The organism is Bacteroides sp. DH3716P (assembly GCF_025914115.1).
Lineage (GTDB): Bacteria > Bacteroidota > Bacteroidia > Bacteroidales > Bacteroidaceae > Bacteroides > Bacteroides ovatus.
Window position 1 is genome coordinate 2,492,843 of record NZ_CP083673.1, and the last position, 115,343, is coordinate 2,608,185.

The following is a 115,343-nucleotide window of genomic DNA, read 5'->3' on the forward strand; positions in this document are numbered from 1 at the left end:
ATTAGCTTTTCAGCCTCACTAAGGCGAGGGGTCTGTTCCCTGTTATAACAACCTGTAAAATAGAGAATAGCTGATAGTCCAATTATAATTTTATATTTCATATTGCGAATATTAGGAGTAACAAACACATTTCGATGCGGAAAGCTTTTATTAGAAGAAATATAATTATTATTACATTCTTTGTATCTCAACAGAAACCATAAATACTTTTTTTGCATGATTCCCTGCATGATAGTTCTCAATTCCTATATATACCATTTCCAAAAACAGACAATAACCAAAAAGTTATAAAATATGCAGGCTTGGGAGTTTAGTATTCTTCATCTTATTATCAACTTTAATTATGCGCTGCTTTATACCATAATGTATTTTCTTTCAGCACAGTCATAGGATTGTCACTCGGATCGGATGTTGTTATACCGGAAAATGTATTGATAGGAATAATACCTTTGGCCATAGTGTAGAAATTTTTTGTATGGGTTTTATATGGAACAAGATGATTTAGCTGCTCTCTAAATTGGTTTAATAATATAGGATCGTTACAGAGTGAGGTTATATAATCTGCAAAATCATAAAATATTACAGGAGTATAACCATCTAAACGTTGGATTGTTCCCCTCAGGGATTTGTCAAAAGAATATTTACTATTGATACTTTTTATGATGGCTGCCATATTCTCCAGTTCTGAACAGTCCGTTACTGCTAATGTCCCACAAGGCATTATTTCATAGGTTGAATAAAAATTGTAAAATTCTTCACATCCCGATTGATAATCGGGATTCCCCAGTAAATATTCCCCAATAGCGGCATAAGGCATTCCGTATGCCATCATCTCACTGGTAGAACCAATCAAATATTTTGTAACATCCTTTAATTCATAGGCAACCTCTATAGATGACATATAACAGTCATCAAATAGAATATATTCCATTTTCATGCCTGCATTAGCAATACCGGAGGCTAGAGATTTTATATCTGTTTGGTATTCGGCGGTCAGTCCTCCAAAATAACGTGTCAATGGAACACCCTGATATTCCCAATGCATTTTCATGTGAGGTGCGGAACGCACTTTCATCTCATAAACAGGAAGCCATCCCATACCGTGACATCCTATAATCATGGTATAAACAGAAGCCGGAGCAAATGCCTTTACATCATTTAAAATTGCTGTTATCCCATCGATTGTCGTAAAAGGCGGAGACTTATATTTTTTAAGTATTTCACGTTTACATCTCCCGTGAGAAGACACAATTTCAAACATCATGGCCTCCGTACTACCGGTAGAAATAAAAACAATTACTTTCTCATTGTTCAGCCCTATTTTCGTTATACATTTTTCCAGGTCAGATATGTTATTATAAAAATAGTTCGTCAAATTTGAGGACCATGGCAAATACATGAATAATGTTTTCCGGTTGGCTTCTATCTTTTGATTTTCCTCCTTCTCGCATGAAGAAAAAAGTAAAATTCCTCCCAATAAAAAGATAATGCTAACCTTTACGTAGATTTTTTTCGTTGTTTTCATCCTGCAAATTGTCCAATAACTCATTATTACTTTTTTATTATAGCCTTCCATTGTAAAATCTCTATTTTATCTTAAATGTGAATTGTAAATAACCATTTCCTGATATTCATAGAATCAAATCCTCTTATAATCTTACAATATTATGACTCATTATCTCACAATATATTGAATATTCTAATAAACAGCATGAATTTAATCGTTTATAACACGAGATGATTTTCTTTTCAATGCCCTATGGCAGTTCTCATTGGAGACACTGCCGAATGGCACTTGTTTCCGTTTCATTCTTGCAAAAAAAGATGAAACGGTTTAACAGGAACAACTGCCTGTTGAAACAATACCGGCACCAATGTCACAACAGGCAGTTTTATGGTTACTTATGGCAGTCCAAACCGATTTTCAAAGCCAAATCGCTCCGGCTTCCACATCCCCTGACTTATAAGTGTAAATTATAAACTCTTCAAGCGCTTCTTTCCATGTAAGATTGAAGGTTCCCATAATTGAATGTATGGCACGATTACTTTTTTCATCAAGCCCGTCTTCTTCCACCCCTTCGGGGTTCGTGTCTTCGTCTACCCCCACAGTCTCTTCACGGCTCCAGAACACCACTACCGGAATGTTTAGGTTGATATCCCATGTACCACGCTGGATCAATATTCCGGAAGGTTTATAGAACGGATCAAAAGTACCTGTTTCCGGATTGCCCTTGGATTTGTAGCCGTGATAAAGACGAATTTTCAGGTCGAATTCCTTACGGTCTTTCAAAAAACGGATAACTCCTTTCAAACCTATCGGGTTACTGTCTCCTGTTATTTCAGCTTCCTTGCTATGTTTGGTCTTGTCCCAGGGGGTAGTGTCCACATAAAGATAATCCACCAATTTCTGCGGTTCATTGTCATCGGCTTCCGGCTGACCGTCAAATGTGGGTTTTACATTTTCAGGCGTGAAGAAATGTTGATGAATATTATCCTGCCCGTTTTCTATAAACTGGCTGTTCATCAAATCTCCTTTGGCGTTATAGTAATAGATGAACATCAAATAAACGGGAGCCGGGGTGTATTTCCCATAAGTATAGTAGTCTCCATTTTTCTGCACGTAGAACTTGCTTTGACTGCCTTCGGCAAGCCTCCAACCCTTGCCGGCTTTCAGCTCATAAGTTATTTCCTGAATACGTTTCATGTGCTTGGCCGGAGATTCCGGATTCTGGTGAGGTCCACCGACTTTCTGTATTTCATTCCAGTCTGCATGCAGGTGACATTCCACAAGACGGATAGTCATTTTGGAAGGATCTTCATGCAATTTATTATCTGTCTCATTTTCAGGAATTACAGGATCTTTACTGCATGAATTGAACAACAACGAAAGAGCTGTTCCTATCAGGAACATCAATGCGATTTTACATACATTTGTTTTCATTTTTTATTTATTTGGTTAATAATAATTGTTATAAATCAAAAACTCCAGTTCACTACACAACGTACATCAGATCCCATGTCATGTGCATAGTAGCGTGAACGGTTAGTGTATTCTTTATATTCTTTGTTCAAGATATTGTCTGCCGCTATCATGAATTGTAGTTTGTATCCGTATTTTACAGGACACTCAAAGCTAGCAGCGAACCCCAAGAGGTGGTATGCCGGAGGGGTATAGGGAATAAGATCCGTATTCGAGTCAAACCGGGTCTGTTTTGCCACGAATCGATGTCTGATACTCAAACGTAATTTGGAATGCGATTTGGTTTCGTGAAGCCATGAGAGGTCATGGCTGAAACGGGAAGAGGGGATATAAGGAAGGTAATTTCCTGTCGTCTGTTCATTTGCCCGTATAAAAGAAGCAATCAGGTGATAATCCCATGAATTTATGGGCATGAAGTGAAAGTCAAAATCCATTCCGCGAAAGAAAGCCGGGGTCTGTTTGTATTGGAATACAGGGTATACCCCCGAAATAACAGTGATGGTTTCTTTCTTCGGTTCATCATAGATATAGCCGCTTATCCATTGCAGGTAACCGTCCATTCGGGCACTGAATACCTTATTGCTGTAACTGATGGAAGATATCCATTTATAGCTCCTTTCGGAGTGCATGGTAGAATCTCCTTTGACAAACATTCCGGATCCGAGTTCATTTCCGTTGCTATATAATTCATACACGTGAGGAGCTCTCCAGGCCAGCCCGAAATTAGTGGTGAGCTTCCATTGGTCAGAGAAATGATGATGACCTCCCAGACTGTATGATACGTTATTGAACTTTCTTGTTCCTCCATAGAGACTTCCTGTCCAGTCATAACCACTGGCACGGGTTTCCTGTCCGTCAAAACGAATACCTGCTTCAATTCCTCCTTTACTGTAATTATACTTCCCGATACCATATATTCCCATCTGTGTCTCCGTATAGTTGGGAATAACGGGAACAATACCTGTTCCTGCCTGACTGTGATTATCAATGAACATAATTTGTCCCCCAACCTCTGTTTGCCATGAATTATAATTCAATTTCCAGCAGAGAGAGTTTTGTAATGAGTTTAAGTGCAGGGAAACAGCTGGAATGTCGGAACCCAGACGCCGGATGCGGTTTTCCTGTCGGTCGTCCTTCTGCCAGGAACTTTGCCAGTAAAGATTTCCTGCGTTCCGCATACTGAACTTCATTTTACCAATGGCTGTCTGATGGGTAACTTTTTGATATGGGTATGCGATACTTCGCGTGAAAGGATCTGTGTACAGGGGACGTCCCAATCGGATACGTTCTGCCAGCAGATCTTCACTTCCCATCTGGGCACTGAACATTACTCCCGTCCGGTTGTAAAAGTGACTGTAGAATCCTTCTATTCTTAAACGTCCACGGTCATAGCCGAGTAAAGCGGAGGTATGATGTTCTCTGGCTCCAGTGTTATTTAGAAGATAGTTTGCGGTGGAACGGTCTCCGGAATTTGAATATGTCCCCTGTACTCGCCAGGCAAGGTCACGGAGAAAAGGGAAAGTGCCTTCCAACTGTCCGGTCAGCACATAACGGTGACCATTACTTCCATAAAGTATGGAAGTCTTTCCTTTCAAGGCCTTCTTCCGGAAGGGTAAGGGAGCCTGTTCCATGACAATAATTCCTCCCAAAGCTTCTGAACCATATCGTACCGCGTCAGAACCTTTTATCACCCGAATGGAAGCGTTTCCGTTCATATCCACTTCAGGAGCATGATCAACTCCCCATTGTTGGCCTGTCTGGCGGGAACCATTGTTTATGATTAATATCCGGTTGCCATACATTCCTTGGATGACAGGTTTGGCAACTGTCGTCCCCGTACTGATGGAACTTACGCCACTGACCTGTTCAAGCAGAGAGGTGAGAGAAGTTCCCAATGCGCGATTGATTGCGAAGGAAGTAAGGTTGTTGCTTACCGTATTCCGAGTCACTCCGGAGCACTCACCGGTAATAATGACTTCTTCCAGAATTTTTATCTCCGGATAAAGATATACTGTTTGAATATTCACCTTTTTGAATGCCTCACTCAAATATATATATTGAGATTTGTAGCCCAAACTCTGTACAAGAACTGTATCCTTGGAATTTGTCTTCCAAGGGATAATGATTCTTCCTCCGGTTGAACTGGCAAGGGGTTGATTCTCCAATAAGATGTAAGCTCCTTCAATCGGACGTCCGGTTTCCTTATCTACAACCAACAGTGTCCTATGTGTATCTGATTGCTGTCGGTATTTCTGTGCATACATCCTTGTAGGAGATATTGCACACAGCCAGACAATGAATAGACACACATATTGGAAATATGCATGAAATGTCATACTTTACGAAAATTGTAATGAAGTTATAAATTGTTTAAGATAACCAAAGGGCACAGCATCCCTCTTTCACATGTCATCTTATAATGCATGCAACCCATGAGAGGGATTGTAATAGTTGGACAGGAGGAGCGCGGAGAGACAATAGGGGAAAAGTAACAGTAATGTCCTTCTCCTTTTGGATAAGATATTCAACGGGGTTCTCTGTCTGAACGCAATTGTACTCAAAGCTCTCGGCTTCGGTAAATGAAGATAAAGTGAACAGGCAGATAGCACATTTATCGGCAGAATCATGATGGGAAGATTGTTGCTCATCATGAGATATACATAAATCTTCTTTGTGAACATGAAAGGCTTTCACAAAGAAGAAAGGCATCATAGTCAGCAACAATAAGCATGCCACTATGGCTCTGTATTTCCGCTTTTTTCTTGCATTATCCATTAGGTTGTAAAGATAGCAGATTGCATAATTGTACGCAATACCTATAAATGATGATTTTACGATCAAGTACGATTAAATATATTGTCCCGATTATTTTGATATGGGAATCAAATAAATCGACACATCGTTACCGGCTGTATGATAACAGGCTATAATAAATCTTCCTATTTTTATTCCTGTTCATATTGGAGGGCCTGTGTAAGATGCCCCCTAAAACCAAAATGATTCTTCTCCCAGAAAATATTCAGTAATGATCTCTTGATAAGTTTTGACCGATGAGCATTATTATTTTAAAATCAAGTACTTCGATTCTCATATAATTGTTTTTAAATTCGTTTAAAATTGAACGGTGTCCAATTGTTACGATAATACTTCAGTTCACGTTGATATTTCGAGGACGCAAAGTACGGCTCATTCCCAAAGCATAAGAGAAAGGATTGATGTCGAAATCGCGTTCAAATGTTCCGGTTACCATATTCTTTCTTTGCGGAAGTGTACCTGGAAAGTTTTGGTTACGCCAATTTCCTTGTACAGATATGCCAGCTTTTATCTTGTCTTCATTCCAATAGAAAGATTTTTTTATATTTATTGGTCGAGAGAGGCTACTACTACCCTCCTGAAGTTAGTAAACGGAATCATTTTTTACTTCCTCTTTTTTTCTTATTGTTGTGCATTAATAAATAAAGCTCTTGCAAGAAAAAAAAGGAATATTTTTGTCTTAGATATCATTGTGAATTTCAATTTAAATATAAACACAATATTGGACCGGATCAATTTGTCACAAATCATTTTATAACGAAGAAGGTATGTGTATGGACATATTAAAAAGAATAGCGTCACTCGTCAATACCAAATCATTAGCACCAATCATTTGAAAAACAATATACAAAAAACGCTTTCCGCCAATCTCCTTTAATTGGGCGGAGTTAAGTTCAAATCTTACATTATCCAAATATATATCCTTTACAGAAGAAAAGAGACCATTCAAGACGTTCTTGCTCCATTTATTCTTTTCCCATTGCAATGAATCATGATCCTTAATTACAAATTCCACATACTGTATCCATCTATCTATAGAATTGGAAAACTTATTTTTCACATCACCATAATTACTATTCTTAAGTTTATTTTTCACAAACTCATGCAAATCCGGTGTTGAGTAGGCTATCAACTCATTCTTCAATTCACTTAAGGGTTTAAAACCGGTGAATATTTTATCAAATTCTGCAAGCAACAAGCCACCATTACCCTTTGCATACATGCTTAAATGTAGTGTAAGCATGTTGCCTGTGTCGCTTTTTTCTTTCAGAGTTGTACTGATTTCCACAGCATACGCACTTTCATCATATGAAAAAATGTGACCATTAAATAGAGATGGATTTTCATATATCCCTCTCATATACTTCTGTTTTATAAAATCTGTATTTACAGTAACCTTTCCTTCATAATATTTATTCTTGTCAAACAGAAGTGATATTCTTTTTTTAGACCTACTATTATTGTACCTAAGATAGAAAGAAAGCTGATTTTGCTCATATTTTATATCTTCAAGAACCGTCTTCTCAAGATCTTCCAGAGTAAAAAGATATTTTTCTCCCCCTACATTTATAGAATAAAAGTCCACTAACCGGCCTAAATTCTCAATTGTAAACATGTTCACTTTATGTAATCTGTAAAAGCTATCAAAATCAAGCTTTGCATAATAATCAGCATTTGCTTTCCACTCAGCTTGTGCACCATTAACCATTTGATAATCGTCAGGTTTGCTCACAAAGCCGGTAAAAGTGAATTCATTCTTAAAAGGTGAACCATTTACCGTGCCTGTAACATATAGCACAAATGAGCCTTTTTGATAATCTTTCCTTTTCACTACAGCCTCAGTTATTTTTATCATTTTCCCGTTTATCTGCAGCGTCTCTTTCTGTGCTTCAACAAGTCCTAACGCAACATTTATATCTCTAGACATATCAAATCTAAAATAAGCTGCAACATCCTCTTTAGCCACAGCGGGAACTGATCCGGATTGTTCACTATGAGATTCTTCCTGTTGCCTGGGATGTCGATTCCGGGATTCAATCGGATCATTCTCACCACAAGCAACTAATAACATTATACAGACAAGAAATAATAGGCACCTTTTTATGTTAAAATTTCCTACCTTAAACAAATCACATGTCCTATCACACATAAACATTACTGTCTTTTCAATATATATTGTGCTGCGAGCCGCCCGCTATTGTTGAAGATTTCCGTACTGTCAGACAAGACCACTGCGTCGTCGAGAACTTTATAATATGTTTTGGCACCCGATGAAGGAGTAACCAGTTCAATGATGTTTTCGCCTATCATATTATATACACCGCTCTCTTCAAAAATACCATTCTCCTCACCCAGATACTCACTCCGCAAATCATAAGTTGCATCACTATTAATTTTCAATGTCGTTTTGATGCCACCACAGTCGGCACAAGGTAATATGCCTTCATAGGTGCCATAACAATCTTTGTTTTTGCTATCCACTACTCCGGCAGCACTATTTTCTTGTTGTTTATATTTCTTCCCAGATCCAACACAGCCTGATGTTACTATTATCATGGCTGCTACCAATAAATGCAATTTAATCAATTTCATAATTTAAAATATTTAACATATAATTTGAGGTTAATTATAACTCGCAAGATCATTATATACAAAGACTTATTGTAAATGCATAGCAGTATATAACGAAATTATCTTCGTCTCACTCGCTATGCATTACAATAAAATTAGAAAAAAAAGAAAACTATTTAACCGTCACATTGATAGTTCCCGTTTTCTTATCCTTATCTGTAACTGTAATAGTAGTTTTTCCTGCCTTAACTCCTCTTATGTTGACTTTATTTTCCTTGACTGATACCGTAGCAATATTGACATCTTTCGCAACGGCAGAATATGGCTGTGCACCACCTTTTACTGTTACTATACCATCTTTTCCAACACTCACAGTAATAGATTGTTTATCAAAATCCAGTCCTTTTGGAGTTTTTGGGGTCTCTTTTACAGTTCTTACAGTTACAGCAACTTTTCCTGTAACTCCCTTCCGGTCCGTAATAGTTATCATTGCTGAACCATCTTTTACACCGGTAATTACAATCGCATTTTTATCTGATTTCGCAACTGCGATTTTTGCATCACTTGATTTCGTCGTATATGGTGCAGTACCATTACTAACAGACACAGTAACCGTTTTACCAACTGCAACTTCTACTTTATTAGGACTGATTTTTAAATTGGGCTTATCATCATCCTTATCACATGATACCAATACAAAAGAAGTTAAGCAACAAATCACTAATGCCATCGATTTTAAAAAAGGTTTAGTTTTCATTTTTGATAAATTTAAATTAATAGATAAAATGCTAATGAGTACTCATAAATAAAAAAGTCAGATTTTTCTTACTTTTTCTTTGCCAGCAAAAATAATAAAGCGAAATTGTATTTGAATTATAAAATGATTTTAAAAATCTAACACCTCAATTCATATACATCTAACAATCAACACCTTAGTGTTATGAAACATTATTTTATCTCACATTGAACTAACATCTGTTCGAAAAGCATAAAAAAACAATATTATTCCAATATCAAACTTAAAAAAATATGTTTCACATTGCTAATTCTGATTATATGGTCAATCTTCATAATAGAGTGATACACTATTATAACACCGACTGTTACAGTATCCCTAACAGTGTTTGAAAAAGACCCTTTTTATGATATTTCACAAATACCATATATTCCCTATAATATTATTCTTAATTAGTGAATGAGCCATTCAAAGTAAAAATTGAATGTATTTTTAGCATATTCTATAAAAATCAAGAAAGGATGGCCAATTCAAAAAGTATTTTATCCAACAAACGGAACATTCTTTTTACAAGTTGAAGGTGGTATCACTCAACTATAATTGTGGATGATCAAAAACGTGTGTTCAAACCATACACAATAAATCTTCTATAGCACAAGATTTCTTGAACAGCAAGAGATAGGTACTCGCAAGTCCACGACAAAACGTTTTCCGAGGGGATACTGACGAACTTAAGGATATTGAAATGAGGTACCATACAAAAGTCGGTTGTTGTCACCAATATTATCTTAAAATAACTCATCTACAAAAGCTATGTGTTGTGACATCGTATTGTTAAAAAAACATTGTCATAAACGTCTGACGTCTCTTGATAGATTTACTTTTAGAGGGTATCATATAGCTATCTTCCATATCGTTTCGAGTCGCTTTCTGTACTCATTTGATATCATTCAGGCCATACTCTTGAACATTCACTCATGCAATAGGGGCACTTAAGTTCTAATAAATAGATTATCTCGCTAGCAGTCTCATCTCTCACCACACAGCTAGATTTATTATAAAGTTAAATTCAATGCTCGTGCAAACGGCTGTTTGTTCTGATTTAATGTACTCTTTGTTTGAAGGCACAAAGATATAATGAGTATCTAATATTCAAATAAACTTTGTTTTAAGACTTTTTATGACACAAACAAATACGAATGATTTGAAAAATAAATTGATTCTCTTTCATAAGATGTTCTTTCCTATAAGTTAATAAAAAAAACACTTTATATAATTTTTTTTCTCTTCATTTTTTCGAAAAGCCCCAGTCTTCCATTTTTTATAGAATATCATTTACATATTCCTATTTTTTCCATCCATGCATTATATACCTCATTTTTAGGTGAAGTTCACCCACTCTCTCCTCTTATTTTAGTCAGATTATGCTGCCGTTCTTTTTTTTTCTTCGTGACCTTTTCAATCATACATACCGCATTGAACGTATGTACTCCAAAGAAAATCCAAAATATTTCCACTTCCCTGTTTCTGGCTTTTTATTCTGGTCTGTAAATAATATTATTTCTACATTTTAAAACTTCCTTTCAATCTGGTAGCACTTTCATGGCTGAGTTCTGACCATCAAATCTTACGAAATGGAGCAATTTAGATAGCTCAGACCTTGTACTTAAAGAAGTGTTTTGTAAAACTTTTTAAATTGATATTATTAGTGTAGCTTGAATCCGCAGCAAGTACCTTAATCCTAACTTTGATCAGTTGTTGTAAATGAATACAGTCTTTCAAATGTATTACTTCGTTAAAAGCCGTAAAGGAGATATGTTCTATAAAGGAGATTTCATCTATCTGTATACTGTTGACTTTGCCTCCGAATTAAACGGATTTGTTTTTTCTTGCCTTAATAATAGTCTGGAGGGACTAAATATTAAGGAAATTTGCTAATTACTGACGAATCACATTAACGATTTAGGATTGGTTAGTGAATGAAGAGGGGCAATCTGAACACCACTAAATAACTGGTAACGAATATTACTAGTTAAATATTTAATCAGTTATGAATATGAAAAGTTGATATAGGACTTCAAGACTACCAAGGCCATTTTATTTTCAGGAGAAAAAAATAACTTTTACCCCCCCAAAAAAAGGAGAGGATGTCAAGCATCTGTTGGGTTATTCCCAAGAAAGTGAACAGAGTATGGAAGCTGCTGATTTATTCGTTACAACTTTGACGATAATTTTTAAGCATATCGAGCGGTGTAAAATCTACCTAAACAAAACACGATTTCTTTTATATCTTTATCGTGTATTTTTATTTTAGATTTTCATCGGTTGGATTTAACCGATTGAAGAATAAACTTTTAGCAGAGTATTTGAGAAATAGAGGTAACGAATTAGCAACCGTGCAAATTTCAGCGATTTGCGGTGCTATGTTGTCAAATAACTCTTTGTAAATACAAATAAAATATTTAGTACAATTTTGAAGACATCATTAATAACCTTATTTATATCCATACACCTTTGGTTTGTTTCCCTATATTTATTGATAATCTTTTATTCACATATTTGGTAAATATTTCAATCTACGTAGATTTTATAACTAATAGAGTATAAACAATACAAGCTATTCCAACAAATAAAGCTACGGCAGAGCATTTGGTAAATATTGTATCTTTATTTTTAATACCATACATAAGCCCAATAATAGCACATAAAGGAATACCGACAGGAATAATCGTCAGAAACCAAATGAGTATTTTATGATACCCATTGCTGTTAATACTTTGTTTTTCAAATTACTCATAGCTACCATTCTCATTGCTTGTTACTCTTCGCATCTCTTTCTTTATTCATCAACCGCCAAATAGCTTTCTGATATTTCAACTTGGCGAACATCTCGTCATCTTGGTTATCTATCTTTAAGGTCATTACCCGAATACTTGGGGCAGTGGGATATCGGCTTCTCACTATATCATCCACTAGAAACCCGCATAGTCCGGTAGCCGGTTCTGTAAACAAGAAACCTTGAAACATGAGATTAATATAGTCTGCATTTTCGCAAAGATACGCCTTGTACCTCTTATATGTATCCAACTTCATATAATCTTCTGCACGGCTGCTGAAATTTGGCTTGGCAATTTCTTCGCATAAGGCAGATTCTAATTTGCTGTAGGTGGCAGTATCTAAATCTCCCCACCAATAATGATCTTCGGGATTGACCGACATATCCACCCATTCAGAAGCCTCCCAGTAGTCTATCGCAAACACAATTGAATCGGCTTTCTCTTTGGATGAGTAATAGATGGAATCTTTCTCCCAACCTTTGAATATACTTTCAATAGAATCTATTTTCTCTTTCCTAATTTTATTATATATGTTTTTTAAATCGTAGCCATGAGGTAACGATATTTGAAAAACACCGTTTTCAATTCTTGCATTCACCTTTGGATTTGTGATTACCGTATCGTCAAGTACAAAAGCTATATGTTTGCCAATTGCCTTTTCTGTTTCTTTTGCCCATTTTTTTAGTTTATGCTTGCTTATTTGCCCCACAATTACGCATGTCCCATTTTCATCAGAATCCATTCGTAACGAAACAAAATCTTTTACTGTTACAATAGACTCTTTAGCAATACTGTCTTTTTGCTGTGATAGGATGTGATACCATCCATTCTCATAGTGGGTTTTATGTATTTGATTACAGGAAGCGAAATAAGCAATTAAAATAAGTATTCCGAATAAATTCTTTTTTTGCATGTTCTTATATAATAAAAAAATAAACTGTTATCTGTTCCTGAATTGTATCCGTCAGATATATTTAAAGCATTATGTTTCAAATTAGCTACTTCTCCAAATATATAAGCAAAAGTAGATTGTTTGCCTTTTTAAGAAGACTGTTCAAATCTGTTTTGATATTGTTTTTCTTGATCACAACTTATAAGATGGATTGTGTATAGTTATTTCATCTCGCCAAGCATATTCCTTGTTTTATCCATATAATTACTGAAATGCGCCTTTACCTGTCAAAAATATATTACCGTAAATAATGTACCGTTTTATCCCAAAAGATTTAAAAACAGTTCTTTATTTACTATTTTTGCAGATTTGATACGTGATTTGAGCCGTGATTTTCGAGCATATACGTTAGCCACCGTATCCTTCATGAATAAGCTAATTACTTGTGGTGAGAATCCTACAAAAATATAGCATAACAGCCTGGTGTCAGAAGTTTTCATGGTCGGAAAATCTTCCTTGAGCTTGTACATGGCATTGTCATGACAAGTGTTTACGATTTTTTCCAATTCTTGCAGTATTTCATTGCTTTCTGCAAAATCTGTAATTATCTGCTTTACTTCATTAAATATGACTGACTGTTGCGATGTTGTATTTTCACGTTCATAGTAGGTCTTTNTTTCTGCAAAATCTGTAATTATCTGCTTTACTTCATTAAATATGACTGACTGTTGCGATGTTGTATTTTCACGTTCATAGTAGGTCTTTCCAAGTTTATCGACAATGTCAAAGCGTGAAGCAGCCAATCCTCTTAAATAACTTTCCGTAGTCTGCTGTTCTTTCACGCGTTCAGTAAGAGCCTTGTACTCGGAATTGGCTTTCTCTGTCAATAACAAATAATGGTTGGTACGATCACGTTGCATGCGTAAACGTTGGCGGACGATATACCAGGCAATTCCAATAATAAAAAAGGTAGCGGCTGCTATAGCTATTTCCCAGACAGTCCGGTTTTTCATTCTGTATTGGGCGAATTTTGTTCGCTCTTTAAAATAGTCCCGCTCGACCATACCGGCGGAGAATTGCATGTTTGAGCGCATTATTGAATCGTTCAAGTAGATATAGCGATGTACATTGTCCGTTGCTTTTTCAAAATTTTTAGCCTGCGCTTCGATATGGTATGCAGTGTATTGTAGTTCTGCCATGTCGCAAATATCAGTAGTGTGCGCCTTTGCAAGCTCCAGATAATACCGTGCACTGTCTATATGATTCTTCAAAAGACTTACATCTGTCAATGTGTGATATCCATATACCGTATCCTGTCGGGCGGAAAGTTCGATTCGCTGTAACAGGTCATTGGATATATGCCGTTTGGATATCACATATAGTGATGCAAGATTAGTAAGGCTGACTTCTATCAGATTACTGTTATTATGTTCATCGGCCAAGTCAAGAGCCGCCGAATACAGCCTTATTGCTTTTTCTATATCTTTTGAGTGAAAAGTAGCGGCTGCCATGTCAAGGGTTGCCTTTGTCTCCTCCTGGATATCACCCGATTGGCGGAAATTATTTCTGGCTTCGTGGAAATAATGATATGCCCGGCTGTAGTTCATTTGTTTATAATATACTTCACCGATCTGTCTGTATAAAAGCCCTTTGTAATAAGATTCATCGGTATCTGTCAGTTTCTTTTCTATTTTGAGAAAAAGACGTAATGCTCCCGGTTTATCACCTGTGCGTAATTTAATTCTTCCCCAATAATATAGAGTTTTACACTGGTGACGTAAATCTTTGGGGTAATGTTTATAATATTGCCAAGCCTGGCGGATCAATGAATCGTCAGTAACTTTCATTTGTTTTTTTTCCAAAGCTTCGGAATAGAGCAATGCATATCTGGCCTGTTCAGCCCGGTTGCCTTCTGGTTTGAGTTTTTGTAGTATTGCTAATGCACTATCCGGGTTGTTCTGCATTAGCTTTTCAGCCTCACTAAGGCGAGGGGTCTGTTCCCTGTTATAACAACCTGTAAAATAGAGAATAGCTGATAGTCCAATTATAATNATTAGCTTTTCAGCCTCACTAAGGCGAGGGGTCTGTTCCCTGTTATAACAACCTGTAAAATAGAGAATAGCTGATAGTCCAATTATAATCTTACATTTCATATTGCGAATATAATAATGTGTTTTATTTTTTGCATGGGCGATTAGGAATATTTTACCAATATAAATTATTCTTTAACTTATATGATTATCGCTCGCTATTTATATATATTTTTTATTGGGCCTAACAATATATAATTGCTTATTAGCATATTATATAATATGTATAATCGTAATAGTACAAAATAGCAGTAAGTTATTGCTATTCAGAGTAAAAGTATCAGTTCACTCGTTGTTGTTAAAAAATAAACTTGACTACCCTAAAGGTGTAAGTGTAAGTGCTTTTTTGAATTTTATCAAGGGTGTTAGATATGTGTTAGATTATTAATTGAACCATTTTTGCAAACTACTGATTATAAGTAAAATAAAAATCAATGTATTAGATTTATTCTTTTGTCCTACAACTAAAAAGCTCTGCAATCTTTTTACTTTTGCATTCGAAAAAAATAAAACAATAGATTATGAAGAAAATTGCTATTTTATTAGTTTTTACTTTGGGAACATTTATTGTAAATGCCCAATCAGTTGTAGAAGGAACAAAGTTTATGGACAATTGGTCTGTAGGAGTGAATGCAGGAGCAGTTACCCCTCTCACTCACGCCTCTTTCTTTAAAGGGATGCGTCCCGGTTTCGGAGTTGGAATATCCAAACAATTAACTCCTAGTTTTCGGTTTGGAATTTCAGGGAATGGGATATATCAATACAACTCCGAGTAAAACAGCTTTTGATGTTTTAGATGTCAGCTCGTTAAGTAAAATTAACTTAATAAATCTATTTGCAAGCTATCGGGGCAAACCTCGTTTGTTTGAGATAGAAGCTATTGCCGGAATGGGGTGGTTGCATTATTATGTAAATGGTAAAGGAGATGACAATTCATGGTCTACCCGTCTCGGATTGAATCTTAATTTCAACCTCGGTGAAACAAAAGCATGGACATTGGGAATTAAGCCCGCTATCGTATATGATATGCAAGGTGATTTTAATCAGGCAAAGAGTCGTTTCAATGCAAACAATGCAACATTTGAACTGACTGCCGGATTGACTTATCACTTCAAGATGAGTACTGGGAATCATTACTTTACTAAAGTAAAAGTCTACAATCAGAGCGAAATTGATGATTTGAATGTTGCTATTAATGCACTTCGCGAACAGGTGGGCAGTCGTGACAGAGAACTAAACAATGCTAACCAAAGAATTAGCGGTTTGCATAAAGAGTTGGAAGAATGTCGTACAAAGGTCGTTCCCATTGAAACAGTAGTCAAGACTGCCCGCGTTCCGGAATCTATCATTACTTTCAGACAAGGTCGCTCATCAGTGGATGCATCACAGCTACCGAATGTGGAACGTGTAGCCTCCTACATGAAGAAATATCCCGATTCAAAAGTCATTATTAAAGGGTACGCTTCTCCAGAAGGCAATGTTGAGATCAACGCAAAAATTGCTACCGCACGTGCAGAAGCTGTAAAAACAATCCTTGTTAATAAATACAAGATTAATACGTCTCGTATTACTGCCGAAGATCAGGGAGTAGGTGACATGTTTACCGAACCGGATTGGAACCGTGTAAGTGTATGTACTATCGAAGATTGATGTAATAAGAATATTTGGAGTTGTTGAAGGTAAATAAAAAAGGAAGCCCGAAATCTGAGGGCACTGAAAAAGTTCTTTTTCTCCGTTAGCTCCTCTTCTTATGAATTGGCTCCAAAGTTGCATGGCGTATGATAAATTTCATTTGCATGCAACTTTTCCTTATATTGGTAGTGAGTAATCGTCTATTGGTATACATGCACGCTGGCAACGACACTCTCAAAGGAGACTTTGAAAGAATGCAACTTCAGTCCGCTTTTCCCATCTGCTCCGACTACGGCTCGGAGGCTATCGTCCTTCTGATCTTTGACCAAAAGAACTTCTTGGTCTTTGATTTTTTTGCTCATATTACTATGTATTTAATGACGTCAGTAGCGGTTTACAGACAAAAGTAAACAAAAAAAAGTGAGTGCTAGAGATTGTAAATAAGTGAGTATTTGTAGCTTTGATATGATTAGGAGTAGCATATTGAAAGTTATAAATTTCATTTGCTGAATTACCATAAATGGGGAATGGTAAGTAAAAAAATCATCATTTTAAGGTATTGCAACCGAAAAAATATGTGACTAATTTTGCGTTATAAAATAAAGAATTATGTTCTGACCTATGCAAACAACGAAGGATTATATACGTAAGCTATTGCTGGAAACAGCGCAGAAAGCTTTTTTCGAAAAGGGCTTCAAGTCGGTGTCTATGCGTGAGATTTCTAAGTTGTCGGGCATTGGTCTGAGCAATATATACAATTACTATCCCTGTAAGGACGATTTACTGGTTGATGTGTTGCGTCCTCTTTTGGCTGCTATGTACAGGATGCTGGAAGATCACAACCGACCGGAGAATTTCTCCCTTGACATATTTATCTCAGATGAATATCATCGTGCATCTTTGCAGGAGCTTATGGGCATTATAACTCGTTACCGAAGTGAATTAAATTTGCTGTTTTTCTCTACGCAGCATTCTCGCCTCAAAGATTATTTGGAAGAGTGGATTGAGAAGAGTGCCACAATAGGGATGGAATATATGGAAAAGATGAGAAGACTCCATCCGGAACTACATACCGATATTTCTCCGTTCTTCATGCACTTCACCTGCTCTTGGTGGATTAATATGATGAAAGAGGTGGTGCAACATAAGGAACTTTCCTGCGAAGAGATAGAGTGTTTCATCAGTGAGTATATTCGCTTTAGCACGGGAGGATGGAAGAAACTCATGAATGTAAAGAATGAAAGATGAAGGCAGAACTATTGAAACATCCTGTCTGTCAAGAGATAACTAATCAAAACATCCGTTTCTCGTCTTGTCTGCAATGCAAGCCTTGCGGAAATGATTGTACGATTGTAAACAATCGAATCTCTTTTGTATTTGATTCCGAGACAATAGGCATCAGCTACCTTCTGCTCGACTCCACACCTATAGCCTGCATGGACAGATGCTGCAATCTTGTCAGGCAGCGTTTCGTTTGATGCAGGAGTTGGAACGCCGAGTCATTCCAGAAGAATCACTAAATAATAATCAGCATATGAGTATCATCAACATCATCAGCAACGACGAATTAACACTCGTACAAGGAGTCAACGGGCTTTTCTTCTGCGAGGAGTCATGGGTTACGCAAAGCAGGGCAGTCTCCCGTATCGGAAAGGTTTTGCCCAAAGAAATTATTGGGACGAAAGATCAAAGTACCAACATCGTACATCCGCAGACTGACCGAACTAAACTTAGTTGCCAAAAGCATGAAACGTCTTATTTCTAAATCTAACTGTTTCTCCTACCGAGCGAGCCGCCTGCAAAGAGCGGCTCGCTTTGCTTCTGAACAAAACAAACTTTTGTTCTCTTTTGACGCACTAACTTCCAATCCATCATAGCCATGTCTCAACCAGTACTTATAGCATTTTTCCTAACATCGTTTGCCGGTATATCCACAGGGATAGGCAGTGCGATTGCATTTTTTGCTAAGCGCACCAATACTTCATTCCTTTCTCTTTCATTGGGATTTTCAACAGCAGTAATGATTTATATGTCTTTCGCCAATCTGTTTGCCTCTTCTTTGCAGACTCTTGCCAATATACATGGCAAGGACGACGGAACTCTTCATTCCACACTTTCTTTTTTCGGGGGAATCGTATTGATTCTACTTATTGATAAGCTAATTCCTCACTACGAAAATCCACACGAAATGCATCGGGTGGAAGAAATGAGCTTAAAGGAAGAACGAAAGACTGAAATAAAGCCTCAATTATTACGCGTCGATGTAGTGACAGCCTTGGTGCTGGCAATACACAATTTCCCGGAAGGTATGGTTACGTTTCTTGCAGCATTGAAGGATATAAACATTGCTATACCTATTGCCTGTGCCATCGCCATACATAATATACCCGAAGGCATTTCCGTCTCCGTTCCGATCTATTATGCTACAGGTAATCGTAAACGGGCCTTTTGGCTTTCATTTCTATCGGGATTGGCCGAGCCGGTAGGAGCCGTCATCGGCTATCTTATCTTGGCACCATTCCTCAATGACCATGTTTTCGGCGTTATTTTCGGGATGATTGCCGGTATCATGGTATTTATCTCGCTTGATGAGTTACTACCCGCTGCCGAAGAATACGGTAAGCACCATCATACTATCTATGGTTTGGTAGCAGGCATGGCGGTTATGGCACTCAACCTGCTGATGTTGTGTTAGCAAGACTAAGTAATATAAAAAACATAAGTAAAAAAAAGAAAGAATATGAACACTTCTCACTCCTGCCGTTGTCACGTGCATGATGCCCACAAAGAGCATTCTTGTGTCCACGCACATTGTCACCATTATCATATGTAGCCCCAAAGTGGAAAGCTATTTCTCGTCACGCTGCTGAATGTGTTGAAATGAATGAACTTACCAATAACAAACGATATGAAAATAGAAAGAATCAATGACTGGTTTGCCCGTCAGGGCAGATGGATGGTACAAAAACGATGGCTTGTACTAAGCTTGTTTATCCTCGTCTTCGCCATAGGATTTACAGGGTTAAGATATTTCAAGGTGAGTGCTTCGTGGGAAAACTACTTCCTCGAAGACGACCCGATGCTTGTCAAGACCAAAGAATTCAAGGATATATTCGGCAATGACAATTTTGCCGCCGTACTGACCCAATGCGACAATTCGTTTATGAAAGAGAACTTAGAGCTCATCCGCGAACTCACGAACGAAATGATGGATAGCATTTCATACGCCGACAAAATCACTTCGCTCACTGACATCGAATTTATGGTAGGGAATGAAGAAGGAATGACTATCGAGCAGATAGTGCCTGACCTTATTCCCACTGATGCGGCAAGTCTGGAAACGATACGTCGCAAAGCCTATATGAAGCCACATATTGCCGAGCGGCTTGTCTCCAAAGATGGTACGCTCTCGTGGATTATTCTCAAGTTGCGTACCTTTCCTAAAGATTCAGTGTGGAATAAAGGTAAGAATGCCGTTTCTCCTGAAGTGCTAACGGGGAATGAGCTGGAGCATATCATCACTAAAGACAAATACCAAAAGCTCCATCCCAAAGGCACAGGCTTGCCCTACGTTACCGCCATGAAGATGAAATGGATTGGCAAAGAGATGCCCCGTGTGATGGGCATTGCCGCACTCGTTTCCATTCTTATTTTGTTACTCATAACACGCTCCCTACGGGGCGTTGTCGTTCCACTTATCACGGCGGCAGGCTCAATTGTGATTGTGTATGGACTGTTGGGATATGTCGGCATGACGATAGACAGCGGTATGATGATGATACCTATGCTGTTGGCGTTTGCCGTCTCGATAGCCTATAACATACATATCTTTTCCTATTTCAAACGGCAATTCCTTCTACACGGAGAACGTCGACGAGCCGTAGAAGAGACCGTGGGTGAAATGGGCTGGCCTGTGTTGTTCAGTGCACTCACCACCTTTGCCGCCCTGCTGTCGTTTCTCGCTATTCCGATGCAGCCCATGCGGTTCATTGGTATCGCTACCTCCTCGTGCGTGATGCTGGCTTTCTTCATTGCCATTACACTGATGCCCGTGCTGTTGAGTTTTGGCAAGAACGGCAAACCTCATCCCAAAGTGCAGGAAACCGGCGGACGGTGGCTCGACCATCAACTGGGGCGTTTGGGAGAAAGCGTACTCCGGCATGGCACATTGATCCTATGGATTGCAGGGCTGCTTACCGCAGCACTCATTTATCAATTCACCAAGATAGAGACCGCCTTTGACATAGAACGCACCATGGGACGTAAAATAGCCTATGTAAACAATCTGCTGGAAGTAGGTGAAAGCGAACTGGGATCCATCTACACCTACGACGTCATGATAGACCTGCCCGAAGACGGCTTGACAAAATCGCCGGCAATGCTTGTACGCTTAGACTCTCTGGCACAAAAGGCCGAAGGCTATAAGCTAACCAAGCGAACGACTACAGTGCTGAATATCCTAAAAGACCTGAATCAAACCCTGCACGAAGGAGATGCGGCTTATTATCGTATTCCGACGAATCCGGAAGAGGTGGCACAACTGCTGCTCCTTTACGAGAATGCAGGCGGTAGCGAAGCGGAATATTGGATCGATTACGACTATCGACGTTTGCGCCTGATGGTGGAGATCAGCAGTTTTGACTCCGGCGAGGTAGAACGAGAGTTGAACGATATTGCAGCCAATGCCGCCAGGCTCTTCCCCGAAGCTTCTGTCACTACAGTGGGTAGTATTCCGCAATTTACCGTGATGATGCAGTACGTGGCTCGCGGGCAGATGGTTTCATTTGCCATCTCTCTCCTTATTATCGGCATCCTAATGATGTTGGTCTTTGGCAGTGTACGCATCGGGCTTATCGGTTTGATACCCAATATCACTCCGGCTTTGGTGGTCGGCGGACTGATGGGATGGCTGGGCTACCCGTTGGATATGATGACCGCAACCATTATGCCGATGATCCTCGGTTTGGCTGTCGACGACACCATTCACTTCATCAACCACGGGCATTTGGAGTTCGACCGTCGAGGTAATTATCGGGATGCCATTCTCCGCTCGTTCCGTACGATCGGGACACCAATCATTCTGACCAGTGTCGTGATATGTGCGAACTTCGCTATTTACATGACTTCCGAAGGCCTCTCTTTTATACACATGGGTCTGCTCTCCGTAGCGGGTATCGTATCGGCACTCGTGGCCGACCTCTGCGTTACACCCGTGTTATTCCAAAAGTTCCGGTTATTCGGGAAAGAGATAGAAACCAATGAAACAATCAATTAATATGAATACATTAAAGAAACTTCAATTTTACATGGGCAAACGCAAGGTGCTTATGCCCATAGCCCTGACACTGTCGGGATTAAGCGGTCTGCTCTCGCTTATGCCGTTCATCTTCATTTGGCTTATCGTACGCTCGCTACTATTGACTGGCAGCGTTGCCTCAGGAATCCCTATCAACGTCTATGCATGGTGGGCGGTAGGCACAGCCGTTGCCGGCCTTGTCATTTACTTTGCCGGGCTGATGCTTTTGCACTTAGCGGCGTTCCGGGTAGAAACCAATATGCGACGTACGGCTATGAGAAAAATCATGCAGATGCCGCTTGGCTTCTTCGACCGGAATACCAGCGGACAGATGCGTAAGATTATTGATGAAAATGCTTCTGAAACCCACACGTTTGTCGCACATCTCTTGCCCGACCTGGCGGGGAGTTTTATAGCCCCGCTGTCGGTTATAATATTGATCTTCGTCTTCAACTGGCAACTTGGTCTGGCGTGCCTGATCCCCCTCACGGCGGCTGTCTTCATCATGACACGGATGAATACAACTGCTCAGAAGGCGTTCCAAAATGAATACCTCGGAGCACAAGAGCATATGAGCAGCGAAGCGGTGGAATACGTACGTGGTATTTCGGTGGTGAAAGTGTTCCAGCAAACGATATTCTCTTTCAAACGTTTTTACGACAGCATCATCGCCTACCGGGATTTAGTTACCAAATACACGCTGGGTTGGCAAAAGCCGATGTCACTCTACACGGTGGCCATCAATAGCTTTGCTTTCCTACTTGTCCCCGTAGTCATATTGCTTATCGGCAACAAAAGCGAAAACATTGCCCCCATCATCACCGATATGTTCCTGTATGTGCTGATTACTCCGGTGATAGCAACCAATGTGATGAAAGTGATGTATCTGCAACAAGATATGTTTCTGGCAGATCAAGCCATAAGCCGGGTGGAAAACCTGACGAGTAGCGAACCACTCCCAATAGCCGAAAATCCGGAGAAAATCACCGCTTGCGATGTGACATTCGAGAACGTTTCGTTTGCCTATCCCAATGCCGGTCAAAATGCCGTAGACGGTATCAGCTTCCACCTCCCCGAAGGGAAGACTTTTGCCCTTGTGGGGCAATCGGGAGGAGGGAAGACCACCATTGCCCAACTCATTCCCCGCTTTTGGGACGTATCAGCAGGTAGTGTGACGATTGGCGGAATAAATGTGAAAAACATTGCCAAAGACAACCTGATGAACCACATCGCTTTCGTCTTCCAGAATACAAAACTCTTCAAGACCTCTTTGCTGGAGAACATCAAATACGGTAATCCGGCAGCGAGTGATGAAGCCGTGCAACGTGCCATAGACCTTTCCCAAAGTCGGGAGATCATCGACCGGCTACCCAACGGATTGAACACGAAGATAGGAGTAGATGGAACATTCCTTTCGGGAGGGGAACAGCAACGCATTGTCTTGGCCCGGGCCATCTTGAAAGATGCGCCGATTGTTGTCCTGGACGAAGCAACAGCTTTTGCCGACCCCGAAAACGAACACCTGATACAAAAAGCCCTGCACGAGCTGAGAAAAGGAAAGACAGTGTTGATGATCGCCCATCATCTGACTAGCGTACAGGATGCCGACAAGATACTGGTGATAGCACAAGGCAAGATTGCCGAAGAAGGCACACACAGCGAGTTGATAGCCCGAAACGGCATCTATAACAGCATGTGGAATGAATATCAACGAACCGTGACATGGACGGTATAAACCTCAGGAGACAACATTATGAATATTAGTAAATATTTTCAACACAGATTCACCTTATCGGAAGACGGGGCAAAGACCTTTATAAAAGGGGTTATAGCTTCTCTTTTTCTCAACCTGGCACTGATGCTGCCGGTAATCTTCATCTTTCTGTTCATCACCGATTACCTGCACCCTGTTATCCAAGCCGGGAACAGCACGACGCACGGGCTCTGGTACTACGTGCTGACGGCTCTCTGTTTTATGACGGTACTCTTTGTGATTGCGATGATACAGTACAAGAGCACCTACACGAAAATCTATACCGAGAGTGCCAACCGTCGTATTGGCATTGCCGAGAAGCTGCGTAAATTGCCTTTGGCTTTCTTCGGAGAAAAGAATCTTTCGGATCTCACCGCTACGATGATGGAGGATTGTAACATGTTGGAAACCCTCTTCTCTCACACAGTTCCACAACTCTTCGCCTCTGTCATCAGCATTATCTTGATTGCCACCGGGATGTTCTTCTACAACTGGCAACTGGCCCTTGCTCTCTTTGGGGTCGTACCGGTAGCGACAACGGTCATCTTCTTAGGAAAAAGGCTTATGGATAAAGCTAATAAGGAGTACTATCACGTAAGGCGTGATACGACCGAGCAGATACAGGAAGGGCTTGAAGCGGCGCAGGAGATTAAATCGTACAACGGAGAGGCAGCCTATTGCGACCGTTTAGACAAACAGCTCGAGATATATGAAGCCACTCTGCAGCGAGGCGAATTTCTCGGAGCGGGGCTTGTGGGCAGTGCACAGTCTATCCTGAAACTTGGTTTGGCAAGCGTTATCATTGCGGGAGCTTATTTACTTGGTTTGGGCAGCATCGACATGTTCACTTACTTGGTCTTCCTGCTCGTTGTAGCCAGCATCTACAACCCCATCATGGACGTGTTCAACCATATGGCGACACTGATACTACTCGATGTGCGTATCGACCGCATACGTGAGATGAACGACATGCCCGCACAGCAAGGCGATGAGGATTGCACGGTAGAGGGTTACGACATCTGTTTTGACAAGGTCGATTTTGCTTACGAGACAAGCAAGCAGGTGCTGCGCAACGTCTCTTTCACTGCCAAGCAAGGCAAAGTAACGGCACTTGTGGGACCTTCGGGGGGAGGCAAAAGCACTTCGGCAAAATTAGCTGCCCGCTTTTGGGATATTCATGGCGGAAAGATCACACTTGGCGGACGGGACATCTCAAAAATAGATCCCGAAATGCTCTTGAAAAACTATGCCGTAGTCTTTCAGGACGTGTTGCTTTTCAACGCTTCCGTCATGGACAACATCAAAATCGGGAAGAAAGACGCTACCGAGGAAGAGGTGAAAGCGGTAGCACGTCTTGCCCGTTGCGATGAGTTCATCGCCCGGCTGCCCAACGGTTACGACACCTTGATAGGCGAAAACGGAGAATCGCTATCGGGAGGCGAACGCCAACGCATATCCATTGCCCGTGCGCTTCTCAAAGATGCTCCTGTCATCCTCTTGGACGAAGCAACGGCAAGTCTGGACGTAGAGAACGAAACGTTGATACAGGCCGGTATATCGGAGTTGATCAAGAACAAGACCGTCGTCATCATCGCACACCGTATGCGCACCGTTGCCAACGCTCATCATATCGTGGTGCTGAAAGACGGAACCGTCGCAGAACAAGGAGCACCCGACGAACTGCTTGCCCGAAACGGCGAATTTGCCCGCATGGTAGCACGGCAGAAGGAGACCGGAATATAAATCGAATCAATCAGAATCAATTATAAAGAAAAAGGACAAATGAAGAGATCAATCGCAGTAGTAGCCATGCTTGTGGTGGGGTTCGCTGCCACAACATGCGCACAAACGGGCAGAGAGATTGCCCAAAAGGTAAAAGACCGTCCCGACGGCGATACCCGTCGGTCTGAAATGGTTATGACGTTAATCAACAAACGCGGAGCGGTGCGCGAACGCAAGCTCATTTCCTACTCCATCGATGTGGGCAAAGAAAAGAAAGACCGCAAGAGCATCATGTTCTTCCAATATCCCGGCGATGTAAAGGGGACGGGCTTCTTGACGTGGGATTATGATGAGCTAAACAAGGACGATGACAAATGGCTCTATCTGCCCGCCATAAAGAAAACGCGCCGTATCAGCGGTTCGTCTGCCAAGCAAGACTACTTTATGGGTAGCGACTTTACCTACGACGACATGGGCAGCCGCAACGTGGACGAGGATACGCACACGCTCCTGGGCGAAGAAACCGTCGACGGACAGAAGTGCTGGAAACTGGAATCCTTGCCTAAGGACAAGCGTGATATTTACTCCAGGAAAACGGCCCTGATACGTCAGGACTGTCTGATACCTGTCAGGGTGGAATATTACGACAAGATGGGCAAGCTGCACCGTCGTCTCGAGATGTCGGATATTGCCAAGGTAGAGGGCTTCTGGGTAGCCCGGAAGATGCACATGACCAACGTGCAAACCGAGCATCAGACGGTTCTCGAAATCAAGAATCCGACGTACAACATTCCCATGGAGGAGAGCAAGTTTAACGTGACCACGTTAGAGAAAGGCAGGTTCTGATGAAAGCGTTCAATCGTCTTTCCGCGGGGCTTTGCCTCTCGGTCTTTCTGTTTTGCCCCGTGCATGGAGTTTGGGGACAAGGAGCGGGCGAATCGTCGTGGCAGCTCAAAGGCCTTGTCGACACCTACCACGCCTTCCGCTCCGAAAAGCCGAACGATTGGATGTCTTCCCGTACCCGACTCAGGGGCGAGGTCGGCAAAAACTTCGCAGGCTCTTCGCTCTTCGTCTCGTTCAACGCTACCTACAACGCCTTGCTGAAAGAGCGCACCGGCTTTGAACTGCGGGAAGCATACCTTGACCATCGGCAGGAGCACTGGGGCTTTCGTCTCGGGCGACAACTTGTCATCTGGGGTGCGGCCGACGGCGTACGTATCACCGACCTCGTCTCACCCATGGATATGACCGAGTTCTTGGCGCAAGACTACGACGACATCCGCATGCCCGTCAATGCCCTGCGGTTCTTCGTCTTCAACGACAAGATAAAGCTCGAACTGCTTGCCGTTCCCACTTTCGAAGGATACAAGCTGCCCACCGATGCCGCCAATCCGTGGAGCGTGTTGCCTAAAGAAACACCCCGGTCCCTTGTCTGGGACGCGGAGGGAAGCCGCCCCGAGCTACGCCTCTCCAACGTAGAATACGGGGGCAGGCTCTCTTTCGCCCTGCCGGGGGTAGACTTCTCGCTTGCCGCGCTGCATACGTGGAACAAGATGCCCGTCATCGAGTACAAACCATCGGGCTCCCAACTTACGGTTTCGCCCCGATACTACCGCATGGGATTCGTCGGAGGCGATGTCTCAAAGCCCTTGGGACAGTTCGTGCTGCGCGGCGAAGCGGCCTTCAACCTCGGGAAGCATTTCAGCTACATACAGCAAGCCGCCTCCACCCCTCAAAAAGGATTCAACACCATCAATTGGTTGGTGGGGGCCGACTGGTATGCCCCTCATGAATGGACAGTGATGGCTCAGTTCTCTTCCGAGAGTATTTTCAAGTACGAAAGCTACGTCGCACAGCCCCGCCATAATTCGCTCCTTACGCTCTGCGTGTCGAAGAAGTTACTGGACAGCAACTTACAGCTTTCCGACTTCACCTATTTCGACCTCAACCACAAGGGCTGGTTCAGCCGTTTCACGGCTGACTATGCCCTGAACGACCACATCCACCTCTTGGCAGGCTACGACTGGTTCGGAGGAAGCGAGGGTATGTTCGGCCCGTATAAGCACAATTCGGAAGTATGGGCAAAGGCTAAATACTGCTTTTGAGATCCACACCATTTTAATAACCATAAACAAAATTTGAAAAGATTATGAAGAAGACATACGACAGCAGTTAAAGAGAATGCGGACTTAAGCAATCGGAATCGTTTAAGTTAAACGGTGAAAGACGTTCCAATGGAGCGATCAAAGCCGTTTACTGAAGCTGTTTAAGTAGAACAGCAAAATTATTCAAAGTATAACCATCAAAAACATCAAAAGTCATGTTACTATACAACGTAAAAAAAGAAGAGATGCGCATCGGTAAACACAAGGGCAAAACCATGTATTACGCCTCTCCCATTGCACAAGACAAGATTACCACCAAGCAGCTAGAGGATCGGATTGTCAATGCCACAGCCCTGAGCCGTGCCGACGTGCGGTCAGCCATCACCGCCTTGGCGAAAATCGTACGTGAAGAGATGCTCAGCGGCAGAACCGTTGACCTGGCCAACCTCGGGTCATTTAAGGTTGTATCCAACGGGAAACGCGTGGAAACGGAAAAAGCCGTTACCGCCGAAACTCTCAAAACACCACGCATTCAGTTTTTTCCCAAACTCGAAATGCGCAATCAGGCAAAAAACGTACAGCATGTGGTGATACGTGAAAGCGAGGCCGGATCGGCTAAACCGAGTCCGAATCCCGGAGATTTGCCCGAAGCACCCGATTCTGCTCTTTAATATTCATAACAAGAAACAATGAAGCAGCAAGTATTATTTTTCTTTTTCACGCTGATGCTCACAGGTATCAGCGTGTCCGCCCAAACAGGTGGAGGACGGATTGCAGGCGTGGTCATCGACAATGCAGGCGAAGAACCACTGCCCGGCGCAACCATCTTCATCGAAGAGCTGAAAAAGGGCATTGTGACAGACGGGCATGGCGAGTTCTTACTTTCCGATGTTCCCGCAGCCACTTATACGCTTACTGTAAGGTTTATAGGCTACCACACGCAAACCCGCAAGCTCACGGTGGGTAAAGAGAGAGGGAAAAAAATCATCATCCGCCTGAAAGCCGAAGCAAAATCGTTGGACGAGGTGGTAGTGATGGGTAAGAGCGAAGCCCGTAAGTTACGGGAGCAGGCCATGCCCATATCCGTTATCAGCATGAACCAGATACAAGGAACGGTTAACAATGTACAAGACATTCTGGCAAAAACTGCCGGAATCACCGTGCGTGCCACGGGTGGAACGGGCAGTATCTCTCGCATATCGGTGCGCGGACTGGAAGGCAAACGCATCGGGCTTTTCATTGACGGGAATCCGATGAACGACAATTCCGATTTTATCGACATCAATGATATTCCGGTCGAAATGATCGACCGCATCGAGATATACAAAGGAGTTGTCCCTGCCAAGTTCGGAGGTTCTGCCGTAGGTGGTGCGGTCAATATTGTCATCAAAGAGTATCCGCCTAAATATTTGGACGTGAACTATTCTTACGGCAGTTTCAATACGCACAATGCATCCGTTGTGAGCAAGATGAACATTGCCCCAAAAGGAATCGAGTTCGGGCTGGGAGGTTTTTATACCTATGCCGACAACGACTACAAGATGAAGTCTCCTTTTCAAGAGGGGCTTACTATAACCCGCGATCACGACAAGTTTAAAAAAACAGTCATCGGCGGTAGCTTTAAGGCACGGAAGTGGTGGTTTGACTTGGTGGAGTTTGAACCCGTTTTCATACATACTTACAAAGATATACAGGGGATAGAATCGAACATCCGGCATGCACACAGCCATTCCAACGCCTTTATTTTCGCCAATAAGATGGAGAAAGAAAACTTCCTCTTAGACGGCCTGGACTTGGACTGGCAGCTGGGGTATATCTATACCGACTATCATTTTGCCGATACCGCCTCGCACCGCACACATTGGGATGGAACGCATTATCCGGCAGTTTCCGAATTCGGCGGCGAAATCGGCAAATGGGCTTCATTATTGACGAATGAAAAGCATCAATTGCAGCACAAATTGAATCTCAACTATCTTGTCAATGAGAACCATTCGGTAAACTTCAACTCTTTGCTGAAATACGCTCATGCCAACCCTCGTGATGGGATGAAGGACAAGGTCATAGGTTATCGTACCGACTTTCCAAGCAATATGTTCAGTTGGGTGGCAGGCTTGAATTACGACTATCGCACCTCGAACGATAAGTTCCTTAACTCTTTCAACGTCAAGTATTACTACTACTCGATGAAAACGCGGATGGCAAGTGTCCTGGTAAAGACAGCAGAGGATATAGACACACACAAGAATGATTTCGGCATCAGCAATGCACTTCGCTACCGCATCACACCCAGTCTGATGGCAAAAGCTTCGTTCGGATATGATGTAAGGCTTCCATCGGAAGAGGAACTGTTGGGTGATGGATACGTGATAGCTCCTGCCGGCAATCTCACTCCCGAACGCAATATAAGTGTCAACATAGGAATGTTATTCGATTTAACTGGAAAAGCCTCCTCTAACTTACAGATTGAACTGAACGGATACTATATGCATCTCAAAGACATGATTCGCTTTACGGGCGGATTCTTGCAGTCGCAGTATCAGAACTTCGGCGAGATGCGGACTCTTGGTATGGAAGCAGAGGTGAAAGCCGACATGACACGGTGGCTCTATGGCTATGTGAACGCCACTTACCAAGATCTGCGAGATGTGCGTAAGTATGAACAAAATACAACTGTTGCCAACCCTACCAAAGGTAGCCGTATGCCCAATATACCCTATCTGATGGCAAACGCAGGATTGGAGTTTCACAAAGAAAATCTGTTCGGAGGCAGCGGGATGAATACGCGCATATTCACCGATGCTTCATTTGTGGAAGAATATCTGTACGACTTCGAACAAAGCCAATTCCAGCAGCATCGCATACCTCGAGCCCTCTCGTGCAATATAGGCTTTGAGCAAAGCTTTGGCAATGGGCGCTACTTCATTATGGGAAAAATAAACAACCTGACCGATACAAAAATGATCAGCGAGTTTAACCGTCCTTTACCCGGACGTAGCTTCACTATCAGATTCAGATACGTATTTAAGTAACAAATTAACAATCATTAAACAAAAAAAGAAATGAAAAAGAATGTATTTTTTGTAGCAGCGATATTCGCTGCATTGTGCCTTAACTCATGTGACAAGAATGATCCGGACAATCCTATTGCAGGAGGTTCGGGAAAGATTCTCCTAACAACAGCCCTACCCAATGCAACAGGTATGGATGGAACGGTTTATATGCAACTCATTGATGAGCCTGTATTAGGCAAGACGATGGCTACCAATAACAACAATGGTATAAATGTTCCCTTTGGCAGTTCTTATCCTATGATAATAGGTCAGGAAGTCTATGTCTTCCCAAGCTATCATTTGACAATGGACAAAAACGAACTGATTAAATACCGTCGCACGAATGGAATTTTACAAAGAGAGGGAAGCTTGCAATTGCCTGCCAATAACAGTGCCAACAATCTTGTCAAACTATCTTCCACAAAAGCCTATCTATCGCTTGCCGGACTAGGACTGATTTACATATTTAATCCCGAAACGATGCAGAAGACAGGAGAGATCAACCTGACCTCTTTGGGTATTCAAGATAATAATCCGGACATCGGAATCATGATTGAGCGTGACGGATATGTGTTTGCTGGTCTAAGCCAGATGGTGGGAGGTTGGACAAGCCCTGAGAATTACAAACAAGCAGATGTAGCCGTCATTGACACCAAGACGGACAAGTTGGTCAAGATGATTTCAGAGAAAACCAGTGGTTTTTCTCAAGCCACACGTCCGATCGACCCCAAGTCTTTATTCATGGATGAAAAAGGCGATATATACATTTCTTGTCTCGGGAACTTCGGAATGGTGGCAGGTCATAAGGCCGGCATACTTCGGATTAAGAAAGGAGAAACAGACTTTGATCCAACATACCATTGGACGATAACCGGAGCTTCTATCGAAGGAGAAGAGAAAGTAGCTGGTTTTGCCGCTTCAATTTGTTATGCAGCCAATGGCAAAGCCTACGGATACATTGATATTCCCGGTTATTACAAACCAGGAGAAACGGGACATGGCGCTATAGCGAGCCGAGCTGTAGTCTTTGATTTATACAATCAGAAGATGAAGAAAATAGAAGGATTGGATTTGTCCAATGGCTATGGCGTGTTAGTGTCTAAATATAAAGACGGTTTGGCAATCGCCAATGCTTCAACGACAACAAAAGGCATCTATTATCTCAATCCTCAGACAGATAAGATTAATCCTATTCCTATGATAACCACCATAGGAAATCCCATGGCTATAGAGTGGTTCGGCAACTAAACTTATAACGCGAGTTCGGGATAGCCTCCTTCCAAAAATAAAGAGGGTGTCCGACTGATGAAGTGACCCCAAAAATTTGGACTGGTTAAACACTATCCAGTTATAGAAAGAGTTCGGTATTGTACTGGACTCTTTCCTTTTAACCGGGACTTAATTCTTTTATTATTATAATAATCTATATATCCTTCCAAAGCCTTTGTGAAGTCTTCCGGAGACTCGAACTTTTCAGCGTATAGAAGTTCAGATTTCATAATTCTGAAAAAATTCTCCATCATAGAGTTGTCCAGACAGTTTCCCTTTCTCGACATACTTTGAATTATATGATGCTCTTCAAGCCTTTTCCGATATCCGAAGTGTTGGTATTGCTAACCTTGATCAGAATGAAGTACGAGTCCGTCAAGGTTATCACACTTATCAAATGCTTTATCGAGCATGTCATATACTTGTTCAAGATGAAGTGCACCCTCTTACATTTTATTTTTTTAGGAATATCCCCAAATAACTTGATGTCTGCTTTAACGATAGAACCTGTTAGGTGTTTGCAGCGGACATCACCATAACCCATTGCCATTACCACTACTTCTTGCAGTTGTTGTGAGCCCTCTCTTAAGTTGATGAAAAACTTCCGCTAATTGTTTACCGGAACTTCTTGTGTTTGATAACCAATGAATGAAATGACCAAGGTTTCTTCGGAAGATACATTGGCTAATGCAGTCGGTGATACAACCGTTGCTTGTACCTTTTACGAAGACTGACGCACCGGTAACCAGACCGAAATCATCATTCACGGTACCGGAAATGCTTAGCTAGAAATAGCTTGTGAGCTGATTCTATTTTAAAATATAAATGTTAGTTTTATGTTAGATAATTCCGGATACTTTAATCTTAAGAATTTGATTATAATACATATATAAATTTATTTGTTAGATTTAAAGTTTTTTTTTATAACTGTAAAATACAGATTTAGCCTTATATTTACAATATGATATTATTGATTTTATCTAGTAAAAAAGCTTTTGCATTATAAGGACATTCAATTCTTCTTCCAGAATTGTAGTATATGTTTTATAATCATACCAATAAGATAAAAAAGATAATGGTCAAAATAAAGCTCTCAAAACAAAATACTTGTTGTTCAATTATCTTATAATAGTAAAAATGAATTTGTTGATTCCGCAAAAGAGTTTGTATCAGATGTTGAGGTTTCAACAATATTAAATATTACTTTTATTTATAGTAACTAATTTGCATTAATATGAGAAAGGTATTTATTCTTTTGTTTATTTCTTTAGCATTGTTATCCTGTCAAAAAGAGGAAAACAATAGAAAAACAGAGTATCAAGTATTAACAAGTAAGGACGCATCCAAACCGTTTAGCTGTCTTGGAGAGAAACGTATTATTACGATTACGATTATAAAAAAAACATTAATAGATGATGTTTTAAGTTCAGAGGTTCCGATTATTCCCAGGGATGTTTCGGTAGAATTTGATAAAACTCTTTTTTCTGATATAGAAACAAAAGTGGAGGGCGATCAGGTAGTATTAAATATAACCTCAAATATTAATAAAGAAGATAAAATTTTGAATGCTGATTTACAGATTTCTTACTCTACTATTAATGGCATAAAAGTAGAAAAAATTCCACTAATTATAGATAAAGGAAAGTTGACATTTGTGTATAAAATCCATTCGGAACAGAATCCTTTTATTCTACCAGCTGAAGGTGGTAGATTTGAGTCACCTTTTACTTGTAAAAAACAGACATATTTGAATGGCCAGTTTATAGAGGAAACTTATTCATCATTAAACGGATTGAGATTTAAAACGATAAGTAGTGGTAATGTCTGGTTCCTTACAGTCAGAAAAGACGGAGAAAAAATTGGTTTTTACAAATTTTCTTTTGTGGGAGAAGGACCATATAACCAAAAAACAGATCCAGAGTGCTATTTTAACATATATACCCATGATGCAGATTTAATTACAGATAATCCTACAGAAATATTCAGACAAGATTTTATACAACCCCAGACCCCGGGTGAGGATTATTATAAACCTTCCCGGTCCTCTTATAAACATGGCACTTTTGACTTTTAACGTATTCAGTATTAACCTTAATTATATTAATTATAAAACAGTATACACGTTTGTTGATTTTGACAATTATGTTTTTAACTTCATATTTCGATGACAGAGAAGTAATGAAACAAGAATCTTCGCCACCATCTTTAGTAAAAAAAACTCGGCTTATCGTAACTAGTGTATATTCACTACTTTCTATATACTAATGCACTTCTTAATGTAGGTTATGTAGTAATTCATTATTTGAAAGCTGATAAAATATTTTTTTTTGAATATTTTATCAGCTTTGTATATTGCATAATATGATATAAATGAGATTTATTTTTGCTGCCTCTTGGCACGCAGCATTTCTGCCGCCTTCATTTCCGTCCAACGCTCGAAGTCCTCCACCTCTTTCCTTATTTTCCGTATCAGTTTCCTGTCCCTGTTCCACTCGAAGCAGTTCTCCAGTATGTCAAGCACCTTAGCGTCCATTCCCCCGTCACAGACAGCTTCCCCAACAAAACCCGTTAAATCATTGTGTTAATATATATTTCATGTATCTTTGCGGCATAGATATCTGTTGTGAAACAGGAATCTGCTTATATTATTCTTGCTTGTGACAAGCCGGAATCTTATAACTTAGTACAAAATAAAAAAATAAAAGAGGAGAGCTTCCGTTCTATGGAGCTCCTCTCACTTTTTATCTCTAGTGCCCGACTGCCTTTTATCTTTCTACTTTCCCAAAAGGAGTATCCTTCCCGCCAGCATACAGCACAGCGAAAACAGTATAGCCACTAAATTCTTCTCATTTGTGCAACCCCTTCTGTATTCATCTTCCAACCTTGTATATCGCTACCGAGATAGAAAATGGACAGATGCACAGCTGGTACGTCAATTATCAATACCAATATATACCAGTTCATACGTTCTCCCCAATAAAAAGATCCCCTAATTTATTTCTAGTTCACAGTCCAAATTTATACTTTCCTGTAAAATACAGGATATAGTCAAGTCTTCAAAGTTTTTCCCCTAAAGACACAGAAATATTACAAAAATCAATTATCACATTATATCTTATTTCTGATGATACAAAAGGAGATGGCAATCTATTTTTTAATTCTTTAGATGACATAAAGAATGCCTTTAAAATTAATTATTCAGAATCTAATTTGGGACTTCCTATTTTTTGTAAGGGATATTACAAAAAACAATTCCGTTTTTACTTTAACTATAAGTTCTGGTAGGGACCATCCAAACATGTTACCAGACCAACAAGACCAAGGGGAAGAGTTTAGAAGGATGTATTACAGCTACTAAAGATGATAAATGCCAAAACCAAATTCATTGCAATTGGAATTGGGGTAACAGTTATTTTTTATTTTTAGTTCAATCAAGCCGGGAAGAATGATTAATAATAAAAGAATCAAGTCTTTAAAGGAAGATATCAATAAATAACTCTTGCAACATGCAGTTTCTTTCTGGCTGAATTTGCGACTCTGGAGCTATATTCTGAGGAACGGTTTGGCGGCGGAATATGCCGTTAAACCGTCCGGTTTTCGTTAAACGAAAACACAACTTGCTGTCCCCTCTACGGGGACAACGTTTTTAAGTAGAACTGTAGATTGCCCCGACTGGTGCCTCCCTCCCGATGGCAACCTCTCCCGATTTCGGTCTGCTTCTTCAGGAAAGTTGGCGTTTTTTACCAATATTCCGGAGGCGGAATAGGCTGTAGCTTCCTGTAATAGTAGAGCATTCTACGATTATCCGACACATCAGATGGCTTCTTTTTCGTGATAATTGAATATTCAGAGAACTGAATATTTTGATAATCGGATAATCCGAATACTATTATATCTGTAGTCTCTTGGAATGTTACACAGTGACAACTGAATAATTGGCGTTTTGGATATTGCTATATTTGTATAATGGATAAGCAATTATAAAAGGCTACAATTATAATAGGCTGTTATTATACATTCCCCATCAGAGAGAAAGTTCCTTGAGCCTGCTGCCGTCCAGCCGGTGAACGGATACCGTACCGTCACAGTAAATAGCGAATGTTGGCATGTTCCCGTCCTTCGGGAAAGTGATGGAGCCGGTATTGCAGACCGCTGTATGCTCAGTCCGTTCAAGTTTCCACCGGTGGGTGTGACCATAAAAAAGACAATCGAACCTTCCCTTCGGCAGTCTGTCCTCATTGTAGATATGTCCGTGGGTGAGAAAGAAACGTTTTCCATTATCCACCAACAGGGTGTAATCGGACAGGATGGGAAAGTCCAGCAGCATCTGGTCCACCTCCGAATCACAGTTTCCACGGATGGCGACAATCTCACCGGCCATCGCATTGAGACGTTCTGCGATCCCTTTCGGGTCAAGTCCTTGAGGTATCCCGTTCCGGGGACCATAATTCAGGATATCTCCCAAAATACAAAGCATTCCGCATTGCTGCTCCCTGTAAAATGCCAGCACTTGTTCCAGTGCCGGTAACGAGCCATGTATGTCGGACACAATCAGGTATTTCATCATAATCTATTCGTTACGGGTTAAGTTTTCAATGCACAAAAATAAGCATAATTATCTAATCTTCCTAACCGGGGAAACGATGAGAAAAAAAGACAGGTTCCCTGAACTGTAGATTGCTGTATTGCTGTCCTTGTAGATTGCTGCAATGTTATAATCGGATACATAAAATAAGGGTATTTAGCCTTAGCTAAACTAAGCTAACAGTCTGACAATAAGGCTTCTAATACTATGACATGTGGGTTTATTATGCTACCTTAGTGGTATAATAATAAAGGATAAAAAGCTATGAACGAACAAGTTAGAAATATCTTAGAACAGAGTACCACCAAGACGAGCAAGATTGAGCAGCTGCTCCGTCTGGGCCTGATGCGCAGGGAAATTGCCGATTTGGTGACACGTGGCAACTATGGTTTTGTATATAATGTTGAGAAGAAAATGCTTGAAAGAGAAGGTGGAGTCTTGCTGAACAGGGCAGCAACCACCCTGATGGATTACACCTTCACCCACAAGTTCGGTATTGAGATTGAAGCCTATAACTGTAATATGGAAAGACTGGCACGCGAATTGAGGGAGGCCGGTATCCATGTTGCCGTTGAGGGTTATAACCACACGACCAAGGATCATTGGAAGCTGGTGACGGACAGCAGCCTGCAGGGAAATAATACTTTCGAGCTGGTCAGCCCGATACTGGTGGGTGAGAATGGCCTGAAAGAGCTGGAAACGGTATGCTGGGTGCTTGACATCTGTAATGCAAAAGTGAATGACAGTTGCGGGTTCCATGTCCATATGGATGCGGCTGGTTTCAATCTGGACACCTGGAAGAATCTGACTTTGACCTACAAGCATCTCGAACACCTGATTGATGCCTTTATGCCAAGGACACGCCGGAACAATACCTACTGCAAAACCCTCTCCGGTGTTTCCGACGAGAGAATCAAATCGGTAAGGACGATAGACGGCCTGCGGGAGGTCTTTAATAATGACCGATACCACAAGGTCAATTTTGAGGCTTATTCTAGGCACCGGACCGTTGAGTTCCGCCAGCATTCCGGTACGACCAATTTCACAAAGATGGAGAATTGGATCCGGTTCTTGAACGGATTAATTACCTTTGCGAAAAGATCCAGCCTTCCCAGCCGGATGACATTGGAGGAGTTACCCTTCCTGGACGGGAAACAGAAATTATTTTTTAAACTTAGAACTAAAAAGTTAGCGGTATGATACAGACTTATCATTTGCTGGATGGCGGTCAGATAACCGCCGCCAGCCCGGAAGAGTTCGTCCGGCTGCTCCGTGAGGGGAGCCGGTTCGACTATGATTGCACGGATCAGGAGTATATGGAGAACTTTGCCCGGCGTTACGGGGAGCTGCATGGCGTGTCAGTTGCCACCGATACCCCTGAACATTTCCTGACGGACTTGCAAGCCGCCGGTTACGTCCGGTAACCGGTATCGCTCCTTTATTATTAGTCCCTGCTTCAAAGATGAGGCAGGGATTTTTCTTTTTTCATTGCAACCTTTCCTGTCTGCCTGACGGCGTTTCCTCCTGTCAATTCCTGACTATCCATGACTATCCGTGACAGGGTATTTCATCTTTTCCCGGCATTCCTTTCTTTTGCAGTGTAGAACGATATACAATTATAAGCATTACAGTTTTACAGCATTATATTTTTATCTGATTATATAAAGAAAGCGTATGAAAAAAGAACCGTTATTAATTGCCTTTGCCAGCCAGAAAGGAGGAGTCGGAAAGTCTGCCTTCACAGTTCTGGTGGCCAGTATCCTTCACTACCAGAAAGGTTTGAAGGTGGGTGTCGTGGATTGCGACTCCCCCCAGCACAGCATCTCCCGGATGCGTGACCGGGACATAGAAAGCGTGCAGGAAAGTGATTTTCTCAAAGTGGTCCTCTACCGGCAGCATGAACAAATCCGGAAACGTTCCTATCCGGTAATCAAAAGCAATCCGGAGAAAGCGATAGAAGACCTGTACCGCTACATCGAAGAGCAGGATGCCGTCTTTGATGTCGTACTGTTCGACCTTCCGGGAACCCTCCGCAGCGAAGGGGTTGTCCATACCATTTCCGCAATAGATTACATTTTCATCCCCCTAAAGGCCGATAATGTCGTCATGCAGAGTTCCCTCCAGTTTGCCGAGGTGGTGGAGGAAGAACTGATTGCCAGGCACAACTGTAACCTGAAAGGCATCTATCTTTTCTGGAACATGGTCGACAAGCGTGAACGGACAGAAAGCTACGAGTCCTGGAACCGTGTCATACAAAAAGCGGAGTTACACCTGCTGGAGTCACGGATACCGGATACCAAACGCTATAACAAGGAGTTGAGCTCCCTGAAGAACAGTATCTTCCGTTCCACACTGTTCCCTCCCGACAACCGCCAGATAAAAGGTTCGGGTCTCTGTGAACTGATAGAGGAGTTATGTGCCGTAACACATCTGGATGCCTCCCATACCTTATAATAAAAGGAATTATGGACAGCGGAAAAAAGAAATTTGACCCTCGGAGCATTGATGAGAAGGCCATATTGGATATTGTCGCCAGGAAAGGGACGATACGACCGGACTCCCCTGCAACGAGTGTATCCCCTAAGCCGGAGGATACGGCAGAGGAGATTGCCGGGAGTAGCGAAGCTCCGGTCTTTACCACCGGGGAAATCGACGCTTACAGGGCATCCTTCCTGAATACGGTCAGGACCAAATCCCGTAAATCATTGCATATCGATGCCGACCTGCATCGCCGCATCTCTTCCTTGGTATGGGCGGTGGGACGTGGCGAGGTGACCGTAGCCGGTTTTGTAAACCAGGTGCTGGCACATCATTTCGAAGAGAACGGCGGATTGATAAACGCTGTGCTGGAGAAGTATTACCAATCACTAAAATCATAAGGACATGGAATACCTTTTTATTATCCTGTTCATCTATGCCTCTTACCTGAGCATTGAAAAGTATGTGCATACAGGCAGCATTTTCACATGGAGAGGCAGAAAGGACAAGAAGGAACGTCGGACTGCACCTGCCGCCATCCATCCGGCAATTGCTCCGTCTCAGGCGGGAATAATAGGCAAAAGCCGATACCAAATGCGACATTCACTGACAATAGATGACAATAGCGGACAGCCTGAATCAGGCATAGAAAAGAGTGATACCTTTACTCCCGAAAAGAAAACAGAGCCGGTTCTCCGAGTACACGAACCCCTTGATAAGAATACGAAATTCCCGGAAGTTCCGGCTCTTTTTCAAAAACTGAATTATCCTGAAATTGATTATATGCAGGAGCCCTCTCCTTCTTCCGGTGAAGAAAAAGAGGAGATTCCCGAACGCTACGAGATTACGGGATACGTACAGCGGAGCAATCCCCACCGGGCAACCGGTGTCACCTTTGACGATATGGATATGATTGAGAAAGCAATGGCATCGGACGAACTTACGGAAGCGGAACAGGAACAGGCCCGGCAGACTTTCCAAAAGCTGGAAGGCACGAACATGGAAAGGGTACTGCAGGCGAGCGTCTTGGGAAGCAGCGATAAACTGAAACGCTATATGCGTTTGTATGTAGACCGGGGTGAACCCCATTTATTGACTGGAAAGAATAGGGACGACATTCTCCGGGAATTTGATATTACGGAGCATGTGCCCCAATAAAATAGAACAAGTAAGGAATATGAGACAGTATTATGATTCCGGTTGATCCGGGTGCAGCGAGTTTTAAAACAGAATGTATAACCTAAAAAGACGAAAAAGCATGATAGATTTCTTTGACTCCGGTTGATCCGGGCAGGACGGGTTCTTGAAACGTAGTGTATAACCTGTTAAAAGGAAGATATAGATATATGAGAGGCTTCTATGATTCCGGTTGATCCTTACCCTTTACCGGAGCGAACATTAAAAGAGTGATTAACCCCTTAAAAACGGAGGTATCTATGATTGGTTACTATGACTCAGGTTGATCCTAAAAAGACATCGTGGTTGCAAGGACAAATCCGCAGGCAGGAAACTTCCTGCGGTTTGTTTGAAACAAGGTTTTTATTCACATTAAAAAATTAGATTGTATATGAAAAGACATTTTAAAAAGACGGTTGCTCTTATCGCATGAATAGCTGTTTCCACCCTGAGTGCCTATGCCGAAGGGGACGGAAGTGCCGGTATAACAAAGGCCACATCCATGCTTACCGGTTATTTTGACCCCGCCACCAAGTTGATATATGCGGCAGGGGCTATTGTGGGGCTGATAGGTGCCATTAAGGTATATTCGAAGTTCAGTAGCGGCGACCCCGACACCGGTAAAACCGCCGGGAGCTGGTTTGGAGCCTGCGTCTTCCTCATCGTCGCGGCGACAGTCCTTCGTTCCTTCTTCCTGTAATATAGCAGGCTATGGAATACAATATCAACAAGGGAATCGGACGCAACGTGGAATTCAACGGCTTGCAGGCACAATACCTGTACTTTTTTGTCGGGGGCTTGCTGGCCATTTTCCTGCTGTTCGTCATCTTCTATATGATAGGTATTGACCGGTGGTTCTGTATCGGTTTCGGTGTCCTCTCCGCTTTCTCTCTGATCTTCGGGGTGTTCCACCTGAACAAGAAGTATGGTCCCAACGGCTTGATGAAGCTGGCCGCAGTCAAGTACCACCCGTCCTATATCATCAATCGCAAACGTATATCTTCCTTATTTAAAAAACGCATTCATGAGAAATATATTAAAAGCCGCAACGCTGGAAAGTAAGTTTCCAATCCTGTCCGTGGAGGAAGGGTGCATTCTCTCCAAAGACGCGGACGTGACCATCGGCTTCAAGGTCTTTCTTCCGGAGCTGTTCACGGTCACTTCCGCAGATTATGCATCCATGCACGGCACATGAACAAAGGCAGTCAAGGTACTGCCGAATTATACGATAGTACACCGCCAGGACTGGTTTCTGAAAGAAAATTACAAGGCCGACACGCAGAAAGACGGGATGAGTTTTTTGGACCGTTCTTTCGAACTTCATTTTAATGAACGGCCTTTCCTAAATCATTTCTCTTACCTGTTTATCACCAAGACGACTAAGGAACGCAGCCGCAGCCAGAGCAATTTCTCCATCCTCTGCCGGGGGAATATAATTCCGAAGGAAGTCCGGGACAAAGAAACGGTCAGCCTGTTTTTGGAGAGTGTCGACCAGTTCGAGCGCATCCTGAATGACTCGGCCTTTATCCGTCTGGAGCGGTTGACCACCGATGAGATAGTCGGCACACCGCAGCAGGCCGGATTGATTGAAAAGTATTTTTCTCTTTCGCAGCAGGACACGACCACACTGAAGGATATACAGATGAGCGCGTCGGAGATGCGCATCGGGGATGATATCCTCTGCGTACATACGCTTTCCGATGTGGATGATCTTCCCGGTTCCGTCCAGACGGATACCCGGTATGAGAAATACTCCACCGACCGCAGCGACTGCCGTCTAAGTTTTGCCGCTCCGGTGGGGCTAATGCTCTCCTGTAACCATATTTACAACCAGTTCCTGTTCATCGATGATTCGGCAGAAATCCTGCAACGCTTTGAGAAGACGGCACGCAACATGCACTCGCTTTCCAAATACAGCCGAGCCAACCAACTTAACAAGCAGTGGATTGATGCCTACCTGGACGAGGCGCATTCCTTCGGGCTGACCGCCATCCGTTGCCATTGCAATGTCATGGCATGGTCGGACAGCCGGGAGAAGCTCAAGGTGATAAAGAACGATACCGGTTCTGCTCTGGCCCTGATGGGATGCAAGCCCCGTTATAATACCATTGACGCACCTGCCTTGTATTGGGCAGGTATTCCGGGAGGCGAGGGCGATTTCCCTTCCGAGGAGTCCTTTTTCACTTTCGTCGAACAGGGAGTCTGCTTCTTTACGGAAGAGACGAACTATGCGGATTCCCTGTCGCCATTCGGTATCAAGATGGCAGACCGGACAAACGGGAAGCCCCTGCATCTGGATATTTCGGACGAACCGATGCGTCGTGGTATTACAACCAACCGTAACAAGCTGGTCATCGGGCCTTCCGGTTCGGGCAAGTCATTTTTTATGAACCATCTTGTGAGACAGTATTGGGAACAGAATACCCACATTATATTGATCGACATCGGTAACAGTTACAAGGGATTATGTGACCTGATTCACCAGCGCACAAACGGTGAGGATGGCATATATTATACGTATAGTGAAAAACATCCGATAGCTTTTAATCCATTTTTCACCGAAGGTGCGCCCATAATGGAAGCGTAGTAAATATCTCTTTAGCAAGAGATTAGGTTAGAGTTCAAATTTCATAAATGTAACAAAATGAAAAGGAAACCTACTCCCAGCCAACTTATCCTAAAGGGAAACCCGAGGGGGAGTGCAGCATGTTGGAAAAGCGATAAGTCAACAAATTGTCATGTTGCGACTGAATTGCGAGGGGGAACGATAGACACGAGGATGAAGCCTGATTGGTTGAACGATAGCTCAGTGGCAAATGAAGAAGCGATGGCGAAAGACAATTATATACGCCATACTGTGATACCTTTTCTCAGTCGTTCGGGAGAAGAGGCAAGAACTAATTACAGCACAACCGTAATAAACGGAGAAAAGAGCGAACGTCGCATCCGACAGTCTATCACGCTAATAGTTATTACGCTAACTAAATGGGGATTGCCTAAACCGAAACGCCGTAAGGCTATAGAGTTTGCTCTTGAATATTCGGCATGGCAACGGAGCTTCCATAGTAGTCCGAACAGGGGAAAGCCTTGTACATGGCGAAGGGAAGCAGTTGATAATTTTAATATAAATCAAAGGAAAACGTGAGAGACGTATGAGAAATCCAGAGAAAGTATTAAACACTTTATGTTTACACAGCAAAGTTTCGGACTATAAGTACGAAAGACTGTATCGTATCCTATTCAATGAAGATATGTTTTATGTTGCTTATCAGCGTATATACGCCAAGCAAGGTAACATGACATCAGGCGCAGATGGCAAAACAATAGACCAAATGAGCATTCAGAGAATAGAACATATTATTGAAAGTCTTAAAAATGAGACTTATCAACCCAAACCTGCAAAGAGGGTATATATTCCCAAAAAGAATGGCGGAAACCGTCCATTGGGAATACCATCTTTTGAGGATAAGTTAGTGCAAGAGGTAGCACGTATGATATTAGAAGCTATTTATGAGGGGCATTTTGAAAGCACCTCACACGGCTTCAGACCATACAAAAGTTGCCATACTGCATTAACACATATTCAACATCAGTTCACAGGAACACGTTGGTTTATAGAAGGAGACATTAAAGGTTTCTTTGATAATATAAACCACAACATACTGATAGATACTCTTCGAGAACGAATATCAGATGAACGTTTCCTAAGGTTGGTGAGAAAGTTTCTCAATGCAGGATATGTTGATAATTGGAAATATAACCGCACATACTCAGGAACACCTCAAGGTGGAATTATTAGCCCAATATTGGCTAACATCTATCTCGACAAGTTCGATAAGTACATAAACGAGTATATTGAAAGGTTCAATAAAGGTGAGAAAAAAAGACGTAATGCAGTCTACTTTCAAAAGAATACCCAAGCGGTAAATCTAAGAAAGAAACTTAAAGTAGAAACTGACCCTTGTGTAAAGGCAGAGCTAACAGAAAAAGCAAAGAAATTACAAATAGAGATGCGTAATATACCATGTAGTCATGATATGGACGAAAATTACAGAAGAATGAAGTATGTAAGATATGCAGATGACTTCATCATTGGAGTTATTGGTTCTAAAGTAGATTGCGAAAAGATTAAAGCTGACATCACGAAATACATGAGCGATGTTCTTAATCTTGAACTCTCAGCAGAGAAAACGTTGATAACCCATGCACAAGACACTGCAAAATTTCTTGGGTATGAACTCTCTGTGAGGAAATCCTATGCGATGAAACGAAATCGTAAAGGAGTTCTCCAGCGTGATTTTAATGGTAGAGTTGTGCTTACGCTGCCAATAGAGACCGTAAAGAAGAAGCTAAAAGAGTACGATGCCATAAGTTTCGAGCAAGCAAACGGCAAAGAAATCTGGAAGCCAAAATCCCGGTCACATTTAACAGCTATGCAACCACACGATATATTAGCCCAATTCAATTGGGAAATACGTGGGTTCTATAACTATTACAGTATTGCTAATAATGTATCTGCCACATGTTCTAAGTTTGGTTACATCATGGAGTACAGTATGTATCTAACACTTGCTCAAAAGCTAAGAAGTACAATAAGCAAGTTGAAGAAAAAGTACGAGACAAACAAGCAGTTTATAATCCCATACAAGGATGATAAAGGGCGACAACAGTACCGAATACTGTATGATGATGGATTTAAACGCCAAACAACAAACGCAAACACAAATTGCGACACACAACCATTTACCGTAATTGTGCCACCTCCAACATTGGTGGAGAGGCTCAAAACTAATCGTTGTGAACTCTGCGGAGTAGAAAGTCCTACTGTTATGCACCACGTCCGTACACTCAAAACTCTATCAAAGGAGTACGAATGGAACAGAATAATGCTAAACAGAAACCGAAAAACTCTCGCTGTATGTCCAAGTTGCAACGCAAAGATACAAGAACATGAAAAATAAAGTGCATTTATCAACGGAGAGCCGTATACATCGAGAGGTGTACGTACGGTTCGGGGGCAGGCTCTCGAAAACCTGTCGTAGCAATACGACAAGGCGTCGAGTGCCGAGCCTACACAAGGTCTTTGACCTGGAAAAGAAAGAGTCCATTAAAACGCTGATCATGTCGCTCTGGAAAAGGGATACGGAAGTCATTACCCGTGCCGAGGAAGTAGCACTCTCAATGGCGGTTAACCTGTTCCTTGAAAAGATAAAGGAGGACAATGAGCTGGTTCCTTCCTTTAATACTTTCTACGAGTTCGTACAGGGAGAGTTCCGTGGAATACTGGAGGAGAAGCATTACCGCGAGAAGGATTTCGATCTCACTAACTTTCTGAATGTATTGGCTCCTTATTATCGTGGTGGAGAGTACGATTATCTGCTGAACTCCGACGAGCAGCTCGACCTCTTGAACAAGCGTTTTGTGGTATTTGAAATTGACGAAATTAAGGAGCATAAAATTCTTTTTCCGGTAGTCACTGTCATCATTATGGAGGCTTTCATAAACAAAATGAGACGTTTGCATGGGGTGCGAAAGATGATAGTTGTAGAGGAGGCTTGGAAGGCAATCGCACGTGAAGGCATGGCTGACTATATAAAGTTTTTATGTGCGCCCGTAAAGGTTGCATCGTAAATATCTCTTTGGCAAGAGATTAGGAAAGTGTTCTTTGAAAATGACCTATCATCAGCCGACTTATCTGTTTCGGGAAAACTTAACCGAGCAGGGAGTGTAGCATGTCGGAAAAGTCATAAGTCAGTTAGTTACCAAACTGCGACTGAATGGCGAGATGAAAAGATAGATATGAGGATAAAGTCCGAATTGATTGAACGATAGTCCGAATGGTCCCCCTTGAGGCTATGGCGTAAGGTAACTATCAATCGCCATATCGTGATACTACTTCAGTGTATAGGAATGAAGGTAGCAAGAACTTATCACGACACAACCGCAGTAAGCGAGTAAAGGACGGAAGTCGTATCCGACAATCTATCATGCCAACAGTTACGATGTAATAAACGGGGATTACCTATCCCGAAGTGCCGAAAGGCTATTAGGTTCGACCTATGAAAATTCGGAGTGGTAACGGAGCTTCCATAGTAGTTTGAGCAAGGTAACGCCTTGTACATGGCGAAGGGAAGCAGCTAATTATTAATACAATTAACGGAAAATGTGAGAGACATTATGAGAAGTCCAGAAAGAGTATTAAACAGTCTATCAGAACACAGTAAGGATGCAAGCTATAAGTTTGAACGTCTTTACAGAATTTTGTTCAATGAGGAAATGTTCTACGTTGCCTATCAGCGTATCTACGCTAAAGAGGGTAACATGACTAAAGGTTCAGACGGTCAGACCATTGACAACATGAGCCTGAAACGAATTGAAAAGTTGATTGATACGTTAAAAGATGAAACGTACCAGCCCCAACCGTCAAAGAGGGTGTACATACCGAAGAAAAACGGTAAGAAAAGACCTCTTGGCGTGCCGACTTTCAATGACAAGTTGATACAAGAAGTAGTAAGAATGGTACTGGAAGCCATATACGAGGGAAATTTTGAATACACCTCGCATGGTTTCCGTCCCAATCGAAGCTGCCATACTGCATTAACTCATATCCAAAAGGAGTTTAATGGTGCAAAATGGTTTGTGGAGGGAGACATAAAAGGCTTCTTTGATAATATAAACCATGATGTATTGATAAACATTCTCTTGGAGCGTATTGCGGATGAACGCTTCATCCGATTGATACGCAAGTTTATGAAAGCGGGATATATCGAAGACTGGCAATTCCACAATACTTACAGTGGCACACCGCAAGGGGGTATCATCAGCCCGATATTGGCTAATATATACCTTGACAAGCTGGATAAGTATATAAAGGAATACACAGCCAAATTCGACAAAGGGAAGAAACGAAAATTCAGTAGAGAAAGTATGGACTTTGGCAATGCAAGAAAACGTATTGTGCGAAGATTGAAGTTCGTAAAAGACGAAAGGCAAAGGACAAAGCTAATCCTTGAACTGAAAGCAATAGAACAAGGACGGGCTAAATATCCCAACGGCGAAGAAATGGATGCCGATTACAGAAGAATGAAATATGCAAGATATGCAGATGATTTTCTTGTGGGAATTATCGGAAGCAAGCAGGATGCGCAACAGATAAAAGAAGATATTAAAAACTTCCTTGCTGACAGACTGGCATTGGAGCTGTCCGATGAAAAGACACTTGTCACTCACACGGAAAGACCGGCCAAGTTTCTCGGATATGAAATCACTGTAAGAAAGTCCAATGACCAAAGACGGGATAAACGGGGTAGATTGAGAAGAACCTATGGTAAAAGGGTCTGCTTGAATGTCAGTACGGAAACAGTCCGTAAAAAACTTTTCGATTGGGGAGTATTGGAACTGACAAACCGTAACGGAAAGGAAATATGGAAACCGAAATGTAAATCGGGACTGATATTCAATGACGACCTTGAAATCCTTGATAGTTATAATCGGGAAATCGTGGGGTTCTATAATTACTACTCCATAGCCAACAACTGCGCCCATGCCTTGAATAATTTCAAGTACATCATGGAATACAGCATGTACAAAACGTTTGCAGGCAAATATAAGTGCCGAACACGTAAGGTAAACAAGAAATATCGTAAGAACGGTAGGTTTATCGTAACGCACATGACTAAAACTGGTGTAAAGGAAAGATACTTTTACGACGGTGGCTTCAAACGAAAGAAGCCCACCTATAAATCGGAATGTGACATTATGCCACGAACAATTTATACTGCGGGGCGGATAAGCCTTGTTGAAAGGCTGAAAGCCCGTGAGTGTGAATTATGTGGAGCGACAGACGACCTTGTTATGCACCATGTAAGGAAACTAAAGAACTTGCAGGGAAAGGAAAGCTGGGAACGACACATGATTGCCCGTAAACGCAAGACGATTGCCGTGTGCAGGAGTTGTCACAAGAAGATACATGACGGAAAGATAGACTGAAATTAGTGGAGAGCCGGATACGCTGAGAGGTGTAAGTCCGGTTCGGGGGCGAGCATTTGGAAACCTACCATAGAAATATGATAAGGCGCTGGGTGCTTAGCCTACACAAAACGGTTAGAAAGTATTTTGGTGAGGCCGTTGTCGTCACTCAAGAACTGGACGATATTGTATCAAGTCCCATTATCAAAGACACCATTATCAACAATGCCGATTGTAAGATTCTGCTGGATCAGCGAAAGTATATTAACAAGTTTGACTCCGTACAGTCCCTGCTCGGATTGACCGACAAAGAGAAAGGGCAGATATTGTCTATCAATCAGTCCAACGATCCGGCACGGAAGTATAAGGAGGTTTGAATAGGCTTGGGAGGTGTCCGGTCCGCTGTCTATGCCACAGAAACCTCTGTCGAGGAGTATCTCACCTATACCACGGAAGAAACCGAAAAACTGGAAGTCACACAAATGACAGAGAAGCTGGGCGGCAATATGGAGCAGGCTATCCGAATGTTGGCAAGTGAGAAGAAAAAGAAAAAATAAACGATTAAAATAAAGAAGCAATGAGAAAGAGAATTATAAGCATGTTGTTTGTCCTGTCGGCCTTTATAGTACCGGCAAGCGTACAGGCACAGTGGGTGGTGTCCGATCCGGGCAACCTCGTCCAGGGTATCGTGAACAGTGTCAACGAAATAGTGGAGACCTCGGAAACGGCGCAGAATGCCCTCTCCACATGGAAGGAGACCTCAAAGATTTTCGAGCAGGGGCGTGAGTATTACGACAAGCTGCGCAAAGTGAACGACCTGATCAGCGGCAGCGAGAAAGTCAAGGAGTCCGTCCTGATGCTCGGTGATATCTCCGAGATTTACGTGAACAATTTCGGCAAGATGCTAACCGACAAGAATTTCAGCCAGCGGGAGCTGAATGCGATAGCTGCCGGTTATAACACCATCATGAAGAAGAGCAGCCGCAGCATTACCGAGCTGAAGAATATCATCAATCCCACCGGCATGTCCATGAACGACAAGGAACGCATTGACCTGGTGAACCGGGTATACAGGGAAATGACACATTACAAGGAATTGGCCAACTACTACACCCGCAAGAACCTGCATGTATCCTACCTGCGTGCCAAGGAGAAGAACGAGCAGCAACAGGTATTTGACCTGTACGGCAAGGATGAGCGTTATTGGTAGTCTACAATTTTAAAAGAATCAATTATGGTATTATTATCCATTTCATTTGAAAATATGCACCAGATTCTTCGGAATCTCTATGATACGATGACCAAACTCTGCCACCCGATGATGGACATGGCGATGGCACTCGCTGCATTAGGAGCTTTGTTCTATATCGCTTACCGTGTCTGGCAGTCGCTCTCCCGTGCGGAGCCCATCGATGTCTTTTCGATGTTACGGCCTTTTGTCCTGGGCATGTGTATCCTTTTCTTTGACGTGATGGTGCTGGGAACTCTCAACGGTATCTTTAGCCCCATCGTTCAGGGAACCGGAATGCTGCTCCGTGACCAGACCTTCGACTTGCAGAAGTACCAGCAGGAGAAGGACAAGCTCCGTGCGGACATGATGGCTAAGACGATGATGACCGGACGTGTCTTTGCTTCCAATGAGGAGCTGGATGCGGAACTGGATAACATGGGCTGGAGTGAGGAGGAGCATACGGCCTTGCAGACCATGTATGAGGTTTCGTATGCCTTCTCCCTGCAAGGTATTGTCCAGATGGTCATGCGCAAATTGCTGGAGATTCTCTTCCAGTCCGCTTCGCTGGTCATCGACACGATCCGTACCTTTTTCCTGATAGTCCTAAGCATTTTGGGACCGATAGCCTTTGCCCTGAGTGTTTTTGACGGACTGCAGAACACGCTTGTCCAATGGCTGGCACGCTATATCAGTGTCTATCTCTGGCTACCGGTGGCTGATCTCTTCGGGGCGATGCTTGCCAAGATACAGACGCTAATCCTGCAGGAAGAGATGAACCTGATGGCCGATCCGATGAGTGTCATTGACGTGGACGGTTCCTCGGCCATCTATCTGATATTCATGGTCATCGGCATTATCGGATATTTTTGTGTGCCCACTGTTTCGAACTGGATTGTCCAAGCGGGAGGTATGAGTGCCTATAACCGGAATGTCAACAATACGACATCCAAGGTGACCAATGTAGCCGGTGCTGCGGCGGGTGCTTCGACGGGAAATGTCGGTGCCGTATTATTGAAAAAGTAGAAATTGAAAAAACATAAAATTATGGAATTTAAAAGTTTTAAAAACATCGAATCCTCGTTCAGGCAGATCCGCCTGTTCATGTTGGTCTTTCTGGGTATTTGTGCCTCACTGACTACGTATGCCATCTGAAAGTCCTACCTCTTTGCTAACCAGCAACGGGAGAAAGTATATGTATTGGATCAGGGCAAGTCACTCATAGTGGCGTTATCCCAAGATGCGGCATTGAACCGTCCGGTGGAGGCCCGCGAGCATGTGCGCCGCATGCATGAACTGTTCTTTACGCTGGCTCCCGATAAGGCCGCTATCGAATCCAATATCAACCGGGCCATGTATCTGGCGGACAAGAGTCTTTATAGTTATTACCGGGATTGGAACGAGAAAGGCTATTATAATCGTCTGATCAGCGGTAATATTAACCAGACTGTCCTGGTAGACAGCATGCAGTGTGATTTCGATAACTATCCGTACCGGATCACCACCTTTGCCCGGCAGATGATTATCCGAAACAGCAATATCACCGAGCGTTCCCTGGTCACCCGTTGCTTCCTGCAGAGTACGGTCAGGTCGGATAATAATCCGCAAGGCTTCATGGCGGAACGCTTTGAGATTTTGGAAAACAGGGATATAAGGACCGTTGAACGCTAATATATTAAGGTAATGAAAAGCAGGAAGATAAAGACAGAGATCAGCGAAAAACTGAAGAACGTTTGCGAGGAGCTGTCCGAAAAAGAGCGTAAGGGAGTGCTTGTGGGCATGCTGGTTACCAGTACCGTTCTATGTGGTATCACCGTAGCACGCGCTTTCGGGCGTTTTCTCTCTCACGGCACACAAAAGGAGTTGCCGTTTGTCCATCCGGTGGACTCCCTCCACCGGGCGGATAAAGACAGTATAATGTATCACCCTAAAACCAACGAGTAATGGAAGATAAAGATTTGGAAAAGCCCGAAGCGGCAGAAGAAACGGCGGTACAGCCGGAAAACGGCAGAGCCTTGAAGGAAGAACCTGAAAAAGAGAAGAAGGTGCTCACACCGGAAGAGATGGAAAAAAGAAGGAAGTTCATTGTGATTCCGGCCTTTGTGCTGGTCTTCCTGGGAGTCATGTACTGAATATTTGCCCCCTCCGGCAAGGAAAACGAGACGGAAGCCCCCGGAAATTCAGGATTCAATGTGAACGTACCCGAACCTACCACTGCCAAACTGGTGGATAAGAAGACCGCTGCCTATGAGAAGCAACAGGCGGAAGTGGAGGAAGAAAGCCGGATGAAGTCGTTGGAGCAGCTTGCCGGGACATTAATGAACGAAGGAAAGGGGGCATCCGATACCGGTGAAAAAGAAAAGGACGGAGACCGGTTGCAACAGTCCGTTAATACCTACGAGCAAATCTCCGGGCAGTTGAATGACTTCTATGAGACTCCCAAAGAGACGGCAAACAGCGATTTGGAAAGAAAAGTAGATGAACTGAACAAAAAGCTGGAAGAGGCGGAAAAGGAGAAGAACAAGGCGGCTACCCGAGAAGAACTGATGGAGCGGTCCTACAAGATGGCGGCAAAGTATCTGAACCCGGATAAGGATACGGTCCAGGAGAAAGCTGTCGGAAAAGAACCCACGGAAACTGTTCCGGTTCAGCGGGCGGAGTATCAGACGACCTCCGGCCTTTCACAACCTGTTACGGATTCCGCCTATATCGCTTCGCTTACTGTCGAGAGGAATTACGGTTTTAATACTGCTGTCGGGAACAGCTACCAAATGGGGACGAATACCATCGCCGCCTGCATTTCGGAGAACCAGATCATTGAACAGGGAGGCAGGGTAAAACTCCGGTTGCTGCAACCTCTACAAGCCGGCAACATTACCGTTCCGGAGAACAGTCTGGTAACAGGTGCGGCGGTCATACAGGGAGAGCGTCTGGATATCCTGATCAGCAGCATCGAGTATGCCGGGAATATCATTCCTGTTCAGTTGGCGACTTACGATATAGACGGGCAGAAAGGTATTTTCGTTCCCGGATCGGAAACCCGCAATGCGGCAAAGGATGCGGCTGGAACGGTCAGCGAGAGCATGGGAAACAGCGTTTCGTTTGCACGTTCTGCCGGACAGCAGGTGGTCATGGACCTGACGCGCGGAGTCATGCAGGGCGGCACGCGGTTGATCGCCGGACGGGTTCGCGCGGTCAAGGTGACACTGAAAGCCGGATATAAGGTGCTGCTGGTCACAAAGAGACAATAACGGATTATTCACTTTAATAAAAAAGACAAGACAATGAAAATAGTTATAGCATTCTTGATGGCTGTTCTGGCCTCGGTATCCGGTTTTTCACAGGAGGAAAGGCCGGTAAATCCCGTCAGGATTCTGACGGCGGGCCAGCATATCATCCCTTATAAAATAGAGGTCACTTTTGGGAAGACGGTGCATATCCTCTTCCCTTCGGAAGTGCGCTACGTGGATTTGGGCAGTAACAATATCATCGCAGGCAAGGCTGACGGAGTCGAGAACGTGGTACGTGTCAAAGCGGCGGTGAAGGAGTTTCCGGGAGAGACGAACTTCTCCGTGATTACAGGAGACGGCTCTTTCTTTTCCTTCAATGTCGTTTATAAGGAAGAGCCTTCCACACTGAATATCAATATGGACCAGTGGATGAACCCGGACGAGGGAGAAAAGAAAGGAGGCAGCTCCATCCGTGTCACGGAACTGGGCGAGGAAGATCCGACGGTCATTGCCAGCGTGATGTACACCATCCACCGGCTGGACCGTAGGGACGTGAAGCATATCGGATGCAGGCAGTTCGGGATGCAGGCTCTTTTAAAGGGCATTTATGTGCATAAGGACCTGATCTTCTTCCATGTTTCCCTGACGAACAATTCCAATGTGCCTTTCGATGTGGATTTCGTGCGATTTAAGATAGTGGATAAGAAGATAGCCAAAAGGACGGCTCAGCAGGAAACTTATATTGAACCGGTACGCACGCTCAATGCCCTGACACGCATCGAAGGAAAGAGCACGGGACGGATCGTGTATGCCTTTCCGAAAATTGTCATTCCTGACGACAAGTTGCTGGAAGTGGAAATTTACGAGAAAGGGGGAGGCCGTCACCAGCGGTTCTATATTGAGAACAGTGACCTGGTGGACGCGCGTATTGTGAATGAATTAATCGGTGAGTAATCATGAAAAGAGTTTTATTTATTTTGTTATGCATTTGTCTGCCCTTTGTGGCAGGCAAATCTTTTGCCCAGCGTTACCTGCCGGGGCAGAAAGGTATCCAGCTTACGTTAGGCGGTGTAGACGACTTCGGTTCAAATGTGAAGCATCTGCATGGTAATTTCCAGGTCGGACTGGCTCTGAGTCGGTATAACCGGAACCATTCCCGCTGGCTGTTCGGGGCGGATTATGTGAAAAAGCACTATTCCTATAAGGATGTTGCGATCCCCAAAGCGCAGTTTACCGGGGAGGTAGGTTATTTCGTGCCGTTCATCTCGGACCGTGGTAAGAACGTGTTCTTCTCTGCCGGTCTTTCCGCTCTGGCGGGTTATGAGACGACCAACTGGAACTGCAAGCTGCTCTATGACGGGGCGACTTTAAAGAATGACGGATGCTTCATTTATGGTTTTGCCCCGGCTTTCGAGATGGAGGCGTTCCTTTCCGACAGGCTGGTTTTTCTTTTCAATGTCCGCCAGAGGATATTCTTCGGATCATCCGTGGGGAATTTCCACACGGTGGCAGCTGTCGGTGTCAAGTACATTTTCAATTAGCAGCAACAGTATGGAACAAGGCAATTGGAACGTGGATGAGATGCTTCATTGGCTGGATATGAAAATAAACCGGGAAGACCGGAACATACGTGAACAAAGCAAGAAGATGAATGAGAATTTCCTACACTTTTTCGAATGGAATGCGGAGAGCCTGTATAAGTCTCATTTTATGTCCGGGTGTTATAAGATACTCCGGCAGGCGGTGGACGGGGCAAAGGGCATGGATACGGTTTGGAATATTGTTGAGGACAACATTGCTTACTGTGAGAACAAACTGTTGAACGGTCAGGTGGATTGTAACAGTTCCAGCCGGACAACGAATGTTGCCCATTTCCTGAAGTTGGAGTGTATGCAGCAGTTAGTTAGGGATTACCGGGAATTCGCGAATATCCTTGCGCAAACGCCTCCCGAAGAGAATTTGCAACAGACGGCTAATAAAACAGAAAAGAAGAGAGAAGAGCCGCCTGAAAGAAAGATAAAAACGGGCATCAGGCGTTAGCCGACAACGGACTCAATCAAGTAAATTATTCATTTAGTAATACGTAAAATCATGAAGATGAAATTAATAATAAGTGGTATCATGCTCACATTGCTTTGCCTGCTGGGTGGCTGTGATGATAAATTGGAAGTACAGCAGGCTTATGATTTCTCGCTAACGTCCTGGTATCTCCAGAAGACCATTTCCCCGGATGAGACCGTGGAGATTCGTCTGACACTCAATCGTAGCGGAAACTATGAGGAAGCCGGCTATCAAATCGGTTATATACAGATGGAGGGTAGCGGCGAGGTGTACGACAAGAAGAAGGTCTATCTGGTGAACCGGGAGATGCAACCGTTGGATTCGATAGCGGAGTTGGATGACAGCGATCCCTGCCGCCAGGTATTCACGCTCTTCTATCATAACCGAAGCAGCAAGAATGCGGAAATTAAATTCGTGATAGCGGATAATTTCCATCAGGAAAGAGAACTGGATATATCCTTTCAGAGCGAAACTGAAACGGACATGGAACTATAAATCGGACAACAATGGATAAAAGTGATTTAAGGATCGAACAATTGCAGCAATATCTTGACAAGAAGAAAGGGGTTGTGGAAAGCGATATAAAAGAGTATAACCAGCAACTGGGAAAAAACTATCTTCATTTCTTTGACTGGCATGCCGATGACTTGTATAAGGCCTGTTATATGGATAAGAATTATAAGGCCATTCAGGAGGCGATTGATACCGCTGAAACGCCGAAGGACATTGAAGGCTATTTGAAGCGTTGTACCCTGTATATAGAAGAAGATCTCCTGAACGGTCCGCTTGTCAAGAAAAGTACCAACCCGATGTCGAATATGGCCCATTCCCTGGAGATGGAATGCAAACAGGAGTTACTGAAGGACCTCCGGTATTTAAACAGGCTTCTTCAGAGTGAGACTGTAAGTGAAAGAATAAGGCCGCAAGAAGCACCCCGACAAGAAATTGTGCCTGTGAAAGAAAAGAAGAAAACGGGACCACGGTTGAGATAGTATCAATTGAAAGCAATAAAAAAGCTACTGAATTTTTGTTTCAGTAGCTTTTTTATTTATCCCGGTCTTATATTCCGGCTATACCAGATAAGCCTCAAAAAGATAATGTATGAATAACCGGCCCTTTTCCGTCCAGACCGTCAACATGGCCGTGCCTGTTTCTCCTGTGCGGCTTTCCCATACATGGGTCCGGGTTGCTGTATAGCCTTGATTCTGGTAAGGAGCTTTGAGCAGCCACTGACCGGATTGACGGAACTGGATGCCTGCCCATCGGAGCCGCTTGTTCAACATTCCGGCAGTCATTCCCAATTCTTTCGCTATCTGTGTGGTCGTGTAGGTGCTTTGGGATTGCAGGACTTTGTCGTAATACTGAACTTTTGGGGCCTGTAGCTTGAGTTTCAGGATAGCATAGTTGTTCTCCTTCTCCAATGCTGAAATACGGCTGTCTCGCTCTTTTATACGGTTCTGTGCGAGCAATATGGCACGCGCAAGCAGTTCATTATCCGTTTCGCCATTCTTCTTAAGAAGATAGCCACCGTTCTTTAGTGTTTCGGGAACCAGTTCATCAAATATCCAGCTTTCGAATTTCTCAGCGGAAGGCAGCTTGCTACCGGCAATCAGCCGGTATACGTTTCCTTCGCTGATGTACTTGATTTTCTGGACGGCACTGCGTGTAGGGGTGTCGTAAACCACGACACCCATTGGTTTACAATGTCTTACGACGGCATCTCTCGGATTGGAGTAGCCAAGTGCGGCGGCAACATCCGAGGCGCAGAACCATATTTTCCCGTCAATTTCCAGTGTCCGGATGCGTCCGAACTCGGGATGTTCAAATATCGATACTTTATTCATGACTGTTTAATTTATAGGTTTCTTCTATTGCTTTAAATATCTCGTAGACTACCTGGGGGACGATAGCGTTCCCGTATCCTTTAATGGATGCCTGTCTTCACCGAGAAAAGGAGATACCGTCCAATCGGGTGGAAAGCCCATCATCTCGGCTACAAACAGGGGATTGAGTTGGAAACTCTTTCCAGTCCGGGCGAAGAAATCCGGAAGGCTGTTCTTCTGTGGTATCTTTCCCCGTTTCTTCAGGTTCTCCAGTGAAGGTGCGCCTTTCCAATCCCGCGCTGTCGGTGTCGGCATCACTTGTCCTTCTGCCAGCCATTGTAGGATCGATTCTTCCAGATTGTTCCCGTCCGTGTTTTCCAGCTCAGTATTGTCCGGTATCGGTTCCGGTAGTATCCCGTAAAAGTCCAGAAAATCCGTCAGGCCGTTGGGATTCTTCTCTCCGGCTATCTGGGCATGGGGTGAGGATAAATTCATCGATTTCCATTTCCTGACTCTTTCGGCATGGTGTATCTCTGTTGCCACTGGCGTTGGCAGAAGCATCCCATGGATTATCTCCGGTAGTCCCTGCTGCCTGCTGCCCGGCCCCCTGCGCTTGTAGTCCTGTGCCGTCACGGTGGGCAATAAACCAAACTCTATCCCGTCTGTGAGGTGCACCGACGGAACAAGCCGGTATAAGTACCGGCTGGACGGAATATCCTTCGCGTTCAAGATCACGGCAAATGGTTTCAACAACATATTGCTGTCGTCTTTTAAATACAGGCTCACTCTCTCCGAATAGAGTGGATTGACTTCCCACTTCAGTCTCCTGACCGGGCTGTACCATCGTGAGGATGCCAGCAACGTTCTCACCAATGACCCAATCGGGCCTGATCTTATGTATGGCCCTGAGCATGTGAGGCCAGAGATAGCGGTTATCATCCGCTCCCTTTCTTTGGCCTGCGACGGAGAATGGTTGACAAGGAAAACCTCCTGTAAGGACATTGATTTTTCCTCTCCATTCCCTGAAATCTGTCGTTGTGACATCTGTATAACTTTTCGCATCTTTAAACCAGTAATTTAGAATGGTATTACAAAAATCGTCTATCTCGCAATGGAAGGCATTCTGCCATCCCATTCATTCGGCAGCCAGGTCTGGGGCGCCGAATCCACTAAACAGGGAAGCGTGTACCAGACGCTTCCGCTGTTTCTTGTCTTGCTCTTCTTCTTTCATTGTTTATTCATTATTTAGAGGTTCGAGGTTCATTACTTTTTTGTCGATCTTACGATAGATGCTCCCCATCTCCAGCATATTTTCCAATCGGAGCAGGTCCGTGATTTCATAGACGGTCATCCCTTTCTGTGTCGTGAAGCGGATATATCCTTTCTGTCGCTGTATCTCCACTTCTTCGGGAGTCATGTGCAGGACTTCACAGATTTCCTGCAAGGTCAGGGTAAGGCTTACTTCCTTAACTGTGTAGATGTAAGTCAGGATGTTCAGCATCTGGAGGCATTTGCGGTGTGATTTGACGAGTGCTGCGAATTTGTTTCGTTCTATGACGATTACTTTACTTTGATTTTCCATGTGAATTTTTATTTATGAGTTAATAGAATCGGATATGAAATCTTCGTTTAGACATTCTTCTCTCAGGAATTTATATACGTCAGAAGCCCAGAAGTAAATCTTGCCGCTGAGTTTGAAAAATGGGAGTTTCCCGGAATTACGCCAGCGGATCAGTGTCCGGTCGCATACTTTCAGCATCAGGCGCATATCCCGGCTGTCCAGCATTTGCTTACCGTTGAAACTGGTTACTGCTTCCAGAGCCGTTTCCAGCTTGGCAATCAGTTTTCGTTGTTCCTCAAAGTTGTCCTTTATCATTGCTTTGAGTATCTCAATATCATTTCTGTTCTCTTCCATACAATATTCCTTTGTTCTAATGGGTTATTTTTCTTTCTTCGGTTGCAAAGTTTTCAAAATTAGGCATGAAAAAATAGGGCTGACGGTAACCGCCAGCCCCACATTTTCCTTGTAACTCACTTGGTATCAATGTGAATTTTCAGAATATTTTTTCTTCATCAGGATAGAAAGGGGAATACACGCAATTCTCCTTCTTAAAAAAGAGACTGATAGAATGACAGAGGATATCGGATAAAAAAAGGGCTGACAATTAATTGTCAACCCTTCTATAAATATGCTATGATTAACTTGGAAGCATCAAAAACATTGCTTACCTTTGTGTTACAGAGATATTTGAAATTATGCAGAGCAATGCAATGTGTAGCTGAACTTCCACTACTATATCGTTACCTGCATCTTTATAAAAACACTTTTAATCGCTGATTTATAAAAGATTAAAACGAACTACACTCTTTTAAGCCTTGAAACAAAGTGTTTCAACGCAGGAAACAAAAAGTACCGTGCCGGGAAACTATTTTTATGACCGATTAATAGCTGATCTTTACTCCGGCAAAGAAACTTCTCGGCAAAGAAGGACCGTAAATATAACCGGAATCCCGGTTAGCTCCTCTGTCAAAGTCCTTCTGATAAGACTCAAAAATATTCTGAACTCCGCCGTTTAATTGCAAATCAACCGTTTTGTATAACTTGAAGTCATAAGCCAGTTTCACTCCCAAATCAAAGAAACGAGGTGTTCTGATTGCTTCCGCTTTTCTTTCAGGCATTTTACCCAGTTCGGCATTCTCGGCGGTGATATCCATACGTTGCACCAACATCCTGCCGGTATAGGTTCCTGACAAAGCAATAGATAAAGGTTTGATGGGGGTACAAGTAGCAGTGAAATAACCGTATGTATCGGGAGTACGGAAAATCTTCTTTTCTGCCGGTGCATCGTCATGCCACTTATGCGGTTCATCGTACCGGCTACGTTGTAAAGTTAATCCCGCTTGTATTTGCAGGATAGAAAGATAAGCCACTTTACCTTCCAGTGTCAATCCCATCACTTTAGCACCGGGGCCATTGCTACGTGTTTTCACTAATATACCATCACCACGGTCGTAAGGTTTGCCCAATACAAAAACATCGGTCAGTCTTGTATAAAAACCCTCAATCAACAAATTCGTCTGGAATGCTCCGAAACGATGATACATATCTGCAGAAACACTGAAACTTTGGGATTTCTCTTCTTTCAAATCCTTTGCACGCTCGATCATAGCCACCGTTCCGCCCACATTTTCAATATGCATATCCTCATCAAAAGCCTGCGGAGCACGAAATCCGGAAGAATAGCTTAAACGCAGGTTAATATTCTGGGTAGGATTAAAACGCAAGTTGGCACGGGGACTAAAGATCACATTATCCACCATATTATGCTTATCCAGACGACCACCAATCAGAATCCCCCAACGGTCGTTCTTCCATTCGTTCTGCAGAAAAGCACTGTAAATATTCACCGTCTGATCCGTGTGACGGTTATATCCCCACATGTTATCTTTTAGGCGGTCACGGTTATATTCAAGCCCTGCCGTGAGATCAGAAGGCATAAAAAAGCACTTGTCAAACGTATGTACGTATTGTGCACCACCCATAGCGGTTAAATCCGTTGTCTTTCCATAGGCTTTCAGAGGATCGTTACCCGGTCCGTAATAACTGTCCCGGTCTGTATTGGCAGCCGATGCAAAAACACTTAGACGGTTCTTTTCATCCGGAGAGAAATAATCGAATTTCAAACTTCCACCATCAATAGAATGTTGCAACTGCTCCGCAATATGCGCTTCGTGAGGAGGACGGTTCAACATATCCCCTCCACGACGGAATTCCTGCATGTGGTGATATTCAAAGGTCAGTTTGGAATAAGTACTTGTTTTCAGATAAGAGCGGAAACCCACTGTCTGATTCTTCAATTTGGGCAGTTCGGTAAATCCGTCTCCGTCATAATCATATCCCGACCGATAACGGTTCTGACCAAAGATATACAATCCGGCACGATGATCGTCCGTCACCAATGAAGCATTCAGCGAGGTGTTGTTATCGAATGAGGAGCTTCCTCCTAAAGAAGTTATGGTGTGCGACAGCTGACCCGAATTACGTAAAGGCTCTTTGGTGATTATATTAATCGTTCCTGCAATAGCTGAAGAACCGAACAAGGCGGAGCCTCCCCCACGCATCACTTCTACACGTTCAATCATACTGGCAGGAATCTGTTCCAGTCCATACACTCCGGAAAGGGCGCTGAATACGGGACGCGAATCTATCAGAATTTGTGTATATGGTCCGTCCAGACCATTGATGCGGACTTGCTGGAAGCCACAATTCTGGCAATTTGTCTCCACACGCACTCCGGGCTGGAAGTTCAGTCCTTGTGATAAAGTGGAAGAATTGGTGGTTTCAAAAAGTTTCAGGTCGACAACATTCACCAAAGTAGGAGCCATACGACGTGTCGTTTCACTCCGGTTGGCGGAAACTACTACTCCGTCGAGAGCAATCGCATCCTCTTCTATTTCAAAATCTTCTTCCAGTGTCTTTCCTTTTTTCAGAGTTACGTTGCGGGTCACTGTCTTGTAACCTACTGAACTAACTTCCAGTATAAAATTTCCTTCCGGCAAATTCTTCAAAAAATAATGCCCGGTAGCATCGGTCACGGTTCCTATGGTCGTTCCTTTCAGTGCGATAGTGATGTACGGAAGATGTTCTTTCGTTTTTTTATCCAGTACATGACCTATTATATTCGCATCGGATTTCTTCAGTTCAGGGTAGTCCGGACGTTCAGCCAATGCGTATGACAAGACACAGCACAGGCCGACCAGGACTAAAAGATATTTCTTCATTGTCGTTAGTCTTTTAATGTTTTAATTCGAAAAATAATAATAAAGGGAAAGGGAAGCAGCGATCGTTAATCGTTGATCCTAATACATTAATACTGTTCCCCCAAAAAGATAGACTAAGCGATAGGAGGTGCTCTAAGAGATATTACGCCCGGACAAGAACGGTAAAATTGCTCAATTTGCGGGCGGACAAACAGGATGCATAATAGAGATAAAGCAGCAACAGAGAATGTTGGTATCAAACCGCTGTCGGTCACCAACACATGACTCAAGAGATGAATTAGTTGGAATTCAACCGTCGTATGGCTATGTTCGCTGCCTTTTTTAAATGGATGTGAATGGACAATTGTAACCCCGTTGACCACATGGGAGTGAGTAAACAAAGTGATTCCTGCCATGTACGAGATAAACAGTACAGGCAGAAACCACTTCATTATATGTAGGTACAATTGTTTCATTCGGTCATCTTGCACATTTATTCTGTGCACCTAAGTCAAGGTTTAGTTTGTTTTTTGCAAAGATAAGGATTGTCTCCATGCAAAACAATCCCTATTTATAACGATTTTAAATCTTAACCGAATTTTAATAACTTATCTTCACTCCGGCAAAGAAACTTCTCGGCAATGACGGACCATAGATATAACCGGAGTCACGGTCAGCCCCTTTGTCGAAGTCGTTCTGGTAGGCATTGAAAATATTCTGTACACCGGCATTTACCTGCAAGTTCATCGACTTGTAAAGTTTGAAATCATAGGCAGCCTTCAAACCGATATCGAAGAAGTCCTTCGTATTCACCGTTATCGGTTTTTCAAGGAATCCCGGAACTGGTTCGTGGGGAACCAGCATCGAACCGGTATATGTACCGGAAAGAGCGATAGATAATGGTTTTATCGGGGTATAGGTTGCTGTAAAATAACCGTAAGTATTCGGTGTACGCATCATTTTCTTTACAGCCGGAGCTTCTTTGTTCCATACATGCGGTTCGCTATAATGGCTCTGTTGCAGGGTGACTCCTGCCTGAACCTGGAATTTAGTCAGATACGCCATCTTTCCTTCCAATGTCAGTCCCATCACACGGGCTCCCGGTGCATTGTAGCGTGTACGTGTCAGGATCCCATCCACTACCTCTCCGTCGGTAAGGGCAAATACATCTGATAACTTTGTATAAAATCCTTCTACCAAAAAGTTAACCTGAAACGCACCAAAACGATGATAAATATCTGCCGAAGCACTCAAGCTCTGTGATCTTTCTTCTTTCAGATTATCGGCCAATTCAACCATCGCCACATTACCGCCTACATTCTCCACATGCAAATCCTCGTCGAAAGCCTGCGGAGCACGGAAACCGGATGAGTAGCTGAAACGAAGATTGATATTTTCCGTCGGATTATAACGCAGATTGGCACGCGGACTGAATATCACATGGTCAATCAGGTTATGTTTATCCAAACGACCGCCAATCAGAAATCCCCAATGCTCATTCTTCCATTCATTCTGAAAGAAAGCACTACCGATATTCACTTTTGGTCTACTGTACGGTGGTATCCCCACATATTGTCTTCCAGTTTATCCTGATTGAATTCTATTCCGGCAGTCAGGTCAGCAGGCATGAAAATACATTTTCCGAAACTATAGACATATTGCGATCCTGCCATCCAGTTTAAGTCGGTAGTGTTTCCGTAAGCATTCGGATCTTGGCCGCCACCATAATAGCTGTCACGATTGATATGCTGCGCTGATGCAAACACATTGAAACGATGTTTCTCGTTAGGTGAGAAATAATCAAATTTCAGTCCTCCACCATTGATCGAGTGTTCGGTCTGTTCCGCTACATTCGCTTCGTGAGGTGGACGGTTCAACAAGTCTCCTCCCCTACGGAATTCTTCCATGTGGTGATATTCAAAAGTTAGTTTCGAATATGTCGTTGTTTTCAGGAATGAACGGAAACCGATGGTTTGGCCGTGTATCTTGGGAATTTCAGAATATCCGTCACCATCATGGTCATACGCGGAACGATGGCGATTCTGACCGAAGATATACAAACCGGCACGCTGGTCGTCCGTCACAAGTGATGCATTCAGCGCCGTACTGTTATCAAAAGCATCGCCATCACCAATACCTGTAATGGTATGCGATAACATACCGGAATTGCGCATCGGTTCTTTGGTAATGATATTGATTGTTCCGGCAATAGCAGACGAGCCGAACAAAGCAGATCCGCCTCCACGCATCACTTCCACACGTTCTATCATGCTGGCAGGAATCTGCTCGATGCCATACACACCGGAAAGTGCACTAAAAATAGGACGGGAATCGAGCAGGATTTGCGTATAAGGGCCATCCAGTCCATTGATACGCACTTGCTGGAAGCCGCAATTCTGACAATTAGACTCTACACGGACACCCGGCTGAAAGCTCAATCCTTGTGCCAAAGTCGTAGAATTGGTATTCTCAAAGATTTTCAGATCCACCACATTCACCAGTGTCGGAGCCAGGCGACGGGTAGTCTCGTTACGATTGGCAGATACTACTACGCCATCCAAGGCAACTGCATCTTCTTCTATCTCGAAATCTTCTTCCAATGTGCGCCCTTTCTTCAGCGTCACATTCCGTCTGACGGTTTTATACCCCACCGAACTAACTTCGAGCACAAAATTGCCTTCGGGAAGATTCTTCAAGAAATAATGCCCGGTAGCATCGGTTACCGTTCCGATGGTAGTACCTTTCAAGGCGACTGTTATATAGGGCAAGTGTTCTTTGGTGTTTTTATCAAGAATATGGCCAACGATATTGGCGTCTGACTTACGTAATTCAGGATGATTAGGATATTCATGAGCTTGTCCTTCAAGGGCAGGCAACAATGCGCAGCACAAGCAGACAAGCGAAAAGATGTATTTCTTCATTTTTCGTTTGTTATTAGTTTTCGATAAGTACTCACATGGATAGACAGATAATGCCCTACCTCATGCAAGGTACGGTATCATCATTCAAAGAATGGAGAAACGAATAGCCGGAGGTGCTCTAAGTCCCACTACCCCATGATACGGACAGTGATAGTGAGCATACGGCGAACGGCCGAGCAACAAATACAATAAGAAAGGAATAAAAAGGGAAAGAGCAAAAACTACGGCTGCACCGTCTGCCGTTAAATGAGACAGAAAATGAATCAGTAGCAGTTCGACTGTAGAGTGTTTATGTGCCGCCCCTTTCTTAAATGGGTGTGAATGGACGATTGTCACGCCATTGACCACATGCACGTGGGCAAAGAATGTGAAGCTTACCAGATACGACACAAACAGTATCGGTAAGAAGTAGCGTGTAATATTCAATAACAATCGTTTCACCTCATTTTTTCTTTGAGGCGGCAAAGATACGAACTATTTATTTAACAATCAATGAATCTACAAAATTCTGTTAATATACTGCCGAAGCTATGATTTGAATAAACAGAATCAGAAATACCATGGCAATCGGATAAACAGTTGCGTAAGCTACGCTCGGTATGTTACTGTCCACCATTGAATCGGCAGCTGCAAGTCCCGGAGTACTCGTCATACCTCCCGTTATCGTTCCCAGCAAATCGAGCAGACTGATTTTAAATACCAGACGTCCGACAATAGCTGCTACAAGCATCGGTACCAATGTGATGGCAGCTCCTACTCCGAACATCAGCAATCCGCTTTCCTGGAAAGTGGCTACCAGATTCTTACCGGCAGAAGTTCCCACTTCGGCAAGAAAAAGAAGCAGACCTAACTGGCGCAACAACTGATTGGCAGGTCCGGACATAGACCAGATGATGGGACCTGTCTTACCAATCGCACTCAACACAAGGGCTACCATCAATACTCCGCCGGTCAGTCCCGGAGAGAATGACAGACTATCAGAGAAAGATATATTTATTTTGCCGAACAGCACTCCCAGTACAATACCCATCGCAATGGGGAAGAAATCCGTATCAGACAGTTTCTTCGCATTGTTACCCAGCAGGCGGGCTACTCCTTTAAGTCCTTCTTTCTCACCGACAACCATCAATTTATCACCAAACTTCAAAGCGAGATCTGGAGATGGAGACAAATCAATACCGCTTCGACGGACACGAGTCACTGTACAACCAAAATTTTTCTGTAAGTTCAAATCACCCAGTTGTTTATTTATCATGTCCTTTTTGGTCAACAGTAAAGATTCTATTTCCTGCGTTTTATCCAAAGGCAGTTCGCCTTCTTCTCTCTTACCGATTAACACAGCAAGCTGATTCAATGATTCTTCGCTACCTACGGCTTGTATGTAGTCTCCTTCACGCAGCACTGTATGGGCTGTAGGAATAGATATTTCATCATTGTGCTTCAGACGGGAAATAACAGCGCCCGTCATACCGCGTGCATTAATTTGCATCAGGTTACGGTTGAACACATGCGAATTGGTGACACGGTAGATACAAGTAGTCAGTTCTGGAAATTGTCCGCGACGTTCTATCTCCAGGCGACGGGCTTCTTTATTCAAATCTACCCGCATAATTTTAGGTAACAGTTTGACAAACAGAATCACGCCGATTACTCCAAACGGATATGCGATACCGTAAGCAATGGATGCCAAAGGAGAATTGGTACTGTCAATAGCAACCGCCAGACCCGGCGTACTGGTCAACGCACCGGCAATCAGACCGACAATACTCGGTGTATCAATATCAAATGCGTACTTCAACCCGACTGCGGTCAGGCAGGCAGAACAAATTATAAGCATAGTAATGAGAATAAGCGTCTTTCCTTTACTGCGGAAAGAATCGAAGAATCCGGGCCCTGCCTGAATACCGATGGTAAAAATGAAGAGCACCAAACCGAAGTTTCCTAATTCTTTAGGAATGATAACACCAAAATGCCCGAAAAGAAGGGCAATGAAAATAACTGCCGACACATCGAGAGATAATCCTCTGATTTTTATTCTTCCCAGCATAAACCCTAATGCGACAATCAGGAAAAGGGAAAAATAAGAGGAATGCAATAAGTCAGTAAACATAAAAATAAAGGTTAGTTAGTTTAAGGGCGCGAAGGTACGGATTTTATTTAATCCTCACAACATTCGTTGCTGCAAGTAGCTCTTTCGTCTTCAAACTCCAAAGTGGCATGATGAATGCCTGCCTCTTCGAGTGCTTCCTTTATATGATGTTTCACTTCCTCCAACTGTGTGATATTATCAATGACAACGTGGGCAGTCAGAGCGGTTTCCGTTGTGCTTAACGCCCAAATATGCAAGTGATGGCAATTCTCCACACCGGGTTGTTCCACGATAAGTTGCTGTATCTTTTGAGCGTCTATCCCCACTGGTACTCCATCCAAAGACAACCGGAGACTGTCATGAAGCAATCCCCAGGTAGAGACAATAATAATAACAGCAATGCCAAGTCCGATAATCGGGTCAATGATGCTCCATCCTGTATACGTAATAATAATACCGGAAGCAACTACACCGACAGATACCAGTGTATCTGCTGCCATGTGCAAGTAGGCCCCCTTCACATTCAGATCCTTATCTTTATCTTTCATGAAAAGCCATGCAGTAAGCGCATTGATGACCACTCCCACCCCAGCTGTCCATGCGATAGCGGAACCATCAACCGAAACCGGATGAAATAATTTGTCTATGCTCTCGGCAATAATAATGCCAACAGCAATCAACAGTATAACTGCATTTAATAAAGAAACAAGTATCGTACTCTTCTTATATCCATACGTGTAACGACTATTAGGGTGAACTTTCTCCAACCGGAAGGCCAACATGGCAAGTACCAGACTGGCTACATCACCCAAATTATGCCCGGCATCGGAAAGTAACCCCAAAGAATTATAATAAAATCCTACTCCGAATTCTACTATGACAAAAGTTATATTCAGAGCGATGCCTATGATAAAAGCTTTATTGAGCGATGTCAACCGATGACTATGTTCGTGGTGATGATGAGGTTCCATATTATATATTGTTATTATATCTAATATACAAAAAACATCTTACCCGGAGATTAGTTCATCCTTTTCCACTTTTGGCAGTATTAACGACTGGTTAGTTTTTCCATAAACTTATTCCGGTCTACCACATAACGTATATGTGTTCCTTCACCAATTTTACCCTGTGAATCAGAGGCTACTACGGAAAATGTTAACTTTCGTCCCTCTACCTCAAGAAGTGTGGCTGTTACAAGAACCGTGTCTCCCAATGCAGTGGGTTTAAGATGTGTAGTCTGAATCATTGCTCCTACCGTTGTATTGCCTTCCGGCAGTTGATCTTCAACAGCAGACAAAGCTGCATTTTCCATGAATGCTACCATAGCGGGAGTAGCAAGAACAGGGAGATCACCCGATCCCATTGCCACTGCCAGATTTTCCGGTTTGACCACTACTTCCTTTATAAATTGCAATCCTTTTTCTAACATAATTTCTGATTCTATATTTTAGTTATGACTATTCTTCTTTTTAGCAGACTGGTAGAACAGAAATGCCAACAGAGCTAAAAAAGCCAAAAGTATCGTAATCATCTCTGTTGTATATGCCATTGGTTCTACCCATATTTCATGAAAGATATTCCAGCGTCCCAATACTTCTACAAAAGTCCAGAACACTACTACCGTAGCAATAGAAAAGCGCATGGCATATCCCCATTGAGTGATTTTCAACAGGCGTTTAAACATAAAAAATGAACCTGCCAGACAGCCGAAAGCAACTATAGCAGTAACAGGGCTATGCTCGCCGACAAAATTCTCATCATAACAGAAGAGTAGCACGAGATAGCTCGTCCACATGATGAGATTTAACTCCATAAAAGTAACAATCGAGGTATGACGTGTCATCGGCCGTACTACAATCGTGGTGGTACTCTTACGGAAAAAGACTTTTTGAAGATAGGTAAAGAAGTCGCATCCGCTTTTTATACTGAAAATGTAAATCAGCATAAACATCACCCAAAAGCCGAAGGAGGAAGGCATGATTAAATATTCCGGTTTTGTCACGACTTCACCGGCAGCGTTCAGCAATGGTTGCACTTCATAACGATGTGCATAATATACGTAGATAAACTCTACCCATCCGGTCCAGAAGAGTAGTCCTCCGAATAATCCCCATAATGTCTGTCGTGTATCTCCTTTTGCAAACACTCCAATAATCACCATCACCAGACCTACTGCTCCCATCGTGAAAGCCGCATAGTGAAGAGCTGTGGATGAGAGCACATGCTCCATAAAAATCATTAATGCATGCCCCAACGGCATAGTAAACAATACAATCAGGAAAGAAGTAATCCCTGTCAATACACTTTTTCTACTGTAGCCGCCTTTCATTTTCTTCTCATTTTAATTTTTTAATCATCAATTTAGTAAAAGACTGCAAAAATAACGAGTTAATCCACTCCTCCCAATACCTACATATAATTAAAGCCTCTCATTTTTTCATTTCTTTTAGGTATTTCCCCCGTATATATATCCCCGTAACTTTGCAGCTGGAAATTTAATTAATCATTATCTATCAAAATTAAGTATGAAAATCTTAAACTTTTGGATGGTTGCCCTTATGGCACTATCTCTTTCTTCTACTTTCGTTTCTTGTAGCAACAACGACGACGATGAACCTAACCTTGCCAAAGAAATAGCAGGAGCTTATAAAGGTTATTCAGTCGGCGCATGCAATATGTTCTCTGATTATTTGTTGGGTGATGAATCCACAGCAACAATCACTGCCAACGAAGATGGTACCATCAATTTGGTATATAAATCCGGATCTGGAGATTTCACTCTGAATAATTTAAAACTTTCTTCTAATAAGTCTTTCAGCGGTTCCGGTGAAGTTGCCATGTCTATGGGCGGCAGCACAGGCGGTAGCTACGACTACACATTAGAAGGTAGTGTAGATGGTTCTAAAGTGTTAAGTTTGAAAGCCAATGTTGATATTCCTGTACCTATGGGAAAAATGGAGATTGATTTCATACAAGGAGAAACTCCTGTTGGTTATTATATAAAAGACACTTATAAATACCAAACTAATTTGAGCCTTAAGGTACAAGGAGGAGAAGTTGGCTCTACTACAGATTGCCAAGTAAAGATTGAAAACCCAACAGGTAGTACCGTAAATGTTACAATCAGCGGGTTTAATAATGCAGGAGGTTCAATGAGTAACTTTGAAAAATTCACTGTTACCAGAGTCAATGTTACTAAAGCAAACAATGGTAGTTACTCGCTCAGTCTGGGTGCCTTTGAAGCAGATACCCAAAAAACTACAGGTGAAGCTCTTGCTATTAACGGCACAAGTCTGAACGGTACAATTAATGCAGACGGAACAGCCACTGTTAGTATCGTTTTCTCACCGGGAAGTATGCCAATGCCAATTACAGCAGAATTTACGGGAAGTAATACTCAAAGTAGCGCACAATAAACGATTAAATAGCAATGAAAAGAAGCAGGAACGCTATTTTCAAATATACTATAGTACTGGGAGCGGCAATGTCGCTCTCTGCTTGTAATGGAATATTTGAAAATATTTATGATGCCCCCATCGAAACGGAGATGGAAATCAAGGAAAATAGCTTTTCACAAGTCAAGACTGTTGAATATACAGAATGGGCCTACATTAACCTCTCGGAACGTACGGTTACTACCGTTAAAATCGGAGAGGAATATGAGAGTCAAATTCCTGACAAGTGGGATTTCGCTATTCATCGTTATGATATAAAAACCAACGAGGGTGCTGCCTACAAAACAACTTACACAAGTATCGACGAGTTTAAAGCAACAGGTAAACTGCCTAAAGCGGAAGATTTTGTAGAAGATGAATGGACAACCGATAAAATAGCCATTGACATGTCGGGCATGATGGACGGAAACATTATCTACACAGAGTCTTACCGTAATGCTGTTCTTTCCAGCTGGCTGGACGTTAATACCGCAACGATGCCTCCGGTATACACCATGTCAAACCAAGTTTTTTTGATACGTTTGAAAGACAATACATACGCAGCGATCCGTTTTACCAACTACATGAATGCCAGAGGTATAAAAGGATATATTGACTTCAATTTCCAGTATCCGCTTGAGTTCGAGGACAACAACAATGAAACCAATCAACAAGAATGAAACCTACATTTATAATATCATTATTGCTTTTTTCATTTATAGCAACTTGCACCACATTAGCACAACACTCAACTTATCACATCAGCGGACGTGTAACTGATACAGAAGGGGAACCTCTCCCCGGTGCAACGATTTCCATCAAAGGTAAAGGAACCGGAGCCGTCACATCCGTCGACGGCACATATACATTACAACTCCCCGGAACCGGTACATACCTCATCACCGCCTCGTATGTAGGCTATCAGCCACAAGAAAAAAGACTGACTGTAGGGAAAGAGAAAAGACTAAGTTTCCGCTTATCGGAAGATCAGTTTGACCTGGGAACAGTGGTTGTCACAGGTACACGTACTCCCAAATTACTGAAAGATGCTCCTATCATCACTCGTGTAATCACAGCAGACGATATTAAGAAGGTAGATGCAACCAACGTAGGACAATTATTACAATCGGAACTGCCGGGCATTGAATTTTCCTATTCAATGGATCAGCAGGTTTCTATCAATATGCAGGGATTCGGAGGAAACTCTGTACTCTTCCTGGTAGATGGCGAACGTCTGGCAGGGGAAACTTTAAACAACGTCGACTACAACCGATTGAACCTCGATAACGTGGAACGGGTAGAAATTGTAAAAGGGGCTGCCTCTACTCTCTATGGTTCCAGTGCAGTAGGTGGCGTAATCAACATCATCACCCGTGATTCCGAGGACCCATGGAATTTAAATGTAAACAGCCGCTTCGGTGAACATAACGACCAACGATATGGCGGAACTTTCAGTTTCAAAGCCGGTAAATTCAACAGCCAGACGAATGTGCAACATACAATGTCCGATTCTTACGACGTACCGGAAGGAGATGTGACAACCATCTTCGGAAACCGCACATGGAATGTGAAGGAACGTCTTGTTTACAGACCGATTGAACAGTTGAAACTGACTGCACGCGGAGGTTATTATTTCCGCGAACGGGATAAGACCGGAGACAGCAAAGACCGTTATCGTGATTTCAGCGGAGGTCTGAAAGCCAACTATGATTTCAACATCATGAGTAATCTGGAAGTTGCCTATACATTCGACCAATATGATAAAAGTGATTATCTGACCTCATACAAATACGATGTCCGCGATTACAGCAATGTGCAACATAGCGTACGCGCACTCTACAATTACACCTTCAACGATAAAAACATTCTGACCGTAGGAGGAGATTATATGCGTGACTATCTATTGTCTTATCAATTTACCAACAATGGAAGTTATACCATGCACTCGGCAGATGCATTCGGACAGTTCGACTGGAACCCGACCGAACATTTCAACGTAATCAGCGGGGTACGTTTCGACTATTTCTCACAATCTAACGTACGTCATATATCTCCGCACATCGGACTGATGTACAAAATAGCCAACTGCTCCCTCCGTGGCTCATACTCACAGGGATTCCGCTCTCCTACCCTCAAAGAAATGTATATGAACTTCGACATGGCAAATGCCATGATGATTTATGGTAATCCCGACCTGAAATCGGAGACGAGCCACAACTTCTCGCTCTCGGCGGAATATACCAAGAACCGTTACAATTTTACCGTTTCAGGATATTACAACCTTGTCAATGACCGGATCGACCTGACTTCATTCCGCGACACTGACGGAAGATGGGCACAGCTATATATCAATACAGAGAAAGTAGACATCGCCGGTGTGGATATCAACGCCTCCGCCAAATATCCTTGTGGTCTGGGAATACGTGTTTCTTACGGATACCTCCACGAGTTTATGCGCGACGGACAAATGAAATTCTCCAGTACCCGCCCACATTCAGCGACCGCACGTATCGAATACGGCAAATCATGGGATAATTATCAATTCAATCTTTCCCTGAACGGACGTGCGTTATCCAAAGTAGAAACCAATAAATATGTGGGCAATAATCCGGATGAAGGGACTACCGGAGTGACTTATCCGGGATATACGATGTGGAACCTGACGTTGACACAAGGGATCTGGAAAGGAGTCAGCCTGAATATGGCCGTCAACAACATATTTAATTATGTTCCAAGCTATTATGATGCAAACTCTCCTTATACCCGGGGAACCAACTTCTCCATCGGACTTGCATTAGACGTAGACAGGTTCTTCAGAAAATAGAAAAGATAAAACTACATACAAAGCTAAAAATAAGAGAAATGAAAAAGAAAAGTAAAATCATCTTAGGTGTATGCACCGTTGCTGCAGCTCTGATAGGGATGTCCGTATGGAATATCTGGTTCAGTCCTACAAAGATTGCTTTCATCAACTTCCAGACCATACAGCAGGGAAGTATATCGAAAGCCAACGACAATTTATCCATCAAACTCAGTGAAGTATCGCTCGACAACCTCGACCGTCTGACCGGTTACGACATGGTATTCATCAACGGAATGGGTCTGCGTATCGTCGAGGAACAACGTCAACAAATACAACAGGCTGCCGACAAAGGTATTCCTGTATATACTTCCATGGCTACCAACCCGGCCAACAACATTTGTAATCTGGACAGCGTACAACAGAATCTGATACGAGGTTATCTGACCAACGGAGGAAAGACCAACTACCGGAATATGCTGAATTATATCCGTAAAGCTATTGACGGTAAAATCTCTTCCATACCGGAAGTGGAAGACCCGGCAGAAAGACCCAGCGACATGCTCTATCACGCCGGACTCACCAACCCGGATGATGAACTGGAGTTCCTCACCGTGGCAAATTATGAGAAATTCATGAAGGACAACCGTCTTTATAAAGAAGGAGCACGTAAAATCATGATAACCGGACAAATGGCTGATGCCACCGGACTTATTGAGGCTCTTGAAAAAGAAGGTTACAATGTTTATCCGGTTCAGTCAATGACGAAATTCATGTCATTTATTGACGAAGTGCAGCCAGACGCAATCATCAACATGGCACACGGACGCATGGGAGACAAAATGGTGGATTATCTGAAAGCTAAGAATATCCTCTTGTTTGCTCCGCTCACCATCAACAGCCTGGTAGACGAATGGGAGAAAGATCCGATGGGAATGGCAGGAGGATTTATGTCACAAAGTATCGTGACTCCGGAAATCGACGGTGCCATCCGTCCTTTCGCTCTCTTTGCACAATATGAGGATGAAGAAGGATTGCGCCATTCGTATGCAGTACCCGAACGCTTGAAGACTTTCGTATCCACAATCAATAATTATTTGAATCTGAATACTAAGCCGAACAGCGAGAAGAAGGTAGCTATCTACTATTATAAAGGTCCGGGGCAAAATGCATTGACCGCTGCCGGTATGGAGGTGGTTCCTTCCCTATACAATCTTCTGGTCCGCATGAAACAGGAAGGATACAACATATCCGGTCTGCCTGCAAATGCTGAAAAACTGGGTAAAATGATACAGGCTCAAGGCGCTGTGTTCAACTCTTACGCAGAGGGAGCCTTTAATGACTTTATGCAAAAAGGACATCCCGAACTTATCACCAAAGATCAATATGAAAGTTGGGTGAAAGAGTCACTCCGCCCTGAAAAATATCAGGAAGTGGTGGATGCTTTCGGCGAATTCCCCGGCAACTATATGGCGACTAACGACGGTAAATTGGGTATTGCCCGTCTGCAATTCGGGAATGTAGTCTTAATGCCACAAAATGCTGCCGGAAGCGGGGACAACTCCTTCCAAGTGATTCATGGCACTAATATGGCTCCTCCTCATACTTATATTGCTTCCTATCTATGGATGCAACATGGTTTCAAGGCTGACGCACTGATCCATTTCGGTACACATGGAAGTCTTGAATTTACTCCCAGAAAACAAGTGGCATTGTGCAGCAACGACTGGCCGGATCGCCTGGTTGGAGCAGTTCCGCACTTCTATATCTACTCTATTGGTAATGTTGGTGAAGGAATGATGGCTAAACGCCGTTCGTATGCCACCATACAGTCGTACCTCACTCCTCCTTTCCTTGAAAGCAGTGTGCGTGGTATTTATCGGGAGCTGATGGAAAAAATCAAGATTTACAATAACTCTCACAAAGAGAATAAAGATCAGGAATCATTAGCTGTCAAAACGCTGACTGTGAAAATGGGAATTCACCGTGATTTAGGTTTGGACAGCATTGCCAACAAACCATATACGGAAGATGAAATCGCCCGTGTAGAAAACTTCGCAGAAGAACTGGCTACCGAGAAAATCACCGGACAACTCTACACAATGGGAGTTCCTTATGAAGCGGAACGGATCACTTCTTCCGTCTATGCAATGGCTACAGAACCTATCGCATACAGCCTGCTGGCTCTTGACAAGCAACGTGGTAAAGCGACAGATGCCGTTAGCAAGCACCGCAGCCTCTTTACACAACAGTACTTGACTCCTGCTCGCCATCTGGTAGAAAAGTTGCTCGCTAATCCTGCACTGGCCACAGATGAACTAATTTGTCGTACAGCCGGTATCACCGCACAGGAACTAGCCAAGGCTCGTCAAATAGAGGCAGACCGCAATGCTCCGAAAGGTATGATGGCAATGATGATGGCTGCATCGGCAAAGAGTGAACAATCCGACGAAAAGAAAGCAGGTAAAGGACATCCGGCATCTGTCTCCAAAGAGGGTTCTCCTCATGGTCAAATGCCCGAAAGCATGAAAGAGGCCATGAAGAAAATGGGCGCCAACATGGATCCTGAAAAAGCAATGGAAATGGCTAAGTCTATGGGAGCAAGTCCGGAAGCATTGAAGAAAATGGAAGCCGGAATGAAAGCTAATAAAGAAAAAGCTGCCGGATCTTCTGACAAACAGGGAAACAGTGGAAAGCAAGAAAAGCCTCAAGGTATGGCTGCCATGATGGCCGCTATGGGAAAAGCTCCGAAAGAATACAGTAAAGAAGAAATCGAACTGGCACTTGCCATCGCTGAAGTAGAGCGTACAATCAAGAATGTAGGCAACTACAAGAACGCACTTCTGACAAGTCCCGAAGAAGAGTTAAGCAGTCTGATGAATGCATTGAAAGGTGGATACACCGCTCCTACTCCCGGAGGTGATCCGATTGCTAATCCGAATGCTTTACCAACCGGACGTAATATGTATGCTATCAATGCCGAAGCAACTCCTACAGAATCCGCTTGGGAAAAAGGTATCGCTTTAGCCAAACAAACGATTGATACTTACAAGCAACGTCACAATGATTCAATCCCACGTAAAGTGAGTTATACTCTCTGGTCTTCCGAATTTATAGAAACCGGTGGGGCTACTATTGCTCAAGTACTGTATATGCTGGGAGTAGAACCTGTTCGTGACGCATTCGGTCGTGTCAGTGATCTAAAACTGATTCCTTCAGCCGAACTGGGACGTCCACGTATCGACGTAGTAGTTCAGACTTCCGGACAACTCCGTGATATCGCCGCTTCCCGCCTCTTCCTGATTAACCGTGCAGTAGAAATGGCTGCGGCAGCGAAAGACGACAAGTTTGAAAATCAGGTAGCTGCCAGTGTGGTAGAAGCTGAAAGAGTGTTGACCGAAAAAGGTGTCAGTCCGAAAGATGCCCGCGAAATGGCTTCTTTCCGAGTATTCGGAGGTGCTAATGGCATGTATGGTACAGGAATTCAAGGAATGGTGGAATCCGGCGACCGCTGGGAAAGTGAATCGGAAATTGCAGATACTTACCTCAACAATATGGGAGCCTTCTACGGTGACGAAAAACACTGGGAAGTCTTTCAGAAATTTGCCTTTGAAGCAGCATTGAACAGTACTGATGTTGTCGTTCAGCCCCGCCAAAGTAACACTTGGGGAGCATTGAGCCTCGACCACGTATATGAATTCATGGGAGGTATGAATCTTGCCGTACGCAATGTTACCGGTAAAGACCCGGACGCTTATCTTAGCGACTACCGGAACCGCAACAACATGAAAATGCAGGAACTTAAAGAAGCAGTCGGTGTAGAAAGCCGTACAACGATTCTGAATCCTACCTATATCAAAGAGAAAATGAAAGGCGGTGCTTCTGCAGCAAGCGAAGTTGCCCAGACTGTAACCAATACGTATGGCTGGAACGTGATGAAACCTGCCGCTATCGACAAGGAACTTTGGGATAATATATATGATGTATATGTCAAAGACGAATACAAACTGAATGTAAAAGACTTCTTTGAAAAACAGAATCCCGCAGCTTTACAGGAAGTGACTGCCGTTATGATGGAAACTGCCCGCAAAGGATATTGGAAAGCTTCTCCGGAACAACTCTCCAATATTGCCAAACTGCATACAGACCTTGTCAGACAATTCGGTCCTTCGGGCAGCGGATTTACCGGAGACAATGCCAAATTACAGCAGTTCATCGCCTCTCAAGTAGATGCGCAAACCGCAGCCAACTACAACAAGGAACTGAAACAAATGAAACAAGCCACCCTGGACGGAGAAGCGACCAAAGGAGGCATGGTATTGAAGAAACAATCGAGCGATGCCGTACAAGGGGCACAGGAAGAACAAAATTCTTTGAATGGAGGCCTTATCGCAGGTATTGTTCTGGTAGCATTTGTTGTCATGTTGCTAATACTTAAAAAGAAACGGAAAAAGTAATGTAATATGGAGTTAATTATTCACATATTAATGCTGTTTATCGTGATTAACTGCAGTTTCAAACTCAGTTTCTGGAAACTTTGGCAAACCGTAATATACAGCCTGATAGCCGGTCTTTTTGTAGCCGGCACCTGGCAGTATGCTATTCTCCAGTCAAAGACACAGATTGCTGATTATCTGCAGAACACGGAAGCATTGCAAAACATGGCTATTATCATAACGCTTGAGTCAGCACTCTGCTTCGGCTATTGCGTGGCTTTCCTGCGCGGACTTTATGGTAAGAAGAATTTATGGTGGGCGGAATTACTTCGCTGGTATCCCAGCTTGTTGCTCTTCCCCGTATTATTCTACTATCTCACAGAAGCTATCTTCCGGTTACCTGGCGTAGACTTTTCAGTGACAGCCTGGTCATTTGCAGGGATAGTGGTTATCGCCATCCCATTATTAAGCCGGCTGATGAAGTATCTTGTACCCGAAGACGATCTCCGGTTGGAAGTTCATTTCCTTGTCAGCTTATTCATCTGTATCCTCGGACTACTGACCACTGTCAATGGGAAAACGACCTATGCCGCCACCGAAGAGGCGCTCAACTGGAAAGCGATTATCTTGTCCATCGGTCTGTTCGTTATCCTGTTTCTCATTGGATTTGCCTGGAACAAGCTGAAATGGCCTTTATTACAACGTAAAGAATTAAAAAAAAGAAGTAAAATCAATCAATAAAATATTATATGGAACTCATCTCTAAACTTTTATTCTGGGTAGCGAACAGTTTACTTATACCCGATATCATTATTTTGCTGTGCCTGTTCGTTCGTTCACTTATTTTGATCGGAGGCACCTACAACATGTACATGACCAAACGTAAAAATGACAAAGCACTGGACCAACTCATTAAAGATGCACGGATAGACGATCTGAAAGCAGCTTTACCCGACAAAGACAATTCACTATATATGGGTTATCTCCGCGATCTGCTCTACCATCCGGCCAGTGCAGATTACTCTGACTTCCTGATAACAAAATTCGAGAATGAAGCAGAGAAAGATGTGTCTCTTTCTAAAATGCTGGCTAAGATAGGTCCGGTTCTCGGATTGATAGGAACATTGATTTCCATGAGTCCGGCACTTGTGGGACTTTCTACAGGAGATATCTCCGGAATGGCATATAATATGCAGGTAGTATTTGCAACGACTGTTGTAGGTTTGGTTATTAGTGCTGTGGGACTGATATCCATGCAGTTCAAACAACGTTGGTATGCCAAAGATGTCAACAACCTCGATTATGTATCAAGAGTATTAAACGAAACAACCGGAGAGTCCAATAATGAAAAGAAATAGAAGAGTCAGCAAATTCCTCAAAGAAGAGGATACCGACCCGCTAAGTGTAGTAGTAAACTTGTTCGACGTAGCGATGGTATTTGCCGTGGCATTGATGGTAGCAATGGTGATGCACATGAATATGACGGAAGTTTTCGGACAGGAAGATTTCACCATCGTGAAGAATCCTGGTAAAGAAAATATGGAAATCATCTCCAAGGAAGGAAAGAAAATCAACACTTACAAGCCTTCCGGTCAGAAAGAGGAGGATTCAGGGAAAAGAGGAAGAAAAGTAGGGATAGCCTACGAACTGGATAACGGTGAGATTATTTATGTTCCGGAATAACCATTAAAAGTATATTTCCTACCAATAATCAATAGTATCGGGCAGGACAATCCTATTCAGGCATTGTCTGCCCTTTATTTCTTTCATTTTACATTGATAACTATCAGAACAAAACATGGTTTCTTCTTTATCAAAACCCGACAAAAGACACACACATTATCGCAGAAATCTACTAATCATCTGCCTGTTATTAGGTATCGTTCTCATTACTTTCTGCTTTTTGCTTTGCCAGCACGACAGTCAGGATATGGACTGCGATTGCTTAAGATGCCTGTTAAGTGCTCCTCCCCAGGAGGGAGAGTATCTCTACAACCGTTATCTGCTCCTCATCAGTGTTCTCTGCTTCTTGTTAATATTCCTGCCCATTTATATATTCGAACATCGACAACATATAAAAAGGAAATAAAAAAACAAGCCACCGAAATGAGTCACTCATTCCGATGGCCTATCCCCTTTAAACACCTTTAAACAAAATGAAAATATGCCTCATATACTAACTAAACTAACTAACCCTCGAGGCATATTTTAAAAGAGACTGTCGCATCAACCTCTTTTTATTATAGATAGCTTTCGCTCTCTAATCTTATTTACGAGCTTCAGCAATATAGCCGAGAGCTTCTTCACATTTTGCAGTTACATAAGCCCAGTCTTCTGCTGCTACCTTATCTTTCGGGAACAGTTTAGAGCCCATACCTACGCAGAATACACCGGCTTTAATCCATGCAGTCAGGTTTTCCTTAGTAGGTTCTACCCCACCTGTTACCATCAGCTTAGACCATGGCATCGGAGCCATCAAACCTTTCACGAAGTTAGTTCCGTAAACATCACCCGGGAATACTTTGCAAAGATCGCAACCTACTTCCTGCGCAAAACCAACTTCTGACACAGAACCACATCCCGGAGTATAAGCTACCGAGCGACGGTTACATACCTTAGCAATTTCAGGGTTGAACAACGGACCTACCACGAAGTTAGCACCCAGTTGCAGGTACATAGCAGCAGTAGCCGGATCAACGATAGAACCGATACCGATTGCCATTTCAGGGCATTCTTTTGCTGCGAATTTAACGATTTCAGCAAATACTTCCTGTGCAAAGTCACCACGGTTTGTGAATTCGAAAGCACGAACACCACCGTCATAACAAGCCTTTACTACTTTCTTTGCAACTTCTGCATCTTTGTGATAGAATACAGGAACCATTCCTGTAGAGCCGATCTTATTCAATACGGCTATTTTATCGAATTTTGCCATCTTATTATTTACTATTTAAATGAATTGATTTTCTTTACTTTTCAACTCTCCAAATTATCTCTGTACGCGACCGCTTGCGTCACCACCAGCCAATGCTTCTACTTCTTCTACAGAAACAAGGTTGAAGTCACCATTGATAGTATGTTTCAATGCAGATGCAGCAACAGCGAATTCAAGAGCAGCACCCTGATTAGGTTTAGTCATCAAACCATGGATAATACCGCCGGAGAAAGAGTCACCACCACCTACACGGTCGATAATCGGATCGATATCATAACGCTTTGAAGTATAGAATTCTTCTCCGTTGTAGATCATCGCTTTCCAACCGTTGTGAGTAGCAGAGAAAGATTCGCGCAAAGTAGAAACTACATATTTGAATCCGAATTCTTTCATCATCTGCTGAAAGATACCTTTGTAACCTTCAGCATCTGTGTGACCAGCCTCAACGTCAGCATCCGGCTTGAAGCCCAAACAAAGTTCTGCATCTTCTTCGTTACCGATACATACGTCTACAAACTGCATCAACGGTTTCATGATAGACTGTGCTTTTTCTTTAGTCCACAGTTTCTTACGGAAGTTCAAGTCAACAGAAACAGTTACACCGTGACGTTTTGCAGCTTCACAAGCCAGACGAGTCAACTCGGCAGCCTTGTCAGAGATAGCCGGAGTGATACCAGACCAGTGGAACCAGTCAGCACCTTCCATGATTGCATCAAAATCGAAATCAGCAGCGTCAGCTTCAGCAATAGCAGAGTGAGCACGGTCATAAATAACCTTGCTAGGACGCATAGAAGCACCAGTTTCCAAGTAGTAGATACCTACACGGTCGCCACCACGAGCAATAAAGTCTGTCTTAACACCATATTTACGCAATGCGTTAACAGCAGACTGTCCAATTTCATGTTTCGGCAATTTAGTTACGAAATAGGCCTCATGTCCGTAGTTGGCACAGCTTACTGCAACGTTAGCTTCTCCACCACCATATACTACATCAAAAGAATCAGATTGAACAAAACGAGTATTACCCGGAGTTGATAATCTAAGCATGATTTCGCCTAATGTAACGACTTTCTTTCCCATAATCTTATGTTTCAATTTCTAAGTTATTAATATTATGAACTTTCAATTTATCATTCCAGCCCCACTTCAAGGGTTAACACATTGATTATATGAACATTAATCTATAACACAACTAATATTACATACCTTTCGTGTGCGGGCACAAAGATACAACAATTTTCGTAATTACAAAAATTGTTATATATTTGTATCGAAAATATTAAGATTATTATTGTGTGCGAGCACAAAAACCTATATAAATAAAGGTTATCGTATGAATAAATTGCCCGAAAGGATCAGAATCAAAGACATCGCCCGTCTAGCAGATGTATCAGTGGGAACAGTAGACCGCGTTATTCACGGACGTAGCGGAGTGTCGGAGGCCAGTAAGAAACGCGTAGAAGAAATTCTGAAGCAGCTTGACTACCAGCCCAATATGTACGCCAGCGCTCTGGCTTCCAACAAGAAGTATACGTTTATCTGCCTTTTGCCGGAGCATCTGGAAGGCGAATACTGGACGGCTGTAGAAATCGGTATTCATGAAGCTATCGCGACCTATTCGGATTTCAATACTTCGGTGAAAATCAACTATTACGATCCATACGATTATCATTCATTCGTCAACGCCAGTGAAGCCATCCTGGCCCTGCAGCCGGACGGAGTGATGGTAGCTCCTACCGCTCCGCAATATACGAAAGGATTCACCGATCAGTTGCAGGCACTGGATATACCTTATATATATATAGACTCCAATATTAAAGAGGTTCCTCCCCTTGCCTTCTTTGGTCAGAACTCACGTCAAAGCGGATATTTCGCTGCTCGAATGATGATGTTACTGGCACGGGAGGAAAAGGAAATTGTGATTTTCCGCAAAATACATGAAGGAATTGTAGGATCTAATCAGCAGGAGAACAGAGAAATCGGTTTTAGGCAGTACATGAAAGAACATCATCCGTCTTGTACTATACTGGAACTTGACTTGCATGCCGAACGCAACGACGAAGATAACGAGATGCTGGACGAATTCTTCCGCACTTATCCGATGGTTAAGAACGGAATCACTTTCAACTCTAAAGCCTACATCGTTGGCGAGTACCTGCAAAGCCGTGGAAAGAAAGACTTCAATCTGATAGGCTATGACCTTCTGGAACGGAATGTCACCTGCCTGAAAGAAGGAAGTATCTCCTTCCTCATCGCCCAGCAGCCGGAACTGCAAGGAGCCAATGGCATCAAAGCTCTATGCGATCATCTTATTTTCAAGAAAGAAGTGACTCGTATCAACTATATGCCCATTGATCTGTTAACAGTAGAGACAATAGACTATTACCATAGCAAATAACAACAAAGTACAACTTTACAAGTACATTACATGGAAACAAAGTATTTAAGAATTAATCCTGCCGACAACGTCGCCGTTGCCATTGTTAACCTCCCGGCAGGAGAGCATCTTTCTGTAGATGGCATTGAAATTACATTGAACGAAGACATTCCTGCCGGACATAAATTCGCATTGAAGAATTTTGCTGAAGGCGAAAATGTAATCAAGTACGGTTATCCTATCGGACATGCACGAATGGCTAAGAAACAGGGTGACTGGATGAACGAAACGAACATCAAAACCAACCTCGCCGGATTGTTGGATTACACTTACAACCCGATTCAGGTTTCTTTGGATATTCCTCATAAAGATCTTACATTCAAAGGTTATCGTCGCAAAAACGGTGATGTAGGGGTAAGAAACGAAATATGGATTATCCCGACGGTAGGTTGCGTAAACGGTATCATCGGTCAACTGGCTGAAGGACTGCGTCGCGAAACCGAAGGCAAGGGAGTGGATGCCATTGTTGCTTTCCCACACAACTACGGTTGCTCGCAACTTGGTGACGACCACGAAAATACAAAAAAGATTCTTCGTGACATGGTGCTTCATCCCAATGCAGGTGCTGTATTGGTAGTAGGCTTAGGATGTGAGAATAACCAGCCGGATGTATTCCGTGAGTTCCTGGGCGAGTTTGATGAAGACCGTGTGAAGTTCATGGTTACTCAAAAGGTAGGTGACGAATACGAAGAAGGAATGGAAATCCTCCGCGATTTGTATGCAAAGGCTTCTAAAGATGAACGTACCGATGTTCCTTTGTCCGAACTGCGTGTGGGATTGAAATGCGGTGGTTCCGATGGTTTCTCCGGCATTACGGCAAACCCGCTATTGGGTATGTTCTCCGATTTCCTGATTGCACAGGGAGGTACAAGCGTATTGACTGAAGTTCCGGAAATGTTCGGTGCAGAAACAATCCTGATGAACCGTTGTAAAAACGAAGAGCTGTTTGAACAGACTGTCCATCTGATTAATGACTTCAAAGAATACTTCCTGTCACATGGAGAGCCTGTAGGTGAAAATCCTTCTCCGGGCAACAAAGCCGGTGGTATCTCTACTCTGGAAGAAAAAGCACTGGGATGTACCCAGAAATGTGGAAAGAGTTATGTATCCGGCGTAATGCCTTACGGCGAACGTTTACAGAAAAAAGGACTCAACCTGCTTTCTGCTCCGGGCAATGACCTGGTTGCAGCCACTACTCTGGCTGCGAGCGGATGTCACATGGTGCTTTTCACCACCGGACGCGGTACTCCTTTCGGCACTTTTGTTCCGACCATGAAGATTTCCACCAATTCAACCCTGGCTAAAAACAAACCGGGATGGATTGACTTCAACGCCGGTGTGATCGTAGAAAACGAACCGATGGAAAAGACTTGTGAACGCTTCATTGATTATATCATCAAAGTGGCAAGCGGTGAATTCGTAAACAACGAAAAGAAAGGCTATCGCGAAATTGCTATCTTTAAAACAGGGGTAACCTTGTAAACAAGTCGCTATCTGATACAACAAATATATCGAAGATAAAAGATACATTGTTAAAACAATAGAGTTGCTATCCCGTTCAACTTATCATTGAGTGAAGGATAGCAACTCTTTTTTTGTTATACCATATCATCGCCTGTTTTCTTAAACGTAACGCGGATTGTTTTATGGAAAGGAATAAAACGAGAAATCACAGCTATGACAACAGATATAACCAACAAATAACCCAGAATCTCTTTCAGTGCCAGCAACAGGCTTTGTTGTTGTAACATATTATATAAGGAGTTGGTTGCCAACTGCGCAGCCTCATCATACGGATGTCCCTGTGTCATCGCATTGTTCAGCGACTGGCTATAGCGTGCTGACGACAATGGATCAGTAGCAGTTATAGTCTCCGACAAAGAATACATATATTTTTGTTGCAGTCGATACAGTACATTACTATAAAAAGAAGTCGCCATGATAGGTGCCAGCACGGAACGGAAAATAATCAGGAAGAAAGCATTCGACAATAAGTATTTCGGATTCAAGTCTTCCACGGCAAACAGGGCAAAAGCAATAATCAAAGTCAACATACCCAAACCACGAAAGAAGATAGGCAGGTAGAGCATCTCATATGTACTATCCGGAGAAATGCCAAAATACAAAATGGCAAAGAAAATCACAAAGCAACTCATTCCTCCCGCTATCAGAAAACGGAAACGCCACCGTTGCCAGCGAAACCACCAAAAACAAATAAAGGCGCCGACTACATATCCCGGAAGCAAATAAATATAAAGAGAATAGGTATGCGTAGTATCTACTTTCAGAATAACAGTCAGATAGTTAGTCAGCAAAGTGGTTGATGTACTGAAAAACATCACGAGCATCATATAAAAATAGCCCACAATTGCTTTGGGTTGGAACAAAGGAGCCAGACTTACATAAGGATTCTCCAAACGGCTCTGATACCAGATGAACAGCGCAATCAGCATAGGTGCTATTACAATATAAATACATATCTTACCGGAAGCCATCCAATCGAGCACTTTGCCATAATTGATAACGTACATCAACATCAGCAACCCGGCCGAAATAACAAACATCTCACGGATATGCAGATCAGACCATGCGACAGCTTTTATGGGACGATTATGCCGGAAACAGATGATAACAAACAGAATGGAAATCAAGATCAATACCATCATAAAGTAGTACATATACTTCCAGTTATAATGATACGCCAGTAAAGCCGTTACCAGCATCGAAGCTTGTCCCCCACCGTAAACCAACGGATAAAAATAAGAATAGAACTCGCTACGCACATTCTTCGGACTGAAAATCTTCTGGGCATAACGAATAAACCACAACATAAGAAACCCTTTCAAGAAACCGACAGCAAAACTACAGACAATCAAAATATCTGCGTTTTGCGTACGTGCACAAACCCAACTCAAGAAGAATTGCAGTACTAAATCAATCAATAACAGAGATTTCACGGAAAAGGCTGCCAACACCTTAGGAATAATCGGGTATGCGATAGCCATACCTGCCGAAGCAGCGTAATACCCCATCGTAATATCTTCCGAATTAGTACCCAGCGTGTTCGACACTTCCAGCATACTGCCTGTATACGAGCCATTGAGCATAGTGACCGGAAGAATCACGATGAAAATGCTGATAAGTCCAAGCCAATCGGGCACCCATTGACGAACAGGTGCCTCCAATTCCTTCATGGTAATCATTTGCGTAAAGCTTCTGTTTCCACCATCATCCCGGCTCTCAACTGTGCCATTTCTTCCGGAGAAACATCTTCCAAGTCGATACGCACAGGGATTCGCTGCTGCACCTTTACAAAATTGCCGGCAGAATTATCTGTAGGAACCAAGGAATATTTAGACCCGGTTGCCTCGGAAATTGCAGTGACTTCCCCGTGAAAAATCTTTCCGGGCACTGCGTCTACTTTAATACGCACCTGCTGGCCAATATAGATATTAGCAATCTGCGTTTCTTTATAATTAGCGGTAATCCACTTGTCCTTGTTACGCACCAAATAAGAAATAGTCTGTCCGGTCTGCACATATTGACCGGGTTCAAGCGTACGCCTACCCATATATCCATCATAAGGAGCAGTGAGAACCGTATAAGACAGATTCAGCTTAGCCAAATCCAGGTCTGCTTCTTTACGCAAAATGGCAGCCTCCGTACCGGTTGTTTTCTTACTTGTCTCCGCATATTGTGATAATGCCGCCTGTTTCTGTGCAACTAATGCCTGATAACGTGCCTTTGCTGCCTCATAAGCAGCTTTCGCTTGCTCATACTGCTGTTCCGGAACAGATTCTTCTTTCAACAAACGTTCAAAACGATGATAATCCTGTTCCAATTGCCAAAGTTTCGCTTTCGCTTCAGCGATGTTGGCATCCTGTACGGCAATATTCGTATGGGAAGTTTCAATACCCGAATGAAGAACATCCTGCGAGCCATGTGCATCCAACAATGCAGCTTCCGCTTCCTTTACCTTAATCTGATATTCACGATTGTCAAGCACCAGCAGAGTATCTCCCTGATGGACATATTGATGTTCCTTAAAACGAACCTCCTTGATATAGCCCGAAGCCCGGCCATTCAAAGGAGCCACATATTGATCTACAAAAGCATCATTCGTCACTTCGTAATTAACGTAACGCCAAAAGTAAGTAGCAGTCCACCAAAGTCCGGAGACTGCCAAACAGATACATACCAAATTTAAAACGATATTACGAACTCTTACTTTCTTTAGTTTCTGCTGTTTCTCTTTCAATTCATTTGCCATAACAATTCCCCCATAAATCATAATTCTAAAATCATAAATCCCCACACGCCTTCCGGAGTTGATAATAAGTATAAACCACACGAGTGCGCGCAGTGACCAGCTGCAATTCTACATTCAAACGAACGGAGTTTGCATCGAGCAAATCAGTCAGGATAGCCAGCTGATTCAGGTAACGATTCTGCATGATACGATAATTCTCTTCCGCTTGCCGGACAGACAGCTTTAGAGCCTCCACTCTCTGCAACGCTTCCCGGTGGCGTAAAAATGCCGAACGTACATCCATGCGGATTCCCTGCATCTTCTGTTCCTCCTCATTTTTCCGCAAAGATACCATCAGTTTACTCTCTTTTATTTTATGGTTGTTCTTGTAAAGTGATGATAAAGGATAGGAAACCGACACACCTACATTCCAGTTATTATTATACATATCCGCCAATGTACGCGAGATGGGGCGTGCCAAGGTGTTCGATGCATAGAGCGACACACTGGGAAGAGAAAAGGACTTGACAGAGCGGATCTCATTTCTTGCCAATTCAGTTTGTGCACGAAGCAGCTTCATCGCCGGATCGTTCGCATAAGCCTGAACGATATAATCATCATACGGCTGCAAGGCAACTGCCTGATAAAGAATAGTGGTATCGGGTTTTAATAATAAATTCTCATCCTGTCCCAATAAGATATCGAGCTGCTGCGATACAAGCGCAATGCTGTTTTCCACTTCCTGTAGAGACAAGCGATCATTAGTCAGCTGCATTTCACTCCGCAACACATCATTGTTCGTTATCAAACCCTCCTTTTTCATCCGCCGTATATCGTGCAGCCGAAGTTCTGACTCCTCAATATTCCGCGCCAGTACTTCATGCTGCTTAAACAGACTAAACAGATTCATATACTGATTCAATAACCTTAGCTTTATTTCCGCCTGATCGGTCAATGTCTGTAGTTTGGCAACTTGCTTTTCTATATCCGCCTTATGAATAGCACTTCGGATTTTGCCACCCTGATAGAGAGGCTGCGCCAAATCAATCGCATAGTTTTGTGACCAGTCCGGTGCTTCCGGATAGACAGGATCGGATAATCCCCGTTCCCAAACGACGGGTTGTCCTACAAATCCCCCTTTCAGTCCAATCTGCAGTTCCGGCAACTGCGCAGAACGTGCGGTTCGCGTCCGCTCCTGCGCCATGGACTCTCTCATTGCGTCTGCCTGAAGTTGCAGGCTATGCTGCACTCCCCTTTCAAAAAGCTGATCGACGGTAAGAAACAAAGAATCTGTTTGTGCGTTGATGGAGGAAGTGCCCAAAAGCAGGCAGGACAAAGCTGCCCCATATTTTTTATACATTTTCAAGTACATCGCATACACCTTTTAATTCAGATAACATCGTTTCAATGCTTTCTATACCAATAATCTTTTCTGCGTATACATAAACCTGATCGAGAATCGGACGGATCTGGTCTTTAAACTCCTCCCCTTCGGGAGTCAGGAATACCAGTTTATTGCGACGGTCGGCGGGATCTTCTTTACGGTAAACATACCCTTTCTTTTCCAGATTATTCATCAAATTGGTCAAACAGGCTTTATCTTTTGCAATACGTTCTGCCAGTATCTGCTGACTAATTCCCTGCTCGTGCCATAAACTACTCAATACCTGAAGCATCTCAAACGTAATTCCCGCGTTATTTTTTCTCAATGTCCGTTGCATAGACCGGCGGAAAGCCATACGGGTACGAACAATCTGCAACATGAGTTCTCTAAACTCTGCTCCTTCTCTCATTTTCTATAACCTTTTTACCTGTTTCGTTTCGGCGGCAAAGGTACATATTTCCGCCGAATTAGTCAAACATTTGACTAATTTCATTTTGACGTCCTGCTCATATAATTCCTGAACGTTCGTTTATTTATTCATTAAATCACTATATATTAACATCTTATCATAAAATCCTATTCTTTATTATCAAAATATCCAAGCAAAAAGTTTGTTCATCTGAAATCTTTTGTTTTACTTTGCACTACAAAGTACTTTTTATATGAATAAAGATAAAGCATTAGAATCGGTAAATGAGATAAAAGAGTTGATGGAAAAGTCCTCAAAGTTTATCTCTCTAAGTGGTCTCGCTGCAATCATGGCGGGCATTTACGCATTAGCTGGGGCATATATCGCCACAGAAGTTATTACACCGGGCACTCATTTAATTGTTGCCCTTGAATTAATGGCTATAATAGCCGCGCTCGTATTGGTAGCCGCGGCGGTCACAGCCTGCATCCTGTCCTATTACAAATCCAAGAAGACAGGACAGAAATTTTTCAGCCGCCTCACTTACCGGGCATTATGGAATTTCTCTCTTCCGATGCTGACCGGAGGTGTTTTATGTATTTCCATCCTTATGCACGAGTATTATGACATCCTGGCTTCCGTGATGCTTTTATTTTACGGGCTGGCATTGGTCAATGTTTCCAAGTTTACTTATTCCAGTATCGTATGGCTAGGCTATGCCTTCATTTGTCTGGGCGTTGTAGACTGTTTTTGGGAAGGTCATTCACTACTGTTCTGGACCATCGGTTTCGGCGGTTTCCACATCCTCTATGGTATATTGTTCTATTTACACTACGAAAGAAAAAGATCCTAAATGATAGAAGCATTCCAATATATTAATAAAGCATTCGAAAGCAAGGTCCGACTAGGCATCATGGCTATTCTGATGGTAAATGAGGAAGCTGATTTCAATTTTCTGAAAGAACAGCTCTCTCTGACCGACGGTAATCTTGCCAGCCATACTCGTGCCCTGGAAGAACTGGGATATATCGTATGCAACAAAAGTTTTGTCGGACGAAAGCCACGGACTGTTTTTCAGGCAACCCTGCAAGGCAGAGAAGCTTTCAAATCGCATATTGAAGCCTTAGAGAAATTTCTAAAATCAAAATAAATAATTCATCAAAACACTACTGGCTTATGGACGCTTTCAATGAAAATTCAAATGAGCAACAGGCACAGCAACCTATGGGATGCCTCCACCGTTTCTCCAAAACAATCAAGGTTGTCATCATCGGATTATTAATCCTTCTCCTGATGATACCCATGTTCATGATTGAGAATCTTATTTCCGAACGGGGACGAACCCAGGAAGAAGCTATCGACGAGGTAAGTGAAAAATGGAGTCTTGCACAGACCATCACTGGCCCCTACCTGAATCTACAGTATCCGGTTGTCACTGAAAACAACGGCGAGAAGAAAGTTTCCATCAAAGACCTGATACTTTTCCCCGACGAACTTACGATCAACGGGCAACTGAAGACTGAAATCCTGAAAAGAAGTATCTACGAGGTCAACGTATATCAATCGGAACTGACATTGAAAGGGTCATTCAGTTCGGAAGAATTGAAAAAGAGCAGAATAGATATGGAACAGCTGCAGTTTGACAGGGCAGCTATTTGCCTGAATCTGACCGACATGCGTGGCATCAGCGAACAAATCAGCATCACTTTGGGAGATTCAGTTTACATCTTCGAGCCGGGTATGGACAACAGAGGCATAGATAATACCGGAGTTCATGCGATCGCTAATTTGTCGGAGTTGAAGCAGAATAAAAAACTGCCTTATGAAATTAAAATCAAACTGAAAGGTTCACAGTCACTCAACTTTATTCCGTTGGGTAAAACAACCCGTGTAGATCTGAAAGCCAACTGGAATACACCGAGCTTTACCGGAAACTATCTGCCTAACAACCGGAATATTACGGAGAAGGAATTTTCCGCGCAATGGCAGGTTTTAAACTTGAACCGGAATTATTCGCAGGTGATGGCTGACTACAACACCTCGAACATCAAAGATATTGAAAACTCCAGTTTCGGTGTGAATTTCAAAATTCCGGTGGAACAGTACCAGCAGTCCATGCGCTCCGCAAAGTATGCCATTCTGATTATCCTACTGACTTTCGGAGTGATCTTCTTCACTGAAATCATGAACAAGACCCGTATTCATGCTTTGCAGTATTTATTGGTAGGGCTGGCTCTCTGTCTATTCTACAGCCTGCTCCTCTCCTTCTCCGAGCACGTCGGTTTCAACCCGGCCTATTTGTTATCTTCTGCACTGACTATTATACTGGTAGGCGGCTATATGTTCGGAATTACCAAGAAAAAGAAACCGTCATTAATCATGTCCGGTCTATTGGCTATACTCTATATTTACATCTTTGTTCTTATCCAGCTGGAGACTTTCGCATTATTGGCAGGCAGCTTAGGACTGTTTATCATTCTGGCAATAGTGATGTATTTTTCAAAGAAAATAGACTGGTTTAATGAATAATCGGCTTTTCTATTGAAACGCTTGACAAATGGCTTTTTATTTTGTATCTTTGAGAAAACAAAAGCAATAAGAGAAATGAAAAATCTAGGAAAAATAGAGACATAAAGGACCTTTAAACTGATACATTTTAGTATTAGTACAGATATATCATAGGGCAATGATCTAACGATCATTGCCCTATTTTGTTTATATTTTTACTTAACTCATTCTATAGAATCTCTAAAAATGCTCAAAATAGTTTTTAATAAACTCTGATACCGTTTATAATAAACTATCAAAAAGTTTATTATAAACCGAAATTACGTTTATTAAGAACATAGTCTTTAATTGTAAAAATAACAAACGTGTTTCATACAATAGAAGACTACAAATAAGCGAGTTTATTTATACAGTAATATAAATATACACATTCCTTATTTCATCCAAACAATCGGATAACCTAAGTCTCTTTTGATAGCTTCCATTTCTGCACTGTGCCACATTTCATGTTTAAAGCTCCACGACAATGCTTCATATTTAGTTTCCGCAACAGGATGTTCAAACGGAAGAGGTTGCAAGCACTCTGCCAAAACATCATCATTCAGAGTTTCCAGATTTTCGATACAGATCTGATGAACTATTTCCATTTGTTCTCTCAATTCAGCAACAGAAATCAAGCCCTTTTCTATGGAACGATGTAATGTCCCCATGCCATTAAACATTCTATTATATTTTTGGATAGGCACTAATCGTCCTACCCTTTCGTTCACCCCGGTAATAGCTGTCAGTGTATGGAAATTCTGCGAAACAAGCAGATGTCCCACTTGCCAGATAAAGTTAGAATCTGTTCCTTCAGGAATAACATACCACAAATCTTCCGGCAATTCAGACATCAAACGATTCACAAATGTGCGAGCTTCTACAATCTGCTCCTTTAAAAAGTCAATTTTACTCATAACTATATGTTTTTAAATTATACATATAGTTAGTGGAAAGGTAAATGAGCTTTGTGACAACTTACTGCAAGAATTTCTCCCAATAATTTTTCCTCGGCAGTTCTTTTTCAAACTTCCTGTATAAATCGGCAAGCCTCATCATTCGTTGCACCATTGCATATTCTTTATCCATATCAATAGAATATACCGGTTTGCAAATACGGCATTTACAAGCACCATCGGGATTATACAACGGGCAAGTATCATTCATGAAAGCTGTGATTTTCTGAATGGAACGATTATAGACTTGCCGTACATTACTTTCTTTCCATTCCATGATTTCGCCAATCTGCCGATAAGGCAACCCGATGTTTTCTCTAAAGATAAAAATCAGACGAGCATCATTATTCAGACAATGATTTAAAGCGGTAATACACCAGTCGCACCTTTCTTTAATCCATTCCCGCTTCGCTTCTTCCCCACCGGAATATCCGATTTCCGGCAACGAACGGAAATATTCGATTTCCGACATTTTCACCTGCTTTTCACATGCTGCATATCTGCCAATAGTGCGACGAGCGACAGTATATATCCATGTAGAAATCTCCGAATCACCTTTAAAGCCACTGAAGCTTTTACAAAGTTCATACCACACTTCCTGTGCCGCTTCACGAGCGATTTCTTTATTCTGAATCATCCGGTGAGCAATTGTGGAAATCATATTTCCATATTCTTTCACCAAATAATTGATATCTATTTCCATCATCACACACTACAATGTTTTCTTCAAATATATCATATCCACTAACTGCATATCATCCTCATACATCGGATGATCGTAGTTATCTGTAAAGAAATTCTTTATCCGGTGGGAAATCGCAAAACTGCAATGTTCATAGAAAGATCTGGAAGAAGGCACATCTCCTGTACCCACCAACATTTCAGAACACTTCCCCTGATAATATTCAAATAAAAACTCTATTAAACGTTTTCCGTACCCCTGTCGTTGGAAGAAAGGAACAGTAGCAATATTCTTGATTTCATAAATACCTTCCCCTTCACGAGTCACTACACAAAGAGCTTTCAATCCGTTATCATAAAGAACGAACATATCGCCGCGCTCCAAATACCGGTCAATCATACTTTCCTGTTCATCAGCCAAGAGTAATAATTCGAGAAATTCTTTTTTATCTGAAGTTACTAGCTTTATCTCCATATTATCTATTTTATCATAAAATAAAAATGTTACCGACTCATTTGTCTATGGTCCAAAATAGTATCCATATTCTCCAAAGCCCATCCCACCAGTCCTTCAATATGAGGAATCAAAGTGCCACCCGTATCTGTCAGACAATACTCCACACGGGGAGGTACTTCAGCATATACTTTCCGTTCAACCAATCCATCTGATTCCAGAGTACGCAATGTTACAGTCAACATTCTTTGTGAAACATCTTCTATCGTTTTATGAATATCACTAAAACGCATGGTGCCGTTTGCGTTCAGCGTAATAAGCACCAGCATCGACCACTTGTCTCCCAAGCGGCTAAGCACATCTCTTATCGGACAATTTCCTATCGGATGAAAGTTTTTCATTCTTTAACGTTTTGTATTTTATTGAGTTCCAACAATAGTTATCTCTATGTAACTTCCTTATTTTCAAGTACGTTATTGCATTTCTCAAACTAGAAAGATACATTTGCATCACAAAAGTAATAAACTTACTAATAATAACTATTGTTTCATTTAAATAATTATGATTATGGCAAAGAAAGTTGCAGTTTTAGCAGTGAATCCGGTAAATGGTTGTGGATTATTCCAATATTTGGAAGCGTTTTTCGAGAATGGCATTTCATATAAAGTATTTGCCGTATCGGATACGAAGGAGATTAAAACAAATTCAGGAATCAGCCTGACAGCAGACGATGTGATCGCTAATTTGAAGGGACACGAAGATGAATTCGATGCACTCGTTTTCTCTTGTGGGGATGCAGTACCTGTATTTCAGCAGAATGCCGATAAACCCTATAACGTAGATTTGATGCAAGTCATTAAAACTTTCGGAGCTAAAGGGAAAATGATGATCGGACATTGTGCCGGTGCAATGATGTTTGACTTTACCGGAATTACCAAAGGGAAGAAAGTAGCAGTTCACCCATTAGCTAAACCAGCTATTCAAAACGGAACAGCTACCGATAAGAAATCAGAGATAGATGGCAACTTTTTTACTGCTCAAGATGAAAACACCATTTGGACAATGATGCCACAGGTTATCGAAGCATTAAAATAATGTTTGCAACGTAGATATAAAACAATAAATATAAACATTATTATATTAATCTACGCATCCGAAGATGAAAAAGCACGTTCCTTTAAAAGCAACAGTGTGTTTCTCGGTGTACAACGGGTCGTTTCTTTTAAAGGAACGACCCGTTGGTTTTAAAGGAAAAATGTACATTTATTGCGCATTAATAATCAATCACTTACAGATTCAAAAAATTCAAAGACCGACTAACTTCCCCAATCATTATTCAATTCAATAAATCCGCACAAGTGTTCACTCCTTTATTTCTCAAATGATTATTGTTAGTTAACTAAAATCCAAGGGAAATATCATATATCACATTCTCTTTTCGTACCAAGAAAAAGAAAAACGGAACATTACAAAAAATCTGAAACAGCGTTCATCATTTTTTAAAAGTCCGTATATTAGCAGCTTGAAGACTTGAAAGAGATAAACAGCATACTCCTTCCGAGTTTAAATAACCAAACAAGATGCCTAAAACAATATGATTAGAGAAAGAGAGAATTACAATGCATTTTTACTTCATTTTTTAGAAAGACTGAATAGCTGTGACTCTATTGAGAAAAAAATCACAGAATCACTTACGGATATTTGCGAATACTATGGCTTTAAAAGAGGATTCATTTATCAAACTGACGGATTTCGCTACTTCTATCTAAAGGAAACTGTCGGAAATAACGACAACGTTTTGCGACAACGTTTTGAAATCAGCGAAATGACCAATCAACATGTTGTCCGTGCAAATGGAAAGAACAAACCTTTTTATGCTTGCAGAAACCAAAATACTTCTTGGGATGATGTAGACATCGTGGATTTCTATAAAGTCGATTCATTACTAATCCGGCAAATTCAAGACTCCGAAGGAAAAATTATCGGATTCATCGGATTTGGAGACAGAGAACATGCAATATCTTTCACCGATGAAGAACTGCAAATGATTCATCTCATTTTAGGCTCCCTCTCCAAGGAAATAGCAGTGCGGGAATATAAAGAAAGAGAAGTACGGGCGAGCAAGACGTTAAGCAGCATCATGAATAATATGGGAGTTGACATATATGTAAATTCTTTCGATTCTCATGATATGTTATATGCCAATGAATCGATGGCTGCTCCTTACGGAGGCATCGAACATTTTGAAGGAAAAAAATGCTGGCAAGCTCTTTATAAAGATAAAACCGGAGAATGTGAGTTCTGTCCTAAAAAACATTTGATTGACGAAAATGGACAACCTACCAAAGTCTACTCCTGGGATTATCAACGCCCGTTTGACAAATGTTGGTTCCGGGTATTCAGTGCAGCATTCGCCTGGATAGACGGACAGATGGCACACGTGATTACCAGCGTTGATATTGACCACCAAAAAACAATAGAAGAAGAACTAAGGATAGCCAAAGAAAAAGCGGAAAACCTGGACCGCTTAAAATCAGCCTTCCTCGCCAATATGAGTCATGAAATCCGTACTCCGCTCAATGCGATTGTCGGCTTTGCCAGTTTACTGGTCGAATCGGATGACAAAAAGGAACGTCAGGATTATGTCGATATCATGCAAGAAAACACCGAACTTCTTTTACAACTGATATCCGACATTCTCGACTTATCAAAAATAGAAGCTGGAACACTCGACTTCACCATGGATTATCTGGACATTAAGAGCTTCTGTGAAGATATTATACGCAATTATGATATAAAAGAAGATAAGCCGGTACCAGTTTTACTAGCCCCCACCCTACCCAATTTTTATATCTATACTGACAAGAAACGCCTGATGCAGGTTATCACAAACTTTATCAACAATGCCCTCAAATTTACAAATAAGGGACAGATTCTTCTTGAATATCATCTGAAAGAAGATACCTGTGAAATTGAATTTTCCGTAGCTGATACAGGAATGGGGATTGAACCGGACAAAGTAGACCGGGTATTCGACCGCTTTGTGAAACTCAATTCATTCTCAAAAGGCACAGGCTTAGGGCTGTCTATTTGCAGGAGCATTATCGAACATCTCGGCGGCACTATTGGAGTGGAATCCGAGATGGGAACCGGCTCGCGTTTTTGGTTTACTCATCCCTACAAAAGCGTATCCCTATAAAATTGAATAAAAAGCCCGTTAATCAGAAAAAGACCTGAAGTCTTTTTTTCATTCATTTTTTATGGTCAGAATCAAGTTTAATTCATTTATTATTAATACTTTTGCCAATGCATAAACTTAATAAGCCACCAGAAAATTAAATAAAAAATGACAACTCTTTTTCAAACCCAAATAATTAACTCATATATAATAAAATTATTTTTGTCTTTCTGTCTATTAGCTTTTTCCTACATATCACCGATTCTAGCTCAAAAAGATTCAGTGAACTCGTCAAATTATCTTTTAATCATTAATTCATATACAGAAGCAGCTCCCTGGAGCTTCAGAATGATTTCAGCCATTACCGAATATGCCCAGAATTCGCCTCAATTAGCACTCTATACCGAACACATGAACATGCTAATGATGGACACAGACTCCACTTTGAATGAATTCAGACAGGCAGTTCTGGAAAAATACAAGCGACATTCTCCGCGTATGTTGATATTACTCGGAAACTCCAGCATGATATTACGGGACGACTTCAGAAAGATGTGGGGAAATATTCCGATTATACTATGTGCTGAAGAAGATTACATCGGCCCGAAGGAATTTTATCTCCAAAAGAAGCCTGTTGAGTTGACTGCAAGAACCCCGATTGCAGATATGGCGCAGCCTTACAATCTCACTTTCCTACATTCCAATTTCTATATTAAAGAAAATATAGACCTGATTTGCCGAATGACTCCCGATATTAAAAATTTCATATTTATCGGTGATGAACGGCAAAACAACCAGACTTACAATATGGTTATCAAACAAGAATTGAAAAAGAGCCATCCCGACATCAATTATCAATTCATATCGCCCCGGAAGATGCAAACCAATCATTTGCTGGACACCCTTTACACCGTTGATCCTAAAACAACAGGAATACTTTTCTCTTCATGGTTTTACAAACACACCTTTGCCGGCAACACCTCGCTAGTTACAAATTCACACCTGTTAGTCTCAACGACTTCCGCACCTCTGTTCAGCCTTGGGATGATGACAATCAAGGACAACGCAGGAGGAATAATTGGCGGATACATCTACGATCAACATGCATACAGCCAGAAAATCATACAAACGATCCAATCAATATTGAATGGCAAACAAGCATCCGAGATACCTTTTTACGAGCCTTCAGATGCCGCTCCGACTATCAACTACAATGTTTTGCTACGTAAAGGAATGTCGCCATACTTATGTCCCCCGGGCACTATTTTCTTTAACAAGCCGCCTACGTTTTGGGAACAGTACGGATACTTTATTTTAGGAACCATAGTCTGCTTCATACTGCTTGCCCTATTCTTCCAATACCGCATCAGTCATCTGAATAAGCTCAAGAAAATACAACAGAAAGAGATTGACACAATGACTTCTTACAAAAACCTGATTAACAATATGCCTATATTGTATATGCAAGAAGAGTTAATCATGAATGAAGAAGGCACTCCGATAGAACTTGTATACCGGAATGTCAACGCTCATTTCGAGAAAAGTTTCTTCCGTAAAGAAGATGTAGTAGGCAAGAAAGCCAGTGAAATATTCCCTGAATCCATGCCGGAGTTCCTGCATTTCACCAAAATGTCACTTGCGGAAAACAAGGCTATCACTTTCCCCTATTATTTCAAACAGATAGACACCTTCTATGATGTAGTACTAAAAGGAACTCACCACAACAATATTGTCGATATTTTCTGCCTGGACAGCACCGAACTACACAAAGCACAACAAAAACTAAGTGCTACCAACAATAAACTGGCAATGGCACTGGACGTAGCCAATATCGTGCCTTGGAAATGGGATTTGCGAAGCAAAACCATACTTTGCGACATCAATAGGCCTATTGAGCTTAGCACAAACGATAAAGACGTGAATGAAGAACAATTGGCAGTGCCCGATTCCCAATATTTCTCAAAGATATTCAAAGAAGACCGTAAACGGGTAGAAAAAGCCTATGATGACCTGATAGAAGGGCGATCGGATAAAGTCAGGGAAGAATATCGGGTTATCAATGTACAGAATAACATTCACAGAATCGAATGGGTGGAAGCTCAAGCCGCTGTAGAGACCCGTGACGAAAACGGCAAGCCGCTCACCCTGGTCGGTTCTTCACAAGTCATCACCACACGGAAAAAGATGGAAATGGAATTGACCACAGCCAGAGACCGGGCAGAAGAATCCAATCGTCTGAAGTCTGCCTTCCTCGCCAATATGAGCCATGAAATCCGTACTCCCCTCAACGCTATTGTCGGTTTCTCCGGCATATTGGCTTCAACAGACGAGGAAGAGGAAAAGCAGGAATATGTGAGCATCATTGAAAACAATAATACCTTGTTATTACAATTAATCAGCGACATTCTTGATTTATCAAAGATTGAAGCCGGAACATTGGAATTTCAATATTCCAACATAGACTTGAACAAAATGCTGAACGAGTTAACGAGCTCATTACAATTAAAAATAAAATCTGAAAAAGTACAGCTAACCTGCCATCTGGCAGAGAAAAATTGCTTTATCCATACAGAGAAGAACAGGCTGTCACAATTGCTCATCAACCTGATAAGTAATGCCATCAAATTCACCACTGAAGGATACATTCGTTTTGGCTATGAACTCCGCGGCAAAGAGATCTATTTTTATGTCAGCGATACTGGCTGTGGCATTCCCAAAGACAAGCAAAAGAGCATTTTCGGACGCTTCGTCAAATTAAATAGTTTCGAACAAGGCACTGGCCTGGGACTTTCTATCTGCCAGACTCTGGTAGAACACATGGGAGGTACCATCGGAGTAGACTCGGAAGAGGGCAAAGGCTCAACATTCTGGTTCACGCTGCCATATAAAGCCGCAATAGCCGTAGAAGAAAGCATAAAAAAAGAGGAAATTCAGCCGATAAGTATAGAAAAAAACAAGTTTACCATTCTGATTGCCGAGGATAATGAAAGTAACTACAAACTGTTCGCATCCATACTAAAGGGAGAGTATCAATTAATTCATGCCTGGGATGGACAAGAGGCGGTGGAAATGTTCAAGCAATATAATCCGCAGATTATATTGATGGACATCAATATGCCGGTCATGGACGGTTACGAGGCAACTAAAGAAATACGCAAATATTCTGCCAAGGTACCTATTATCGCCATTACGGCTTTTGCCTATGCTTCGGATGAACAACGGGTGATGGAAAGCGGTTTTGACGGCTATATGCCTAAACCTATCAATGCCCGCCTGTTGAAAGCACAACTGACGGAAATCATGCAGAAGCGTATTATTTTACTTTAAGAGACAGAGAACCAAAAGCAAAAAACGAATATCTACATATTCCATTTATGACTGAAGAAAAAATACATAAAAACCGCACCGGAAGTTGGTGGGCATTAAGTCCGTTGCTCGTATTCTTATGCCTTTACCTGGTAACTTCCATTCTTGTCAACGACTTTTATAAAGTGCCTATCACGGTGGCTTTCCTTGTTTCTTCCTGCTACGCCATTGCTATTACCAAAGGATTGAAACTAGACCAACGCATCTATCAGTTCTCCGTGGGAGCTGCCAATAAAAATATCCTCCTGATGATATGGATATTCATTCTTGCCGGAGCCTTTGCTCATAGTGCGAAACAAATGGGAGCAATCGATGCCACTGTCAATCTGACACTGCATATTCTGCCGGATAACCTGTTACTGGCAGGCATCTTCATTGCCGCCTGTTTCATCTCTTTATCCATCGGAACCAGCGTAGGAACTATCGTCGCCCTTACTCCCGTTGCCGTAGGACTGGCAGAAAAGACAGAAATAGCTCTCCCCTTTATGGTAGCCGTCGTAGTAGGCGGTTCTTTTTTCGGAGACAACTTATCTTTTATCTCCGACACCACCATCGCTTCGACAAAAACCCAGGAATGTGTAATGCGCGATAAATTCCGTGTAAATTCTATGATTGTCGTCCCGGCAGCCATCATTGTGTTGGGAATTTACATATTTCAGGGACTATTCATTACCGCTCCCGCCCAAACACAGACCATTGAATGGATCAAAGTTATACCTTATATAATAGTATTAGGAACAGCCATTGCCGGAATGAACGTGATGCTCGTACTCATAATAGGTATATTGACAAGTGGCATCATTGGCATCGCGACCGGCAGCTTTGGAATTTTCGACTGGTTTGGTGCCATGGGAATGGGAATTACAGGAATGGGAGAACTGATTATTATCACTCTATTGGCCGGAGGGATGCTCGAAACCATCCGTTATAACGGTGGTATCGATTTCATTATCCGGAAACTCACCCGCCACGTCAATGGTAAAAGAGGAGCCGAACTAAGCATTGCCGCCCTGGTAAGTATCGCCAACTTATGTACAGCCAACAACACGATTGCCATTATAACAACAGGACCGATTGCCAAAGATATTGCCGTGAAATTCCATCTCGACCGAAGAAAAACAGCCAGTATCCTCGATACTTTCTCCTGCCTGATACAAGGGATTATTCCATACGGAGCGCAGATGCTGATTGCAGCGGGACTTGCCAGTATCTCCCCCATCAGTATCATCGGAAATCTCTACTATCCGTTTACAATGGGAGCATGCGCCCTGCTAGCAATTTTGTTCCGCTATCCGAAACGGTATTCGTAAAAAAGATGCGAAATGTTTGTCAATCAAAAGAAAAGCCGTATCTTTGTGCCCGCTATTACGAGATAATAGTATAATTCAAATCAATCATTAAAAACAATTATTTAAAATGGCAACTAGAATCAGATTGCAGAGACACGGACGTAAAAGTTACGCGTTCTATTCAATTGTAATTGCAGACAGCAGAGCACCACGTGATGGTAAATTTATTGAGAAGATTGGTACTTACAACCCTAACACCAATCCTGCTACAGTAGATTTGAATTTCGACGCTGCATTGGCATGGGTACTGAAAGGTGCACAACCAAGTGACACTGTACGTAACATTCTTTCTCGTGAAGGAGTTTACATGAAGAAACATCTTCTGGGCGGTGTAGCAAAAGGCGCATTCGGAGAAGCAGAAGCAGAAGCTAAATTTGAAGCTTGGAAAAACAACAAACAGTCAGGTTTGGCTACTTTGAAAGCTAAACAAGACGAAGCTAAGAAAGCTGAAGCTAAAGCACGTCTGGAAGCAGAAAAGAAAATCAACGAAGTGAAAGCAAAAGCACTCGCTGAAAAGAAAGCTGCTGAAGCTGCTGAAAAAGCTGCTGCTGAAGCACCTGCAGAAGAAGCTGCCGCAGCTCCGGCTGAAGAAGCTCCTGCAACAGAAGCTGCTGCTGAATAAATTTCAGCAGATTCCGAACAAGAAATCAGGAAAAGCTATAAATCCTCTCCGGTCCGCCGGAGGGGATTTTTTTATTGTTTTCTGCTATAAAACATATCAAATTATTTATTCCGTTCAGAATAAAATGCCTTTCTTTGCATCAGCATAGTTCAGCATAGTGTTATTTATTTTTCGAATATGAAACGAATTGATAAAAAGGCAACATTCGGACAACAGGCAAGCAAGGTTACGCAACTAGCGGACGCACTTAGCCAGGCGATTTCCAGAAAAGAATTTCTTGAAGGAGATTCTTTGCCTTCCATCAATCAGTTGAGTGCTCAATACGGAGTATCACGCGACACCGTTTTCAAGGCTTTCCTTGATTTACGCGAACGAGGCTTGATCGACTCCACTCCCGGCAAGGGTTATTATGTGACGAGCCAGGTGACCAATGTCTTATTGCTGCTCGACCAATATACTCCTTTCAAAGAAGCCTTATATAACAGTTTCGTCAGACATCTGCCTATCAACTATAAGGTAGACTTATTATTTCATCAATACAACGAACGGTTGTTCAATACGATCCTCCGGGAATCCATCGGGAAATACAACAAATACATCGTGATGAATTTCGATAACGAAAAATTCAGCACTGTTCTCAATAAAATTAATCCTTCAAGATTACTACTCCTTGATTTCGGCAAATTCGAAAAAGAAAAGTATTCATATATCTGCCAGGATTTTGATGAATTTTTCTATCAGGCATTGAATCTGCTCAAGGAAAGATTGAAGAACTATCACCAGCTCGTTTTTTTGTTTCCCAAAAGCCTGAAACATCCCCAAAGCAGTAAGGTGTATTTTACCCGTTTCTGTCAGGAGCAAGGATTCCTCTGTGAAATACAGGAGGATATTGAGAATCTGATCGTACGTAAGGGAGTTGCCTATATCGCCATCAAGCAACAAGATGTAGTAAAAGTGGTGAAACAAGGAAGATTGGAAGGGCTGAAATGCGGAAAAGATTTCGGTCTGTTAGCGTATAATGATATTCCTTCCTACGAAGTGATTGACGAAGGAATAACCTCATTGAGTATTGATTGGGAAATGATGGGAAACGAAGCGGCCAATTTCGTTCTTAATAATGTACCGGTTCAGAAGTTCTTACCAACGGAAGTAAGGCTTCGAAAGTCACTTTAATTTTTTTTTTGCGAAGACATCAGCACAGTTCAGCACAGATATTAATTAATCCTTTAATAGATAGAAACCATGAAAAAGTATCCGAAAATCGGGATTCGTCCCACAATCGATGGTCGCCAGGGTGGCGTTCGCGAAAGCCTTGAAGAGAAAACAATGAATTTAGCAAAAGCAGTAGCCGAGTTAATCAGCAGCAACCTGAAAAACGGTGATGGCAGTCCGGTAGAATGTGTTATAGCCGATAGCACGATCGGACGCGTAGCCGAAAGTGCCGCTTGTGCGGAAAAGTTTGAAAGAGAAGGGGTCGGCTCTACCATTACCGTCACTTCTTGCTGGTGCTATGGTGCTGAAACGATGGATATGAACCCGCATTATCCGAAAGCTGTCTGGGGATTCAACGGCACAGAACGTCCGGGAGCTGTATACCTTGCTGCCGTACTTGCCGGACACGCACAAAAAGGCCTTCCCGCATTCGGTATCTACGGACGCGACGTTCAAGATCTGGACGATAATACAATCCCTGAAGATGTATCGGAAAAGATTCTTCGTTTTGCACGCGCTGCACAGGCAGTAGCTACGATGAGAGGCAAATCTTACCTGTCAATGGGTAGTGTATCTATGGGTATCGCCGGTTCTATCGTTAATCCTGATTTCTTCCAAGAGTATTTGGGAATGCGTAATGAGTCAATAGACCTCACAGAAATCATCCGTCGAATGGACGAAGGCATCTATGACCACGAAGAATACGCCAAAGCCATGGCCTGGACTGAAAAAAATTGCAAGACAAACGAAGGTGAAGACTTCAAGAACCGTCCTGAAAAACGTAAAACCCGTGAACAGAAAGATGCTGATTGGGAATTCATTGTAAAGATGACGATTATCATGCGCGACTTGATGACCGGAAATCCCAAATTGAAAGAAATGGGATTCAAGGAAGAGGCTTTGGGACACAATGCCATTGCAGCCGGTTTCCAGGGACAACGCCAATGGACAGACTTCTATCCTAACGGTGACTATCCGGAAGCTTTACTCAATACCTCTTTTGACTGGAATGGTATCCGTGAAGCATTTGTGGTAGCTACCGAAAATGATGCCTGCAACGGTGTAGCCATGTTGTTCGGACATCTATTGACCAACCGTGCACAAATATTCTCCGACGTACGTACTTACTGGAGTCCTGAAGCCGTGAAACGTGTAACCGGCAAAGAGTTGAGCGGATTGGCAGCAAACGGTATCATCCATCTTATCAATTCCGGTGCAACGACTCTCGACGGTTCCGGCCAATCATTAGACGCAGCAGGCAATCCGGTTATGAAAGAACCATGGAACCTGACGGACGCTGATGTAGAGAACTGTCTCAAAGCAACGACCTGGTATCCGGCAGACCGTGACTACTTCCGTGGGGGTGGCTTCTCGTCCAACTTCCTGTCAAAAGGCGGAATGCCTGTTACCATGATGCGCCTCAACCTGATTAAAGGCTTAGGCCCTGTCCTGCAAATCGCAGAAGGTTGGACAGTGGAAATTGATCCGGAAATCCATCAGAAACTCAATATGCGTACAGACCCGACATGGCCTACCACCTGGTTTGTGCCCCGTTTGTGTGATAAACCGGCTTTCAAAGACGTATATTCAGTCATGAATAACTGGGGAGCCAATCATGGCGCCATCAGCTATGGACACATCGGCCAGGACTTAATCACTCTTGCTTCCATGCTCCGCATCCCGGTATGCATGCACAATGTAGAAGAAGATCAGATGTTCCGCCCGGCTGCCTGGAATGCTTTCGGCATGGACAAAGAAGGATCAGATTACAGAGCTTGTGCAACTTATGGTCCTATTTATAAATAAACAAGTTTTTTTCGTCCTGTATAAATAAATATTTTAACTTTGCCGTTCGTAGGGACGGGGTCCTCCACCCGACACATAACAAATGTCGGGATAGCCCCGCCCCCTACAGCGACTTAAATAAGTAAGACTATGATTACTAACGAACATATTGAACAGTTCATTGCACAAGCACATCGTTACGGGGATGCAAAGTTAATGCTTTGCAGCAGCGGTAACCTTTCCTGGAGAATCGGCGAAGAAGCATTGATTTCCGGTACGGGTTCCTGGGTTCCCACACTTGGCAAAGAAAAGGTTTCAATCTGCCATATTGCCAGCGGCATTCCTGCCAATGGTGTAAAACCTTCTATGGAAAGTACATTCCATTTGGGTATTCTCCGTGAACGTCTGGACGTCAATGTCGTTCTCCATTTCCAATCGGAATATGCCACCGCTGTCTCCTGCATGAAGAACAAGCCGGCAAATTTCAACGTAACAGCAGAAATTCCTTGCCATGTAGGTTCAGAAATACCTGTGATTCCGTATTATCGTCCCGGCTCACCGGAACTGGCGAAAGCCGTGGTAGAAGCCATGCAAAAGCATAACTCGGTTTTACTGACCAACCACGGACAAGTGGTGTGCGGAAAAGACTTCGACCAAGTATATGAACGGGCTACTTTTTTCGAAATGGCTTGTCGCATCATTGTTCAATCCGGCGGTGATTATTCAGTGCTCACACCGGCAGAAATTGAAGACCTGGAAATCTACGTATTAGGAAAGAAAACCAACTAATATCCAGGCATATTACCATGAAAGATACCATCAAACATACTTATTTAGCAGCAGACTTCGGAGGCGGCAGCGGGCGAATCATCGCCGGCTTTCTTCTTAACGGCAGGCTGGAATTGGAAGAGATATACCGCTTCTCCAACCGGCAGGTCAAACTAGGCAATCATATTTACTGGGACTTCCCGGCTCTGTTCGAAGATATGAAAACCGGACTAAAACTGGCTGCACAAAAAGGATATGCCGTAAAAGGTATTGGTATTGACACTTGGGGAGTGGATTTCGGACTGATTGACAAACATGGAAACCTATTAGGAAATCCAGTCTGTTACCGGGATGCAAGAACAGAGGGAATGCCGGCAGAAGTATTCAAGTGCATGGATGAACATCGACATTATGCCGAAACCGGTATTCAGGTGATGCCTATCAATACGCTGTTTCAACTTTACAGCATGAAGCAAAATCAAGATGCACAGTTGGAAGTTGCCCGGCAACTTTTATTCATGCCCGATCTCTTCAGTTATTTCCTGACAGGGGTAGCCAATAATGAATATTGTATCGCCTCCACCTCTGAATTACTCAACGCCAAATCACGCAACTGGTCATTCGATACCATACATAGCTTAGGTCTTCCCGAACATCTGTTCGGTAAAATCATTCTTCCCGGAACAATCAGAGGCACTCTGAAAGAGGATATTGCACGCGAAACCGGACTGGGTGCCGTAGACGTTATTGCCGTAGGTTCACATGATACAGCCAGTGCCGTAGCTGCTGTTCCTGCTGCAGAAAGTCCTATCGCTTTCCTTAGTTCCGGCACTTGGTCGTTACTGGGAGTTGAAGTGGACGAACCCATATTAACGGAAGAAGCAAGAAAAGCTCAATTCACCAATGAAGGAGGTGTAGACGGCAAAATCCGTTTCCTCCAGAATATAACAGGATTATGGATTCTGCAACGCTTGATGAGCGAGTGGAAAGCGTGTGGCGAGGAACAAGATTATGATATAATCATCCCGCAAGCAGCCGAAGCCGAGATTGATACAATCATCCCTGTAGACGACACCATATTCATGAATCCGGAAAATATGGAGAACGCGCTTATTCATTATTGCCGGAATCATGCTTTGCAAATTCCCCAAAACAAGGCAGAGACTGTACGATGTGTGCTCCAGTCATTAGCTTTCAGATATCGGCTGGCTGTGGAACAGCTCAACCGTTGCCTCCCCGCTCCAATCCGTCAGTTAAATATCATCGGAGGAGGATCACAAAATAAGTTGCTCAACCAACTGACAGCTGACGAACTCGGTATTCCTGTTTATGCAGGTCCGGTGGAAGCCACTGCAATGGGAAACATCCTGACGCAGGCAATGGCTAAAGGAGAAATTGCCGATCTTCGTGAATTGCGGGAAATTGTCACTCGCAGCGTTACACCACAAGTATATTATCCTAAAAAATAAAAGTATATGGAAACATCTAAAACCGGTTATCAGGTTCAATCTTATGACGTTCCCGTCAAACGATATTGCCAAACCCTTGATTTACGCGATTCTCCGGAACTAATCGCCGAATATCGGAAAAGACATAGCCAGGCGGAAGCATGGCCGGAAATTCTTGCCGGTATCCGGGAAGTTGGCATCCTGGAAATGGAAATTTATATCCTGGGAACCCGACTGTTTATGATCGTCGAAACTCCCCTTGATTTTGACTGGGACACGGCAATGGAACGCCTGAACACCCTTCCCCGCCAACAGGAGTGGGAAGAATATATGGCTATCTTCCAACAAGCCGCACCCGGAATGAGTTCCGCCGAGAAATGGAAACCGATGGAAAGAATGTTCCATTTGTATAATACTTAAAAAAATACCAGAAACAACCATGAAACACACCAAGCAGTCCATCATTTCGAAAGATGGCATCAGTTATCTTATACCTTTTATTCTCATTACCTTCTGTTTTGCGTTATGGGGATTTGCCAATGACATTACCAATCCGATGGTAAAGGCATTCTCTAAAATCTTCCGGATGAGTGCCACCGACGGGGCATTGGTACAGGTTGCCTTCTATGGAGGCTACTTTGCAATGGCTTTCCCGGCTGCCATCTTCATCCGCAAATATTCCTACAAAGCAGGTGTTTTGTTAGGACTGGGTATGTATGCTTTCGGAGCCTTCTTATTCTTCCCCGCCAAAATGACGGGTGAGTACTATCCGTTTCTGATTGCTTATTTTATTCTGACCTGCGGATTATCTTTCCTCGAAACAAGCTGTAATCCGTATATTCTTTCCATGGGAACGGAAGAAACAGCTACCCGGCGATTGAACCTTGCACAGTCTTTCAACCCGATGGGGTCACTTCTCGGAATGTATGTAGCCATGCAGTTCATTCAAGCGAAATTGCATCCGATGTGTACCGAAGACCGCGCATTGCTTAACGACAGCGAATTTCAAGCAATCAAAGAAAGCGACCTTAGCGTCCTGATTGCTCCTTATCTCATTATCGGACTGATTATCGTAGCCATGTTGCTTCTGATACGATTCGTCAAGATGCCTAAGAATGGAGATCAGAATCATAGAATAGACTTCTTCCCTACACTGAAACGTATTTTCACCCAAACGCGTTATCGTGAAGGTGTGATTGCCCAATTTTTCTATGTAGGTGCACAAATTATGTGCTGGACTTTCATCATTCAGTATGGAACACGCTTGTTCATGTCACAAGGTATGGACGAGAAAAGTGCGGAAGTACTATCTCAACAATATAATATCATAGCAATGGTGATATTCTGTATTAGCCGTTTTATCTGTACGTTCATTCTGCGCTATCTCAATGCGGGTAAATTGCTGATGATTCTTGCTATCTTTGGAGGTATTTTCACTTTAGGTGTAATCTTCCTTCAAAATATCTTCGGAATGTATTGTCTGGTAGCAGTATCGGCTTGTATGTCATTGATGTTCCCTACCATCTACGGTATTGCCTTGAAAGGTATGGGAGATGATGCGAAGTTCGGAGCTGCCGGCCTTATTATGGCTATCCTGGGAGGTTCTGTTCTTCCACCGCTACAGGCAAGCATCATTGATTTGGAACAAATAGCGTGGTTACCGGCTGTCAATGTTTCATTTATTCTTCCGTTCATCTGTTTTCTTGTAATTATCGGCTACGGTTACCGCACAGTGAAAAGAAACTGGTAAAATACATATCTAAAAATAGTGACGGTATCACATTGGTATACCGTCACCATCTCACTCGAATAGTGACGCCATCCCTACTGGATAGCGTCACTATTTTTTTCCTTTTCACAGTTAAGAGTTCATAAAAACACAGAACTTGAAGTCGTTTTTTTAGTTTCCTTTTTCGCATACTAATCTTGGCTTCTTAGTATTGTTGAATTATTTACATACATTTGTCTCATACCAACAGACCTGATAAACCTATGAGCCAAAACCAAGACCCTATTCATCTAGCCCGCCAATTCGAAATTATATTTACCACGCACTATTCCGCTGTTAAATATTTCGCTATAAACTTGCTCAAATCTGAAGAGGACGCAGAAGATATCATTCAGGATGTGTTCGCTAAATTATGGACACAACCGGAGGTCTGGCTGGAAAACAAAGACATAGGCCAGTATATCTACGCCATGACTAAAAACACAACTTTCAATTTCATCAAACGCAAAAGACTGGAACAATCCTATCAGGAACAATTATCGCAGAAATATCTAATCGAAGACTTACTAAAATCCGAAGATACTCTCGACCCTATCTATTATAAAGAAGCACTATTAATCATCCGCCTAATTCTCGACCGCCTTCCCGAACGCCGCAGAAAAGTTTTTGAAATGAGCCGCATCAACAATATGAGTAATATGGAGATAGCACAAGCACTCAATATTTCCGTACGAACTGTGGAACACCAAATCTATCTGACCCTGCTCGAAATAAAAAAAACTATTTTTATTGCATTTTTCTTGTGTTTCTTTTAAGTAATCCCCCATTTTCGATTGTGCTAATAGTGTAACCACTAAAAAGAACAGCGCAAATGAGGAACTTTTTTCAGAAAATACTGATATTATTTACCGGCAATAACTATCCGGAAGCTACCCAAAATGAATTCTATCAATGGCTGGTAGATGAGGATCATGCATCCCAGAAAGAAGATGCTTTGAGAGAGCTATGGAACAAAGCGCAACGGCAAAAAAACGTGAAAGGAATGCAGAAGTCTTACGAGCGCCTGAAAAAACAGGAAGGTATTCCAACCGTACCCAAAGAGAGAAGAATTCGCCCAATACATATATGGCAATCCGCAGCCGCTATCTTATTCCTCCTGCTTGCCTCTTCGGTCTATCTATCGACTGTAGGCACAAAAGCGGAAACCGACTTGTTACAGCAATATATTCCGATAGCAAAAATGAGAAGTTTGACGCTGCCCGACGGAACAAAAGTGCAACTCAACTCGAAAAGTACACTTTTATATCCGCACGAGTTTACCGGAGATAGTCGTAGTGTATTCCTGTTAGGCGAAGCCAACTTCAAGGTTAAGCCGGACAAGAAACGTCCGTTTATCGTGAAATCCAATGATTTACAGATTACTGCGTTGGGTACGGAATTTAATGTATCTGCCTACCCTGAAAGCCAGGAAATAGCAACGACCCTCATTTCAGGCAGTATCCGTGTAGATTATAACAATCTGACAACAAGTGTCATTCTCCATCCCAACGAACAGTTTGCCTATAACAGAAACAATAAGAAATATGATCTCTCCAATCCGGATATGGACGATGTGACAGCCTGGCAACGCGGAGAACTGGTTCTGCAAAAGATGACGCTGACGGACATCATCAACGTATTGGAGCGAAAATATCCTTATGCCTTTGTATATAGTATCAAGAACCTCAAAAACGACAGGTTCAGTTTTCGTTTCAAGGACAACGCACCACTCGAAGAAGTGATGGAAATCATCGTGAACGTGGTCGGACAAATGGACTATAGAATAGTAGAAGACAAGTGCTATCTGACAAGAATATAACTTTTTAACCTTATATGCCATGCAAAAAAATACCCGGAACAGAGGCCTCACTCCGTCCCGGATATGAAATCTGAATTCCCAATATTAGAGTTTACTCTACAAATTACCTCGAAATAATTTAGTCAATAACCTAATACTAAGAAAATGCTACAAATTTATAAATTTATAGTAGACAAGAAGACAAAGGGAAGAAGTTTTATGCTTTTTTTCTGTTTGATGCTCGCCACAACAGTTTCCCTTGCACAAAATGGTGCTAAAATCACTATTAAAAAGAATAGTATATCTGTGATTGAAGCACTGAAAGAAGTTGAAAAACAATCCGGTATGTCCGTAGGCTACAACGATTCCCAACTGAAAAACAAACCGGCCATCACCCTCAATATAGAGGCGGCTTCGTTGGAAAATGCGCTCGCTCAAATTCTCAAAGGTACAGGTTTCACCTATCAACTGAAAGAGAAATATATCATGATTATTCCGGAACAAAAGAAAGAAAGCAACCCGACCAAAAAGATCACCGGTAAGGTAGTTGATGAAAACAACGATCCCTTGATCGGAGTGAACATCAAAGTGGAAGGCACTGCCGCCGGATCTATCACAGACATCGATGGGAACTTCCTGATCGAAGCTTCCACCGGAAATACACTGACATTTACTTATATCGGTTATACTTCAGAAAGCATTAAAGTCACCAACCAGAATAATTACCGCATTCAACTGACAGCCGATACGCAACAGCTATCGGAAGTTGTAGTAACTGCTCTCGGCATCAAACGCGAGCAAAAAGCATTGAGCTACAATGTCCAGCAAATCGGAGCAGACAAGATGCCGGAAATAAAAGACGCCAACTTTATCAACAGTTTGAGCGGAAAGGCTGCCGGCGTTGTCATTAATGCTTCTTCTTCCGGTGTGGGAGGTGCCAGTAAAGTGGTGATGCGTGGTACAAAGTCTATCGAGCAGAGCAGTAATGCGCTATACGTCATTGACGGTATTCCGATGTATAACTTCGGCGGTGGAGGCGGTACTGAATTTGACTCCAAAGGTGCTACGGAAGCCATTGCGGATATTAATCCCGACGATATTGAAAGCATCTCTTTCCTGACAGGTGCGGCAGCAGCCGCAATGTATGGCAGCAACGCTGCCAACGGCGCTATTGTAGTGACTACCAAGCGGGGACAGATAGGAAAACTGTCGGCTACTTTCTCAAGCAGCATGGAATTTATGAACCCATTTGTATTGCCCAAGTTTCAGAATCGGTATGGAACCGGTACACGGGGCGATGCGGAAGGTTCTCCCATATTAAGTTGGGGGCCTAAACTGAATCCGGCCAACCAAACAGGATATGAACCCACCGACTTCTTTGATACGGGAGCGGCTTACAGCAACTCCATCACCCTCTCGACAGGTACGGACAAGAACCAAACGTTCTTTTCTGCCGCAGCAGTCAATTCAGAAGGAATGATTCCGAACAATAGGTACAACCGATATAATTTCACATTTCGCAATACGACTCATTTCCTGAATGACAAGATGAAATTGGATGTAGGAGCCAGTTATATCATACAAAATGACCGCAACATGACCAATCAGGGAGTTTATTCCAATCCATTGGTTTCGGCTTACCTGTTTCCACGCGGCGATGACTTTTCTCTAGTAAAAGCCTTCGAACGTTATGACGAAGCACGTAAAATCAATGTGGCTTACTGGCCGCAAGGTGAAGGGGATTTGCGTATGCAGAATCCTTACTGGATTGCTTACCGGAACGTCCGCACGAATGAGAAAAAGCGTTATATGCTGAACGCCGGACTGACATACGACATTTTGGACTGGCTGAATGTATCGGCACGTATCCGCGTGGATAACACCGACAATACTTATCAGCAAAAGCTATACGCAAGTACGATCTCTACACTGACCGAAGGTAGTACCCAGGGACATTACACCATCCAAAAGGTGAACGAGACACAGACGTATGCCGACTTCATGGTGAATATCAATAAACGCATTGACGACTTCACGGTAGTAGTCAATGCCGGTACTTCATTGAGCGACAACTCCAGTGATTTACTGGGTTACGGTGGTCCGATTCGCGACACGGGAGTGCCCAACGTATTCAATGTATTTGATTTGGATAATGCCAAGAAACGGGCAACACAGGAGGGTTGGGAAGAAATGACGCAGTCTATTTTTGCCAGTGCGGAAATAGGATGGAAAAGCATGCTGTACCTGACGTTGACCGGACGTAACGACTGGGCTTCCCAGTTGAAAGGCTCGAATCCTACTTCTTTCTTCTATCCATCGGTAGGTCTTTCGGCAGTAATCAGCGAAATGGTGACATTACCCAAAGCGATTGATTACCTGAAAGTACGCGGATCGTTCAGTTCTGTGGGTACCCCCTACCCGCGTTTTCTGGTACAACCGACTTACAGCTATGACCCTACCAAACAGGACTGGAACGCCAAAACCCATTATCCTATCGGCAAACTGAAACCGGAACGTACCGACTCTTGGGAAATAGGTGTGGACGGAACTTTCTTCAAGGATTTCAAAGTCAGTGGTTCATTCTACTATGCCAATACCTATAACCAGACATTCGACCCGAAAATCACCGTATCTTCCGGCTATTCGACTCTTTATGTGCAAACCGGTTATGTACGCAATCTCGGTGTCGAGGGGCTACTCTCTTACGGACATACATGGCGCGACTTCGGATGGAACAGTAATTTCACTTTCTCCTGGAATAAAAACAAAATTGTGGAGTTGGTTAAGGACTATGTGCATCCCGAAACCGGAGAAATCGTCAACAAAGACCGCCTTGAACTAAAAGGACTGGGATATACCAAATTTATCCTGAAAGAAGGAGGCACACTGGGAGACCTGTACACGAATGCCGACTTCATACGTGACGATAAAGGATATATCCAGATAGACAAAAATGGGGATGTCGCCAAAACGGATAATCTACCTGACATCAAATTAGGCAGCGTATTTCCTAAAGCAAACCTGGCATGGAACAACAGCTTTTCTTACAAAGGTATTTATGCGGGATTTCAATTAAGTGCCCGCCTGGGAGGTATTGTTTATTCAGCCACACAGGCTGCTCTCGACCAATATGGCGTATCCGAAGCATCTGCTGCCGCCCGTGACCGTGGCGGAGTACTCGTCAACGGACGTAGCTGGGTGAACGCACAGCAGTATTACGAGATTGTAGCTACCTCAAGCGGGCTGCCGCAATATTATACGTATAGTGCCACAAATCTGCGTTTGCAGGAAGCGCACATCGGATACACCATCCCCCGCAAATGGTTGGGTAATATCTGCGACATCAACGTCTCTGTAGTGGGACGTAACCTGTGGATGATTTATTGCAAAGCACCTTTCGACCCGGAAGCGATTGCCACAACAAGCAATTTCTATCAGGGAATCGACTACTTCATGATGCCCAGTACACGCAATTTTGGTTTTAATGTAAAGATTAACTTCTAAAACTATGAATACTCAAATGAAAGAATACAGAAAAGCAACCCTCCGACTGGCATACCTGCTAACGCTGATGCTATGGACGGGAAGTTGTATCGATATGGATATCAATCGTAATCCTTACGAGACAACGCAGGATGAACTGATGCGCGAAAACCATATCATCGGCTCGTCTCTAAAGAGCATGGAAGCATTGGTGGTCCCCACACAAGAGCATCTTTATCAATTTGTGGAAGCGATGTGCGGAGGAGCCTACGGGCGTTATTTTGGAGAGACTCGTGTGGGTTGGACTGAAAAATACTCGACTTATAATCCCAAGTCGGACTGGCTGAAGGCTTCGTTCTCCGATCCTATCTCGGAAATGTATCCTTCCTACCGGGATATTATCAACCGTACCAATGACCCCGTCGCACTGGCATTCGCCAAGATTCTGCGAGTCGCTATCATGCACCGGTCTACGGATATGTTCGGACCGATTCCCTATACCAAAGTATTGGGAGATAAAACGGAAGGTGACGGCCTTAGTGCTCCTTATGACTCTCAAGAGGAGGTTTATGTGGCTATGTTCAAGGAATTGGAAGAAGCAGATGAAGCTCTGAAGGAGAATCTAGGTCTAAGTGCGGAAGGATTTAAGAAACTGGATAATCTTTATTATGGAGATGTGCGGAAATGGTATAAATACCTTCACTCGTTACAGCTTCGCATGGCCATGCGTATCGTTTATGTGAAACCGGAACTGGCCAGGGAAATAGCCGAGAAAGCCGTAGCCGCAGGTGTGATAGAGAACAATGAGGACAACGCGCAACTGCATGTGGAGGAGAATCGTTCGGCTCTCTGTTTCAATGATTGGAAGGATTACCGGATAGCTGCGGAAATCGTTTCCTATATGCAGGGATATAACGATCCGCGTTTGGAAAAATACTTCACCCAGGGAAAGTATCAGGATGATACCGATTACTATGGGCTACGCATTGGTATTCTTCCTTCCAAAGTGACGGACGACGAGTTGATACAAACCTATTCCAACCGTTTGATGACTGCCAATGATACGTATATGTGGATGACTGCCGCCGAGGTAACGTTCCTTCGCGCCGAAGGTGCCCTGCGGGGATGGGCAATGAGCGGAGATGCCCAACAGCTATATGAGAAGGCGATCACCCTTTCCTTTGAGCAATGGGGCGCAAGCGGAGCAAGCGGATACTCCCAGAATAAAGCATTGGTGCCGGGGGCTTACAAAGACCCGAGAGGTACATACAGCGCCCAATCTCCGAGCAGCATCACCATTGCCTGGAACGAGGACAAGGAGAATACCCGTTTCGAAGAAAACCTGGAACGTATCATTACTCAAAAATGGATTGCCATGTTTCCTCTGGGCATTGAAGCCTGGTGCGAACATCGCCGCACAGGGTATCCTAAATTCCTTCCGATAATGGACAACAAGGGAGTGGGAATCACTAACCTGACACTGGGAATACGACGTCTCTCCTATCCTGCCGAAGAATATCAGCTGAATGCGGAAAATATGCTCGGTGCCCTGCGAAAGCTCAATGGAGAAGATAACGGCGCTACCCGCTTATGGTGGGACTGCAATCCGAATGTAAAATAATGTGGAACTTAAACCCAAGATACAATGAAACAGAATTCATTCATAAGTGTCATATTGACCATAGCCTGCTCACTGATGTTCGTTGCCTGTAGCGACTGGACAGAACCGACACCGGTTGATTACAACCCTATATTTCCCGACGAACAAGAC

At 42.7% G+C, this 115,343-nt stretch carries 94 protein-coding genes and 8 pseudogenes (1 of these 102 cut by a window edge); 66 read left to right on the forward strand and 36 right to left on the reverse strand.

The window, feature by feature from the left end; genetic code table 11:
• Positions 1 to 337 precede the first annotated feature (337 nt).
• From KQP79_RS09250 to KQP79_RS09295, 10 genes and pseudogenes are all read right to left on the reverse strand, one after another.
• Entirely contained in the window at positions 338 to 1,525 is a 1,188-nt protein-coding gene (locus tag KQP79_RS09250; RefSeq protein ID WP_008771494.1) for a clostripain-related cysteine peptidase, read from the reverse strand.
• 399 nt (positions 1,526 to 1,924) lie between these two features.
• Complete coding sequence (locus tag KQP79_RS09255) at positions 1,925 to 2,941, reverse strand: hypothetical protein (protein ID WP_004313753.1); 1,017 nt, start codon at positions 2,939 to 2,941, stop codon at positions 1,925 to 1,927.
• A gap of 35 nt (positions 2,942 to 2,976) precedes the next feature.
• On the reverse strand, positions 2,977 to 5,316 hold the full coding sequence (locus tag KQP79_RS09260; RefSeq protein ID WP_004318683.1) for a TonB-dependent receptor: 2,340 nt from the start codon (positions 5,314 to 5,316) through the stop codon (positions 2,977 to 2,979).
• A gap of 73 nt (positions 5,317 to 5,389) precedes the next feature.
• Positions 5,390 to 5,755, reverse strand: a complete 366-nt coding sequence (locus KQP79_RS09265) for a hypothetical protein (protein WP_008017067.1) — start codon at positions 5,753 to 5,755, stop codon at positions 5,390 to 5,392.
• A 286-nt stretch (positions 5,756 to 6,041) separates the two neighbouring features.
• Positions 6,042 to 6,341: pseudogene (locus KQP79_RS09270) on the reverse strand (hypothetical protein); the annotation flags it as partial.
• A 204-nt stretch (positions 6,342 to 6,545) separates the two neighbouring features.
• On the reverse strand, positions 6,546 to 7,949 hold the full coding sequence (locus tag KQP79_RS09275; RefSeq protein WP_004318688.1) for a hypothetical protein: 1,404 nt from the start codon (positions 7,947 to 7,949) through the stop codon (positions 6,546 to 6,548).
• A complete protein-coding gene (locus tag KQP79_RS09280) occupies positions 7,949 to 8,386 on the reverse strand; it encodes a copper resistance protein NlpE (RefSeq protein ID WP_004318689.1) in 438 nt (145 codons plus the stop codon). Before KQP79_RS09280 ends, KQP79_RS09275 begins: the two co-directional genes overlap by 1 nt.
• A 151-nt stretch (positions 8,387 to 8,537) precedes the next feature.
• Positions 8,538 to 9,122 (reverse strand): pilus assembly protein N-terminal domain-containing protein, encoded by a 585-nt coding sequence (locus KQP79_RS09285; protein ID WP_004318691.1) that lies wholly within the window; start codon positions 9,120 to 9,122, stop codon positions 8,538 to 8,540.
• A gap of 2,787 nt (positions 9,123 to 11,909) precedes the next feature.
• Positions 11,910 to 12,851 carry a SecDF P1 head subdomain-containing protein gene (locus KQP79_RS09290; RefSeq protein ID WP_004311519.1) on the reverse strand — a complete coding sequence of 314 codons (942 nt, stop codon included), beginning with the start codon at positions 12,849 to 12,851 and terminating at the stop codon, positions 11,910 to 11,912.
• 299 nt (positions 12,852 to 13,150) lie between these two features.
• The gene (locus tag KQP79_RS09295) at positions 13,151 to 14,794 is read right to left on the reverse strand and encodes a tetratricopeptide repeat protein (protein ID WP_264386641.1); all 1,644 of its coding nucleotides are present in this window, start codon (positions 14,792 to 14,794) and stop codon (positions 13,151 to 13,153) included.
• Positions 14,795 to 15,441: 647 nt separating this feature from the next.
• Here KQP79_RS09295 and KQP79_RS09305 point away from each other — a divergent pair.
• The 13 genes and pseudogenes from KQP79_RS09305 (at position 15,442) to KQP79_RS09365 (ending at position 31,729) form a co-directional block, all read left to right on the forward strand.
• A pseudogene (locus KQP79_RS09305) lies at positions 15,442 to 16,570 on the forward strand (OmpA family protein).
• 603 nt (positions 16,571 to 17,173) lie between these two features.
• Entirely contained in the window at positions 17,174 to 17,800 is a 627-nt protein-coding gene (locus KQP79_RS09310) for a TetR/AcrR family transcriptional regulator (protein ID WP_004309917.1), read from the forward strand.
• Positions 17,797 to 18,030: a hypothetical protein gene (locus KQP79_RS09315; RefSeq protein ID WP_004318707.1), complete on the forward strand. Its 234-nt coding sequence runs from the start codon at positions 17,797 to 17,799 to the stop codon at positions 18,028 to 18,030. The genes KQP79_RS09310 and KQP79_RS09315 overlap by 4 nt, the downstream gene beginning before the upstream one ends.
• Before the next feature lie 56 nt (positions 18,031 to 18,086).
• Positions 18,087 to 18,317: a hypothetical protein gene (locus tag KQP79_RS09320; RefSeq protein ID WP_004309916.1), complete on the forward strand. Its 231-nt coding sequence runs from the start codon at positions 18,087 to 18,089 to the stop codon at positions 18,315 to 18,317.
• Between the two features lie 114 nt (positions 18,318 to 18,431).
• Entirely contained in the window at positions 18,432 to 19,247 is an 816-nt protein-coding gene (zupT, locus tag KQP79_RS09325; RefSeq protein WP_004309915.1) for a zinc transporter ZupT, read from the forward strand.
• 213 nt (positions 19,248 to 19,460) lie between these two features.
• Positions 19,461 to 21,827 carry an efflux RND transporter permease subunit gene (locus KQP79_RS09330; protein WP_004309914.1) on the forward strand — a complete coding sequence of 789 codons (2,367 nt, stop codon included), beginning with the start codon at positions 19,461 to 19,463 and terminating at the stop codon, positions 21,825 to 21,827.
• A 1-nt stretch (position 21,828) separates the two neighbouring features.
• Positions 21,829 to 23,583, forward strand: a complete 1,755-nt coding sequence (locus KQP79_RS09335) for an ABC transporter ATP-binding protein (RefSeq protein WP_004309913.1) — start codon at positions 21,829 to 21,831, stop codon at positions 23,581 to 23,583.
• 18 nt (positions 23,584 to 23,601) lie between these two features.
• On the forward strand, positions 23,602 to 25,344 hold the full coding sequence (locus KQP79_RS09340; RefSeq protein ID WP_004309912.1) for an ABC transporter ATP-binding protein: 1,743 nt from the start codon (positions 23,602 to 23,604) through the stop codon (positions 25,342 to 25,344).
• 39 nt (positions 25,345 to 25,383) lie between these two features.
• A complete protein-coding gene (locus KQP79_RS09345; protein ID WP_004309911.1) occupies positions 25,384 to 26,169 on the forward strand; it encodes an outer membrane lipoprotein-sorting protein in 786 nt (261 codons plus the stop codon).
• Positions 26,169 to 27,428: a DUF1302 family protein gene (locus KQP79_RS09350; RefSeq protein ID WP_004309910.1), complete on the forward strand. Its 1,260-nt coding sequence runs from the start codon at positions 26,169 to 26,171 to the stop codon at positions 27,426 to 27,428. Before KQP79_RS09345 ends, KQP79_RS09350 begins: the two co-directional genes overlap by 1 nt.
• A 215-nt stretch (positions 27,429 to 27,643) precedes the next feature.
• The gene (locus KQP79_RS09355; RefSeq protein ID WP_004318713.1) at positions 27,644 to 28,099 is read left to right on the forward strand and encodes an HU family DNA-binding protein; all 456 of its coding nucleotides are present in this window, start codon (positions 27,644 to 27,646) and stop codon (positions 28,097 to 28,099) included.
• 18 nt (positions 28,100 to 28,117) lie between these two features.
• Positions 28,118 to 30,460: a TonB-dependent receptor gene (locus KQP79_RS09360; RefSeq protein WP_195310753.1), complete on the forward strand. Its 2,343-nt coding sequence runs from the start codon at positions 28,118 to 28,120 to the stop codon at positions 30,458 to 30,460.
• Between the two features lie 30 nt (positions 30,461 to 30,490).
• The gene (locus KQP79_RS09365; protein ID WP_004309907.1) at positions 30,491 to 31,729 is read left to right on the forward strand and encodes a DUF5074 domain-containing protein; all 1,239 of its coding nucleotides are present in this window, start codon (positions 30,491 to 30,493) and stop codon (positions 31,727 to 31,729) included.
• Between the two features lie 92 nt (positions 31,730 to 31,821).
• Here KQP79_RS09365 and KQP79_RS09370 read toward each other — a convergent pair whose 3' ends face one another.
• Entirely contained in the window at positions 31,822 to 32,037 is a 216-nt protein-coding gene (locus KQP79_RS09370) for an IS3 family transposase (RefSeq protein ID WP_004312979.1), read from the reverse strand.
• A 947-nt stretch (positions 32,038 to 32,984) separates the two neighbouring features.
• Between KQP79_RS09370 and KQP79_RS09375 the strand changes: the two genes are divergently transcribed.
• Positions 32,985 to 33,824 (forward strand): hypothetical protein, encoded by an 840-nt coding sequence (locus KQP79_RS09375; protein WP_004309905.1) that lies wholly within the window; start codon positions 32,985 to 32,987, stop codon positions 33,822 to 33,824.
• 303 nt (positions 33,825 to 34,127) lie between these two features.
• On the opposite strand, the gene KQP79_RS09380 is transcribed toward KQP79_RS09375, so the two are convergent.
• Positions 34,128 to 34,283 carry a hypothetical protein gene (locus KQP79_RS09380; RefSeq protein ID WP_004309904.1) on the reverse strand — a complete coding sequence of 52 codons (156 nt, stop codon included), beginning with the start codon at positions 34,281 to 34,283 and terminating at the stop codon, positions 34,128 to 34,130.
• A gap of 1,491 nt (positions 34,284 to 35,774) precedes the next feature.
• Entirely contained in the window at positions 35,775 to 36,314 is a 540-nt protein-coding gene (yfcE, locus tag KQP79_RS09385) for a phosphodiesterase (protein ID WP_004309903.1), read from the reverse strand.
• Positions 36,315 to 36,599: 285 nt separating this feature from the next.
• On the opposite strand from yfcE, the gene KQP79_RS09390 reads away from it, so the two are divergent.
• From KQP79_RS09390 to KQP79_RS09505, 24 genes and pseudogenes are all read left to right on the forward strand, one after another.
• On the forward strand, positions 36,600 to 37,535 hold the full coding sequence (locus tag KQP79_RS09390) for an amidoligase family protein (protein ID WP_004309902.1): 936 nt from the start codon (positions 36,600 to 36,602) through the stop codon (positions 37,533 to 37,535).
• A complete protein-coding gene (locus KQP79_RS09395) occupies positions 37,532 to 37,759 on the forward strand; it encodes a hypothetical protein (RefSeq protein ID WP_004309901.1) in 228 nt (75 codons plus the stop codon). The genes KQP79_RS09390 and KQP79_RS09395 overlap by 4 nt, the downstream gene beginning before the upstream one ends.
• A 250-nt stretch (positions 37,760 to 38,009) precedes the next feature.
• Positions 38,010 to 38,789, forward strand: coding sequence for a ParA family protein (locus KQP79_RS09400; RefSeq protein WP_004309900.1), 780 nt, complete (start codon positions 38,010 to 38,012; stop codon positions 38,787 to 38,789).
• A gap of 11 nt (positions 38,790 to 38,800) precedes the next feature.
• Positions 38,801 to 39,214: a DUF3408 domain-containing protein gene (locus KQP79_RS09405; RefSeq protein ID WP_004309899.1), complete on the forward strand. Its 414-nt coding sequence runs from the start codon at positions 38,801 to 38,803 to the stop codon at positions 39,212 to 39,214.
• 4 nt (positions 39,215 to 39,218) lie between these two features.
• Positions 39,219 to 39,971 (forward strand): hypothetical protein, encoded by a 753-nt coding sequence (locus tag KQP79_RS09410; protein WP_004309898.1) that lies wholly within the window; start codon positions 39,219 to 39,221, stop codon positions 39,969 to 39,971.
• A gap of 451 nt (positions 39,972 to 40,422) precedes the next feature.
• Complete coding sequence (locus KQP79_RS09415; protein WP_029425492.1) at positions 40,423 to 40,689, forward strand: DUF4134 domain-containing protein; 267 nt, start codon at positions 40,423 to 40,425, stop codon at positions 40,687 to 40,689.
• An 11-nt stretch (positions 40,690 to 40,700) separates the two neighbouring features.
• Positions 40,701 to 41,051, forward strand: a complete 351-nt coding sequence (locus KQP79_RS09420) for a DUF4133 domain-containing protein (protein ID WP_004309896.1) — start codon at positions 40,701 to 40,703, stop codon at positions 41,049 to 41,051.
• Positions 41,014 to 42,552: pseudogene (locus KQP79_RS09425) on the forward strand (TraG family conjugative transposon ATPase); the annotation flags it as partial. The gene KQP79_RS09420 and the pseudogene KQP79_RS09425, both read left to right, overlap by 38 nt.
• A gap of 81 nt (positions 42,553 to 42,633) precedes the next feature.
• On the forward strand, positions 42,634 to 43,134 hold the full coding sequence (locus KQP79_RS09430; RefSeq protein WP_007851780.1) for a hypothetical protein: 501 nt from the start codon (positions 42,634 to 42,636) through the stop codon (positions 43,132 to 43,134).
• A 7-nt stretch (positions 43,135 to 43,141) separates the two neighbouring features.
• Positions 43,142 to 44,950 carry a reverse transcriptase/maturase family protein gene (locus tag KQP79_RS09435; RefSeq protein ID WP_004310327.1) on the forward strand — a complete coding sequence of 603 codons (1,809 nt, stop codon included), beginning with the start codon at positions 43,142 to 43,144 and terminating at the stop codon, positions 44,948 to 44,950.
• A gap of 115 nt (positions 44,951 to 45,065) precedes the next feature.
• A pseudogene (locus KQP79_RS09440) lies at positions 45,066 to 45,620 on the forward strand (TraG family conjugative transposon ATPase); the annotation flags it as partial.
• 546 nt (positions 45,621 to 46,166) lie between these two features.
• The gene (locus KQP79_RS09445; RefSeq protein WP_032855781.1) at positions 46,167 to 47,978 is read left to right on the forward strand and encodes a reverse transcriptase/maturase family protein; all 1,812 of its coding nucleotides are present in this window, start codon (positions 46,167 to 46,169) and stop codon (positions 47,976 to 47,978) included.
• A gap of 101 nt (positions 47,979 to 48,079) precedes the next feature.
• A pseudogene (locus KQP79_RS09450) lies at positions 48,080 to 48,514 on the forward strand (conjugal transfer protein TraG); the annotation flags it as partial.
• Positions 48,515 to 48,534: 20 nt separating this feature from the next.
• Entirely contained in the window at positions 48,535 to 49,167 is a 633-nt protein-coding gene (locus tag KQP79_RS09455; protein ID WP_004318720.1) for a DUF4141 domain-containing protein, read from the forward strand.
• 24 nt (positions 49,168 to 49,191) lie between these two features.
• A complete protein-coding gene (gene traJ, locus KQP79_RS09460) occupies positions 49,192 to 50,211 on the forward strand; it encodes a conjugative transposon protein TraJ (protein ID WP_004308042.1) in 1,020 nt (339 codons plus the stop codon).
• A 21-nt stretch (positions 50,212 to 50,232) separates the two neighbouring features.
• Positions 50,233 to 50,856, forward strand: a pseudogene (gene traK / locus KQP79_RS09465) (conjugative transposon protein TraK).
• A 12-nt stretch (positions 50,857 to 50,868) separates the two neighbouring features.
• Positions 50,869 to 51,129, forward strand: a complete 261-nt coding sequence (locus KQP79_RS09470; RefSeq protein ID WP_004318726.1) for a hypothetical protein — start codon at positions 50,869 to 50,871, stop codon at positions 51,127 to 51,129.
• Positions 51,129 to 51,317: a hypothetical protein gene (locus KQP79_RS09475; protein ID WP_004308045.1), complete on the forward strand. Its 189-nt coding sequence runs from the start codon at positions 51,129 to 51,131 to the stop codon at positions 51,315 to 51,317. The genes KQP79_RS09470 and KQP79_RS09475 overlap by 1 nt, the downstream gene beginning before the upstream one ends.
• Complete coding sequence (traM, locus tag KQP79_RS09480; RefSeq protein ID WP_072067469.1) at positions 51,318 to 52,436, forward strand: conjugative transposon protein TraM; 1,119 nt, start codon at positions 51,318 to 51,320, stop codon at positions 52,434 to 52,436.
• Between the two features lie 33 nt (positions 52,437 to 52,469).
• On the forward strand, positions 52,470 to 53,369 hold the full coding sequence (gene traN / locus KQP79_RS09485) for a conjugative transposon protein TraN (protein ID WP_004308047.1): 900 nt from the start codon (positions 52,470 to 52,472) through the stop codon (positions 53,367 to 53,369).
• 2 nt (positions 53,370 to 53,371) lie between these two features.
• A complete protein-coding gene (locus tag KQP79_RS09490; RefSeq protein WP_004308048.1) occupies positions 53,372 to 53,956 on the forward strand; it encodes a conjugal transfer protein TraO in 585 nt (194 codons plus the stop codon).
• A gap of 10 nt (positions 53,957 to 53,966) precedes the next feature.
• Entirely contained in the window at positions 53,967 to 54,455 is a 489-nt protein-coding gene (locus KQP79_RS09495; RefSeq protein WP_004308049.1) for a hypothetical protein, read from the forward strand.
• 51 nt (positions 54,456 to 54,506) lie between these two features.
• Positions 54,507 to 54,971 carry a TraQ conjugal transfer family protein gene (locus KQP79_RS09500; protein ID WP_004308050.1) on the forward strand — a complete coding sequence of 155 codons (465 nt, stop codon included), beginning with the start codon at positions 54,507 to 54,509 and terminating at the stop codon, positions 54,969 to 54,971.
• A gap of 11 nt (positions 54,972 to 54,982) precedes the next feature.
• Positions 54,983 to 55,468 carry a hypothetical protein gene (locus KQP79_RS09505; protein WP_004318733.1) on the forward strand — a complete coding sequence of 162 codons (486 nt, stop codon included), beginning with the start codon at positions 54,983 to 54,985 and terminating at the stop codon, positions 55,466 to 55,468.
• A gap of 78 nt (positions 55,469 to 55,546) precedes the next feature.
• Here KQP79_RS09505 and KQP79_RS09510 read toward each other — a convergent pair whose 3' ends face one another.
• The 13 genes and pseudogenes from KQP79_RS09510 to KQP79_RS09565 all read right to left on the reverse strand — a co-directional run bounded on the left by KQP79_RS09510 (position 55,547) and on the right by KQP79_RS09565 (position 68,402).
• Positions 55,547 to 56,320, reverse strand: a complete 774-nt coding sequence (locus KQP79_RS09510; protein WP_004308051.1) for a phage antirepressor KilAC domain-containing protein — start codon at positions 56,318 to 56,320, stop codon at positions 55,547 to 55,549.
• Positions 56,321 to 56,368: 48 nt separating this feature from the next.
• Positions 56,369 to 57,055 (reverse strand): hypothetical protein, encoded by a 687-nt coding sequence (locus tag KQP79_RS25890; RefSeq protein ID WP_229077600.1) that lies wholly within the window; start codon positions 57,053 to 57,055, stop codon positions 56,369 to 56,371.
• Positions 56,967 to 57,434 (reverse strand): annotated as a pseudogene (locus tag KQP79_RS25895) (DNA cytosine methyltransferase); the annotation flags it as partial. The gene KQP79_RS25890 and the pseudogene KQP79_RS25895, both read right to left, overlap by 89 nt.
• 99 nt (positions 57,435 to 57,533) lie before the next feature.
• Complete coding sequence (locus KQP79_RS09520; RefSeq protein ID WP_004313787.1) at positions 57,534 to 57,881, reverse strand: hypothetical protein; 348 nt, start codon at positions 57,879 to 57,881, stop codon at positions 57,534 to 57,536.
• 12 nt (positions 57,882 to 57,893) lie between these two features.
• Positions 57,894 to 58,214, reverse strand: coding sequence for a helix-turn-helix domain-containing protein (locus tag KQP79_RS09525; protein ID WP_004308054.1), 321 nt, complete (start codon positions 58,212 to 58,214; stop codon positions 57,894 to 57,896).
• 527 nt (positions 58,215 to 58,741) lie between these two features.
• Positions 58,742 to 61,081, reverse strand: coding sequence for a TonB-dependent receptor (locus KQP79_RS09530; RefSeq protein WP_004300137.1), 2,340 nt, complete (start codon positions 61,079 to 61,081; stop codon positions 58,742 to 58,744).
• Positions 61,082 to 61,194: 113 nt separating this feature from the next.
• Positions 61,195 to 61,536 carry a hypothetical protein gene (locus tag KQP79_RS09535; protein ID WP_008776571.1) on the reverse strand — a complete coding sequence of 114 codons (342 nt, stop codon included), beginning with the start codon at positions 61,534 to 61,536 and terminating at the stop codon, positions 61,195 to 61,197.
• A gap of 124 nt (positions 61,537 to 61,660) precedes the next feature.
• Positions 61,661 to 63,981 (reverse strand): annotated as a pseudogene (locus tag KQP79_RS09540) (TonB-dependent receptor).
• A gap of 84 nt (positions 63,982 to 64,065) precedes the next feature.
• The gene (locus KQP79_RS09545) at positions 64,066 to 64,446 is read right to left on the reverse strand and encodes a hypothetical protein (RefSeq protein ID WP_004317845.1); all 381 of its coding nucleotides are present in this window, start codon (positions 64,444 to 64,446) and stop codon (positions 64,066 to 64,068) included.
• 46 nt (positions 64,447 to 64,492) lie between these two features.
• Positions 64,493 to 66,091 carry an aspartate:alanine exchanger family transporter gene (locus tag KQP79_RS09550; protein WP_004308056.1) on the reverse strand — a complete coding sequence of 533 codons (1,599 nt, stop codon included), beginning with the start codon at positions 66,089 to 66,091 and terminating at the stop codon, positions 64,493 to 64,495.
• A 47-nt stretch (positions 66,092 to 66,138) separates the two neighbouring features.
• Positions 66,139 to 67,041, reverse strand: coding sequence for a cation diffusion facilitator family transporter (locus KQP79_RS09555; protein ID WP_004300142.1), 903 nt, complete (start codon positions 67,039 to 67,041; stop codon positions 66,139 to 66,141).
• Between the two features lie 80 nt (positions 67,042 to 67,121).
• Positions 67,122 to 67,502 carry a thioesterase family protein gene (locus KQP79_RS09560; protein WP_004303823.1) on the reverse strand — a complete coding sequence of 127 codons (381 nt, stop codon included), beginning with the start codon at positions 67,500 to 67,502 and terminating at the stop codon, positions 67,122 to 67,124.
• Between the two features lie 18 nt (positions 67,503 to 67,520).
• The gene (locus KQP79_RS09565; protein ID WP_004308057.1) at positions 67,521 to 68,402 is read right to left on the reverse strand and encodes a hypothetical protein; all 882 of its coding nucleotides are present in this window, start codon (positions 68,400 to 68,402) and stop codon (positions 67,521 to 67,523) included.
• A gap of 196 nt (positions 68,403 to 68,598) precedes the next feature.
• On the opposite strand from KQP79_RS09565, the gene KQP79_RS09570 reads away from it, so the two are divergent.
• Genes KQP79_RS09570 through KQP79_RS09600 form a run of 7 tightly spaced genes read left to right on the forward strand, consistent with a single transcriptional unit; the run spans position 68,599 to position 78,426 of the window.
• Positions 68,599 to 69,489 (forward strand): calycin-like domain-containing protein, encoded by an 891-nt coding sequence (locus KQP79_RS09570; protein WP_061447572.1) that lies wholly within the window; start codon positions 68,599 to 68,601, stop codon positions 69,487 to 69,489.
• Between the two features lie 14 nt (positions 69,490 to 69,503).
• Positions 69,504 to 70,187: an HmuY family protein gene (locus KQP79_RS09575; RefSeq protein ID WP_004308059.1), complete on the forward strand. Its 684-nt coding sequence runs from the start codon at positions 69,504 to 69,506 to the stop codon at positions 70,185 to 70,187.
• On the forward strand, positions 70,184 to 72,331 hold the full coding sequence (locus KQP79_RS09580; protein WP_004308060.1) for a TonB-dependent receptor: 2,148 nt from the start codon (positions 70,184 to 70,186) through the stop codon (positions 72,329 to 72,331). Before KQP79_RS09575 ends, KQP79_RS09580 begins: the two co-directional genes overlap by 4 nt.
• Positions 72,332 to 72,369: 38 nt before the next feature.
• Complete coding sequence (locus KQP79_RS09585) at positions 72,370 to 76,764, forward strand: cobaltochelatase subunit CobN (RefSeq protein ID WP_004308061.1); 4,395 nt, start codon at positions 72,370 to 72,372, stop codon at positions 76,762 to 76,764.
• Positions 76,765 to 76,770: 6 nt separating this feature from the next.
• On the forward strand, positions 76,771 to 77,484 hold the full coding sequence (locus KQP79_RS09590; protein ID WP_004325695.1) for a hypothetical protein: 714 nt from the start codon (positions 76,771 to 76,773) through the stop codon (positions 77,482 to 77,484).
• Positions 77,485 to 77,492: 8 nt separating this feature from the next.
• Positions 77,493 to 78,101 (forward strand): MotA/TolQ/ExbB proton channel family protein, encoded by a 609-nt coding sequence (locus KQP79_RS09595; RefSeq protein WP_004300150.1) that lies wholly within the window; start codon positions 77,493 to 77,495, stop codon positions 78,099 to 78,101.
• Entirely contained in the window at positions 78,088 to 78,426 is a 339-nt protein-coding gene (locus KQP79_RS09600; RefSeq protein ID WP_004300151.1) for a DUF2149 domain-containing protein, read from the forward strand. Before KQP79_RS09595 ends, KQP79_RS09600 begins: the two co-directional genes overlap by 14 nt.
• A 583-nt stretch (positions 78,427 to 79,009) precedes the next feature.
• Here KQP79_RS09600 and KQP79_RS09605 read toward each other — a convergent pair.
• Positions 79,010 to 79,678, reverse strand: a complete 669-nt coding sequence (locus tag KQP79_RS09605) for a bifunctional 4-hydroxy-2-oxoglutarate aldolase/2-dehydro-3-deoxy-phosphogluconate aldolase (protein ID WP_004300153.1) — start codon at positions 79,676 to 79,678, stop codon at positions 79,010 to 79,012.
• A gap of 54 nt (positions 79,679 to 79,732) precedes the next feature.
• Positions 79,733 to 80,758 carry a sugar kinase gene (locus KQP79_RS09610; RefSeq protein WP_004300154.1) on the reverse strand — a complete coding sequence of 342 codons (1,026 nt, stop codon included), beginning with the start codon at positions 80,756 to 80,758 and terminating at the stop codon, positions 79,733 to 79,735.
• A gap of 253 nt (positions 80,759 to 81,011) precedes the next feature.
• On the opposite strand from KQP79_RS09610, the gene KQP79_RS09615 reads away from it, so the two are divergent.
• Positions 81,012 to 82,076 carry a LacI family DNA-binding transcriptional regulator gene (locus tag KQP79_RS09615; RefSeq protein WP_004308063.1) on the forward strand — a complete coding sequence of 355 codons (1,065 nt, stop codon included), beginning with the start codon at positions 81,012 to 81,014 and terminating at the stop codon, positions 82,074 to 82,076.
• Between the two features lie 30 nt (positions 82,077 to 82,106).
• Positions 82,107 to 83,597, forward strand: a complete 1,491-nt coding sequence (locus tag KQP79_RS09620) for a UxaA family hydrolase (protein WP_004303833.1) — start codon at positions 82,107 to 82,109, stop codon at positions 83,595 to 83,597.
• 116 nt (positions 83,598 to 83,713) lie between these two features.
• Here the strand turns inward: KQP79_RS09620 and KQP79_RS09625 are convergent, their stop codons facing one another.
• The 4 genes from KQP79_RS09625 to KQP79_RS09640 are packed head-to-tail and all read right to left on the reverse strand — an operon-like array spanning position 83,714 to position 88,157.
• Positions 83,714 to 85,318: an MFS transporter gene (locus KQP79_RS09625; RefSeq protein ID WP_004308064.1), complete on the reverse strand. Its 1,605-nt coding sequence runs from the start codon at positions 85,316 to 85,318 to the stop codon at positions 83,714 to 83,716.
• Positions 85,315 to 86,385 carry an HlyD family secretion protein gene (locus KQP79_RS09630; RefSeq protein ID WP_022199881.1) on the reverse strand — a complete coding sequence of 357 codons (1,071 nt, stop codon included), beginning with the start codon at positions 86,383 to 86,385 and terminating at the stop codon, positions 85,315 to 85,317. The genes KQP79_RS09625 and KQP79_RS09630 overlap by 4 nt, the downstream gene beginning before the upstream one ends.
• Before the next feature lie 31 nt (positions 86,386 to 86,416).
• Positions 86,417 to 87,736, reverse strand: coding sequence for a TolC family protein (locus tag KQP79_RS09635; protein ID WP_022199880.1), 1,320 nt, complete (start codon positions 87,734 to 87,736; stop codon positions 86,417 to 86,419).
• Positions 87,717 to 88,157, reverse strand: coding sequence for a MarR family winged helix-turn-helix transcriptional regulator (locus KQP79_RS09640; protein WP_004308067.1), 441 nt, complete (start codon positions 88,155 to 88,157; stop codon positions 87,717 to 87,719). The genes KQP79_RS09635 and KQP79_RS09640 overlap by 20 nt, the downstream gene beginning before the upstream one ends.
• Before the next feature lie 253 nt (positions 88,158 to 88,410).
• On the opposite strand from KQP79_RS09640, the gene KQP79_RS09645 reads away from it, so the two are divergent.
• Genes KQP79_RS09645 through creD form a run of 3 tightly spaced genes read left to right on the forward strand, consistent with a single transcriptional unit; the run spans position 88,411 to position 90,686 of the window.
• Positions 88,411 to 89,010 carry a hypothetical protein gene (locus KQP79_RS09645; RefSeq protein WP_004308068.1) on the forward strand — a complete coding sequence of 200 codons (600 nt, stop codon included), beginning with the start codon at positions 88,411 to 88,413 and terminating at the stop codon, positions 89,008 to 89,010.
• Positions 89,011 to 89,307 carry a winged helix-turn-helix domain-containing protein gene (locus KQP79_RS09650; protein WP_004308069.1) on the forward strand — a complete coding sequence of 99 codons (297 nt, stop codon included), beginning with the start codon at positions 89,011 to 89,013 and terminating at the stop codon, positions 89,305 to 89,307.
• Positions 89,308 to 89,333: 26 nt separating this feature from the next.
• Positions 89,334 to 90,686 (forward strand): cell envelope integrity protein CreD, encoded by a 1,353-nt coding sequence (gene creD, locus KQP79_RS09655; protein ID WP_004308070.1) that lies wholly within the window; start codon positions 89,334 to 89,336, stop codon positions 90,684 to 90,686.
• Positions 90,687 to 91,099: 413 nt separating this feature from the next.
• On the opposite strand, the gene KQP79_RS09660 is transcribed toward creD, so the two are convergent.
• The 4 genes from KQP79_RS09660 to KQP79_RS09675 form a co-directional block, all read right to left on the reverse strand.
• Positions 91,100 to 91,621 carry a DinB family protein gene (locus KQP79_RS09660; protein ID WP_004308071.1) on the reverse strand — a complete coding sequence of 174 codons (522 nt, stop codon included), beginning with the start codon at positions 91,619 to 91,621 and terminating at the stop codon, positions 91,100 to 91,102.
• A gap of 61 nt (positions 91,622 to 91,682) precedes the next feature.
• Positions 91,683 to 92,363 carry an RNA polymerase sigma factor gene (locus tag KQP79_RS09665; protein WP_032853663.1) on the reverse strand — a complete coding sequence of 227 codons (681 nt, stop codon included), beginning with the start codon at positions 92,361 to 92,363 and terminating at the stop codon, positions 91,683 to 91,685.
• A gap of 9 nt (positions 92,364 to 92,372) precedes the next feature.
• Complete coding sequence (locus KQP79_RS09670) at positions 92,373 to 92,816, reverse strand: GNAT family N-acetyltransferase (protein WP_004308073.1); 444 nt, start codon at positions 92,814 to 92,816, stop codon at positions 92,373 to 92,375.
• 29 nt (positions 92,817 to 92,845) lie between these two features.
• On the reverse strand, positions 92,846 to 93,196 hold the full coding sequence (locus KQP79_RS09675) for a winged helix-turn-helix transcriptional regulator (protein WP_004300166.1): 351 nt from the start codon (positions 93,194 to 93,196) through the stop codon (positions 92,846 to 92,848).
• 166 nt (positions 93,197 to 93,362) lie between these two features.
• On the opposite strand from KQP79_RS09675, the gene KQP79_RS09680 reads away from it, so the two are divergent.
• The 16 genes from KQP79_RS09680 to KQP79_RS09755 all read left to right on the forward strand — a co-directional run.
• A complete protein-coding gene (locus KQP79_RS09680) occupies positions 93,363 to 93,890 on the forward strand; it encodes a DJ-1/PfpI family protein (protein ID WP_032852981.1) in 528 nt (175 codons plus the stop codon).
• A gap of 499 nt (positions 93,891 to 94,389) precedes the next feature.
• Entirely contained in the window at positions 94,390 to 95,994 is a 1,605-nt protein-coding gene (locus KQP79_RS09685) for a GAF domain-containing sensor histidine kinase (protein ID WP_008651785.1), read from the forward strand.
• 147 nt (positions 95,995 to 96,141) lie between these two features.
• Complete coding sequence (locus KQP79_RS09690; RefSeq protein ID WP_061447570.1) at positions 96,142 to 99,300, forward strand: ATP-binding protein; 3,159 nt, start codon at positions 96,142 to 96,144, stop codon at positions 99,298 to 99,300.
• A gap of 47 nt (positions 99,301 to 99,347) precedes the next feature.
• Positions 99,348 to 100,649: a Na+/H+ antiporter NhaC family protein gene (locus KQP79_RS09695; RefSeq protein WP_008651787.1), complete on the forward strand. Its 1,302-nt coding sequence runs from the start codon at positions 99,348 to 99,350 to the stop codon at positions 100,647 to 100,649.
• Between the two features lie 106 nt (positions 100,650 to 100,755).
• Positions 100,756 to 101,310, forward strand: coding sequence for a 30S ribosomal protein S16 (locus KQP79_RS09700; RefSeq protein ID WP_004300172.1), 555 nt, complete (start codon positions 100,756 to 100,758; stop codon positions 101,308 to 101,310).
• A 177-nt stretch (positions 101,311 to 101,487) separates the two neighbouring features.
• Positions 101,488 to 102,483, forward strand: coding sequence for a GntR family transcriptional regulator (locus tag KQP79_RS09705; protein ID WP_004300173.1), 996 nt, complete (start codon positions 101,488 to 101,490; stop codon positions 102,481 to 102,483).
• A 69-nt stretch (positions 102,484 to 102,552) separates the two neighbouring features.
• Positions 102,553 to 104,328, forward strand: a complete 1,776-nt coding sequence (fucI, locus tag KQP79_RS09710; protein ID WP_004303845.1) for an L-fucose isomerase — start codon at positions 102,553 to 102,555, stop codon at positions 104,326 to 104,328.
• 129 nt (positions 104,329 to 104,457) lie between these two features.
• A complete protein-coding gene (locus tag KQP79_RS09715; protein WP_004303846.1) occupies positions 104,458 to 105,096 on the forward strand; it encodes a class II aldolase/adducin family protein in 639 nt (212 codons plus the stop codon).
• Between the two features lie 17 nt (positions 105,097 to 105,113).
• Positions 105,114 to 106,544, forward strand: a complete 1,431-nt coding sequence (locus KQP79_RS09720; protein WP_004317804.1) for a rhamnulokinase — start codon at positions 105,114 to 105,116, stop codon at positions 106,542 to 106,544.
• 6 nt (positions 106,545 to 106,550) lie between these two features.
• Positions 106,551 to 106,943, forward strand: coding sequence for an L-rhamnose mutarotase (locus tag KQP79_RS09725; protein WP_004300177.1), 393 nt, complete (start codon positions 106,551 to 106,553; stop codon positions 106,941 to 106,943).
• A gap of 19 nt (positions 106,944 to 106,962) precedes the next feature.
• A complete protein-coding gene (gene fucP, locus KQP79_RS09730) occupies positions 106,963 to 108,273 on the forward strand; it encodes an L-fucose:H+ symporter permease (RefSeq protein ID WP_061447569.1) in 1,311 nt (436 codons plus the stop codon).
• A gap of 242 nt (positions 108,274 to 108,515) precedes the next feature.
• A complete protein-coding gene (locus KQP79_RS09735) occupies positions 108,516 to 109,067 on the forward strand; it encodes an RNA polymerase sigma-70 factor (protein ID WP_061447568.1) in 552 nt (183 codons plus the stop codon).
• A 56-nt stretch (positions 109,068 to 109,123) separates the two neighbouring features.
• On the forward strand, positions 109,124 to 110,110 hold the full coding sequence (locus KQP79_RS09740) for a FecR family protein (protein ID WP_215667087.1): 987 nt from the start codon (positions 109,124 to 109,126) through the stop codon (positions 110,108 to 110,110).
• A 144-nt stretch (positions 110,111 to 110,254) separates the two neighbouring features.
• Entirely contained in the window at positions 110,255 to 113,593 is a 3,339-nt protein-coding gene (locus KQP79_RS09745; RefSeq protein ID WP_215667086.1) for a TonB-dependent receptor, read from the forward strand.
• Between the two features lie 16 nt (positions 113,594 to 113,609).
• On the forward strand, positions 113,610 to 115,193 hold the full coding sequence (locus tag KQP79_RS09750; RefSeq protein ID WP_032846870.1) for a RagB/SusD family nutrient uptake outer membrane protein: 1,584 nt from the start codon (positions 113,610 to 113,612) through the stop codon (positions 115,191 to 115,193).
• Between the two features lie 24 nt (positions 115,194 to 115,217).
• Positions 115,218 to 115,343: the 5' end (the start) of a glycoside hydrolase family 18 gene (locus tag KQP79_RS09755; protein WP_004308086.1), read on the forward strand. It continues 909 nt past the right edge of the window; the window shows 126 of its 1,035 coding nt (coding positions 1–126); its start codon is at positions 115,218 to 115,220; its stop codon lies off the right edge, out of view.

Excerpts from the sequence above, each read along its gene's own strand:
- KQP79_RS09250 (WP_008771494.1), bottom strand. The coding sequence starts at position 1,525 with ATGAAAACAACGAAAAAAATCTACGTAAAGGTTAGCATTATCTTTTTA.
- KQP79_RS09255 (WP_004313753.1), bottom strand. The coding sequence starts at position 2,941 with ATGAAAACAAATGTATGTAAAATCGCATTGATGTTCCTGATAGGAACA.
- KQP79_RS09260 (WP_004318683.1), bottom strand. The coding sequence starts at position 5,316 with ATGACATTTCATGCATATTTCCAATATGTGTGTCTATTCATTGTCTGG.
- KQP79_RS09265 (WP_008017067.1), bottom strand. The coding sequence starts at position 5,755 with ATGGATAATGCAAGAAAAAAGCGGAAATACAGAGCCATAGTGGCATGC.
- KQP79_RS09275 (WP_004318688.1), bottom strand. The coding sequence starts at position 7,949 with ATGTTTATGTGTGATAGGACATGTGATTTGTTTAAGGTAGGAAATTTT.
- KQP79_RS09280 (WP_004318689.1), bottom strand. The coding sequence starts at position 8,386 with ATGAAATTGATTAAATTGCATTTATTGGTAGCAGCCATGATAATAGTA.
- KQP79_RS09285 (WP_004318691.1), bottom strand. The coding sequence starts at position 9,122 with ATGAAAACTAAACCTTTTTTAAAATCGATGGCATTAGTGATTTGTTGC.
- KQP79_RS09290 (WP_004311519.1), bottom strand. The coding sequence starts at position 12,851 with ATGCAAAAAAAGAATTTATTCGGAATACTTATTTTAATTGCTTATTTC.
- KQP79_RS09310 (WP_004309917.1), top strand. The coding sequence starts at position 17,174 with ATGCAAACAACGAAGGATTATATACGTAAGCTATTGCTGGAAACAGCG.
- KQP79_RS09315 (WP_004318707.1), top strand. The coding sequence starts at position 17,797 with ATGAAGGCAGAACTATTGAAACATCCTGTCTGTCAAGAGATAACTAAT.
- KQP79_RS09320 (WP_004309916.1), top strand. The coding sequence starts at position 18,087 with ATGAGTATCATCAACATCATCAGCAACGACGAATTAACACTCGTACAA.
- zupT (WP_004309915.1), top strand. The coding sequence starts at position 18,432 with ATGTCTCAACCAGTACTTATAGCATTTTTCCTAACATCGTTTGCCGGT.
- KQP79_RS09330 (WP_004309914.1), top strand. The coding sequence starts at position 19,461 with ATGAAAATAGAAAGAATCAATGACTGGTTTGCCCGTCAGGGCAGATGG.
- KQP79_RS09335 (WP_004309913.1), top strand. The coding sequence starts at position 21,829 with ATGAATACATTAAAGAAACTTCAATTTTACATGGGCAAACGCAAGGTG.
- KQP79_RS09340 (WP_004309912.1), top strand. The coding sequence starts at position 23,602 with ATGAATATTAGTAAATATTTTCAACACAGATTCACCTTATCGGAAGAC.
- KQP79_RS09345 (WP_004309911.1), top strand. The coding sequence starts at position 25,384 with ATGAAGAGATCAATCGCAGTAGTAGCCATGCTTGTGGTGGGGTTCGCT.
- KQP79_RS09350 (WP_004309910.1), top strand. The coding sequence starts at position 26,169 with ATGAAAGCGTTCAATCGTCTTTCCGCGGGGCTTTGCCTCTCGGTCTTT.
- KQP79_RS09355 (WP_004318713.1), top strand. The coding sequence starts at position 27,644 with ATGTTACTATACAACGTAAAAAAAGAAGAGATGCGCATCGGTAAACAC.
- KQP79_RS09360 (WP_195310753.1), top strand. The coding sequence starts at position 28,118 with ATGAAGCAGCAAGTATTATTTTTCTTTTTCACGCTGATGCTCACAGGT.
- KQP79_RS09365 (WP_004309907.1), top strand. The coding sequence starts at position 30,491 with ATGAAAAAGAATGTATTTTTTGTAGCAGCGATATTCGCTGCATTGTGC.
- KQP79_RS09370 (WP_004312979.1), bottom strand. The coding sequence starts at position 32,037 with ATGTCGAGAAAGGGAAACTGTCTGGACAACTCTATGATGGAGAATTTT.
- KQP79_RS09375 (WP_004309905.1), top strand. The coding sequence starts at position 32,985 with ATGAGAAAGGTATTTATTCTTTTGTTTATTTCTTTAGCATTGTTATCC.
- KQP79_RS09380 (WP_004309904.1), bottom strand. The coding sequence starts at position 34,283 with ATGGACGCTAAGGTGCTTGACATACTGGAGAACTGCTTCGAGTGGAAC.
- yfcE (WP_004309903.1), bottom strand. The coding sequence starts at position 36,314 with ATGAAATACCTGATTGTGTCCGACATACATGGCTCGTTACCGGCACTG.
- KQP79_RS09390 (WP_004309902.1), top strand. The coding sequence starts at position 36,600 with ATGAACGAACAAGTTAGAAATATCTTAGAACAGAGTACCACCAAGACG.
- KQP79_RS09395 (WP_004309901.1), top strand. The coding sequence starts at position 37,532 with ATGATACAGACTTATCATTTGCTGGATGGCGGTCAGATAACCGCCGCC.
- KQP79_RS09400 (WP_004309900.1), top strand. The coding sequence starts at position 38,010 with ATGAAAAAAGAACCGTTATTAATTGCCTTTGCCAGCCAGAAAGGAGGA.
- KQP79_RS09405 (WP_004309899.1), top strand. The coding sequence starts at position 38,801 with ATGGACAGCGGAAAAAAGAAATTTGACCCTCGGAGCATTGATGAGAAG.
- KQP79_RS09410 (WP_004309898.1), top strand. The coding sequence starts at position 39,219 with ATGGAATACCTTTTTATTATCCTGTTCATCTATGCCTCTTACCTGAGC.
- KQP79_RS09420 (WP_004309896.1), top strand. The coding sequence starts at position 40,701 with ATGGAATACAATATCAACAAGGGAATCGGACGCAACGTGGAATTCAAC.
- KQP79_RS09430 (WP_007851780.1), top strand. The coding sequence starts at position 42,634 with ATGAAAAGGAAACCTACTCCCAGCCAACTTATCCTAAAGGGAAACCCG.
- KQP79_RS09435 (WP_004310327.1), top strand. The coding sequence starts at position 43,142 with ATGAGAAATCCAGAGAAAGTATTAAACACTTTATGTTTACACAGCAAA.
- KQP79_RS09445 (WP_032855781.1), top strand. The coding sequence starts at position 46,167 with ATGAGAAGTCCAGAAAGAGTATTAAACAGTCTATCAGAACACAGTAAG.
- KQP79_RS09455 (WP_004318720.1), top strand. The coding sequence starts at position 48,535 with ATGAGAAAGAGAATTATAAGCATGTTGTTTGTCCTGTCGGCCTTTATA.
- traJ (WP_004308042.1), top strand. The coding sequence starts at position 49,192 with ATGGTATTATTATCCATTTCATTTGAAAATATGCACCAGATTCTTCGG.
- KQP79_RS09470 (WP_004318726.1), top strand. The coding sequence starts at position 50,869 with ATGAAAAGCAGGAAGATAAAGACAGAGATCAGCGAAAAACTGAAGAAC.
- KQP79_RS09475 (WP_004308045.1), top strand. The coding sequence starts at position 51,129 with ATGGAAGATAAAGATTTGGAAAAGCCCGAAGCGGCAGAAGAAACGGCG.
- traN (WP_004308047.1), top strand. The coding sequence starts at position 52,470 with ATGAAAATAGTTATAGCATTCTTGATGGCTGTTCTGGCCTCGGTATCC.
- KQP79_RS09490 (WP_004308048.1), top strand. The coding sequence starts at position 53,372 with ATGAAAAGAGTTTTATTTATTTTGTTATGCATTTGTCTGCCCTTTGTG.
- KQP79_RS09495 (WP_004308049.1), top strand. The coding sequence starts at position 53,967 with ATGGAACAAGGCAATTGGAACGTGGATGAGATGCTTCATTGGCTGGAT.
- KQP79_RS09500 (WP_004308050.1), top strand. The coding sequence starts at position 54,507 with ATGAAGATGAAATTAATAATAAGTGGTATCATGCTCACATTGCTTTGC.
- KQP79_RS09505 (WP_004318733.1), top strand. The coding sequence starts at position 54,983 with ATGGATAAAAGTGATTTAAGGATCGAACAATTGCAGCAATATCTTGAC.
- KQP79_RS09510 (WP_004308051.1), bottom strand. The coding sequence starts at position 56,320 with ATGAATAAAGTATCGATATTTGAACATCCCGAGTTCGGACGCATCCGG.
- KQP79_RS25890 (WP_229077600.1), bottom strand. The coding sequence starts at position 57,055 with ATGTTGTTGAAACCATTTGCCGTGATCTTGAACGCGAAGGATATTCCG.
- KQP79_RS09520 (WP_004313787.1), bottom strand. The coding sequence starts at position 57,881 with ATGGAAAATCAAAGTAAAGTAATCGTCATAGAACGAAACAAATTCGCA.
- KQP79_RS09525 (WP_004308054.1), bottom strand. The coding sequence starts at position 58,214 with ATGGAAGAGAACAGAAATGATATTGAGATACTCAAAGCAATGATAAAG.
- KQP79_RS09530 (WP_004300137.1), bottom strand. The coding sequence starts at position 61,081 with ATGAAGAAATATCTTTTAGTCCTGGTCGGCCTGTGCTGTGTCTTGTCA.
- KQP79_RS09535 (WP_008776571.1), bottom strand. The coding sequence starts at position 61,536 with ATGAAACAATTGTACCTACATATAATGAAGTGGTTTCTGCCTGTACTG.
- KQP79_RS09550 (WP_004308056.1), bottom strand. The coding sequence starts at position 66,091 with ATGTTTACTGACTTATTGCATTCCTCTTATTTTTCCCTTTTCCTGATT.
- KQP79_RS09555 (WP_004300142.1), bottom strand. The coding sequence starts at position 67,041 with ATGGAACCTCATCATCACCACGAACATAGTCATCGGTTGACATCGCTC.
- KQP79_RS09560 (WP_004303823.1), bottom strand. The coding sequence starts at position 67,502 with ATGTTAGAAAAAGGATTGCAATTTATAAAGGAAGTAGTGGTCAAACCG.
- KQP79_RS09565 (WP_004308057.1), bottom strand. The coding sequence starts at position 68,402 with ATGAAAGGCGGCTACAGTAGAAAAAGTGTATTGACAGGGATTACTTCT.
- KQP79_RS09570 (WP_061447572.1), top strand. The coding sequence starts at position 68,599 with ATGAAAATCTTAAACTTTTGGATGGTTGCCCTTATGGCACTATCTCTT.
- KQP79_RS09575 (WP_004308059.1), top strand. The coding sequence starts at position 69,504 with ATGAAAAGAAGCAGGAACGCTATTTTCAAATATACTATAGTACTGGGA.
- KQP79_RS09580 (WP_004308060.1), top strand. The coding sequence starts at position 70,184 with ATGAAACCTACATTTATAATATCATTATTGCTTTTTTCATTTATAGCA.
- KQP79_RS09585 (WP_004308061.1), top strand. The coding sequence starts at position 72,370 with ATGAAAAAGAAAAGTAAAATCATCTTAGGTGTATGCACCGTTGCTGCA.
- KQP79_RS09590 (WP_004325695.1), top strand. The coding sequence starts at position 76,771 with ATGGAGTTAATTATTCACATATTAATGCTGTTTATCGTGATTAACTGC.
- KQP79_RS09595 (WP_004300150.1), top strand. The coding sequence starts at position 77,493 with ATGGAACTCATCTCTAAACTTTTATTCTGGGTAGCGAACAGTTTACTT.
- KQP79_RS09600 (WP_004300151.1), top strand. The coding sequence starts at position 78,088 with ATGAAAAGAAATAGAAGAGTCAGCAAATTCCTCAAAGAAGAGGATACC.
- KQP79_RS09605 (WP_004300153.1), bottom strand. The coding sequence starts at position 79,678 with ATGGCAAAATTCGATAAAATAGCCGTATTGAATAAGATCGGCTCTACA.
- KQP79_RS09610 (WP_004300154.1), bottom strand. The coding sequence starts at position 80,758 with ATGGGAAAGAAAGTCGTTACATTAGGCGAAATCATGCTTAGATTATCA.
- KQP79_RS09615 (WP_004308063.1), top strand. The coding sequence starts at position 81,012 with ATGAATAAATTGCCCGAAAGGATCAGAATCAAAGACATCGCCCGTCTA.
- KQP79_RS09620 (WP_004303833.1), top strand. The coding sequence starts at position 82,107 with ATGGAAACAAAGTATTTAAGAATTAATCCTGCCGACAACGTCGCCGTT.
- KQP79_RS09625 (WP_004308064.1), bottom strand. The coding sequence starts at position 85,318 with ATGATTACCATGAAGGAATTGGAGGCACCTGTTCGTCAATGGGTGCCC.
- KQP79_RS09630 (WP_022199881.1), bottom strand. The coding sequence starts at position 86,385 with ATGGCAAATGAATTGAAAGAGAAACAGCAGAAACTAAAGAAAGTAAGA.
- KQP79_RS09635 (WP_022199880.1), bottom strand. The coding sequence starts at position 87,736 with ATGTACTTGAAAATGTATAAAAAATATGGGGCAGCTTTGTCCTGCCTG.
- KQP79_RS09640 (WP_004308067.1), bottom strand. The coding sequence starts at position 88,157 with ATGAGAGAAGGAGCAGAGTTTAGAGAACTCATGTTGCAGATTGTTCGT.
- KQP79_RS09645 (WP_004308068.1), top strand. The coding sequence starts at position 88,411 with ATGAATAAAGATAAAGCATTAGAATCGGTAAATGAGATAAAAGAGTTG.
- KQP79_RS09650 (WP_004308069.1), top strand. The coding sequence starts at position 89,011 with ATGATAGAAGCATTCCAATATATTAATAAAGCATTCGAAAGCAAGGTC.
- creD (WP_004308070.1), top strand. The coding sequence starts at position 89,334 with ATGGACGCTTTCAATGAAAATTCAAATGAGCAACAGGCACAGCAACCT.
- KQP79_RS09660 (WP_004308071.1), bottom strand. The coding sequence starts at position 91,621 with ATGAGTAAAATTGACTTTTTAAAGGAGCAGATTGTAGAAGCTCGCACA.
- KQP79_RS09665 (WP_032853663.1), bottom strand. The coding sequence starts at position 92,363 with ATGGAAATAGATATCAATTATTTGGTGAAAGAATATGGAAATATGATT.
- KQP79_RS09670 (WP_004308073.1), bottom strand. The coding sequence starts at position 92,816 with ATGGAGATAAAGCTAGTAACTTCAGATAAAAAAGAATTTCTCGAATTA.
- KQP79_RS09675 (WP_004300166.1), bottom strand. The coding sequence starts at position 93,196 with ATGAAAAACTTTCATCCGATAGGAAATTGTCCGATAAGAGATGTGCTT.
- KQP79_RS09680 (WP_032852981.1), top strand. The coding sequence starts at position 93,363 with ATGGCAAAGAAAGTTGCAGTTTTAGCAGTGAATCCGGTAAATGGTTGT.
- KQP79_RS09685 (WP_008651785.1), top strand. The coding sequence starts at position 94,390 with ATGATTAGAGAAAGAGAGAATTACAATGCATTTTTACTTCATTTTTTA.
- KQP79_RS09690 (WP_061447570.1), top strand. The coding sequence starts at position 96,142 with ATGACAACTCTTTTTCAAACCCAAATAATTAACTCATATATAATAAAA.
- KQP79_RS09695 (WP_008651787.1), top strand. The coding sequence starts at position 99,348 with ATGACTGAAGAAAAAATACATAAAAACCGCACCGGAAGTTGGTGGGCA.
- KQP79_RS09700 (WP_004300172.1), top strand. The coding sequence starts at position 100,756 with ATGGCAACTAGAATCAGATTGCAGAGACACGGACGTAAAAGTTACGCG.
- KQP79_RS09705 (WP_004300173.1), top strand. The coding sequence starts at position 101,488 with ATGAAACGAATTGATAAAAAGGCAACATTCGGACAACAGGCAAGCAAG.
- fucI (WP_004303845.1), top strand. The coding sequence starts at position 102,553 with ATGAAAAAGTATCCGAAAATCGGGATTCGTCCCACAATCGATGGTCGC.
- KQP79_RS09715 (WP_004303846.1), top strand. The coding sequence starts at position 104,458 with ATGATTACTAACGAACATATTGAACAGTTCATTGCACAAGCACATCGT.
- KQP79_RS09720 (WP_004317804.1), top strand. The coding sequence starts at position 105,114 with ATGAAAGATACCATCAAACATACTTATTTAGCAGCAGACTTCGGAGGC.
- KQP79_RS09725 (WP_004300177.1), top strand. The coding sequence starts at position 106,551 with ATGGAAACATCTAAAACCGGTTATCAGGTTCAATCTTATGACGTTCCC.
- fucP (WP_061447569.1), top strand. The coding sequence starts at position 106,963 with ATGAAACACACCAAGCAGTCCATCATTTCGAAAGATGGCATCAGTTAT.
- KQP79_RS09735 (WP_061447568.1), top strand. The coding sequence starts at position 108,516 with ATGAGCCAAAACCAAGACCCTATTCATCTAGCCCGCCAATTCGAAATT.
- KQP79_RS09740 (WP_215667087.1), top strand. The coding sequence starts at position 109,124 with ATGAGGAACTTTTTTCAGAAAATACTGATATTATTTACCGGCAATAAC.
- KQP79_RS09745 (WP_215667086.1), top strand. The coding sequence starts at position 110,255 with ATGCTACAAATTTATAAATTTATAGTAGACAAGAAGACAAAGGGAAGA.
- KQP79_RS09750 (WP_032846870.1), top strand. The coding sequence starts at position 113,610 with ATGAAAGAATACAGAAAAGCAACCCTCCGACTGGCATACCTGCTAACG.